Origin of the sequence: Pseudooctadecabacter sp., assembly GCF_965657175.1 — a bacterium.
GTDB lineage: Bacteria > Pseudomonadota > Alphaproteobacteria > Rhodobacterales > Rhodobacteraceae > Octadecabacter.
On sequence record NZ_CBFHNH010000002.1, the window covers coordinates 1 to 110,066 of the forward strand.

At 60.2% G+C, this 110,066-nt stretch carries 115 protein-coding genes, 1 pseudogene and 1 riboswitch (1 of these 117 running past the window's edge); of the genes and pseudogenes, 57 read left to right on the plus strand and 59 right to left on the minus strand.

Annotated features, from left to right (window positions below; all coding sequences use genetic code 11):
- The 4 genes from ACTG36_RS02805 to ACTG36_RS02820 all read right to left on the minus strand — a co-directional run.
- A partial coding sequence (locus ACTG36_RS02805; RefSeq protein WP_439141390.1) for a M3 family oligoendopeptidase occupies positions 1-1,772 on the minus strand: 1,772 nt, incomplete at its 3' end.
- 96 nt (positions 1,773-1,868) lie between these two features.
- Complete coding sequence (locus ACTG36_RS02810) at positions 1,869-2,744, minus strand: amidohydrolase family protein (RefSeq protein WP_375280444.1); 876 nt, start codon at positions 2,742-2,744, stop codon at positions 1,869-1,871.
- On the minus strand, positions 2,737-4,326 hold the full coding sequence (locus ACTG36_RS02815) for an ATP-dependent DNA ligase (RefSeq protein WP_375280445.1): 1,590 nt from the start codon (positions 4,324-4,326) through the stop codon (positions 2,737-2,739). The genes ACTG36_RS02810 and ACTG36_RS02815 overlap by 8 nt, the downstream gene beginning before the upstream one ends.
- Positions 4,323-5,330, minus strand: a complete 1,008-nt coding sequence (locus tag ACTG36_RS02820) for a ligase-associated DNA damage response exonuclease (protein ID WP_375280446.1) — start codon at positions 5,328-5,330, stop codon at positions 4,323-4,325. The genes ACTG36_RS02815 and ACTG36_RS02820 overlap by 4 nt, the downstream gene beginning before the upstream one ends.
- Positions 5,331-5,436: 106 nt before the next feature.
- Between ACTG36_RS02820 and ACTG36_RS02825 the strand changes: the two genes are divergently transcribed.
- Positions 5,437-6,198 carry an HpcH/HpaI aldolase family protein gene (locus tag ACTG36_RS02825; RefSeq protein ID WP_375280447.1) on the plus strand — a complete coding sequence of 254 codons (762 nt, stop codon included), beginning with the start codon at positions 5,437-5,439 and terminating at the stop codon, positions 6,196-6,198.
- Here ACTG36_RS02825 and ACTG36_RS02830 read toward each other — a convergent pair.
- Together ACTG36_RS02830 and ACTG36_RS02835 are read right to left on the minus strand one after the other, a co-directional pair.
- Positions 6,195-7,139, minus strand: coding sequence for an alpha/beta hydrolase (locus tag ACTG36_RS02830; RefSeq protein WP_375280448.1), 945 nt, complete (start codon positions 7,137-7,139; stop codon positions 6,195-6,197). The two genes, ACTG36_RS02825 and ACTG36_RS02830, sit on opposite strands and share 4 nt — an antisense overlap.
- Before the next feature lie 4 nt (positions 7,140-7,143).
- Positions 7,144-7,431 (minus strand): SCP2 sterol-binding domain-containing protein, encoded by a 288-nt coding sequence (locus ACTG36_RS02835; RefSeq protein WP_375280449.1) that lies wholly within the window; start codon positions 7,429-7,431, stop codon positions 7,144-7,146.
- Between the two features lie 60 nt (positions 7,432-7,491).
- Here ACTG36_RS02835 and ACTG36_RS02840 point away from each other — a divergent pair, with 60 nt between their 5' ends.
- From ACTG36_RS02840 to ACTG36_RS02860, 5 genes and pseudogenes are all read left to right on the plus strand, one after another.
- Positions 7,492-8,070 (plus strand): hypothetical protein, encoded by a 579-nt coding sequence (locus ACTG36_RS02840; RefSeq protein ID WP_375280450.1) that lies wholly within the window; start codon positions 7,492-7,494, stop codon positions 8,068-8,070.
- Between the two features lie 20 nt (positions 8,071-8,090).
- A pseudogene (locus ACTG36_RS02845) lies at positions 8,091-10,813 on the plus strand (helicase-related protein).
- A complete protein-coding gene (locus ACTG36_RS02850; RefSeq protein ID WP_375280452.1) occupies positions 10,810-11,175 on the plus strand; it encodes an RNA-binding S4 domain-containing protein in 366 nt (121 codons plus the stop codon). Before ACTG36_RS02845 ends, ACTG36_RS02850 begins: the two are co-directional and overlap by 4 nt.
- Positions 11,176-11,245: 70 nt before the next feature.
- A complete protein-coding gene (gene fdxA / locus ACTG36_RS02855; protein WP_296418475.1) occupies positions 11,246-11,581 on the plus strand; it encodes a ferredoxin FdxA in 336 nt (111 codons plus the stop codon).
- A gap of 152 nt (positions 11,582-11,733) precedes the next feature.
- Complete coding sequence (locus ACTG36_RS02860; protein WP_296418476.1) at positions 11,734-12,246, plus strand: CarD family transcriptional regulator; 513 nt, start codon at positions 11,734-11,736, stop codon at positions 12,244-12,246.
- 150 nt (positions 12,247-12,396) lie between these two features.
- Here the strand turns inward: ACTG36_RS02860 and purD are convergent, their stop codons facing one another.
- Positions 12,397-13,659: a phosphoribosylamine--glycine ligase gene (purD, locus tag ACTG36_RS02865; protein ID WP_375280453.1), complete on the minus strand. Its 1,263-nt coding sequence runs from the start codon at positions 13,657-13,659 to the stop codon at positions 12,397-12,399.
- A 64-nt stretch (positions 13,660-13,723) separates the two neighbouring features.
- Here purD and xseA point away from each other — a divergent pair, with 64 nt between their 5' ends.
- Positions 13,724-15,268, plus strand: coding sequence for an exodeoxyribonuclease VII large subunit (gene xseA, locus ACTG36_RS02870; protein WP_375280454.1), 1,545 nt, complete (start codon positions 13,724-13,726; stop codon positions 15,266-15,268).
- Positions 15,269-15,275: 7 nt separating this feature from the next.
- Here the strand turns inward: xseA and ACTG36_RS02875 are convergent, their stop codons facing one another.
- Entirely contained in the window at positions 15,276-15,668 is a 393-nt protein-coding gene (locus ACTG36_RS02875; RefSeq protein ID WP_439141396.1) for a hypothetical protein, read from the minus strand.
- 46 nt (positions 15,669-15,714) lie between these two features.
- Entirely contained in the window at positions 15,715-16,749 is a 1,035-nt protein-coding gene (locus ACTG36_RS02880) for an alkane 1-monooxygenase (RefSeq protein ID WP_375280456.1), read from the minus strand.
- 142 nt (positions 16,750-16,891) lie between these two features.
- Here ACTG36_RS02880 and ftsY point away from each other — a divergent pair, with 142 nt between their 5' ends.
- Genes ftsY through ACTG36_RS02900 form a run of 4 tightly spaced genes read left to right on the plus strand, consistent with a single transcriptional unit; the run spans position 16,892 to position 20,898 of the window.
- The gene (gene ftsY, locus ACTG36_RS02885) at positions 16,892-18,460 is read left to right on the plus strand and encodes a signal recognition particle-docking protein FtsY (protein ID WP_439141398.1); all 1,569 of its coding nucleotides are present in this window, start codon (positions 16,892-16,894) and stop codon (positions 18,458-18,460) included.
- A complete protein-coding gene (locus ACTG36_RS02890; protein WP_375280458.1) occupies positions 18,457-19,377 on the plus strand; it encodes a hypothetical protein in 921 nt (306 codons plus the stop codon). Before ftsY ends, ACTG36_RS02890 begins: the two co-directional genes overlap by 4 nt.
- Complete coding sequence (locus ACTG36_RS02895; RefSeq protein WP_375280459.1) at positions 19,374-20,276, plus strand: EamA family transporter; 903 nt, start codon at positions 19,374-19,376, stop codon at positions 20,274-20,276. Before ACTG36_RS02890 ends, ACTG36_RS02895 begins: the two co-directional genes overlap by 4 nt.
- Before the next feature lie 10 nt (positions 20,277-20,286).
- Positions 20,287-20,898, plus strand: a complete 612-nt coding sequence (locus tag ACTG36_RS02900) for an inner membrane-spanning protein YciB (protein WP_375280460.1) — start codon at positions 20,287-20,289, stop codon at positions 20,896-20,898.
- Here ACTG36_RS02900 and ACTG36_RS02905 read toward each other — a convergent pair.
- Together ACTG36_RS02905 and ACTG36_RS02910 are read right to left on the minus strand one after the other, a co-directional pair.
- A complete protein-coding gene (locus ACTG36_RS02905; protein ID WP_375280461.1) occupies positions 20,895-21,179 on the minus strand; it encodes a PilZ domain-containing protein in 285 nt (94 codons plus the stop codon). The two genes, ACTG36_RS02900 and ACTG36_RS02905, sit on opposite strands and share 4 nt — an antisense overlap.
- A 53-nt stretch (positions 21,180-21,232) precedes the next feature.
- Positions 21,233-21,943, minus strand: a complete 711-nt coding sequence (locus ACTG36_RS02910; RefSeq protein ID WP_439141401.1) for a glutathione S-transferase N-terminal domain-containing protein — start codon at positions 21,941-21,943, stop codon at positions 21,233-21,235.
- 84 nt (positions 21,944-22,027) lie between these two features.
- Positions 22,028-22,105: riboswitch (SAM riboswitch) on the plus strand.
- 45 nt (positions 22,106-22,150) lie between these two features.
- On the opposite strand from ACTG36_RS02910, the gene ACTG36_RS02915 reads away from it, so the two are divergent.
- The 3 genes from ACTG36_RS02915 (at position 22,151) to ACTG36_RS02925 (ending at position 25,250) form a co-directional block, all read left to right on the plus strand.
- Positions 22,151-23,329: an aminotransferase class V-fold PLP-dependent enzyme gene (locus ACTG36_RS02915; protein WP_375280463.1), complete on the plus strand. Its 1,179-nt coding sequence runs from the start codon at positions 22,151-22,153 to the stop codon at positions 23,327-23,329.
- Between the two features lie 172 nt (positions 23,330-23,501).
- Positions 23,502-24,605, plus strand: a complete 1,104-nt coding sequence (gene folE2 / locus ACTG36_RS02920) for a GTP cyclohydrolase FolE2 (protein ID WP_375280464.1) — start codon at positions 23,502-23,504, stop codon at positions 24,603-24,605.
- A 57-nt stretch (positions 24,606-24,662) separates the two neighbouring features.
- Positions 24,663-25,250, plus strand: coding sequence for a DUF4274 domain-containing protein (locus ACTG36_RS02925; protein WP_375280465.1), 588 nt, complete (start codon positions 24,663-24,665; stop codon positions 25,248-25,250).
- Positions 25,251-25,282: 32 nt separating this feature from the next.
- Here the strand turns inward: ACTG36_RS02925 and rpiB are convergent, their stop codons facing one another.
- Complete coding sequence (gene rpiB, locus ACTG36_RS02930) at positions 25,283-25,714, minus strand: ribose 5-phosphate isomerase B (protein WP_375280466.1); 432 nt, start codon at positions 25,712-25,714, stop codon at positions 25,283-25,285.
- A gap of 121 nt (positions 25,715-25,835) precedes the next feature.
- On the opposite strand from rpiB, the gene ACTG36_RS02935 reads away from it, so the two are divergent.
- Both ACTG36_RS02935 and ACTG36_RS02940 read left to right on the plus strand, forming a co-directional pair.
- A complete protein-coding gene (locus tag ACTG36_RS02935) occupies positions 25,836-27,287 on the plus strand; it encodes a TrkH family potassium uptake protein (RefSeq protein ID WP_375280467.1) in 1,452 nt (483 codons plus the stop codon).
- Between the two features lie 2 nt (positions 27,288-27,289).
- Positions 27,290-28,912 (plus strand): thiamine pyrophosphate-binding protein, encoded by a 1,623-nt coding sequence (locus ACTG36_RS02940; protein ID WP_375280468.1) that lies wholly within the window; start codon positions 27,290-27,292, stop codon positions 28,910-28,912.
- 9 nt (positions 28,913-28,921) lie between these two features.
- On the opposite strand, the gene ACTG36_RS02945 is transcribed toward ACTG36_RS02940, so the two are convergent.
- The 3 genes from ACTG36_RS02945 to ACTG36_RS02955 all read right to left on the minus strand — a co-directional run bounded on the left by ACTG36_RS02945 (position 28,922) and on the right by ACTG36_RS02955 (position 30,664).
- Positions 28,922-29,482, minus strand: coding sequence for a S1 family peptidase (locus tag ACTG36_RS02945; protein WP_375280469.1), 561 nt, complete (start codon positions 29,480-29,482; stop codon positions 28,922-28,924).
- 18 nt (positions 29,483-29,500) lie between these two features.
- Complete coding sequence (locus ACTG36_RS02950) at positions 29,501-30,340, minus strand: peptidoglycan-binding domain-containing protein (RefSeq protein WP_439141406.1); 840 nt, start codon at positions 30,338-30,340, stop codon at positions 29,501-29,503.
- 105 nt (positions 30,341-30,445) lie between these two features.
- Positions 30,446-30,664 (minus strand): hypothetical protein, encoded by a 219-nt coding sequence (locus ACTG36_RS02955; RefSeq protein WP_375281080.1) that lies wholly within the window; start codon positions 30,662-30,664, stop codon positions 30,446-30,448.
- A 208-nt stretch (positions 30,665-30,872) separates the two neighbouring features.
- Here ACTG36_RS02955 and ACTG36_RS02960 point away from each other — a divergent pair, with 208 nt between their 5' ends.
- The 8 genes from ACTG36_RS02960 (at position 30,873) to glmM (ending at position 41,198) form a co-directional block, all read left to right on the plus strand.
- Entirely contained in the window at positions 30,873-31,790 is a 918-nt protein-coding gene (locus ACTG36_RS02960) for a glycine--tRNA ligase subunit alpha (RefSeq protein WP_375281079.1), read from the plus strand.
- Positions 31,787-32,338: a DUF6446 family protein gene (locus tag ACTG36_RS02965; RefSeq protein WP_375281078.1), complete on the plus strand. Its 552-nt coding sequence runs from the start codon at positions 31,787-31,789 to the stop codon at positions 32,336-32,338. The genes ACTG36_RS02960 and ACTG36_RS02965 overlap by 4 nt, the downstream gene beginning before the upstream one ends.
- Before the next feature lie 2 nt (positions 32,339-32,340).
- Positions 32,341-34,374, plus strand: a complete 2,034-nt coding sequence (gene glyS / locus ACTG36_RS02970; RefSeq protein WP_375281077.1) for a glycine--tRNA ligase subunit beta — start codon at positions 32,341-32,343, stop codon at positions 34,372-34,374.
- A gap of 69 nt (positions 34,375-34,443) precedes the next feature.
- Positions 34,444-36,993 (plus strand): putative PEP-binding protein, encoded by a 2,550-nt coding sequence (locus ACTG36_RS02975; protein WP_439141409.1) that lies wholly within the window; start codon positions 34,444-34,446, stop codon positions 36,991-36,993.
- 187 nt (positions 36,994-37,180) lie between these two features.
- Positions 37,181-37,840, plus strand: a complete 660-nt coding sequence (locus ACTG36_RS02980; protein WP_375281075.1) for a cell wall hydrolase — start codon at positions 37,181-37,183, stop codon at positions 37,838-37,840.
- Positions 37,841-37,937: 97 nt separating this feature from the next.
- On the plus strand, positions 37,938-38,846 hold the full coding sequence (locus ACTG36_RS02985) for a dihydroneopterin aldolase (RefSeq protein ID WP_375281074.1): 909 nt from the start codon (positions 37,938-37,940) through the stop codon (positions 38,844-38,846).
- The gene (gene folP / locus ACTG36_RS02990) at positions 38,843-39,838 is read left to right on the plus strand and encodes a dihydropteroate synthase (protein WP_375281073.1); all 996 of its coding nucleotides are present in this window, start codon (positions 38,843-38,845) and stop codon (positions 39,836-39,838) included. The genes ACTG36_RS02985 and folP overlap by 4 nt, the downstream gene beginning before the upstream one ends.
- Positions 39,839-39,848: 10 nt before the next feature.
- Positions 39,849-41,198, plus strand: coding sequence for a phosphoglucosamine mutase (gene glmM, locus ACTG36_RS02995; protein ID WP_375281072.1), 1,350 nt, complete (start codon positions 39,849-39,851; stop codon positions 41,196-41,198).
- Here the strand turns inward: glmM and ACTG36_RS03000 are convergent.
- A complete protein-coding gene (locus ACTG36_RS03000) occupies positions 41,195-42,091 on the minus strand; it encodes a DMT family transporter (protein ID WP_375281071.1) in 897 nt (298 codons plus the stop codon). The two genes, glmM and ACTG36_RS03000, sit on opposite strands and share 4 nt — an antisense overlap.
- Before the next feature lie 80 nt (positions 42,092-42,171).
- Here ACTG36_RS03000 and ACTG36_RS03005 point away from each other — a divergent pair, with 80 nt between their 5' ends.
- On the plus strand, positions 42,172-42,345 hold the full coding sequence (locus ACTG36_RS03005) for a hypothetical protein (protein ID WP_375281070.1): 174 nt from the start codon (positions 42,172-42,174) through the stop codon (positions 42,343-42,345).
- A 142-nt stretch (positions 42,346-42,487) separates the two neighbouring features.
- Here the strand turns inward: ACTG36_RS03005 and ilvC are convergent, their stop codons facing one another.
- Entirely contained in the window at positions 42,488-43,510 is a 1,023-nt protein-coding gene (gene ilvC / locus ACTG36_RS03010) for a ketol-acid reductoisomerase (protein ID WP_439141413.1), read from the minus strand.
- A gap of 134 nt (positions 43,511-43,644) precedes the next feature.
- On the opposite strand from ilvC, the gene ACTG36_RS03015 reads away from it, so the two are divergent.
- The 5 genes from ACTG36_RS03015 to ACTG36_RS03035 all read left to right on the plus strand — a co-directional run bounded on the left by ACTG36_RS03015 (position 43,645) and on the right by ACTG36_RS03035 (position 48,052).
- Entirely contained in the window at positions 43,645-44,100 is a 456-nt protein-coding gene (locus ACTG36_RS03015; RefSeq protein ID WP_375281068.1) for an Lrp/AsnC family transcriptional regulator, read from the plus strand.
- Positions 44,097-44,549: an Lrp/AsnC family transcriptional regulator gene (locus ACTG36_RS03020; RefSeq protein ID WP_375281067.1), complete on the plus strand. Its 453-nt coding sequence runs from the start codon at positions 44,097-44,099 to the stop codon at positions 44,547-44,549. Before ACTG36_RS03015 ends, ACTG36_RS03020 begins: the two co-directional genes overlap by 4 nt.
- A 68-nt stretch (positions 44,550-44,617) precedes the next feature.
- The gene (locus ACTG36_RS03025; RefSeq protein WP_375281066.1) at positions 44,618-45,343 is read left to right on the plus strand and encodes a GGDEF domain-containing protein; all 726 of its coding nucleotides are present in this window, start codon (positions 44,618-44,620) and stop codon (positions 45,341-45,343) included.
- Between the two features lie 119 nt (positions 45,344-45,462).
- Positions 45,463-46,596 (plus strand): aminotransferase class V-fold PLP-dependent enzyme, encoded by a 1,134-nt coding sequence (locus ACTG36_RS03030; protein WP_375281065.1) that lies wholly within the window; start codon positions 45,463-45,465, stop codon positions 46,594-46,596.
- 97 nt (positions 46,597-46,693) lie between these two features.
- Positions 46,694-48,052, plus strand: coding sequence for an MATE family efflux transporter (locus tag ACTG36_RS03035; RefSeq protein WP_375281064.1), 1,359 nt, complete (start codon positions 46,694-46,696; stop codon positions 48,050-48,052).
- Between the two features lie 180 nt (positions 48,053-48,232).
- Here ACTG36_RS03035 and ACTG36_RS03040 read toward each other — a convergent pair whose 3' ends face one another.
- Together ACTG36_RS03040 and ACTG36_RS03045 are read right to left on the minus strand one after the other, a co-directional pair.
- Positions 48,233-48,643, minus strand: coding sequence for a hypothetical protein (locus tag ACTG36_RS03040; protein WP_375281063.1), 411 nt, complete (start codon positions 48,641-48,643; stop codon positions 48,233-48,235).
- A gap of 60 nt (positions 48,644-48,703) precedes the next feature.
- On the minus strand, positions 48,704-49,906 hold the full coding sequence (locus tag ACTG36_RS03045; protein ID WP_375281062.1) for a pyridoxal phosphate-dependent aminotransferase: 1,203 nt from the start codon (positions 49,904-49,906) through the stop codon (positions 48,704-48,706).
- Between the two features lie 84 nt (positions 49,907-49,990).
- Between ACTG36_RS03045 and ACTG36_RS03050 the strand changes: the two genes are divergently transcribed.
- The 3 genes from ACTG36_RS03050 (at position 49,991) to ACTG36_RS03060 (ending at position 51,270) form a co-directional block, all read left to right on the plus strand.
- The gene (locus ACTG36_RS03050; RefSeq protein ID WP_375281061.1) at positions 49,991-50,389 is read left to right on the plus strand and encodes a helix-turn-helix domain-containing protein; all 399 of its coding nucleotides are present in this window, start codon (positions 49,991-49,993) and stop codon (positions 50,387-50,389) included.
- Positions 50,386-50,655: a succinate dehydrogenase assembly factor 2 gene (locus ACTG36_RS03055; RefSeq protein WP_375281060.1), complete on the plus strand. Its 270-nt coding sequence runs from the start codon at positions 50,386-50,388 to the stop codon at positions 50,653-50,655. The genes ACTG36_RS03050 and ACTG36_RS03055 overlap by 4 nt, the downstream gene beginning before the upstream one ends.
- Positions 50,656-50,754: 99 nt before the next feature.
- Complete coding sequence (locus ACTG36_RS03060) at positions 50,755-51,270, plus strand: MarR family winged helix-turn-helix transcriptional regulator (RefSeq protein WP_375281059.1); 516 nt, start codon at positions 50,755-50,757, stop codon at positions 51,268-51,270.
- Here ACTG36_RS03060 and ACTG36_RS03065 read toward each other — a convergent pair.
- The 5 genes from ACTG36_RS03065 to ACTG36_RS03085 form a co-directional block, all read right to left on the minus strand.
- Complete coding sequence (locus ACTG36_RS03065; protein ID WP_375281058.1) at positions 51,264-51,992, minus strand: DUF1194 domain-containing protein; 729 nt, start codon at positions 51,990-51,992, stop codon at positions 51,264-51,266. The two genes, ACTG36_RS03060 and ACTG36_RS03065, sit on opposite strands and share 7 nt — an antisense overlap.
- Entirely contained in the window at positions 51,989-52,711 is a 723-nt protein-coding gene (locus tag ACTG36_RS03070; RefSeq protein WP_439141418.1) for a DUF1194 domain-containing protein, read from the minus strand. Before ACTG36_RS03070 ends, ACTG36_RS03065 begins: the two co-directional genes overlap by 4 nt.
- Positions 52,712-52,715: 4 nt before the next feature.
- A complete protein-coding gene (locus ACTG36_RS03075; RefSeq protein WP_439141420.1) occupies positions 52,716-53,150 on the minus strand; it encodes a VOC family protein in 435 nt (144 codons plus the stop codon).
- A gap of 101 nt (positions 53,151-53,251) precedes the next feature.
- A complete protein-coding gene (locus ACTG36_RS03080; protein WP_439141422.1) occupies positions 53,252-54,613 on the minus strand; it encodes a hypothetical protein in 1,362 nt (453 codons plus the stop codon).
- A 4-nt stretch (positions 54,614-54,617) separates the two neighbouring features.
- The gene (locus ACTG36_RS03085; protein ID WP_375281054.1) at positions 54,618-55,793 is read right to left on the minus strand and encodes a hypothetical protein; all 1,176 of its coding nucleotides are present in this window, start codon (positions 55,791-55,793) and stop codon (positions 54,618-54,620) included.
- Positions 55,794-55,987: 194 nt separating this feature from the next.
- Between ACTG36_RS03085 and thyX the strand changes: the two genes are divergently transcribed.
- Both thyX and ACTG36_RS03095 read left to right on the plus strand, forming a co-directional pair.
- Entirely contained in the window at positions 55,988-56,896 is a 909-nt protein-coding gene (thyX, locus tag ACTG36_RS03090) for an FAD-dependent thymidylate synthase (RefSeq protein ID WP_439141424.1), read from the plus strand.
- The gene (locus tag ACTG36_RS03095; RefSeq protein WP_375281052.1) at positions 56,893-57,753 is read left to right on the plus strand and encodes a hypothetical protein; all 861 of its coding nucleotides are present in this window, start codon (positions 56,893-56,895) and stop codon (positions 57,751-57,753) included. The genes thyX and ACTG36_RS03095 overlap by 4 nt, the downstream gene beginning before the upstream one ends.
- A gap of 239 nt (positions 57,754-57,992) precedes the next feature.
- Here ACTG36_RS03095 and ACTG36_RS03100 read toward each other — a convergent pair whose 3' ends face one another.
- A complete protein-coding gene (locus ACTG36_RS03100; protein WP_085863253.1) occupies positions 57,993-58,199 on the minus strand; it encodes a cold-shock protein in 207 nt (68 codons plus the stop codon).
- A 166-nt stretch (positions 58,200-58,365) separates the two neighbouring features.
- Between ACTG36_RS03100 and ACTG36_RS03105 the strand changes: the two genes are divergently transcribed.
- Positions 58,366-58,689, plus strand: a complete 324-nt coding sequence (locus ACTG36_RS03105; protein WP_375281050.1) for an arsenate reductase family protein — start codon at positions 58,366-58,368, stop codon at positions 58,687-58,689.
- Positions 58,689-59,051 carry a hypothetical protein gene (locus ACTG36_RS03110; protein ID WP_375281049.1) on the plus strand — a complete coding sequence of 121 codons (363 nt, stop codon included), beginning with the start codon at positions 58,689-58,691 and terminating at the stop codon, positions 59,049-59,051. Before ACTG36_RS03105 ends, ACTG36_RS03110 begins: the two co-directional genes overlap by 1 nt.
- Here the strand turns inward: ACTG36_RS03110 and ACTG36_RS03115 are convergent.
- From ACTG36_RS03115 to ACTG36_RS03145, 7 genes are all read right to left on the minus strand, one after another.
- The gene (locus ACTG36_RS03115) at positions 59,048-59,587 is read right to left on the minus strand and encodes a DoxX family protein (RefSeq protein WP_375281048.1); all 540 of its coding nucleotides are present in this window, start codon (positions 59,585-59,587) and stop codon (positions 59,048-59,050) included. The genes ACTG36_RS03110 and ACTG36_RS03115 overlap by 4 nt on opposite strands.
- Positions 59,588-59,599: 12 nt before the next feature.
- On the minus strand, positions 59,600-60,334 hold the full coding sequence (locus ACTG36_RS03120) for an HvfC/BufC N-terminal domain-containing protein (RefSeq protein WP_375281047.1): 735 nt from the start codon (positions 60,332-60,334) through the stop codon (positions 59,600-59,602).
- The gene (gene bufB / locus ACTG36_RS03125) at positions 60,331-61,179 is read right to left on the minus strand and encodes an MNIO family bufferin maturase (protein ID WP_375281046.1); all 849 of its coding nucleotides are present in this window, start codon (positions 61,177-61,179) and stop codon (positions 60,331-60,333) included. The genes ACTG36_RS03120 and bufB overlap by 4 nt, the downstream gene beginning before the upstream one ends.
- Positions 61,180-61,270: 91 nt before the next feature.
- The gene (locus ACTG36_RS03130; protein WP_375281045.1) at positions 61,271-61,573 is read right to left on the minus strand and encodes a BufA1 family periplasmic bufferin-type metallophore; all 303 of its coding nucleotides are present in this window, start codon (positions 61,571-61,573) and stop codon (positions 61,271-61,273) included.
- A gap of 220 nt (positions 61,574-61,793) precedes the next feature.
- A complete protein-coding gene (thrS, locus tag ACTG36_RS03135) occupies positions 61,794-63,740 on the minus strand; it encodes a threonine--tRNA ligase (RefSeq protein WP_375281044.1) in 1,947 nt (648 codons plus the stop codon).
- 223 nt (positions 63,741-63,963) lie between these two features.
- A complete protein-coding gene (locus ACTG36_RS03140; RefSeq protein WP_375281043.1) occupies positions 63,964-64,317 on the minus strand; it encodes an MAPEG family protein in 354 nt (117 codons plus the stop codon).
- Positions 64,318-64,399: 82 nt separating this feature from the next.
- A complete protein-coding gene (locus tag ACTG36_RS03145; protein WP_375281042.1) occupies positions 64,400-65,143 on the minus strand; it encodes an ArsR/SmtB family transcription factor in 744 nt (247 codons plus the stop codon).
- Positions 65,144-65,248: 105 nt separating this feature from the next.
- Here ACTG36_RS03145 and ACTG36_RS03150 point away from each other — a divergent pair, with 105 nt between their 5' ends.
- The 4 genes from ACTG36_RS03150 to ACTG36_RS03165 all read left to right on the plus strand — a co-directional run bounded on the left by ACTG36_RS03150 (position 65,249) and on the right by ACTG36_RS03165 (position 69,093).
- Positions 65,249-65,986 carry an alpha/beta fold hydrolase gene (locus ACTG36_RS03150; RefSeq protein ID WP_375281041.1) on the plus strand — a complete coding sequence of 246 codons (738 nt, stop codon included), beginning with the start codon at positions 65,249-65,251 and terminating at the stop codon, positions 65,984-65,986.
- A 121-nt stretch (positions 65,987-66,107) separates the two neighbouring features.
- Positions 66,108-67,451, plus strand: coding sequence for an MFS transporter (locus tag ACTG36_RS03155; protein WP_439141430.1), 1,344 nt, complete (start codon positions 66,108-66,110; stop codon positions 67,449-67,451).
- Positions 67,441-68,301, plus strand: coding sequence for an alpha/beta hydrolase (locus ACTG36_RS03160; protein WP_439141432.1), 861 nt, complete (start codon positions 67,441-67,443; stop codon positions 68,299-68,301). Before ACTG36_RS03155 ends, ACTG36_RS03160 begins: the two co-directional genes overlap by 11 nt.
- Before the next feature lie 81 nt (positions 68,302-68,382).
- Entirely contained in the window at positions 68,383-69,093 is a 711-nt protein-coding gene (locus tag ACTG36_RS03165; protein WP_439141434.1) for an alpha/beta fold hydrolase, read from the plus strand.
- Positions 69,094-69,142: 49 nt separating this feature from the next.
- Here the strand turns inward: ACTG36_RS03165 and phaZ are convergent, their stop codons facing one another.
- A complete protein-coding gene (phaZ, locus tag ACTG36_RS03170) occupies positions 69,143-70,399 on the minus strand; it encodes a polyhydroxyalkanoate depolymerase (protein WP_375281038.1) in 1,257 nt (418 codons plus the stop codon).
- A 155-nt stretch (positions 70,400-70,554) separates the two neighbouring features.
- On the opposite strand from phaZ, the gene phaC reads away from it, so the two are divergent.
- The 4 genes from phaC to ACTG36_RS03190 all read left to right on the plus strand — a co-directional run bounded on the left by phaC (position 70,555) and on the right by ACTG36_RS03190 (position 75,030).
- Positions 70,555-72,360 carry a class I poly(R)-hydroxyalkanoic acid synthase gene (gene phaC / locus ACTG36_RS03175; RefSeq protein ID WP_375281037.1) on the plus strand — a complete coding sequence of 602 codons (1,806 nt, stop codon included), beginning with the start codon at positions 70,555-70,557 and terminating at the stop codon, positions 72,358-72,360.
- Between the two features lie 212 nt (positions 72,361-72,572).
- Positions 72,573-73,022 carry a phasin family protein gene (locus tag ACTG36_RS03180; protein WP_375281036.1) on the plus strand — a complete coding sequence of 150 codons (450 nt, stop codon included), beginning with the start codon at positions 72,573-72,575 and terminating at the stop codon, positions 73,020-73,022.
- A gap of 157 nt (positions 73,023-73,179) precedes the next feature.
- Complete coding sequence (phaR, locus tag ACTG36_RS03185; protein WP_375281035.1) at positions 73,180-73,719, plus strand: polyhydroxyalkanoate synthesis repressor PhaR; 540 nt, start codon at positions 73,180-73,182, stop codon at positions 73,717-73,719.
- Between the two features lie 348 nt (positions 73,720-74,067).
- Positions 74,068-75,030, plus strand: coding sequence for a LysR family transcriptional regulator (locus ACTG36_RS03190; protein ID WP_375281034.1), 963 nt, complete (start codon positions 74,068-74,070; stop codon positions 75,028-75,030).
- Here the strand turns inward: ACTG36_RS03190 and ACTG36_RS03195 are convergent.
- The 20 genes from ACTG36_RS03195 to ACTG36_RS03290 all read right to left on the minus strand — a co-directional run bounded on the left by ACTG36_RS03195 (position 75,027) and on the right by ACTG36_RS03290 (position 93,647).
- Complete coding sequence (locus tag ACTG36_RS03195) at positions 75,027-76,205, minus strand: DegT/DnrJ/EryC1/StrS family aminotransferase (RefSeq protein ID WP_375281033.1); 1,179 nt, start codon at positions 76,203-76,205, stop codon at positions 75,027-75,029. The two genes, ACTG36_RS03190 and ACTG36_RS03195, sit on opposite strands and share 4 nt — an antisense overlap.
- A gap of 139 nt (positions 76,206-76,344) precedes the next feature.
- Positions 76,345-77,652 (minus strand): NAD(P)/FAD-dependent oxidoreductase, encoded by a 1,308-nt coding sequence (locus ACTG36_RS03200; protein WP_375281032.1) that lies wholly within the window; start codon positions 77,650-77,652, stop codon positions 76,345-76,347.
- The gene (locus tag ACTG36_RS03205; RefSeq protein WP_375281031.1) at positions 77,649-78,773 is read right to left on the minus strand and encodes a hypothetical protein; all 1,125 of its coding nucleotides are present in this window, start codon (positions 78,771-78,773) and stop codon (positions 77,649-77,651) included. The genes ACTG36_RS03200 and ACTG36_RS03205 overlap by 4 nt, the downstream gene beginning before the upstream one ends.
- Entirely contained in the window at positions 78,770-80,113 is a 1,344-nt protein-coding gene (locus tag ACTG36_RS03210; RefSeq protein ID WP_439141510.1) for a glutamine synthetase family protein, read from the minus strand. Before ACTG36_RS03210 ends, ACTG36_RS03205 begins: the two co-directional genes overlap by 4 nt.
- A gap of 5 nt (positions 80,114-80,118) precedes the next feature.
- Positions 80,119-80,796 carry a type 1 glutamine amidotransferase gene (locus ACTG36_RS03215; RefSeq protein WP_375281030.1) on the minus strand — a complete coding sequence of 226 codons (678 nt, stop codon included), beginning with the start codon at positions 80,794-80,796 and terminating at the stop codon, positions 80,119-80,121.
- A gap of 211 nt (positions 80,797-81,007) precedes the next feature.
- On the minus strand, positions 81,008-82,336 hold the full coding sequence (locus ACTG36_RS03220; protein WP_375281029.1) for a glutamine synthetase family protein: 1,329 nt from the start codon (positions 82,334-82,336) through the stop codon (positions 81,008-81,010).
- A gap of 5 nt (positions 82,337-82,341) precedes the next feature.
- Positions 82,342-83,154 carry an ABC transporter permease gene (locus ACTG36_RS03225; protein ID WP_375281028.1) on the minus strand — a complete coding sequence of 271 codons (813 nt, stop codon included), beginning with the start codon at positions 83,152-83,154 and terminating at the stop codon, positions 82,342-82,344.
- Between the two features lie 68 nt (positions 83,155-83,222).
- A complete protein-coding gene (locus tag ACTG36_RS03230; RefSeq protein ID WP_375281082.1) occupies positions 83,223-84,107 on the minus strand; it encodes an ABC transporter permease in 885 nt (294 codons plus the stop codon).
- Positions 84,108-84,206: 99 nt separating this feature from the next.
- Positions 84,207-84,932, minus strand: a complete 726-nt coding sequence (locus ACTG36_RS03235) for a transporter substrate-binding domain-containing protein (RefSeq protein ID WP_375281027.1) — start codon at positions 84,930-84,932, stop codon at positions 84,207-84,209.
- Between the two features lie 18 nt (positions 84,933-84,950).
- Entirely contained in the window at positions 84,951-85,691 is a 741-nt protein-coding gene (locus ACTG36_RS03240; protein ID WP_375281026.1) for a substrate-binding periplasmic protein, read from the minus strand.
- The gene (locus ACTG36_RS03245; protein ID WP_439141440.1) at positions 85,688-86,458 is read right to left on the minus strand and encodes an ABC transporter ATP-binding protein; all 771 of its coding nucleotides are present in this window, start codon (positions 86,456-86,458) and stop codon (positions 85,688-85,690) included. Before ACTG36_RS03245 ends, ACTG36_RS03240 begins: the two co-directional genes overlap by 4 nt.
- Before the next feature lie 35 nt (positions 86,459-86,493).
- Positions 86,494-87,252, minus strand: a complete 759-nt coding sequence (locus ACTG36_RS03250; protein WP_375281024.1) for a phosphate/phosphite/phosphonate ABC transporter substrate-binding protein — start codon at positions 87,250-87,252, stop codon at positions 86,494-86,496.
- A gap of 2 nt (positions 87,253-87,254) precedes the next feature.
- A complete protein-coding gene (locus tag ACTG36_RS03255; RefSeq protein ID WP_375281023.1) occupies positions 87,255-87,695 on the minus strand; it encodes a TerB family tellurite resistance protein in 441 nt (146 codons plus the stop codon).
- A gap of 38 nt (positions 87,696-87,733) precedes the next feature.
- Positions 87,734-88,162, minus strand: coding sequence for a TerB family tellurite resistance protein (locus ACTG36_RS03260; protein WP_375281022.1), 429 nt, complete (start codon positions 88,160-88,162; stop codon positions 87,734-87,736).
- Positions 88,163-88,199: 37 nt separating this feature from the next.
- Complete coding sequence (gene rlmJ, locus ACTG36_RS03265) at positions 88,200-88,967, minus strand: 23S rRNA (adenine(2030)-N(6))-methyltransferase RlmJ (RefSeq protein ID WP_375281021.1); 768 nt, start codon at positions 88,965-88,967, stop codon at positions 88,200-88,202.
- Between the two features lie 209 nt (positions 88,968-89,176).
- Positions 89,177-90,013 (minus strand): hypothetical protein, encoded by an 837-nt coding sequence (locus ACTG36_RS03270; RefSeq protein WP_439141443.1) that lies wholly within the window; start codon positions 90,011-90,013, stop codon positions 89,177-89,179.
- A 65-nt stretch (positions 90,014-90,078) separates the two neighbouring features.
- The gene (locus ACTG36_RS03275; RefSeq protein ID WP_375281713.1) at positions 90,079-91,722 is read right to left on the minus strand and encodes a CTP synthase; all 1,644 of its coding nucleotides are present in this window, start codon (positions 91,720-91,722) and stop codon (positions 90,079-90,081) included.
- 205 nt (positions 91,723-91,927) lie between these two features.
- Positions 91,928-92,296, minus strand: a complete 369-nt coding sequence (gene secG / locus ACTG36_RS03280; RefSeq protein ID WP_375281714.1) for a preprotein translocase subunit SecG — start codon at positions 92,294-92,296, stop codon at positions 91,928-91,930.
- 113 nt (positions 92,297-92,409) lie between these two features.
- Positions 92,410-93,165, minus strand: coding sequence for a hypothetical protein (locus tag ACTG36_RS03285; RefSeq protein WP_375281715.1), 756 nt, complete (start codon positions 93,163-93,165; stop codon positions 92,410-92,412).
- An 83-nt stretch (positions 93,166-93,248) separates the two neighbouring features.
- Positions 93,249-93,647 (minus strand): DUF6524 family protein, encoded by a 399-nt coding sequence (locus tag ACTG36_RS03290; protein WP_375281716.1) that lies wholly within the window; start codon positions 93,645-93,647, stop codon positions 93,249-93,251.
- 142 nt (positions 93,648-93,789) lie between these two features.
- On the opposite strand from ACTG36_RS03290, the gene ACTG36_RS03295 reads away from it, so the two are divergent.
- Positions 93,790-95,085, plus strand: a complete 1,296-nt coding sequence (locus tag ACTG36_RS03295) for an adenylosuccinate synthase (protein ID WP_375281717.1) — start codon at positions 93,790-93,792, stop codon at positions 95,083-95,085.
- A 15-nt stretch (positions 95,086-95,100) separates the two neighbouring features.
- A complete protein-coding gene (locus ACTG36_RS03300; protein ID WP_375281718.1) occupies positions 95,101-95,325 on the plus strand; it encodes a DUF2842 domain-containing protein in 225 nt (74 codons plus the stop codon).
- 211 nt (positions 95,326-95,536) lie between these two features.
- Here ACTG36_RS03300 and ACTG36_RS03305 read toward each other — a convergent pair whose 3' ends face one another.
- Positions 95,537-97,780 (minus strand): hypothetical protein, encoded by a 2,244-nt coding sequence (locus ACTG36_RS03305; protein WP_439141447.1) that lies wholly within the window; start codon positions 97,778-97,780, stop codon positions 95,537-95,539.
- Positions 97,781-97,919: 139 nt separating this feature from the next.
- Between ACTG36_RS03305 and ACTG36_RS03310 the strand changes: the two genes are divergently transcribed.
- Complete coding sequence (locus tag ACTG36_RS03310; RefSeq protein WP_439141448.1) at positions 97,920-98,588, plus strand: thiamine diphosphokinase; 669 nt, start codon at positions 97,920-97,922, stop codon at positions 98,586-98,588.
- Here ACTG36_RS03310 and ACTG36_RS03315 read toward each other — a convergent pair.
- Both ACTG36_RS03315 and ACTG36_RS03320 read right to left on the minus strand, forming a co-directional pair.
- Positions 98,524-99,438: a DMT family transporter gene (locus ACTG36_RS03315; protein WP_439141450.1), complete on the minus strand. Its 915-nt coding sequence runs from the start codon at positions 99,436-99,438 to the stop codon at positions 98,524-98,526. The genes ACTG36_RS03310 and ACTG36_RS03315 overlap by 65 nt on opposite strands.
- Before the next feature lie 43 nt (positions 99,439-99,481).
- On the minus strand, positions 99,482-100,411 hold the full coding sequence (locus tag ACTG36_RS03320) for a DMT family transporter (RefSeq protein WP_439141452.1): 930 nt from the start codon (positions 100,409-100,411) through the stop codon (positions 99,482-99,484).
- A gap of 155 nt (positions 100,412-100,566) precedes the next feature.
- Between ACTG36_RS03320 and ACTG36_RS03325 the strand changes: the two genes are divergently transcribed.
- On the plus strand, positions 100,567-101,541 hold the full coding sequence (locus tag ACTG36_RS03325) for an alcohol dehydrogenase catalytic domain-containing protein (protein ID WP_375281723.1): 975 nt from the start codon (positions 100,567-100,569) through the stop codon (positions 101,539-101,541).
- A 3-nt stretch (positions 101,542-101,544) separates the two neighbouring features.
- Here ACTG36_RS03325 and ACTG36_RS03330 read toward each other — a convergent pair whose 3' ends face one another.
- A complete protein-coding gene (locus tag ACTG36_RS03330; RefSeq protein WP_375281724.1) occupies positions 101,545-102,918 on the minus strand; it encodes an L-serine ammonia-lyase in 1,374 nt (457 codons plus the stop codon).
- A 221-nt stretch (positions 102,919-103,139) separates the two neighbouring features.
- Here ACTG36_RS03330 and rpiA point away from each other — a divergent pair, with 221 nt between their 5' ends.
- From rpiA to ACTG36_RS03365, 7 genes are all read left to right on the plus strand, one after another.
- A complete protein-coding gene (gene rpiA, locus ACTG36_RS03335; RefSeq protein ID WP_375281725.1) occupies positions 103,140-103,928 on the plus strand; it encodes a ribose-5-phosphate isomerase RpiA in 789 nt (262 codons plus the stop codon).
- Positions 103,929-104,036: 108 nt separating this feature from the next.
- Positions 104,037-105,512, plus strand: coding sequence for an FAD-dependent oxidoreductase (locus ACTG36_RS03340; protein ID WP_375281726.1), 1,476 nt, complete (start codon positions 104,037-104,039; stop codon positions 105,510-105,512).
- Between the two features lie 72 nt (positions 105,513-105,584).
- Positions 105,585-106,796 carry an FtsH protease activity modulator HflK gene (gene hflK / locus ACTG36_RS03345; RefSeq protein WP_375281727.1) on the plus strand — a complete coding sequence of 404 codons (1,212 nt, stop codon included), beginning with the start codon at positions 105,585-105,587 and terminating at the stop codon, positions 106,794-106,796.
- Complete coding sequence (gene hflC / locus ACTG36_RS03350) at positions 106,796-107,686, plus strand: protease modulator HflC (RefSeq protein ID WP_375281728.1); 891 nt, start codon at positions 106,796-106,798, stop codon at positions 107,684-107,686. The genes hflK and hflC overlap by 1 nt, the downstream gene beginning before the upstream one ends.
- A complete protein-coding gene (locus ACTG36_RS03355) occupies positions 107,686-107,889 on the plus strand; it encodes a DUF2065 family protein (RefSeq protein WP_375281729.1) in 204 nt (67 codons plus the stop codon). The genes hflC and ACTG36_RS03355 overlap by 1 nt, the downstream gene beginning before the upstream one ends.
- 58 nt (positions 107,890-107,947) lie before the next feature.
- The gene (locus ACTG36_RS03360) at positions 107,948-108,121 is read left to right on the plus strand and encodes a hypothetical protein (protein WP_375281730.1); all 174 of its coding nucleotides are present in this window, start codon (positions 107,948-107,950) and stop codon (positions 108,119-108,121) included.
- A gap of 3 nt (positions 108,122-108,124) precedes the next feature.
- Positions 108,125-108,580, plus strand: coding sequence for a hypothetical protein (locus ACTG36_RS03365; protein WP_375281731.1), 456 nt, complete (start codon positions 108,125-108,127; stop codon positions 108,578-108,580).
- 40 nt (positions 108,581-108,620) lie between these two features.
- Here the strand turns inward: ACTG36_RS03365 and ACTG36_RS03370 are convergent, their stop codons facing one another.
- Positions 108,621-109,103 carry a hypothetical protein gene (locus ACTG36_RS03370; RefSeq protein WP_375281732.1) on the minus strand — a complete coding sequence of 161 codons (483 nt, stop codon included), beginning with the start codon at positions 109,101-109,103 and terminating at the stop codon, positions 108,621-108,623.
- 12 nt (positions 109,104-109,115) lie between these two features.
- Positions 109,116-109,289 carry a hypothetical protein gene (locus tag ACTG36_RS03375; RefSeq protein WP_375281733.1) on the minus strand — a complete coding sequence of 58 codons (174 nt, stop codon included), beginning with the start codon at positions 109,287-109,289 and terminating at the stop codon, positions 109,116-109,118.
- A gap of 377 nt (positions 109,290-109,666) precedes the next feature.
- On the opposite strand from ACTG36_RS03375, the gene ACTG36_RS03380 reads away from it, so the two are divergent.
- Positions 109,667-110,066 carry the beginning of a Do family serine endopeptidase gene (locus ACTG36_RS03380; RefSeq protein WP_375281742.1) on the plus strand. 1,016 nt of this gene lie beyond the right edge of the window, so the window shows 400 of its 1,416 coding nt (coding positions 1-400); its start codon is at positions 109,667-109,669; the stop codon falls past the right edge of the window.

The window sequence follows — 110,066 nt, forward strand, 5'->3', positions numbered from 1 at the left end:
ATGCCAAGGCCTTTGGCCCAGAACGCCGGATCAGACGCATCAAGGCCGAAGGGGGCCAGCAGTTCGCTGTGGTGCTTGGACCCGCCCGCCTTGAGCATGTCGAAATACTTGTCTTTGAACGCCTCGCCCTGTTCTTCGTAGACCGCATAAAGCGCGTTTACGAGGCCATCGCCAAAGGCATAGGCGTAAACGTAGAAGGGCGAATGGATGAAGTGCGGGATATAGGCCCAGAAGGTTTCATAGCCGTCCATAAAATTGAATACGGGGCCGAGGCTTTCGCCCTGCACCGACATCCATAGCCCGTTGATATCGTCAGGCGTCAATTCACCACCCGCACGGGCGGCATGGAGTTTGCACTCGAAGTCATAAAACGCGATCTGGCGCACGACCGTGTTGATCATGTCTTCGACTTTGCCGGCCAGCAAAACTTTGCGTTCCTGCGCGTCTTTGGCTTGATCCAGTAGTTTGCGAAAGGTGAGCATTTCACCAAATACGGATGCGGTTTCCGCCAAGGTCAGCGGGGTCGAGCTGAGGAGTTCGCCTTGTTCGGCGGCCAGAACCTGATGGACGCCGTGGCCCAATTCGTGGGCCAAGGTCATGACATCACGGGGTTTTCCCAAATAGTTCAGCATCACGTAAGGATGGACGCTGGTCACAGTCGGGTGGGCAAAGGCACCGGGGGCCTTACCGTCTTTAACGCCTGCATCAATCCATCCGTCTGTGAAAAACGGCTTGGCGAGGTCGGCCATACGCGGATCGAAAGCGGCATAGGCGTCCATGACTGTGGCCTGCGCCTCGTCCCATTGGACGGTGCGATCTGCCTCCATCGGCAAGGGCGCGTTGCGATCCCAGACTTCCATCGTCTCAAGGCCCATCCATTTGGCCTTAAGGGCGTAATAGCGGTGGCTGAGGCGGGGGTAGGCGTCAACGACAGCATTGCGCAGGGCCTCGACCACCTCGGGTTCGACGTGGTTGCTCAGGTGGCGGCCGGTTTGTGGGGTGGGTAGTCCGCGCCAGCGGTCTTCGATTTCTTTTTCTTTTGCCAACGTGTTGTGAACGCGGGCAAAAAGGCCGATGTTTTCACCCAAAACGCGGGCCATTTCACGCGCGCCGGCTTCACGTTTGGCGCGGTCCTTGTGGGACATCAAATCGGCCACGCCTTCGAGGTTCAGGTCTTCGCCGTCGACCGTAAATGTGAGGTTCGCGACCGTTTCATCAAAGAGTTTGTTCCACGCCGATGCGCCAACAACGGATTGATCGTGCAAGAACTTTTCCAGCTCATCGGACAGCTGATAGGGTTTCATCGCGCGCATGCGATCAAAGATCGGCTTATAGCGCGCAAGCTCCGCATTTGCGGCCAAGAGGGCCTCTATGTGGGCATCATCCAGGCGGTTGAACTCCAACTCGTAGAAGACCAGCGGCGTGGTGTAGGTGGTGATTTTGTCCTGGGCATCGGACATGAATTTTGTGCGTTCGGGGTCTGTCGTGTGCTGATAATACCGCAGGCCCGCGTAGGACATGATGCGGCCCGCGATGATGTCGATCTGTTCGTAGCGTTTGACGGCGTTGAGCAGGCCGTCGGCGTCTAGATCTGCCAGTTTGCCCTCGTAGTCTTCTGCAAAGCTGCGGCAGGCGCTTTCCAGCCAGTCCTGATCGCGTTTGAGTTCCTTGGCGTCGGGCGCGGGGTAGAGGTCCGTCAGGTCCCATTCGGGCAAATCGCCGAAGGCGGTGCCGTGGGTGGAATTGGCGTCAAAGGTCGGTTGCTTGGTCATCGGGGGCCTCTTGCTCAGGTGTTTGGTCTTACTTAGGGGCGGAGGGGCTGGATTGAAAGCGGCCCTCCGGGGGGAGTTTTTCGGGCCAGATGAAGATCAGGCAAAAAACAGGCGGTTGGGCGTGTCGCAGAGGATTTTCTGACGTGTGTCGGGGGCTGTGACGACATCATGGAAAGCGTCCAAAAGGGCGGCGGCATCAGGCATTTGGGCGCCATTTAACATCAGGTGCGGCCAGTCGGAGCCCCATAGACAATGATCGGGATTGGCATGGGCGAGGGCCTCTACGAAGGGTGCAGCGCGGTCGTAAGGTGGAGGGCATAGTCGGTAGAGCGCGCTGAGTTTGATATAGGCATGACCATCGCCCACCAAGCGCAACAGGGTCTGAAAGCCGGGATCATTGATGGTGAGGCCCAGATCGGGCCAGCCGATATGGTCGATCACAAGGGGGACGGGCAGGGCGCGGATGTCGTGGGCAAGATCATCCATGTGCAGGTGGCTGTGCAGCAACATCTGGATGTGTAGGTTGCGGTCATTGAGGCGGGGGGCCATGGCTTTCGCGCCCTCCCACGACAGAACGCCGCCGTGTACGTAGTTGAGGCGCACGGCCTTCAGGTTTTGGTCCGCAAACCGGTCAAGGTCGGCATCGGTGGCGTTATCAGGCAAAAGCCCGACCCCACGGAAATTTGCGCCCATCCGTTTAACAGCCTCGACCGTAATGGAATTGTCCGTCCCATAGAGGATGGAATGGACGATCAGGCCCTTATCAAAGCCCAAGGCAGCCAGATGGGCGCGGTACAGATCCAGCCAGCCATTAAAATCGGGACCGGGGGCAGGGTCCTCGACCCGGCCGTCCCAGAGGGGGAAATCATCTTTGCCACCCACAAGGTGGACGTGGGCATCACAGGCACCGGCAGGCGGGGCAATCTGCGGTGCGCGGGGGGCGGGTGGCATGGTTGCGGTGGGTTTAGCCATAAAGTTCTAACATCTCTTTAAGATCATCGAGGGTGTTAATTTCATCCACGGGTTTGTCGTGACGCCAGCGGAGCATACGTGGAAACCGGAGCGCAATCCCCGATTTGTGTCGCGGTGACGCCTGAATGCCCTCAAACGCGATTTCAAACACATGTTCGGCGGGCACCTGACGTACGGGGCCGAACCGCTGTTGGGTGTTCTTTTTGACCCATGCGGTGATCTTGCGGAATTCAACGTCCGTGAGGCCGGAATAGGCTTTGGTGAAGGGCACCAGATCGTTGCCGTTTTTAACCGCAAAGGTGAAATCCGTGAAAAGATTCGCCCTCCGGCCAGACCCGGCCTGCGCGTAGATCATTACGGCGTCCACGGTCAGCGGGTCGATCTTCCATTTCCACCAATCGCCCTTTTTACGGCCCGCCAGATAGGGGCTGTCACGGCGTTTCAGCATGAGGCCTTCGGCGTTCAGGTCGCGTGATTTTGCGCGTTCTTGTGCAAGGTCTTCCCACGTGTCGCCTGTCACTTCGGGTGATAATCGTATGGGGAGGGTGTCGGGAAGTTTATTTATCATATCTTCCAACGGCTTGCGTCTCTCACTTAATGCTTTTGCACGGATGTCTTGACCATCTTGTTCAAGAAGGTCGTAGGCCATCAGGATGACCGGGCTTTCAGCGATCACCTTTTTAGGAACGGTCTTACGACCAATCCTTTTCTGCAAGGCATTGAAAGACAATGGCATCTCGTCTTGAAAGGCAAGGATTTCACCGTCCAGAACCGTCCCGTCGGGGAGGTAGTCGGTTAGTTGGGCCAGTTCAGGAAAGCGGTCGGTCATCAAGTCTTCGCCCCGCGACCACAGGTGATGTTCGCCTTGGCGCACGATAAGTTGGCCGCGAATGCCATCCCATTTTCTGTCTACAAACCAATCACTTGTGGGGCCAAGTTGATCCAGATCTTCGAGCCCATAGGCCAGATAGAAGGGATATGGACGGCTGAGGTCGGCCGTTGGGTCCTCGGCCTCGATCAAATCCGCCCATGTTGTCGTGTCCGGCGTCCAGTTCCCCATGAGTTTATGGGTCAAGACGGCCTCATCCTGTTGCGTGGCACGGGCCAAAGCGCGAGTCATGAGTTTCTGACTGACCCCGATGCGAAAGCCGCCCGTCAGCAGTTTGGTAAACAGGAACCGTTCGATTTGCGGAAGGATTGACCAGGCATGAAGAATACCCTCTTTTCGGCCGTCTTCGTCAAGGGCGGAAAGACGTTTAAGTTCGTTGATCCAATCGCTTAAAGGGCGATCCTCATCTCCTGTGGCCGGGGGCAAAAACAGGCTGATCGTCTCCGCCAGATCGCCCACAATCGGGTAGCATTCTTCAAACAACCACAGCGGCAATCCGGCCCGTTCTGCAGCCCATTCACGCAAAGCGGTGGTTGTGATCACGCGCTTGGGGCGGCGACCTGAAAACAGTGCAATCGTCCACAGTTTGTCCGCGTCGCTGGCCACGCGAAAATAATCGGCCATCGCGGCGACTTTGACTGTGGTCTTGGTCGTCTGATCGACGCGGGCAAACAGCGCGGCGAAATCCTTCATTCCGCATCCCCCTGATCGAGGCTTTCACCGTCGAATTCGGTTTCCACAATTTTCGCGTCATATCCCTGTTCGCTTAACCATTTGGAAAAGACTGAGGTGTAGCCATGGGTCACGAAAATACGTTCGGCGCCGGTTTGGGAAATGGCGTCATTGAGCCCCGGCCAATCGGCGTGGTCGGACACTATGAAACCGCGGTCTGCCGCACGGCGCCGACGCACGCCACGCAGGGCCATCCAGCCGGAGGCGAAGGCGGTTGAGGCGGGCTTGAAGCGGCGCGCCCAAGTGGAATTAAGGGCGGAGGGTGTGGCCAGAACCAGCGCGCCGGCGTTGGCTTTCACGTCCAGATCGGGCGTCACAAGGGTCGTCTGCGGCAGGGCAATCCCTTGGCCGCGAAGGACCTGATTGGTGTTTTCGATGGCACCGTGGGTCAGGATAGGACCGATCGAGGGATCGACCGTCCGCAACAGCCGCTGCGCCTTTCCCAATGCGTAGCACCCAAGAAGGGAGAACGTGCCAGCGGCCGCGTTGGCGGCCCACCAATCGTTGATCTGCTGGGCCAAAACCTCTTGCGGTGTCCAGTTGAACACGGGCAGGCCAAAGGTGCTTTCGGTGATGAAGGCGTGGCATTTGACGGGTTCAAAGGGTTCGGAGAGACCATCGTCGACGGTTTTATAATCGCCGGAACTGACCCAAACCTCACCCTTATGTTCCAGCCTGATCTGGGCGGATCCGGGCACGTGACCCGCAGGGTGAAAGGAGATCGTGACACCGTTGCGCGTCTGGGTTTCCCCATAGGCGACGGTGTCGATGGAAATGTCGCCCAACCGGTGGCGCATCACCGGTGCTGCGCTGTTGGTCGCCAGATAATGCCCCATGCCGGGACGGGAATGATCGGCATGTCCGTGGGTGATCAGGGCGCGATCCACTGGCCGCCACGGATCGATATAGAAATCCCCGATGGCGCAGTAGATTCCATTGGGCGTGAAGGTCAAAAGATCGGTCATGCGCTACAGGTAGCGCGGGGCGGATGGGTTGAAAGTGCGTTTTTGACAGTCGGGCGGTTGTTCTGACTGCCGCAATGTGCTGGCTTGGCCGAAAGAGGAGGACACCATGCGCACAGCGACATTGAGACAGCGGATTTTGAACCGTGAAACCCTGGCCAGCACATTTGTAAAAACGGCTGAGGTGACGGTGGTTGAGGTTTTGGCGACCTCGGGCCTCGATTTTATTGTGCTGGACGGCGAACATTGCGGATTTGACCGCGGGCGGCTGGATGCCTGCCTTGCAGTGGCGCGTGCGCTGGATTTTCCGGCTATGGTCCGGATATCCAGCGGGTCTGAGGAAAACGTTTTGATGGCGCTGGATGCGGGGGCGGTTGGCGTTGTGGTCCCCCATGTAGATTCGGTTCAAAAGGCGCAGGCCCTGGCCAAGGCCGCGCATTTCGGGCGGGGTGGCCGTGGCTTTGCAGGATCGACCCGATGGGCCGGTTTTGCGACGCGGCCTATGGGGGATGTCCTTGATCAGGATGACCAAACCATCGTTATGGCGCAAATCGAGGAACCCGAAGGGGTCGAGGCCTGTGAGGGCATTGCCGCCGTCGATGGAATCGATGCGCTTTTTGCGGGGCCCGCTGATTTGACGGTGGGCTACGGGCATCGCGACCAGAACAACCCCGATTTGCCCAAAGCACTGGACCGCGTCGGAAAGGCCTGCATCGCCAACGGCAAAGGCTATATTTCGTGGGTGCCGGATGCCGCCAAAGCCGCCGAATGGGCGGCCTTCGGGATGACTGGGTATGTCGTTGCGTCAGAACACACGTGGATGCGGCAGGGGGCCATGGCGGCTGCCAATGGCATTCACGCGATAGGCTAAGCCAGCTCAGCTGCGGCGGTGTTGAACAGCGCCGTGGCCTCGTCAAAGACTTGATCGCGCAAGGCAGCTTTTTCCATCAAAACCTCATGCCGGCCCTGATCCAGCAGGACCAGCCGGCCATTTGGCCAGCGCGACATGCGTTCGTGAATGCGCGCTGGGTCCACGATCGTCTCTTCCGATCCCAAGAATGTCACGCAGGGCACATCGGGGGAGGGTTTGAGCGACAGCAACCGCATCTCACGCAGGGCCTCATTCAGCCAATGCAGGGACGGACCGCCAAGGGCGAGATCGGGATGCGCCTTGAGCTGCGCCTGCAACATATCGAAAGACGCCGCATCAGAGGTCAGTGTGTTGTCCTCTGCCGTGGCGCGCAACACATAGGTTTCGGCCTGTTGACCCGGCGCAAAAACACCGGAAAAGCCCAGCGGTTTGCTAACGGTGCTGAGGCCCCAAGCAATGGGGCGCAACGCGGGCGACATTTTGATTCCCCACATGGGCGCGGAAAAGGCGGCCGTTTTCACGGGCAATCCGTCATAGAGAGCGCGCAACCCGATGCAGCCGCCCATGGAATGGCCCAACAAATGGTAAGGTTCAGGCAGCCCCAGTTTTTTGACATGGGCCAGCACCGCTTTGACGTCCAGTTGGTAGTCGCCAAACACGTTCACATGGCCGACCGCACGGTTGTCCAACAACCTGTCGGCGATGCCTTGCCCGCGCCAGTCGATGGCCACGCAGGCGTAGCCGCGTTCGGTCAAATCCGTCGCGGTGCGGCCGTATTTTTCGATGTATTCGGTGCGGCCCGGAAAGATCAGGACCGTCCCTTTTGCCTGTCGCGCGGTCCAGTGACCGACGCGGATACGGACCCCATCCACGGTGATGAGCCAATGACAGGCCCCAGCGGCATTGCCTGCAATATCAGCGTGGTAGGGGGCCTGATCCATCGGTTTAGCCCAACACACCAGCGAGCTTCATCGCCAGTCCCATGTCGCCGTCCACGGTCAGTTTGCCGGTCATGAAGGCCGCTGTGGGGTTTTCTTCGCCGTCCAAAATCGCCTTGAAGGTCTCAGCAGAGGCCGACAGCGTTACATCTGCGTCGTCGTCGCCCGCACGTGCGCCGTTTTCGTCGATAATGATTGCGCCTTCGCCTTCGATGTCGAATTTCGCGGTGCCGTCAAAGCCGCCGTCCATTTTGGCGTTCAGGGCGGTGACGGCTTCGTTGAGTGTATCGCTCATGGGTGGTGTCCTTTGGAATGGTGCCGCAATCGCGGCGAGGCCTCTGGTATCGGGCGCGGGATGCGCTACATTCCTACTATGGGCATGAAAGCGAACATCATCAATTCTATCGCTACGGCACTTTGTGTCACGGTCGGGTTTTCCGGACCTTTGGGCGCGCAGACCGAACGTTTGGACCAGCTGTTTGAACAACTGTTGGAGGCCGAACCCCAGCAGGTTGCGCGGATCGAGGGCCAGATTATCACCGAATTTGGTAATTCCGGCTCTGCCTCCATGGATTTGTTGCGCAGACGCGGTGAGGATGCGCTGGAGGCTGCGGAGTTCGCCGTGGCGGTCGAACATTTCACTGCCCTGATCGATCATGCGCCGAATTTCGCCGAAGGCTATCATGGCCGGGCGACGGCCTATTACAATCTGGGTTTGATTGGCCCCGCGATCGACGATTTGCGCCAGACGCTGGTGCTGCAGCCACGCCATTTGGGGGCGATGACGGGGGTCGCGGTGATTCTTGAAGAACTCGAGCGGCCGGAAGATGCGCTTGAGATTTGGCAGCAACTGGCCGCGTTCTCCCCCGCAGATGAAGAAATTGCTGCGGTGATTGAACGGCTTACCACCCAGCTGGCAGGCGAGACGCTTTAGGATTTTCAAGGATTGATGCGATGCCCCTTGGTCGGGTGACTGCCGTTTTGGGCCCGACGAACACGGGCAAAACCCACTATGCGATTGAGCGGATGTTGGGGCACCGCACAGGCGTGATTGGCCTGCCGCTGCGGCTGCTTGCGCGTGAGGTGTATGACCGCGTGGTGGCTGTGCGCGGACCGGGGGTCGTGGCTTTGGTCACCGGCGAAGAACGGATCGTTCCGCCCCGCGCCGCCTATTGGGTCTGCACGGTTGAGGCCATGCCCGAAGGCATGGGCGCGGATTTTGTGGCGATTGATGAAATCCAGCTCTGCGCCGATCCGGACCGCGGGCACGTCTTTACCGACCGTCTTTTGCGGATGCGCGGCACCCATGAGACCTTGTTCATGGGCGCGGAAACCATGTGGGGCGCGATTGCGTCCAAGGTGCCCGAGGCCGAATTTATCAAACGGGAGAGGTTCAGCACCCTCACGTATTCAGGTTCCAAAAAGATAAGTCGGATGCCTGCACGGTCCGCAATTGTCGGGTTTTCTGTTGAAAATGTCTATGCCATCGCAGAGCTGTTGCGCCGCCAAAAGGGCGGTGCTGCGGTTGTCATGGGCGCACTTAGCCCGCGCACGCGCAATGCGCAGGTTGAGATGTATCAAAATGGCGATGTGGACTATCTGGTGGCCACGGATGCCATCGGGATGGGGCTGAACCTTGATATTGATCACGTGGCCTTTTCGTCGATCACCAAATTCGATGGGCGCCGGATGCGCCCTTTGATGCCCAATGAATTGGCGCAGATCGCAGGCCGCGCGGGGCGGCATATGAACAAGGGCACTTTCGGCGTGACGGGGGAGGCGCCCACGTTGGATGAAGACGTGGTTGAGGCGATCACCTCAAACGTCTTTGCACCGGTGAAGAAATTGCAATGGCGCAACGCGCGGCTTCAGTTCGGATCGGTCAAACGGCTGATTTCGACGTTGGAAGAACGCACCGATGATCCATGGCTGACCCGCGTGCGGGAAAGCGATGATTTACAGGCCCTTAAGGCGGTGTCGAACGATGCCGAAGTCACGGCGCGCGCCACGGACGGGCCCTCTGTCCGGCTCTTGTGGGACGTCTGCCGCATCCCCGATTTCCGCGATATCAGCCACGCCGAACACGCCCAGCTGTTGACCGACATTTACAACTTTCTGCACGAAAAGGGCCGCGTCCCGGATGAGTGGATGGCGGCCCGTGTGAACCGCATTGATCGCACGGACGGGGACATCGATGCGCTGTCCAAACGCCTCGCCTTTATCCGCACATGGACCTATGTCGCGCAGCGCAAGGGCTGGGTCGAAGACGAAAGCCATTGGCGCGGGGCCACGCGCGCTGTAGAAGACCGGCTATCGGATGCCTTGCATGAAAGGCTGACGCAAAGATTTGTGGACCGGCGGACGAGCGTGCTCCTTCGGCGGCTCAACCAAAAGGAGGGCCTTGTGGCCGACGTAAACGACAAAGGTGAAGTGACTGTCGAAGGGCAGTTTGTTGGGAAAATCGAAGGATTCCGGTTCCGTCAGGATGCCTCGGCCAATGCCGAGGAAGCCAAGACGCTGCGCACGGCAAGTCTTCAGGCGCTCGCGCCGCAATTCGTGCTGCGCGCGGACAGGTTCTATAACGCCCCCGACACGGAAATTGATTTCACCGAACAAGGTGGCCTGATGTGGGGCTCTGATGCGGTGGGCAAGCTGGTCAAGGGCGATGATCCCCTCAAGCCCCGCGCGCAAGCGTTCGTCGATGATGAGGCCGGAACCGAGGTTGCGGAAAAGGTCCAACGCCGGTTGCAGCACTTTATCGACCGCAAGGTGGCCACGGCGTTTGAGCCGATGATGAAACTGCGCGGCGACGAAGACTTGTCCGGTCTGGCAAAGGGCTTTGCCTTCCGTCTGGTCGAAGGGTTCGGCGTGATCCCACGCGGTCAAGTCGCGGATGAGGTCAAGGCGCTGGATCAGGACGCCCGTGGTGCGCTGCGCAAACACGGCGTGCGCTTTGGTCAGTTTACGATCTTTATGCCGCTGCTTTTGAAACCCGCACCAACCCGTTTGCGTCTGGTTTTGTGGAGCATCGACAAAGGCTTGCAGGACTTCCCAGAAGCCCCACCCCCCGGTTTGGTCACAGTGCCCACTGTCAAAGGGCTGGAACCTGGCACCTACGCCATGTCCGGCTACCGCGCCTCAGGCGACCGTGCGATCCGCATCGATATGTTGGAACGCCTTGCCGATATGTTGCGCGATCAAGACACGCGCGGCGGGTTTGAGGCCACGGCGGATATGCTGTCGATCACGGGCATGACGCTGGATCAGTTCGCAAACCTCATGGAGGGTCTGGGCTACAAAGCCGACAAGGGTGAACGCGAAAAGGTCAAGGCCGAGCCTGCGCCCGCCCCGACAGAAGAGGGCCCGACAGAAGACAGCGCAGCCGAACCCGCGCCGCAACCCATCCCCGAAGGTGAGGCACCCGCCGCGCCTGAGATGGAAGTGTTCTACACCTTCGCATGGGCGCCCAAGCCGCGCGGCAACCGGCCCCAAGGCGGCAAACCTGGCGGCAAGCAAGGGGACCGTCCCCAGCGCAAAGGACCGCCCAAAGGCAAAAAGGGTGGCAAACCGCAGCGCGACAAGGCGCAATCCTTCTCTGCCCGTCCGCCCAAAAGGAAAAGGCCATCGATCCGGACAATCCGTTCGCGGCTGCTTTGGCGGGGCTCAAAAAGGATTGAGCGAGACGATCCGATTGGACAAATGGCTTTGGCACGCGCGGTTTTTCAAATCGCGCGGGCTGGCCGCCGGTCTGGTGAAATCCGGACGCTGCCGCGTGGATGGCACGCCGGTCAGCAAACCCAGCCGCACCATTGCGCCCGGTGTCGTGCTGACATTTCCGAAAGAAAACGAAGTCCGCATCGTGAAGGTGTTGGGCTTGGGCGAACGCCGCGGACCGGCCCCTGAGGCCCAAGCCCTATACGAAGATTTGACCCCCGCGCGGGAGCCCGAAAATCGCGATATAGAACAACGGGTTGGCGGACGTCCGACGAAAAAGGACCGACGTGAGATGGATCAGCTCAAGGGCGATTGGCCCAGCTGATGCCGCAAGGGGTCTTGAAGCCATGTCAGGGGCGCGTTACAGACCCTGCGACACCTAGCTGGACGGACCCATGACCTACATCGTCAACGACAATTGCATCGCCTGTAAATACACCGACTGCGTCGAAGTGTGCCCCGTGGATTGTTTCTACGAGGGTGAGAACATGTTGGTCATCCACCCCGATGAATGTATTGACTGCGGCGTGTGCGAACCCGAATGCCCCGCCGACGCGATCCGCCCCGACACCGAGCCGGACATGGAAAAGTGGGTCGAATTCAACCGCAAATACTCCGAGATGTGGCCGGTCATCATCACCAAGAAAGACCCGCTTCCCAATGCCGACGAGATGGACGGCAAAGAGGGCAAGATGGACCTGTTTTCTGAGGCGGCCGGCGAGGGTGGCTAAGCGCCGCTGGGAATCACCCTGTTTTTGTGGTATACTGTCGCTAATGCCGCGTAATTGCTGATCCATTTTTGACGTAAAGACCTGACGGGACCTTTTGGTGCCGCCGGTCTTTTTGTCGTATGGGGAGGCTGCTTTGAGGAAAGGAAATACTCATGGCGAAAAAGAAAAGTGAATTCAGCCCCAATGATTTCGTCGTCTATCCGGCGCATGGGGTGGGCAAGATTTTGTCGATCGAAACCTCCGAAGTGGCGGGGTTCGAGTTGGAGATGTTCGTTATCGCCTTTGAAAAGGACAAGATGACGTTGAAGGTCCCGACCAACAAGGCCGAGGAAGTTGGCATGCGGTCCCTGTCCGCGCCCGATGTGGTGGCCGATGCCATGAAAACGCTGAAGGGCAAGGCCAAGGTTAAAAAAGCCATGTGGTCGCGCCGGGCTCAGGAATATGAGCAGAAGATCAACTCCGGTGATCTGATCGCCATCGCCGAGGTCGTGCGCGACCTGCACCGCGCTGATGATCAGCGTGAGCAGAGCTATTCTGAACGGCAGCTGTACGAGGCCGCGTTGGAGCGTCTGACCCGTGAGATTGCCGCAGTGGGCAATGGCAACGAGAGCGACGCCGCCGACGAGATCAGCGAAACACTGGCCAGCCGCGCGCCGGCTGCTTGATTTGTAAAGACATTGAAAAAGCCGCGCCTTACAGGCGCGGCTTTTGCTGTTTTTATGGGTAAATTTCGCGGGTGTGAGCCCATCGCGGCAGGCGGGATCATCCGGTTGAAAGATGCGCCTCCGGCGGAGGTATTTTTGAACCAGAGAAAATCAGAGCGCGCGATGGCCGATATCACGGCGGTAGAACCCTTGCGGCCAATCGATCTGGCCGGTCATGGCATAGGCTTTGGCGTGGGCCTCTTTGAGGGTATCGCCGCGCGCTGTGACATTAAGTACGCGGCCCCCTGTGGCGGTGATCGCCCCGTCTTTTTTAGTGGTGCCTGCGTGAAATGTCATTTCCGATGATGTTTCGGGAAGGTCTTGCAGGCCGTTGATCACACTGCCTTTTTCGTAAGATCCCGGATAGCCGTCAGCCGCTATGACGATGGTCATGGCATGGTCATCGGCCCAATTTGGTTTGACGTCGCTCAGGCGGCTTTCGGCGCAGGCGTGCAGCAGATCGAGGATTTGACCGCCCAAGCGCATCATCAGGACCTGGCATTCGGGATCGCCGAAGCGAACGTTGTATTCAACGAGACGGGGCTGGCCGTCTTTGATCATCAGACCGGCATAAAGCACGCCTTGAAATGGCGTGCCGCGCTTCGCCATTTCGGCAATAGTCGGTTTGACGATTTCGTCCAAGGCTTTCTGAGCGACGGTGTCGGTCAACACAGGCGCGGGGGAATAAGCGCCCATGCCACCTGTGTTTGGCCCTTCGTCACCGTCAAAGGCCCGTTTGTGGTCTTGGGCTGTGCCCACGGGCAGCACGGTTTCGCCGTCGCACAAGATGAAATAGGAGGCTTCTTCGCCGTCCATGAATTCTTCGATAACGACTTCCGCACCCGCTGCGCCGAACTGGCCACCCAGCATATCGTCGATTGCGGCGTGGGCTGTGGCCACATCCATCGCGACAACGACGCCTTTGCCTGCAGCCAGACCGTCGGCCTTGATGACGATCGGGGCGCCTTGGGCGGTGACATAGCTTTTGGCCGTGTCGGTTTGGGTGAAATGGGCATATTTTGCGGTTGGCGCGTTGCACGCGTCGCAGATTGATTTTGTGAAAGATTTTGAGCTTTCAAGCTGCGCCGCAGCCTCAGAACATCCGAAAACGACAAGTCCATTGGCGCGCAGAACGTCTGACACGCCGGCTGCGAGAGGGGCCTCAGGCCCGATGATGACGAAGTCGATCGCATTGTCGGCACAAAAGGACGCCACGCTGTCGCCGTCTTCGATGTCGAGTGCTGCACATTCTGCGATCTGGGCTATTCCGGCATTTCCGGGGGCCACGATCAGCCGGTCACATTTGGGGTTCTGTTTGACGGCCCATGCCAGGCTGTGTTCGCGTCCGCCGCCGCCCAAAATAAGGATGTTCATGTGCAATTCCCTTCCGCTTGGTCGCGTTCTATTGTGGTGGCATGAGCAGCACAAGAGGGCCGCGATGGACCTGATCGACGAACCCGAATCCGCAGGAAACACGCCAGAATTCACGGTGAGCGAACTTTCAGGCGCGGTGAAACGCGCCATTGAGGGCGAATTTGGCCATGTGCGCGTCAAAGCGGAGGTGGGCCGCGTTGTGCGCGCACGGTCTGGGCATTTGTATTTCGACCTGAAGGACGACCGCAATGTGTTGGCCTGCACCACATGGAAGGGGCAGGTCGCAGACCTGTCGGTGATCCCTGAGGAGGGGATGGAGGTCGTGGTGCATGGGCGCATGACGACCTTTGGCAGCCAATCCAAATACCAGTTGAACGCGACAGAAGTCGCGGTGGCCGGTGTGGGTGCTTTGATGGCGATGCTGGATAAGCGCAAAAAGGCGCTTGAGGCGGAGGGCTTGTTCGCCGCCGACCGCAAGCAGCCGCTGCCCTTTTTGCCTGAGGTGATCGGGGTCGTGACGTCGCCCACGGGGGCTGTCATCCGTGATATTTTGCACCGGTTGCGCGACAGGTTTCCGCGTAAGGTTCTTGTCTGGCCGGTGGCGGTGCAGGGCAAGGCCTGCGCCCCGCAGGTGGCGGCGGCCATTGACGGGTTCAACGCTATGACGCCGGGGGGTGCTTTGCCGCGACCGGATTTGATTATCGTAGCGCGGGGCGGCGGCTCGATCGAGGATTTATGGGGTTTCAACGAAGAGGTGGTCGCCCGTGCGGCGGCGGCATCGCAAATTCCGCTGATTTCCGCCGTGGGGCACGAAACGGACACCACTTTGATCGATTATGTGTCCGACAGACGTGCGCCCACGCCCAGTGCTGCGGCTGAAATGGCTGTTCCTGTGCGGTTGGATTTACTGGCGGCCGTCGACCAGATGGGCGCGCGCGCAAGTCGTGCGGTCACCGACGGCGTCGCGCGGAAAAAGCAACGGGTGTCCGATTTGACCCGTGCTTTGCCAAAGCCGGAGCAGTTGGTGGAAGACGCCCAGCAACGGTATGACTATTGGTCGGAACGGTTGGACGGGGCATTGATCCAGCGCGTTCAGGCAGGCCGTCTGCGGTTGGGGGAGGCATCTGGCCTGTTGCGACCGTCGATCCTTGGCACCCGTTTGGCGCAGGGGCGCGAAAGGCTGGGGGGATGGCAGGCGCGCCTCGCGCCCGCTTTGTCACGTGCTGCGGGGCAAGCGGGGCGCGATTTGCAACAACAGGCCCGACGCCTGCGGATCGGGGCAATTCAGGATTTCCAAGCCCGTGGCCGCAAGGATCTGGACGCGCTGCTGGGCCGTCTTTCCACGGCGGCCAAAACCCAGACCGACAGGCAACGTGCGCAGCTGATGGCCCTTGACCGGATGCGCGAAACCCTAGGTTACCGCGCCACGTTGCAACGGGGCTATGCGGTGGTGCGCGGCGATGGGGAGGTGGTGACGAGTGCGAAAGCCGCCAAGGCCGCCGAGGCGATTGAAATCGAGTTTGCGGATGGCGTGATGAAGCCCGCCGGGGCGCTGCCAAAGCCCAAAAAGGCAAAGCCAGCCCCGCCGGATCAGGGCAGTTTGTTCTAGGGCCCGATCAGGCGCCGACGCCGCCGCAGACCAATGGCTCTGCCTCGATCGCTTGGTACAGGACCGTCGTACCGGGGACGTTCATGAACTCAGCGCGGATGCTGCCGGCCTCTTCGAAGACTTGCCAACACTGCTCCTCCTCATTGTTTTCATAGACAAAACAGATCTGTGGGCCGGCATCTGTGGGTTTTTCGTACCATGCGCCGGATTGGCAATCGCCGTTCACAAAGGACCAGATCACCCGTCTGCCAGGGGCGTAATATTCCACGCCGTAAGGGTCACCACCCACTGAAAATGTAAGGGTTTTGCCGGTCACCAGTGCTTCGAACGCGTCGCCAGACAGGGGCGTTTCGGCATGGACAGGGGCTGCGAGGGCCAAAAAGAACACTGCATATTTCATCGCTCTAGCGTGCCACAGCCGTCCCAGAGATGCCAGCGCGCGGGCGTCAGTCAGCGGCTTGCCACTCATCCGCGAGGGGGTTCATGACCCGTTTCCACATCCGTGGATAAAGCGCCACGCAGGCCATGACCGGCAAGGACCGCGGCAACATCGGGGCGTCTTCGCCCAAACGCAAGGCGGGGAAAGGACGTTGGGGATGGGCGTGGTGGTCCGAATGTCGCGGGGCGTTCAACATCAAGGCAGAGGACATCAGATGCGGCGCATTCCACGAATGCCGGATGCCCACAGGTTCGGGCCGCCCCGCCGCATCGATCCGTCGTGACAGACCGTAGTGTTGCACATAGTCCGACAGCATCAATTGCGTTTGCGCAAATCCGGCCAGACATAGCGCTCCGATCAAGCCCTTGGCCCCCCCGATTAGTGCGGCGATCACCAAAACTGCGACAGCACCGCCCACATAGGCCACATAGGGATGACGGTAGGCGGGGCGGTTAAGGCGTTCAAATCGTTTATTTTCTGCGCGCAGACCTTCCCGAAACCCACCGATCCAAGCGCGTTTGAAGAAGCGGTAAAAGCTTTCTCCACGTCGCGCGGTGCTGGGGTCAGCAGGGGTGCCCACGTGGACATGGTGGACCAGCGGATGGGCTGAGGCGTGGTGCCCGAACAGGACCGAGGTATAAACCCAGCGACCTGCGCGGCGCAGCACCCGACCGGGCCGGTGGATCAGCTCATGTGCGTTGGAATTGCTCACTTGCCCCATGAACAGCCCCGCGCCGGTGAACACCGCCAGCTTTTCCCACGTTTCAAGCCCCGTGGCCCCGCCAAGGGCCGCGATCACCAGCACCCACAGGCCCAGATGGGCCAAGGCCAAGGTCAGCGACAGCCCGTCTGCGGCGGGGAATTCATCCCCTTCAGACGTGGGCAGCGTGATGGTGATCAATTCATCCAGACTGGCGGTAAGCGCCGTCATCCAGATCAGCCCCGCCACGGCCCATGCACCGCCAAACACCGCACCGGCGGCGATCAACGCAGGCGCGGTCAAGGTAACGACGGCAAATAGGGGCAAGGGTGAACGAAACATAAGGCCTTATACGCGAAATTTGGGGCCTGAATAGCGTGGCAGGACGTCTCAACTCAGGCGGCAATGGGGAAATTTCATGGTTGCGGGTTTCTTCCCGTACCACGGGCCATTAGGTGTTACCAAAGACTGAACGGAGCCCCTCATGGCGTTTTTCAAAAAGCTCAAAGATCGTTTGTTCAAGTCCTCTTCGAAAATTGAAGAAGGGCTGGATGCCATCGTGGAAGACGGCGGCGTAGAAGAAGACGCCGCGCAAGAGGACGCCGCACAGGCCGAGGCGGAACGCGCAGAGACTGAGCGCCTTGAGGCAGAGCGCGCCGAGGCCGTGCGGCTGGAAGCCGAACGCCGCGCCGCTGAGGAGGCAGAGGCCGCAGCCCAAGCGGCGGCAAAAGCCGAAGCAGACCGCGCGGCCCAAGCCGCCGCCGAGGCCGAAGCTGCGCTGGCCGAAGAAAAGCTTGCCGCTGATCTGGCCCGCATCGCTGCCGAAAAAGAGGCTGCCGAGGCCGAAGCGCAAGCGCGTGCCGACGCACGGCAGAGGCAGGATGAGGCCAACGCCCAAGCCGAAGCAGACCGCGCCGCCGCAGAGAAAGCCCTGCGCGAAGAAACGGCCCGCAAAGCAGAAATCGAAGCCCGCTTCGCCAAAGAGAAAGCCGATGCTGAGGCCGCCGAACGGGAGGCCCAACGCCGTGCAGCCCAAGTGGCCGCAGAGCGCGCTGCCCAAGAACGCGCCGAAGCCGCCCGCGCCGCAGAGGAGGCCCGCAAAGCCGAAGCTGACAGGCAAGCCGCAGCTGACCGTCAGGCGGAGGAAGAGCGCGCCGCCGCTGCCAAACCCGGCCTCTTGGGCCGACTTTTGGGGCGCGGTGAGAAGAAAACAATCGTCCGGCGTGAGCTTGACGACGATATGCTTGAACAGCTCGAAGAATTGCTGATCAGCGCAGACATGGGCGTCGACACCGCATTGCGCGTGACGGCCAACATGGCCGAGGGACGGTTCGGAAAGCGGCTTTCTACGGATGAAATCAAAGGCTTGCTGGCGGATGAAGTCACACGGATCATGGAACCCGTGGCCCGCCCGATGCCGCTTTACCCCAGCAAACCGCAGGTTGTGTTGGTGGTGGGTGTCAACGGGTCGGGCAAAACCACGACCATCGGCAAACTGGCCAGCCAGTTTCAGGCCGCAGGCAAAAAGGTGGTGATCGCTGCGGGCGACACCTTCCGTGCCGCGGCGGTGGAACAATTGCAAGTCTGGGGCGACCGTGCAGGCGTTCCGGTTTTGACCGCGCCCGAAGGGTCTGACCCTGCATCGCTGGCGTTTGACGCCATGGAACAGGCCGCGCGGGACGGCGCGGATCTGTTGATGATCGACACCGCCGGACGGCTGCAAAACCGCGCCGATTTGATGGAAGAACTCAGCAAAATTGTCCGCGTGATCCGCAAGAAGGACCCCGATGCGCCGCACAACACCTTGCTGGTTCTGGATGCGACCACAGGCCAAAACGCCCTGTCACAGGTAAAAACCTTTCAGGAATTGGCCGACGTCACGGGGCTGGTCATGACCAAACTGGACGGCACGGCCAAGGGCGGTGTGCTGGTGGCTTTGGCGGATAAATTTGGTCTGCCGATCCATGCCATCGGGGTGGGTGAACAGATCGATGATCTGGCGCCGTTCGATCCCGAGGACTTCGCCGCAGCCCTGATGGGCACCGACAGATGAGGGCGCTGGCCGCAGTCTTGATGATGGCGGCCTCGCCCGTCGCGGCCTTTGATACGATGACACGGACCATGTGTCAGGACAGTTGGGCGGTCTTTGCGGATTATCTTGGCCTGATTGAGGCCGATATGGTCGGGCAAACCCAATCGATCACGGCAACGCCGCAGGGGTGGTGCCGGATCAAGGGGCAGTCTGCGGGGTTTGAGGACGCGCAATTTGCGACGTTTGACTGGCGCAGCGATGACAATGCCCGCTGGACAGAACAGGAAATCCCGCCCCTTGGCCTGCAAATCCGCATCACCGGCCTTGATCTGAGCGATGTAGCGGGCAGCACGCCCGACACCCGCCGCGATTTGACCTTTGACGCGACCTTGCGGCAAGAACCTGCGGCCGGACAGATTATCCTCGAACGGGCGGTTCTGGCAAATGACATGGGCGATGAATTGGCGGTCTCGGGCGTGATCGAACGGGTGTTTTTGTCGTCCACTTCGATGATGCAGGTGTCGATCGGGTCGGCGGCTTTCAAGGCGGGCCTTGTGACGATGACGTTGGAGGGCCGTCAGGACAATCCCTTCGGTTTCGCCATCGATGCGGAACTGCGCGGACACCCGCAGGCCCGCCAGCAAGCCGCCTTTGATCTGATTTCCCGTCTGCCAGAGGGCGTCATCGACGACGCAACCCGCGCGGAATTGATGGCCTATGCGGGCGATTTGCCGTCCCCGGCGGGTACGTTGGAAATCTCTGCCGCGTCGGAACGCGGCTTGGGGTTGATGCAACTGGGGGCGTCCGTGGCGCTGTCGTTTGCGGCCATCATGGAGGACGCGTCGGTCGAAGATGCGGAACGTCACCAGTTGGAAATTCTGTTGGACGGGGTCACGATCAGCGCCGATTGGACCCCCGCCGCACCGGTTGCCGATTGACCGAATGGCTGGTCAGCATTGCTGGCACGCCGGATGGCGCGCGGCTGGCCACGGCACTGGCATTGATGTCGGCGCTGGCCCATGCGGCGTTCGGGGCGTTGCAGAAGGGTCGGCATGATCCGTGGCTGATGCGCGGGTCAATTGACGTCTGGCTGGTCGTGATTTCCGGCCCCGTCGCTTTGTTTGTCGTGCCATGGCCCACGACATCTACGGTTTTGATCCTGCTGGGCGCGATGGTGGTGCATTTTGCCTATAAAGTGACCGTGGCGCTGGCCTATGAACGGGCGGCCTATACGGTCGTCTATCCGGTGATCCGCGGGACGGGTCCCTTGGTCACCGTGGTGGGGGCGAGCGTGATTTTCGCAGAGCATTTTACGCCCCTGCAATGGGCCGGTGTGGCCACGTTGTCGGGGGCGATGTTGCTGCTGGCGCTGCGCAATATGGCCGCCGAAAAGGTCGACCTGCGGGGCCTCAAGATCGGGCTGATCTGGGCCTTTGCGGGTGGTATGCTGGTGGCGCTTTACACGGTTTGGGACGCTTATGGCATCCGGCAAAGCCCTGATCCTTTTACCTTTTTGGCGTGGTTCTTCTTTTTGACGGCGCTGGATTTCCCGATATTGGCGGCCTTGCGCATCCGCCGCACGGGCGTGCCGGGCGGGGTGGGGTCCTTGGCGCGGCGCGGGCTGGCGGGGGCGCTGATCGCTTGGGTCAGTTTTGGCGGTGTGATGATGGCCACTCGGCTGGACAAGGTTGGCGAAGCGGCGGTGCTGCGCGAAACATCCACCGTCTTTGCCGCCCTCATCGGGTGGTTCATTTTGGGCGAAACCGTGGGCCCCCGACGCTTGATCCTGATGGCGGGCATCGCTTTTGGGGCTGTCATGGTCGAGATTGGCGGGTAAGAGGGTCCCTATGAGCGAACGCAGCATCAATCCCGTCCTGAAGCAAGTCCTAGAACTGGGGCCGACCATCGCCTTTTTCCTGCTGTATATGCGGATCAGGGACGATGTGTTCACCTTCGGGGGCACCGAATACACCGGTTTCATCGTGGCCACGGTCGTCTTTGTTCCGATTCTGCTGGTCTGTATGGGCATTCTCTGGGCGCTGACCGGCAAGTTGAGCCGCATTCAGGTGTTCACCGCCTTCATGGTGATCTTCTTTGGCGCGCTGACCGCGTGGTTCAACGATGAAAGGTTCTTCAAAATGAAGACCAGCATCGTCAACGGTCTGTTTGCGGTGATCCTCGGCATCGGGCTTTTGCGCGGCAAAAGCTTGCTGCAATGGATCATGGGGGACATGATCCCGATGCAAGATGAGGGCTGGATGATCCTGACCAAACGGCTGGCCATCGCCTTTGCTGTGCTGGCCATTGCCAATGAAATTATCTGGCGGACGATGTCCACGGATGCCTGGGTGAAAATCGAAACTTTCGCCTTCCCCGCCGCATTATTTGTATTCCTATGGGCGCAGATCGTCGCGTTGCAGCGGTTTGTCATCGATCCGGACGAGGATGCTGACGCCTAGGACGCGTAGCTTTGCGATGCGCGGATGAACTGCAAACCGCTGTCGGACAGCTGATCTTCAAACCTGATCCCCGCCATCTTGCCGGTCGTCCATGTGACCGTTGCGCGGGTCTGGCCGAAAGAATAGTCGATGGTGAACTGCTGCCCTTTTTCGACGTTTTCGATGCCCACCAGACAGGCGCCACCCACAGAGATATTGCAAATCGTGCTTGGAAAGATTTCAGGCCCTTTGCGCAACATGACGTCAAAATTGGCGGGAAAACGCGGGGCACGACCGGACATTGGACACTCCTGTACAGGTGTGCCCAATAAACCCCTGAAACCTTAATCAATCGTTAGTCGCGCTTGGAAAAAAGCTGATCTTGCGCAGATTTATCCTTGCGAAAGTCGCCACGTTTTTCTGCATGTACCGCGCGGCCCGCGATGACGCCGGGACGGCCGCCCACAAGGTCCAGCCAGCGGGCCAAATGCGGCTTGTCGTCCAGCGTTTGCTGCTGGCCTTCCCACAAAGACGCCCATCCCCAGATCGACATATCGGCAATAGAATAGAAATTCCCCGCCACGTATTCATTTTGTGCCAACTGCCGGTCCAGCACCCCATAAAGACGTGCAACCTCAGACCGGTAGCGGTCTTTGGCGTAGGGCAGGTCGTTGGGCGGGTCCATTGCCGGCGCGTATTTGAGGAAATGGTGCGCTTGCCCCGCCATGGGGCCAAGCCCGCCCATTTGCCACATCAGCCATTGATCCACGGCAATGCGGACCCGTTCCGTGGGGCCGCCAAACTGGCCGGTCTTGCGGGCCAGATATTGCAGGATTGCGCCGGATTCGAAAATCGAGATCGGCGCGTCATCGGGTCCCTCAGGGTCAACAATCGCTGGCATCCGGTTGTTGGGGGCGATTGCCAGAAATTCCGGCTTGAACTGATCGCCTGCACCGATGTTCACCAGATGGACGTTGTAGGGCAGGCCCATTTCCTCAAGCGCGATGGTGGCTTTCCAGCCGTTGGGCGTGGGCCAGAAATACAGATCAATGGGATCTTGGGACATGGGGGCAGGCTCCTGTTTTGGGGATCATGACAGGGGTGTGAGGCCGCGCCAAGGGGTGTTGACGGGTGCTGCAGTGCCGCGTATTCAGCACCCAGTGGCGATTTGTTACCGGATTGCGGGCCACTTTAAATATGCTGCTAAAAGGGACGGGCGCAGCCCCGATACCTTTGCCGGTGTCGGGGTTTTTGCTTGAAGGGGCATATACACATGGACACTTGGAAGAAACGGACAAAGGCCGTGCACGCGGGCACGCGGCGCAGCCAATATGGTGAGGTGAGCGAGGCGATCTACGTCACCCAAGGGTTCGTCTACCCCACAGCCGAAGCCGCCGAAGCACGGTTTGAGGCGCTGGGCGAGGATGAATTTATCTACGCCCGTTACGGCAACCCCACCGTGCGCATGTTCGAAGACCGTATGGCGATGCTGATGGGCTATGAGGATGCGTTTGCCTGCACGTCAGGCATGGCAGCGGTGTCCGGCGCGTTGACCGCGCTGTTGAAGGCGGGCGATCATGTCGTCAGTTCCCGCGCGCTGTTCGGGTCGTGTTTGTATGTGCTTGAGGACATTCTGGCGCGCTTCGGGGTTGAGGTGACATTGGTCGATGGCACGGACAACGCCGCATGGGATGCGGCGATCCGGCCTGACACGCGGCTTGTGTTCCTCGAAAGCATTTCCAACCCCACCTTAGAGGTCGTGGACCTGCGCCATGTCGTCAAAGCGGCCCATGCGGCGGGGGCCTTGGTGCTGGTCGATGACGCCATGGCCACGCCAATCTATTCCTATGCGGCTGACTGCGGCGCGGATATCGCGATCGTGTCCACCACCAAACACGTGGACGGGCAGGGGCGCATGTTGGGCGGTGTGATCACCGGCAGCCGCGACCTGATCCGTGGCCCGATTGAGGCCTACATGAAGCACACAGGCGGGGCGATGAACCCGTTTACGGCCTGGACGCACCTGAAATCGCTTGAGACATTGGATTTGCGGGTCAACCAGCAGGCGGCCACCGCAACGGCCATTGCCGAAGCACTGGACGGGCACCCAAAACTCGCCCACGTGCGCTATCCGACCCACGCCGCCCACCCGCAGGCGGAGCTTGCCCGCGCGCAGGGTGAAACCGGCGGCACCGTGCTGGCGCTTGAGGTGCGGGGCGGCAAAGAGGCCTGTTTCAAATTCCTCAATGCGTTGGAATTGTTCACTATTTCCAACAACTTTGCCGATGCGAAATCCATCGTGACCCATCCGGCGACAACGACCCATCAACGTTTGCCGCAAGATCAAAAGGATATCTTGGGGATCTCAGGCGGGATGGTGCGGTTGTCCGCAGGGCTTGAGGATGCGGGCGATCTGATCGACGATCTCAAAGCGGCACTAGACCAGATTTAGCGTCAAAAGCCAGATCTGACGCCCAAAGAAGGGGGCTGGTTTTTGCGCCCGATCACGGTCATTTTAGTAATCCAAGGATGTCATGAGGCCGTAACACCCTATGTGTAGTGATAAGACTGACAGCGCAGGCCCTGTTGTGGCCGTGGCGCGCGGCGCGACCGAGGGAGCCCACATGAACATCCATTCCAAAGACCTAGACCGTGAGTTGAGCCGCGAAGAGGCGGAGGCCGCTTTGGCGATGTTGCGTCAGTGGGCCGCCACCAAGACCGATGAAGAGGTCGCGCAGCTTGACCCGCTGGTGTCCCGTCTGATCCCCGGCAAAGAGGTGTCGAACTACCCCGCGCTGGCCCGCGCCTACCCCGAAGAGTTTGAGGTGGATGACGTTTACAAAGCCACAATGCCTGATTTGCAGAACGGACCCAGCAGCCTGATCCGTGGCGCCAAACGGGCGATCCAGCATGTGGGCATTTCCAATTTCCGACTGCCCATCGGCTTTCACACCCGCGACAACGGCGATCTGACGCTTGAGACCAGCGTCACCGGCACTGTGTCGCTTGATGCTGAAAAGAAGGGTATCAACATGTCCCGCATCATGCGGACGTTCTACAAACACGCGGAAGAGGTGTTCTCGTTCGAGGTGATTTCCCGGGCGTTGGATGCCTATAAAACCGATCTGGAAAGTTTTGATGCGCGCATCATGATGCGCACGTCCTTTCCGATGAAAGTGGACAGCCTGCGGTCCGGCCTTGCGGGGTATCAGTATTACGACATCGCGCTTGAACTGATCGAAACAGACGGCGTGCGCAAAAAGATCGTGCATTTGGATTACGTTTATTCGTCAACTTGCCCCTGTTCGCTGGAACTGAGCGAACATGCCCGTCAGTACCGCGGCCAACTGGCCACGCCCCATTCCCAGCGGTCCGTGGCACGGGTGTCGGTTGAATTGGATCCGGCGGCAGATGTGCTGTGGTTCGAAGACCTGATCGACATGTGCCGCGCGGCGGTGCCCACGGAAACGCAGGTCATGGTGAAACGCGAGGATGAACAGGCGTTTGCGGAACTCAACGCTGCGAACCCGATCTTTGTTGAGGATGCAGCGCGTCTGTTTGCCGAACAACTGCAGGCCGACCCGCGGGTTGCCGATTACCGCGTGATCGCGTCACATCAAGAAAGCCTGCATTCCCATGATGCGGTGTCGGTGCTGACGGAAGGGGCGACCTTTGACGCGGAATCCCTTGATCCACGTCTGTTCCAGTCACTGTTCCACGTCGGTTGATATGCGACCTCATTGCGGGTCGCCAAATGGCGGGTCTGAAAGCCGTGAAGGATGGACATGGCGACTGGGATTTTTGCGGGATTGTTTGGCAAAAGGCCGACGCAGATGACATCGGGCGAGGCGCAGATGTTGTATTCTGGCGATCCAGACATCGTGGTCGCTGCAGGGGCGGATGTCGTGCCATGGCTGGCACAGCAGGGGCCTGACGTTTGGCACGCCGTCGCCACCACATGGAATTACGGCTACGGCGTTGAAGGCTTGCGTTGGATTTTGTCGCAAGATCAATGTGACAAGGGCACGAGCACCCATGTTTTCCTCGTTGAAGGCATGGGACATTGGCTGTGGGATGTCCGCCAAAAGCAGGAAACGTTTGAAAATAAGTCACATCTGTGCCGCATCGTGCTGGACAACTGGTCGACCTACCGATCGGGGGATTTACGTCCGACCATCACGGCCCACGCAAACCAGCTGGATACGGCACGCAAGCTGGCCGACGCCCCGCCTTTTGATACGACCCCGCTGGCCGAAATACTCCGGTATGAGGGGAGCCGGGACGCGGTTTCCGCCTATGACAGCATGGATGGCCAGATCGTGCAGTCTTTCGACGGCTGGCTTGCGCACAAGAACATCGAACTCACGTCATAGTGGTCGGCCAATTGAGGCGCCGTGCCGCGTGATCAGCCCTCGATCATGTCGACGCGGGTCGCATGGCGGCCACCCTCAAATTTGGCCCCTAAAAACGCATCCACAATCGACAAGGCCAGACCTTCGCCCACCACACGTGCGCCCAGTGACAGCATGTTCGCGTCATTGTGCTGGCGGATCATGGCGGCGGAAAATGTGTCCGAACAGACCCCGCAGCGGATGCCTTTGACCTTGTTGGCGGCCATCATGATGCCTTGGCCGGTGCCACACAGGATGATGCCCAGATCAGCGCGGCCCGACGCCACGGCCTCAGCCGCGGCTTGGCCGTGTTTGGGGTAATGTGTGCTTTCGGGGGTCTGGGGGCCGATGTCCTCAACCTCAAACCCTTGGGCTTTGATGTGGTCGGCCACAGCGCGGCGCAGGTCGATGGCGGCGTGATCGGAGGACAGGACAACTTTGGTCATGGCAGGCTTTCGCATCTGGTTGGATTCGCGCTTAGGTCTAGCGGATTTAGCACGCTTTTACAGCCGTCATTCAGGTGTCGTTCGGCTTGACACCGCGCGGCCCTCACGCCAACCCTGCTGCATGATTGACGCCCGCCCTGTTGGATATGTGATCGGCCTTTTGGTCGCGGCCCTTGGGGTGACAATGTTCGCGCCCTTGCTGGCCGATCTTGTGGCGGGCAATGATCATTGGCCGGTGTTTCTGGAAAGTGCGATTCTGACCATTCTGGTGGGCGGGCTTGTGGCCTTGGCCTGCCAAAACGGAGTGTCCGAGGGGCTGAGCATCCGGCAGACGTTCTTGTTGACCACGCTGGTCTGGCTAACGCTGCCGCTGTTCGGATCACTGCCGTTCATCTTGGGCGGGTCCAGTCTGTCGTTCACCGATGCTTTTTTTGAGGCTATGTCCGGGCTGACCACCACTGGGTCCACTGTGATTGTGGGGATCGAGGCGCTGCCGGAGGGGCTGAAACTCTGGCGGTCGATCATGCAGTGGCTGGGCGGCATCGGTATCATCGTTGTGGCCATGGTGTTTTTGCCCGAACTGCGCGTGGGCGGCATGCAAATCTTCCGGTCCGAAGCCTTTGACACCATGGGCAAAATCCTGCCCCGTGCGGCTGAGATTTCCAGCAGGATTTCCGTGATCTACGTGGCGATCACCCTGGCCTGCGCGCTGTCCTACACGGCTACGGGCATGTCGCCATTCGATGCAATCACCCATGCCATGACGACTGTGGCTACGGGCGGATTTGCCAATTACGACACGTCGTTTGCGGCCTTCGGGCCCGGCCCGCAATATGTGGCGAGCGTGTTCATGATCCTCGCCGCGTTGCCGTTTGTGCGCTATGTGCAGCTGATTTCGGGCGGGGGGGCATCGCCGCTGATCCTAGACAGTCAAATCCGCACGTTCTTTGCGGTCATCACTATCTTGATCGTCGTGATGACGCTTTGGGTTTGGCAATTCTTTGATGGGTTCAGCGAACGCGGCTTTCGGGAGGCGTTGTTCAACGTCACCTCGATCATGACAGGCACGGGCTATGCTTCGGCGAATTATATGCTGTGGGGGCCGTTTGCCGTCACACTGTTCTTCTTTATCGGCCTGATCGGCGGCTGCGCGGGGTCCACCGCCTGTTCGGTCAAAGTGTTCCGCTATCAGCTGCTGTTCGCGTCGATCAAGGCGCAGATCCGCCGCATCCACAGCCCCCACGGTGTCTTTACGCCGCGCTATCAGGGGCGGCGCGTAGGCGACGACGTCCTGAACTCGGTCATGGCGTTTTTCGTGGCCTTTATGGTGTCCATCGGCGTGGTGGGCGTGGCTTTGGCGCTGACGGGTCTGGATTTCATCACGGCCATTTCGGGCGCCGCCACGGCGCTGGCCAATGTGGGGCCTGGTTTGGGCAATGAAATCGGACCTGCGGGCAATTTCGCAGGGTTGAGCGATACGGCCAAATGGATTTTGGCCATCGCCATGTTGGTCGGACGGCTTGAGATTATGGCCGTCTTCACCATCCTAAGTTGGAATTTCTGGAGAGGTTGAATATGGGGCAGCAACGGCCTTTGGGCGCGCAGATTTCACATATGTTGAAAGCGCGCGGCGTAGACGTGATTTTCGGAATTCCCGGCGTTCACAATCAAGAACTCTACCGTGGGATGGAAGAGGCGGGGATCACCCATGTGCTGGCGCGCCACGAACAGGGGGCGGGGTTTATGGCCGATGGCTATGCCCGTGCCACGGGGCGGCCTGGCGTGTGTTACGTGATCACGGGGCCAGGGGTTCTGAATGCGCTGACACCCTTGGGGCAGGCTTATTCCGACAGTGTGCCTGTGCTGATGGTGGCGTCCTGTCTGGATGAAACGGCGGCCACACGCGGCCAGCTGCACCAGATGCGCGACCAAGAGGGGGCGGCGGCCTCTGTGACGGATTGGTCCGACACCGCGCAGACGCCACAAGCGGCCTACACGCTCATTGATCGGGCTTTGCATGAAATGGCGACCAACCGCCCCAGACCCAAGGCCCTGCACGTGCCCATCGCCCAGCTTGAGGCTGAGGCCGCCCCCGATTGGCCTGCAAAACCGTTTCTGGCGCCGCGCCCCGTTGAACCCGAACCGGACTGGATCACCTATACCGCCCAAGAGGTCGCTGAGGCCAAACGTCCGCTTTTCATTTTTGGCGGGGGCGCGCGCGACGCCGCTTTGGCACCCGTGGGGCAGGGCCAGCCCACGCCGGTGCAGGCCCTTCTGGCGCGCAGCGGTGCGGCGGCCTTCACCACCTTTGCCGGTCGCGGGATTGTTCCGGCGGACTATCCCTTGATGCTCGGGTCCTATCTGTCCCGACCCGAGGCCGAAGGTGTCATCGGGTCCGCCGATCTGGTCATCGCCATCGGCACCGAACTGGCGGAGGTCGATCTGTGGCGCGATCAGCTGGGCCATTCGGGCCGCCTGATCCGCGTTGATATCGACGCCGAACCTTTGGCCAGCAATCTGCCCGGCCAAACCCCCATCCGCAGCGATGCAACCCGCTTCGTGCAGGCGTTGACCGATGCCTTGGGCGACGGCGCGCCGCAGACCGATTGGACGCAGGCCGAAGCCGCAGACTTTCGCGCGCGGATGCGCAGCGCGGTCGCCGCCGAACGCCCCGGCCTGTTGGGTGTGATTGATGCTGTGCAAGACGCCATGCCCAAAGACGCGATGATCTATTCGGACATGTGCCAGCTGGCATATGCCGCCAAAGAGGTCTGGAACATGGACCGCCCCGGCCACTGGCACCATCCGTATGGGTTTGGGACGCTCGGCTATGCCTTGCCCGCAGGGATCGGCGGGGCCGTGGCGCGGCCTGACATGCCGACCTGTGTGATCATCGGGGATTACGGGCTGCAATACACCTTGCCCGAATTGGGCACGGCTGTGGAACTTGGCCTGCCTTTGCCGATCATCCTGTGGGACAACGGCAAACTGGGCGAGATCGAGGACAGCATGATCCGCGCCCAAATCGCGCCCAATGCCGTGATCCAGCAAAACCCGGATTTTCTGATGCTGGCGCGGGCCTATGGTGCTGACGCGCTTGAACCCGCGACCTTGGCGGACATCGCACCCGCCCTGGATGCCGCGTTCAAGGCATCCCGCCCAACAGTCATCCGTCTGACGCCGGATTTGTTCAGCTAACGCGGCGGATCAGTCGTCCCAGCAGCTGACCAGTACGGTCATATCAGCGGCCATCAAGGTCAGCGCCTCGGGCGTCATATACGCGACCGAGTTGGTCGTGTGCAGATCAACCCCGGCCCCTTGGACAGAGGCCACGATCTCACCCGCATCAAGGGAGAAAGACACCTCAGGCGGCAAGGTCTGGCCGTTGTTGGCGACCTTGGGCAGCAACATGCCCAGCACCGCACCGCTGTTGTCATAGACCGGCCCACCCGCATCGCCAGGCTGTGCGACGAGGGCAAGGCGCTTGACCTCTTCTTCACCATTAAGGCCACGGATATCGGCCAGCGTGCCAAAGGTCAGGGCAGGGGTGGTCAGCACGTTGCCATAAGGAAAACCCGCCACGGCGACCTCGGCCTGCAGGCGTGGCACACCAGTTTGAAATTCTGCCACCACGGACGGGGCCAGCGGCACATCAGGGCGCAGGACGGCCAGACCCGGCGCATCATCGCGGTGAATGACGGTCGCGTCATCTTCCAGACCCAGCGTGATAACCTCACACTGATCAATCGCCTCAACGCTGGTCAGCACGGCGCCGCTTGCGTTGATCTAGAAACCGGACCGGTCGCGGATCGGTTTGCGGACCTCAAGACCGGCAATCAGGTCAATGGCCTGATCTTCGTCAGGGCGCGCAATGGCGGGGTCAAGCACGCCGTCGGTTGTCGTAAAGCTTGCCTGCATTTCGGCCAGCACACGGCGGCGGCGGTCATCATCGCCCGCAGGCCAGACCAGAATGAAGCCCTTGATCTCACCACTCTCAAGTTGGGCGGAGACATATGGGTGTACATCATCGCCGATGCCCTCAATCTCAAAGCTGGAATTGCGACGTTCGCGGGGGCCGTCGGTGGGCACAATCACCAGCGTCTGCAAAATCTCATCCAGCCCAAAGAGCCGCGTCTGATCCCTCGGTTGGGAGATCAGCAAAACCTGCGCCTGAACATCACCAGATGCATCAAGCCGCGCAAAAGGGGGGTCATACGTGGCAAATTCCACAACGCCTGTGGGGATTTGCATGGCGATGCCCATGGCATCGTCGCGCACCAATTGCAGGCCCATACCGTCCAAAATGGCATTATACGCCGCCAGCAGTTCCGCCCGTTGTGAGGTTGTCAGAACGCCCGTGACTTCATGATTGTTGGCCTTCTGCCATGCGGACATGGACCGACGCGTGCCGCGCCCATAGAGCCCGTCGATGGCCCCGTCATAGACACCGGCCCATTGCAACGCGACCTGCAAGGCGCGCTTTTGGTCGCGGTCAAGGGTGGCTTCGCTGGCCTGCGCTTCGCGCAAGGTTTCATCGGGTGTTTGAATGGGGTCGGGTTCGGCCACAACAACGGGGTCGGTTTGGGGTGTGTCCTCGGTCGGGGTCGGGGCAGGTGTCTGCGTCACGCCCCCCACGGGCCAGAATTGCGTGCGAAACCGGTTGCCGTCCACGATATAGCTGTCTGATGGGATCAGGCGGGCCGACCGCAGGCGGCGCAGTTCCGCGTCGGCCTATTGCGGGGCATAGGGCCCTAGCGCGATCCTGTACCAGCCCCCGGGCAGGGCAAAGCCTGTGACATCCTCAACACCTGCGGCGGCATAGCCACGGGCGGCAGATTGCGCCCCGGTCAACGTGCGCTGGGCCTCAATCTGGACCCAAAGGTATTGTTGCGCCATCGCAGGCAGAACGGAAAACAGGCTGAAAAGCAGCGCGAAGATAAAGCGAACCATGGTGTCGAATGTGTCCCAAAATGCATTGACGACGCCGGGTCTGACCCGACATGCGCGACAATCTATCAAGACCACAGCGAATGGTACGTCGAAAAGACTGTATTCCCAACGTTTTGACCGCTTTTCGTGGACTTTGCGGCACGTTGTGCGCATTGACCCTCACTTCGCGCGCGCCTATGCAAGCGCCAAGCACCGCAAGAGGCATGACATGACCGACACACCGCGCAGTTTTCAGGAGATTATCCTAAGGCTTCAGGCCTATTGGGCCGACAAGGGATGCGCCATTATGCAGCCCTATGATTTGGAAGTCGGCGCAGGCACATTCCACCCCGCCACCACGCTGCGGTCGCTGGGGTCTTTGCCATGGGCTGCGGCCTATGTGCAGCCGTCGCGCCGCCCTACGGACGGGCGGTATGGGGCCAACCCCAACCGGTTGCAGCATTACTACCAGTATCAGGTGCTGATCAAACCCAGCCCGCCTGATCTGCAGGACCTGTATCTTGGCTCCCTTCAGGCCATCGGCATCGACATGGAGATGCACGACATTCGCTTTGTCGAAGACGATTGGGAAAGCCCCACATTGGGCGCTTGGGGCCTCGGATGGGAGGTCTGGTGCGACGGCATGGAAGTGTCGCAATTTACGTATTTTCAACAGGTTGGCGGGCATGACTGCCATCCCGTATCGGGTGAATTGACCTATGGTCTGGAACGTCTGGCGATGTATGTGCTGGGCGTCGATCACGTGATGGACATGCCCTACAACGACCCCGATGCGCCCATCGCGCTGACCTACGGCGATGTGTTCTTGCAGAACGAACAGGAATATTCGCGCTGGAACTTTGATGTGGCCGACACGGATATCTTGCTGAAACACTTCGAGGATGCGGAACGCGAATGTGCTGCGATCCTTGCCAATGAACAGGTTGACCCGAAAACCGGCCTGAAAATCGTCATGGCGCAACCGGCCTATGATCAATGCATCAAGGCGTCGCATCTGTTCAACCTTCTGGATGCGCGCGGCGTGATCTCGGTCACGGAACGGCAGGCCTACATCGGGCGCGTGCGCGCGCTGGCAAGACTCTGTGCGGATGCCTTTGTGCAAACCGCCGCCGGGGGTGCAGCATGAACGCGACCCGTCTGGCCATCATCGCCATCCTCGGGTCCGGCCTTCTGGCCGGGGTCGGGATGTTCTATCTGCAAAGCTATGCAGGCTGGGCCGAGCTTGATGCGGCGCAGGTTGGAGAAATACAACTTCAATCGGTCGAAACCGGTAATCTGGAGCCGATCTTGGCAGAAAATGTCAAAGGCCTCGACACTGTGCGGGAAGGCGTCCGCCTGTCCGGCGCGATCTCGTTCCGGGCCTGTTTCACCACGCCGCAAAGCCTTGCCATGCTGACCGAAACCTATGTCATCGCAGACAACGCCGAACCGCTGACGACCGTCGGCTGGTTTGACTGCTACGATGCCCGCGAAGTGGGCCGCGCGCTGGAAACCGGTGAGGCCGTGGCCTTTCGCGGGGCCGAAAACATCTCATACGGGGTGGACCGCATGGCCGCCGTTTTCCCCGACGGACGCGGCTTTATGTGGCATCAACTCAACGACTGTGGTGAGGCGCTCTTTGCTGGCGACACCCCCCCTGAAACCTGCCCTGACGCACCAGAGGCGGAGGAATAATCATGCCCGATCTTCTAATGGAACTCTTCTCGGAAGAAATCCCGGCCCGTATGCAGGCTAAGGCCGCCGCGGATTTGCAGCGCCTTGTCACCGATGGTCTGGTTGAGGCCGGGCTGACCTATGCCAGCGCCGGTGCCTTTTCGAGCCCGCGCCGTTTGGCCCTATCGGTTGAGGATTTGACATCTGAAAGCCCCAACACCCGCGAAGAACGCAAAGGCCCGAAAGTGGGCGCGCCGGACGGGGCCATCGACGGATTTTGCCGTGGCGCAGGTGTGACCCGCGACCAGTTGGAGGTCCGCGACACTGGCAAGGGGGAGGTCTATTTCGCCGTTATCGAAAAGACAGGCCGCCCAGCCGCAGACATCATCGCAGAAGTGCTCGAAAAAACGATCCGCACGTTCCCGTGGCCCAAATCCATGCGCTGGGGGGCAGGGTCTCTCAAATGGGTCCGTCCGCTACATTCTATTGTGTGCATCCTGACCGATGAGGCAGGGGCGACGGTCGTTCCCATGGACGTGGACGGCATCCCTGCGGGCGACGTCACCAAAGGCCACCGTTTCCTCGGCCCAGACGCATTTTCTGTCACCTCTTTCGAAGACTACGAGGCGAAGCTAAAGCGCGCGTCGGTGATCCTGCGCGCCGATGAGCGCGCCGATCTGATCTGGTCCGAGGCGTCCAATCAGGCCTTCGCGGCGGGTTTGGAACTGGTCGAAGACAAGGGGCTGTTGGCCGAGGTCGCGGGGCTGGTCGAATGGCCTGTGGTCCTTATGGGAACCATCGCGGATGACTTTTTGTCCCTGCCGCCCGAGGTTCTGACCGCGTCGATGAAAGAACACCAAAAGTTCTTTTCTGTACGGGCCAAAACGGGCCAAGTCGTGCGCTTTGTGACCGTCGCCAACCGCACCACGGCGGACAACGGTGCGACCATTCTGGCTGGCAACCAAAAGGTGCTTTTCGCCCGTCTGTCCGACGCGAAATTCTTCTGGGAAAACGATCTGCGCGTGGCCAAAACCGGCGGACAGGCGTGGCTGGATGCGCTGGGCAATGTGACCTTCCACAACAAACTGGGCACGGTGGCCGAACTGGTCGACCGCATGGCCAATCTGTCCCGCGACATCGCCCCGCTGGTGGGTGCCGATCCGGTTGAGGCCGAGGCCGCCGCTCGGTTCGCCAAGGCGGACCTTAGTTCTGAAATGGTTTACGAATTCCCCGATCTTCAAGGGCTTATGGGCCGGTATTACGCCCAAGAGGCCGGGTTGACTGACGCGGTGGCCGCCGCCGCACAGGACCACTATTCGCCGTTGGGCCCGTCTGATGATGTGCCGACCGCGCCGGTGTCCGTCGCCGTGGCGCTGGCCGAAAAGATCGACAAATTGACCGGCTTCTGGGCCATCGACGAAAAGCCCACGGGGTCCAAAGACCCCTTCGCCCTGCGCCGCGCGGCGTTGGGGGTTATTCGGCTGGTGTTGGAGAATGGTCTGACGCTGAAACTGGGCACGTTGATCAAGGACGCCGACCTGTTGTCCTTCTTCCACGATCGCCTCAAGGTCTATTTGAAAGACCAAGGCATCAGCCACGATGTGATCGACGCATCGCTCGCCATGCCGGGGTCCGACGATCTGTTGCTGTTGGTCAACCGCGCCCGTGCGCTGGCCGCCTTCCTGAAAACCGATGACGGCGAGAACCTGATCCAGGGCTTCAAACGCGCCAACAACATCCTCAGCCAGGCTGAGGACAAGGATGGCGTCGAATACAGCTTTGGCGCAGACATCAAATTTGCCGAAACGGACGAGGAAAAGGCCCTCTTTGCGGCCCTTGATGCTGCGGATGCAAGGATCGCACCGGCCATGCAGGCCGAGGATTTTGGCGCAGCCATGTCCGCCATGGCCGACCTACGCGCGCCCATTGATGCCTTCTTTGAAGCCGTCCAGATCAACGCCGACAGTGAAGTTTTGCGCCGCAATCGCCTTAATCTGTTGCACCGCATCCGCACGATCTGTCTGAGTGTCGCGGACCTTCGAAAACTCGAAGGGTAACGTCAATTAGATGTTACACTTGTTCTGACGCCGCACCTGTCTATGGTGCGGTACAGGAGGAGTGCTGCGGTGCAGAAAGTGATCACCTTGAAGGATTTGTGCCACGTCACAAAGACCGCGCCCATGGCCGCGAACATTCATGGTGGCCGCGCGAAATGTCTGCAGCGGCTGATCCGGCTGGATATGCCCGTGCCCACAACGGTGGCGCTGTCGTTTGACGCGGTGCGCGCTATTGCCGGTGGCCAACCGGTTGATACCCCGCAAATCCTGCGCCATTTCGATGCGGCCCCGCTGCTGTCCGTGCGGCCCTCCAGCATGGACCCCGACTGGGGTGGGCCGGGGGCGATGCTCAACATCGGGATGAATGACGCCAAACACAGCGAACTGTCCGAAACCATCGGTGAGGCTGCGGCGACGCGCATCTACATGCGCTATATTCAGTCCTTCGCGATTGAGGTCGCAAGGCTGGACCCCGAGGAATTCTATCTGCCCGATCAGCCATCCGCCGACGGGTTGCGTGCCATGCTCAACACCTATGAGGCCGAGATGGATGCCGCCTTCCCTCAAGACGTGGGCGAACAATTGGGGGAGGTCCTGCGGTCCATGGCGCGGTCGTGGGAGGGCACCACAGCGCGGCTTTTGCGGCAGGCCAAGGGTGCGCCTGCGGATGCGGGGCTGGGCCTTGTGGTGCAAGACATGGCGTTGGCCGTGGGCGCGGGCGTGTCTGGGTCCGGCGTGATCCAGTTTGTCGATGGCACCACCGGCACCGAACAGATCAACGGACGCTTTGCGCCACAGGCCTTGCATTCCGACGCCCTGCGCGACGCCGAAGGTGCGTTGTTCCTGACCCGTGATCCCCGTGGCAAATCCCTTGAGGAAGAAGCGCCCGAGGCGTTCGAACAGCTGATCGCCTTTGGTGCCCTTGGCCGTCTGCGCCTGCGCGAAGAGATGGAGATCAAGTTCATCCTGACCGATGGGCAGCTGACCATCCTTGATGCTGTCCGCGTGCAACGGTCCAGCCGGGCCGCTGTCCGCATTGCCGTCGATCTGGCCGAAAGCGGCGTGATCCCTCGCGAAGAGGCCGTGATGCGGGTCCAACCTGCGGCGCTGTCCGAATTGTTGCACCGCCAGATTGACCGAAGCGCTGTGCGCGACGTCATCGTGCGCGGCATTCCCGCCAGCCCCGGTGCGGCCTCGGGCCAGTTGGTGTTCACCGCCAATGAGGCGCAGGCCAGTGCGGCACGGGGTGAGGCCTGCGTGTTGGTGCGCCGTGAAACCACACCCGAAGACATCCGCGGCATGCATGCAGCGGCGGCTGTTGTGACCTTGCGCGGCGGCATCACCAGCCACGCCGCCGTCATCGGGCGCGGCATTGGTCTGCCCTGCATCGTGGGGGCCGCCGATTTGGATATCGATGAACGCAAGCGGATCATCACAGCCCCAGACGGGCGCACGTTTACGGCCGGTGACATGGTCACCGTGGATGGCAGCACGGGCCAGATGCTGGCGGGCGAGCCTGCCATGCTGGAGGCCGCCCTTGATGACGCCTTCCAGACGCTGCTGTCTTGGGCCGATGACGTGCGCGACATCGGCATTCGCGCCAACGCCGACACCCCCGCCGACGCCCAGACCGCGCGCAATTTCAACGCCCAAGGCATCGGGTTGTGCCGCACGGAACATATGTTCTTTGACGGCGACCGCGTCGATCTGATGCGTGAGATGATCTTTACCGAAAATCCCGAAGGGCGTGCTGCGGTTCTTGAACGGCTGATGCCCCTGCAACGGTCTGATTTCCGTGAACTTTTCCGGATCATGCAGGGGCAGCCTGTGTGCATTCGCCTGTTTGACATGCCGCTGCACGAATTCTTGCCTGCGGGCAAATCGGGCCTGCGTGAACTGGCCGAACTTCTCAATGTGCCCATGGCCGAGGTCACAGCACGGGTTGAGGATTTGACCGAATACAACCCCATGCTGGGCATGCGCGGCGTGCGCCTTGGCCTTACCGTGCCTGAAATCTACGACATGCAGGCCCGCGCGATTTTTCAGGCCACGGTAGCGGTGTCTGAGGAGGGCGATCCGGTCGTGCCTGAGATCATGATCCCCCTTGTCAGCGCCATGCGAGAGGTCGAATTGGTCGAAAGCCGCATTTCAACTGTGGCCGCCGCCGTGCGCACGGAAACCGGCGTAGATTTCGACTATAAACTGGGTGTCATGGTTGAAACGCCCCGCGCGGCCCTGCGCGCACAGGACATTGCCGAACATGCGGCGTTCCTGTCGTTCGGCACCAACGACCTGACCCAGATGACCTACGGTCTGTCGCGCGATGATGCGGGGCGGTTCATGTCCGACTACGTGAAACTGCATGTCTATGAAGAAGACCCGTTCCACACCCTCGATCTGGATGGTGTGGGGGAGCTGTTGAAACTGGGCGCAGAGAGGGGCCGGAAAGGCCGTTCGGACGTCACCCTGTCGATCTGCGGCGAACACGGCGGCGACACCGCGGCCATCGCGTTTTGCCGCGCGCAGGGCTTTGACTATGTGTCTTGTTCGCCATTCCGCGTGCCTGTTGCGCGGCTTTCCGCTGCCCAATTGGCCGTTAAAGACCGCATCGGGCGATAATCCGCGCAAGGACCAATCTGAATTATTGTGACGATTCAAAAGGCTAGGGCGGCTTATGTTGTTTGTGACATGGTGGCACCGGTGCGCGGGTCTGCCGCGCCCGTGGTGGGTGGACGGATACGCGCCAACCTTCTAAAGACCCTGTCGATTGCGCGGATCACCCCCGCGTGCCGAATGGGAAGATGGAATGTTTAAGTTTGCTGGTCGTCGTGCGCTAGGCGCACTTGTTGGGTTTGCATGCTCTTTGGTCGTCACAACCGCACAGGCGGATAACGTACTGGCCGCCCGTTTGGGCGCGCTTCTGGGGCAAGAACGCGCGGCTATCCAAGAAGTTCCCGATGCGCGCGTGGCCGCCTTGACGGCTGTCCCGCCGGCCTCTGCCCGCAACATCCCCACAGCACCCGACATCATCACTTATGACAATGCGTTCTTGGCCAGCCAGCCAACGGCCTCGGGTGGGGAACAATGGCGGTGTCTGGCCGAAGCGCTGTATTTCGAGGCCCGTGGCGAAAGCGCGCGGGGCCTGTTTGCCGTGGGCGAAGTCATCATGAACCGCGTCGACAGTGCACGGTTCCCCAGCACGCTGTGCGGTGTGATCAACCAGGGCACAGGCCGCCAGTACGCCTGCCAGTTTACCTACACCTGCGATGGCAACCCCGAGCGTATCGACGAACAGGACGCATGGATCCGAGTGGGCAAGGTCGCGCGGCTGCTGATGGATGGCGCCCCGCGTGAATTGACCGATGGCGCGCTGTATTATCACACCCGTGCCGTGAACCCCAGCTGGGCGCGCGTTTTTCCCCGCACGACCACCATTGGCGCGCATCACTTCTATCGGCAGGGCTGATCTGCGTCGCATCTGACGGCTGGGGCGGCGTTGCCTCGCCCCTTGCGGGCTGCGGAATGGCTTAGTATCCGGCGCATAAGATGCGTGAGGATACCCCATGAGCAGTGACACCAGACTGGCTTTCGCCCACCCCTCCGAGAGGGCAGAGGCCACAGCCCCCGACGGAAGCGGCGGCCTGCGCGACCGCATTTCCCTGCGCGACTACATCACCGAGGTCGAAATCGGCGCGTTCCAACAAGAACGCGGCCACCTGCAACGCATCAAATTCAATGTTGTGGTTGAGGTTGAACCGCTGACCGGCCCCATCGACGACGATGTGGACCGTATCCTGTCCTACGACCGCGTGACCGAGGCGATTGACGCGGAACTTGGCGCGGAACGTCTCAACCTGCTTGAAACGCTCGCCGCACGTGTGGCGGAACGCATTTTGCTGGAACCGCAGGCCCTGCGGGTCTTTGTGCGGATCGAAAAGATCGACCGGGGGCCGTATTCGCTGGGCGTGGAAATCGTGCGCGAACAGGGTGGCAACCCTGAGGCTGCGGTTGAAACGGTTGAGGACCCCCATCCACGGGTCGTGTATCTGTCCAATGAGGTTCTGGCCTCGGACCGGATCAAAACACTGGTCGATGATATGTCCGCAGACGACGCCCCCGTGATCTTTTGTGTGGGTGCCGCCGATGCCGCCGCCCCCCAGACCCAAGTGGCCATGGCCCAGCGGCGCATTGATCTTTTGGCCATTGAACAAAATGCATGGGTGCTGGCGGGGCGTGACAAGCGCTGCGTTGTTGTGGGCACCTCGACCGAGCTGGATTGGGCTATGAAGAACGGCCAGATTTGCGTCTGGGCGCCGTCCAAGATTGTGTTGGATGCCGTGGACGGCCCCAGCGCCGATCCGCGTGATGCGCTGGCGCTTGTGGCATGGTTTGCGGACCATATGCAGGCTGCTGAACTGGTTGTGGTCGGGGCCGACGCCCCTGCCTGCACTGTTCCGGTCCGCGTTCTGTGACCTACTGGCGCGCCATCCCGCAGACCGACGCGCACCGTCCCGCGGCTGCGTTGACGCTGGCGGGCGGCTGGTGCTGGTTTGACACCGTTGAAAGGATCGAACGGGGCGGCGGCAGGACCCTCGTGCCCGCGCACGAGACCCCAGCCGCCGTGCTGGACCGCATGACCGCCCCCCGTGCGGATGTGGCCGGCCTGTCGCTGAACGCCCCGCGCCTGATGGGGATCCTCAACGTGACGCCAGACAGTTTTTCGGACGGTGGGCTATTCAATGCGCCTGATGCCGCGCAGGCGCAGGCGCGGGCCATGGTGGCGGACGGGGCGGATATCCTTGATATCGGGGGCGAAAGCACGCGGCCCGGTGCCGCGTTCGTCGATGTCGCAGAGGAAACCGCGCGCACAGCCCCCGTGATCAAGGCGCTGCGGGCTGAGGTCACAACGCCCATTTCCATCGACACCCGCAAGGCCGCTGTGGCGCAAGCAGCCTTGGATGCAGGCGCCGATCTGGTCAATGACGTGGCGGCTTTTACATTTGATCCGGCGATGGCCGAGGTCACGGCGCAGGCCGGTGCGCCGTGTTGCCTGATGCACGCCCAAGGGGACCCCGCGACCATGCAGGACGCGCCGCGCTACGATGACGTAACCCTCGACGTCTATGATTTTCTGGAAAGCCGCATTCAGGTGGCGGAGGCGGCGGGCATCCGCCGACACCAGATCATCGTCGATCCCGGCATCGGGTTTGGCAAGACGCTGGATCACAACCTGACGCTTCTTAAAAACCTGTCCATCTTTCATAGCCTTGGCTGTGGGGTGCTACTGGGGGCCTCGCGCAAGCGGTTCATCGGCACCATCGGCAACGCACCCGAGGCGCGCGACCGGATGCCCGGATCGGTTGCGGTGGCCCTGCACGGTGTCCGGCAGGGTATGCAAATGCTGCGTGTCCATGATACCAAGGCCACCAAGCAGGCAATCAACCTGCACATGGCAGTGAATTAGGGCAGACCACATGGCACGTAAATTTTTCGGAACCGACGGTGTGCGCGGCACGGCGAACCAATACCCGATGACCGCCGATATGGCGCTGAAAATCGGGGCCGCCGCAGGGCGCTATTTCCGCAATGACGGCAGCAATGGCCACCGTGTGGTCATCGGCAAGGACACACGCCTGTCGGGTTATATGTTCGAAAGCGCGCTGACCGCCGGTCTGACAAGCACGGGCATGAATGTGCTGCTGCTGGGGCCGATCCCCACCCCCGGTGTGGGGATGCTGACGACGTCGATGCGCGCCGATCTGGGCATTATGATTTCCGCCAGCCACAACCCTGCCAAAGACAACGGCATCAAGTTTTTTGGCCCCGACGGGTTCAAACTGTCAGATGAGGCCGAGGCCGAGATTGAGGCCCTGTTGGAGGGCGACATTCAGCCTGCACAGGCCGTCAACATTGGCCGCGCCAAACGGATCGACGACGGCCGATTCCGCTATGCGGAACGTCTGAAAGGCACGATGGGGGGCAAATCTCTCAGCGGGCTGAAGGTCGTGATTGATTGCGCCAATGGCGCGGCACACCGCGTCGCACCTGAGGTGCTGTGGGAGTTGGGCGCCACCGTCATTCCCGTGGGCAACACCCCCAACGGGTTGAACATCAACGACGGATGCGGGTCCACCAGCCCGCAGGCGGCGGCGGAAACCATCGTGACCCACGGTGCGGATGTTGGCATTTGTCTGGACGGCGACGCCGACCGCGTGATGATTTTGGACGAAAACGGGCAGGTGGCCGACGGTGACCAGATCATGGGGCTGTTTGCGGACCGCTGGGCAGTCACGGACCGGCTGCAAAAAGGCACTTTGGTGGCCACGGTGATGTCAAACCTTGGGCTTGAACGGTTCTTGTCAGACAAGGGCCTGACCTTGCTGCGCACGGGCGTGGGCGACCGTTACGTGGTTGAGGCCATGCGCGCCGGTGGCTTCAATCTGGGCGGCGAACAATCGGGCCACATCGTCATGACCGACTACGCCACCACCGGTGACGGGCTGTTGGCGGGATTGCAATTTTTGTCGGCCATGCTGGACACGGGCAAACGGGCCTCCGAGCTGTGTCGCGTTTTTGAAACCGTGCCGCAGATGCTTAAGAACGTGCGTTATGCCGCCGGAGCGGACCCGTTGGCTGCCGCCTCTGTCAAAGCGGCAATTGCAGCGGCTGAGGCGGATTTGACCGGCAAGGGGCGGCTTTTGATCCGCAAATCGGGCACCGAGCCGCTGATCCGTGTTATGGCGGAATGCGAAGACGAAGGGTTGCTGTCCCAAGTGGTTGACGGGATCGTGGCCGAGGTTGAGGCCGCAGCCATCCCCGCCTAGCGGCGCAAAACCGACCTCAAATTCGCCCATTGGCTGACAGCGAGGCCCGTCAGGATCAGGGCGAGGGCCACAAAAAAGCGGATCGGCAAAGCCTCGGACAGGATCCACGCGCCGAAGATCATCGACCAGACGGGGACTTGGTAGTTCACCAGCGTCATAAAGACGGACCCTGCGGTGCGGATCGTCTGGACCCGCAGCAGGGCGGCAAAGGCTGTGGGGACAAGGCCGAGGAAGATAATCGCATAGCCGGACCGGTCCGGCACCCATGCGGGCAGACCTTCAAATACCAACATCGCGGGGATCAGACAGACCGACCCCACCACCAAGGTGAGGGCCGCCATGGCGATGCTATCGACGGGCGGACAGGCGCGGGTCATCACACTGGAGACCGCGTAGGACAAAGATGCCGCCACGCAGGCCAGCTGCGCCAAGGCCATGGTATCACTGCCGAAATCAAAGGCGCGGGGGCCAATCAACACGGCAGCGCCCGTAAACCCGATGATCACACCCAGCGATTTGCGGGTGGTCATTTTCTCATCCGTGAACAGATGCGCGAGGGGGAAGACGAACAGCGGCAAGGCCGCCATGGAAATGCCCGCAAAGGCCGACGGCACGTATTGCTGCCCCCATGACAGCAGCGCGAAGGGCAGCGCGGTGTTGAGCACGCCGATGACCGCCAGAAACCGCCAGACACGCGGATCGCGGGGCAGGGGCCGGTTCATCACACGCACCAAAATAAGCAGGGACACCGCGCCCAAAGTCGTGCGTGCGCCGGCCACGGTGAGGGGGCCATACCCCTCCAACGCGATGGCCACGACCATGAATGTGCCGCCCCAAATCAGGCCAAGCACAAGGATCGACAGCCAGTTGCCAAGGGTCGGCTGATCCGTCACGGGGGGAACCTCACTGAGGGGGATTGCGTTGATTGATCAGAACCTAAATGGAAACAGCCCCCCTTCAAGGAGGAAATGTTATGAATGAACTACCCCTCATCTGGCTCTTGCCAATCGCCACGTTTGTCTTGGTGATTGTCTTCGCCCTCTGGAGCCGCAAACGCACCCAAGACATCCGTCACACCCGTACGTCTGAGAAGTCGTCGTTGGCCTCTGACGGTCCCGGTCCAAATCCGTTTGGGCCAGATAAATAAAGGGTTAACCACCCTTCCGCGCAGTTGCGTCACCCGCGCAGGTCTTGCATCTGACCTGCGGAAAGTAACCTACCATGTCACGAAAAAGGGCGCCCCACCGCAGACCGGTCGGGCGCCCTCTTTGTCTGATTAATCCGTCAGATCAGTTCTTGGAGTTGTCGACCATCTTGCCGTCTGCGATCCAAGGCATCATGTCGCGCAGCTTGCCGCCGACGACTTCGATCTGGTGTTCGTCGTTGGCACGACGGGACGCTTTGATGGTGGGCTGGCCCACAGCGTTCTCAAGCATGAAGTCGCGCACGAACTTGCCGGACTGGATGTCGTTCAGGACTTCTTTCATCGCCTTTTTCGTCTTCTCGTAAGGCAGGATGCGCGGGCCGGACACGTACTGGCCGTATTCAGCGGTGTTGGAGATGGAGTAATCCATGTTCGCGATGCCGCCTTCATAGATGAGGTCCACGATCAGCTTTGTTTCGTGCAGGCATTCGAAATAGGCCATCTCAGGCTCGTAACCGGCTTCGACCAGCGTCTCAAAACCCATGCGGATCAGTTCAACGATACCGCCACACAGAACGGCCTGTTCGCCGAACAGGTCGGTTTCGCATTCCTGACGGAAGTTGGTTTCGATGATGCCAGAACGACCACCACCGATGGCGGAGCAATAGGACAGGCCGATTTCCTGCGCCTTGCCGGAGGCGTCGGTGTCCACAGCGATCAGGCAGGGCACGCCGCCGCCTTTGGTGTATTCGCCGCGCACCGTGTGGCCGGGGCCCTTGGGTGCCATCATGATGACGTCGACGCCTTCTTTGGGTTCAATCAGGCCGAAGTGCACGTTCAGACCGTGGGCGAATGCAATCGCAGCACCTGGCTTGATGTTGTCGTGAACGTATTTTTTGTATGTCTCTGCCTGCAGTTCGTCGGGCATGGTGAACATGATGACGTCACACCATGCGGCGGCTTCGGCGATGCCCATAACCTTAAGGCCTTCGCCTTCGGCTTTGGCCGCGGAAGGCGAGCCTTCGCGCAAAGCGACGACGAGGTTTTTCGCGCCAGAGTCGCGCAGGTTCAAAGCGTGGGCGTGGCCTTGGGAGCCGTAGCCCAGAATGGCGACTTTTTTGTCCTTGATCAGGTTCACATCGCAGTCACGGTCATAATAAACGCGCATGGGTTAAATCCTTTGTTGCGGTTGCATTGCGGAGCTTATGCCGCAGCGTCGCCCCTGTGGCGAGGGGGATTTCTATGAGTATTTCAGGCAAAACGAAGTTGTTATGCGTTTGATTTATCTTTAGTGATATTTCCATGCTTGATGATCTCGATCGCCGGTTGCTGCGCAGTCTTCAGGCCGACCCGTCCTTGGCGGTGGCGGACTTGGGCGCGCGGGCGGGTGTCAGCGCACTGAAAGCCGCGCGGCGTTTGGGCCGTCTGCAAGAAAAAGGCATCCTGAAGGGCCAGCACGCCATCATCAACTGGGCGGCGCTGGGCTATGCTGTGGGTGTGTCATTGCGCATCACCTTGGACAAGACCCAAAGCCGCGCGTTTGATGACTTCATCGACGCCGCACGGGGCATTGCCGAGGTCACGGAAATCCAGACGTTTCTGGGCCGTGTCGATGTCCGGTTGAGCGTGATTGCCCGCGATATGGGGCATTACCAGCAGATCTACCGCGACCAGATCCTCGCCCTGCCGCATGTGGCCGACATCGAGGCGCTGATGACCGTGGCGACCCTGCACAACAACGAAAGCTTGCCGTTGTGACCTTGGATGACACGGACCGCGCCATTTTGGCCGCCTTGCAACGGGATGCCACGCAGACCGCTGCCGCATTGGCGGGACGGATCGGACTGAGCCAGCCTGCCACGTGGCGGCGCATCAAACGGCTGCGGGAGGCGGGCATTCTGGGCGGGCGGCGTGTGGCGCTGGATCGTGAGGCGCTGGGATTTGGGGTCACGGTCTTTTTGGGCGTCAAACTGGCCACCAAGGGGCGCGTCAGTCTAGAGGATTTCGAACGGGCGGTGACGGCTATTCCCGAAGTGCAATTGGTCGAACATGTGCTGGGCCTATATGATTACCGTTTGCGCGTGGTGGCCCGTGATCTGGCCGATTTTGAACGGGTTTTGCGCCGCCGAGTCATGACACTGCCCGGTGTGGGCGACGTGGAGGCCAATGTTTTATTGAGCGAGGAACGCCGTCCCGGCCCGATTTAGCGCTGTTAACAAAATATGCGGATTTGACAGCTAATGGGTGGGGTGGACGTACCAAGGACCCTCGACATATGCGAATTTCAACCCGCAAAGGTATCTGGATATTCTCACTTTGCGTTTCGCTTTGCGCAATCGGGCTTGCCGTGGCGTTGAACGTGGTTGTTTTCCCGCAGTCGATTTTGCCCGTCACGATGCGGGGCACCGTGGCGATTACCGCCTTTGTCGCCATGCCGATTTGTCTTTTTGTCGGTAGCAAAATGTATGAAAATCAACAGCTCAGCGATGAATTGCAACGTCTGGTCAACCGCGACCGGCTGACCGATGCGGCCACACGGGATTTCTTTTTCGCACAGATGAGCCGTGATCAAAGGGCGTACGGCGTGTCTTTGATGGTCGATATCGATCACTTCAAAGCCGTAAACGACACCTATGGTCACCTGATCGGGGATGAGGTCATCCGCCACGTCTCCGACATCCTGCGCCGCAATGTGCGGTCCAGCGATATCGTCGCGCGGTTCGGGGGGGAGGAGTTTGTTGTCTTTCTCGACGGCCACGACCGCGATGTGGGATTCCTGACCGCTGAACGCATGCGTGAAGACATCGCCAAGAACGGCGGCACGTTCGGCGGGCACCCTGTCAAGGTGACGGTGTCGATCGGCGGGTCGCTTAAAGAAGCTTACGACACCGTCGACGCCTCTATTCAGGACGCCGATGCAGCGCTGTACCGCGCGAAAGAGCAGGGGCGCAACCAGACGGTCTTTGCCACGCCAAAAGTCCTGCTGCGGGATGCGGGGTAGACCAAGGGGCGATGGGTGCCCCTAGGAAGGCAGGGCGTACGACGGTATGCAAAGATAGACTTTGATCCTGAGGCGGCCCGTGGCTAAAAGCGACGCCAACCTTAACGTTGGAGAAGATCATGTCGCTAGATACCTACCGTGCCCCTGTTGATCCCGATGGATTGATGGAATTCTCCGTTGTGTTCACGGACCGGTCTCTCAACCATATGTCAAAGGCATTTCAGGGCGTGATGACGGACCTGCACGCCATGTTGTGCGACGTCTACAAGGCCAAAGGCGTGGCCATCGTGCCTGGCGGGGGAACCTACGCGATGGAGGCTGTGGCCCGTCAGTTCGGCGCAGGCGCCCACGCCATGGTGGTGCGCAACGGGTGGTTTTCCTACCGGTGGAGCCAGATTTTCGACGCCGGTGATTTCACCGCAAAGACGACAGTTCACAAAGCGCGCCAAACCGGCAACGACAGCCGCGCGCCCTTTGCGCCTGCCCCGATCGAGGAGGTGGTCGACGCGATCCGCACGACCAAGCCCGACGTGGTTTTCGCGCCTCACGTGGAAACAAGCGCGGGGATCATCCTGCCGGATGATTACGTGACGGCCCTTGCCACAGCGGCCCATGAGGTCGGGGCGTTGATGGTTCTGGATTGCATCGCGTCGGGATGTGCTTGGGTTGATATGGAGGCCACGGGCGTCGATGTGTTGATTTCCGCGCCGCAAAAGGGCTGGTCATCCTCGCCCTCCGCAGGCCTGGTGATGATGTCAGAGCGCGCATTGGACAGGTTGGACAGCACCACTTCAGACAGTTTCGCGGTGGATTTGAAGAAATGGCGCCAGATCATGGAGGCCTATCTGGGCGGCGGTCATGCCTATCATGCGACCATGCCCACCGACGCCCTGCGCGATTTCCGCGACACCATGAAAGAAAGCGCGGCCTTCGGATTTGACGCGTTGCGCGATGCGCAATGGGCGCTTGGCCGCGGTGTGCGGGCGTATATGGCCGCCAAGGGCATGGTGTCGGTCGCGGCAGAGGGCTTTGGCGCACCGGGTGTTGTGGTGTGCTATACCGACGATCCGACGATCCAGAACGGGTCAAAATTTGGCGCAGAGGGCATGCAAATCGCAGCAGGGGTGCCATTGGCCGTCGATGAGCCCGCCGATTTCCGCACGTTCCGAATTGGCCTTTTCGGGATCGACAAACTCTATGACGTCGACGCGACCTTGGCCAAGTTCACCGCCGTGGCCGACCGGGTCCTCTAGCGCGGCACGGCCTAAAATTCCGGAATTTTAGGGGCCCGTTTTGACAGGGGCATGCCACATGGCTGGACCCGCACGGCCAATCCGCCTAGCTAGGGGTATGCAACGCGCACCCCTCTCATTCCGGATGCATTTGACCCGTGTGGTCAGATTGGGCGGTCCCCTTGTGGGGGCCAATTTGGCGGGGTTTGCCATCCATATGACCGACACGCTGATGTTGGGCTGGTATTCGGTCACGTCGTTGGCCGCGTCGACCATCGCGGGCAGTCTGTGGTTTGTGTTTTTCATGATCGGCGCTGGGTTTGCGCGCGCTGTCACCCCGATCGTTGCCGAAGCGGTTGAGCAGGGCGATGATCTGACCGCGCGGCGCGTGGTGCGCATGTCCATCTGGCTGTGTACGATTTTCTCTGTGCTGGTGCTGGCACCTTATTTGTGGGGGGAGGAGGTCCTTCTGGCCATCGGCCAAGAGGCGGATGTGGCCGCTGAGGGGGGGATTTACCTTGGCATCATCGCCTTCGGGTTCTTGCCGGCGCTGATGGGGCAGATCATGCGGTCCTATCTGGGCGCGTTGGAGCTGACGACCGTTCAAATGTGGGTGACGATTGCAGCCCTTTTGGCCAATGCGGTGTTCAACTACGCGTTGATATTTGGCAATTTTGGTCTTCCTGAGCTGGGCATCGCGGGGGCGGCCTATGCGTCGATCCTGACCCAAATCCTCCAAATGGTGGCACTGATGGTCTATGCCCATCGCAACCGCCCCGACATTCAGCTGTTCGCGCGCATTTGGCGGCCTGACCCAGAGGCCCTGAAACGTGTCTTCATGCTGGGCCTGCCCATCGGGATCACGTCCTTTGCGGAGGGCGGGTTGTTCACCGGATCGACCATCATGATGGGCTGGCTTGGAGAAGTGCCCTTGGCAGCCCATGGCATTGCGCTGCAACTGACGGCCTTGATGTTTATGGTGCATCTGGCGCTGAGCGAGGCTGCCACAATCCGCGCGGCGGGCCATTACGGGCGCCGCGATGAAGGCGAATTGCGGCGTGGTGCCGCGGCGGCGGTGTCCATGTCGTTGGGGTTTGGCGTTTTGGTGGTGATCATCTTTCTGGCGATCCCAAGCCCGCTGGTGGCGGCCTTCATGGACCCTGATGAACCCCAGCGGGAGGCGGTTTTGGCTTTGGGCATCGTCTTGCTGATGCTGTCTGCGTTGTTTCAGTTCGTCGACGCCTTGCAGGCGATGGTTTTGGGCCTGTTGCGCGGGGTGCAGGACACGCGGGTGCCGATGTGGTTGGCTTGCCTCAGCTATTGGGTGATTGGCATCCCCATCAGCTATGTCATGGCCTTTCGCTTGGGCTGGGGGCCCGAGGGGCTGTGGCTTGGCCTGACTGTGGGTCTGGGGGCTGCGGCTGTGTTGCTCAGCCTGCGGTTCTGGGGCCGGTCCGTCCATATTTCCGCAACCTGATTGAGCGCCTGCGGCGCGCTGTTTTTTATGGTGTTGGGTCGGAGGGGGCGTTGTTGTTTTGGACGGGTGAGCGGGGCGTTGGGTTCTGCAAAAAGTGAGGGCTCTGCCCTCGGCGCATACGCGCCTCACCCGGGATATTTTTGAGACAAAGACATCGAGGCGGACCTCGGGGCGGCGTGCCTATTCGGCGCCGTCTTTCAACAGGCGATCCGCCTTTTTGCGCACCAAAATGGACCGCAGGTCATGCATGGCCAAGAGCAACGCGTCGGTGACGTCTTCGAGCTGGTCATCTGTCGCTTTGGATTGGACCCATTGGGTGGTGATATTGAGGTAATCCACCGCACGGTGGATGTCATCGATATCTCGCTGGGCCAAAAGCGCCGTGCGGTTGGCCATCCACTGTTCAATCTGGGCGATGTCTTCGTCCGACAGGGTCCGGTCGCCGTGGGGTTTGACCTCACCATTCTTGATGTTGATGACGGCAATCTGATCCATTTCGATGCGGCGCTGGCGGTTTTCCGTATCCACGCGGAACACGGCGGCGCCGTTTTCACGCACACGGAAATAATAGTCGGGAAGCTCGGCGCCCATCGAAATGTCCTGTCTGGTTTTGCGGCAAGCCTAACAGCCTGTTGCGGACCGGGCCAGAGGTTACGTGAGCCCTGCGCAGAATGTCTGGATGCGGGTGCAGGCGTCTTTCAGGTCGGCGTCCGAGGTTGCATAGCTGATGCGGAAGTTCGGGCTGAGGCCGAAGGCCGCGCCAAAGACGACAGCGATGCCGGTTTCTTCGAGGAGCGCCGTGGCGAAGGCCTCATCATCGGTGATTTTGGTGCCCTTGGCGCTGGTTTTGCCGATGCACTCTGCGATGGATGGATAAACGTAGAATGCCCCGTCCGGTGTAGGGCAGCGCACGCCCGATGCCTCGCTCAGCATCCCCACGACCAGATCGCGGCGACGTTGGAACAGGGCTTTGTTGTCGGACAGGTAGTCTTGGGGGCCGTTCAAAGCCTCAACCGCGGCCCATTGGCTGATGGAACTGGGGTTGGATGTGGATTGCGATTGCACCTTGCGCATAGCGCCGATCAGAGGCGCGGGGCCACCTGCGTAGCCGATGCGCCATCCGGTCATGGAATAGGCTTTGGACACGCCGTTGACCGTTAATGTGCGGTCATAAAGACGCGGTTCCACCTGTGCGGGGGAGCAGAATTCGAAGTCACCAAAGACCAGATGTTCGTACATATCATCGGACATGATCCAGACGTGGGGATGCCGCATGAGGACATCGGTCAGCGCTTTCAATTCATCCCATGTGTAGCCCGCGCCCGTAGGGTTGGAGGGAGAATTGAAGATCAGCCATTTGGTCTTGTCGGTGATCGCGGCCTCAAGCTGATCGGCGGTGAGTTTGAAGCCCGTTTGGATAGAAGCCTCGGCAATCACGGGCGTGCCGCCGGCCAGCAGCACCATATCGGGGTAGCTGACCCAGTAGGGGGCAGGGATGACGACCTCGTCGCCCTCGTTCAGGGTGGCCATCAGCGCGTTATACAAGATCTGTTTGCCACCGGTGCCAACGCTGATCTGGGACGGCGTATAGGTCAGCCCATTGTCGCGCTGGAATTTGTCGCAGATGGCTTGTTTCAGTTCGGGAATGCCATCAGGGGCGGTGTATTTGGTTTTGCCCGCAGCAATGGCGGCGACGGCGGCGTCTTTGATGTTTTGCGGGGTGTCGAAGTCAGGCTCACCTGCACTGAGGCTGATGATGTCGCGCCCGGCGGCCTTAAGCTCGGCGGCCTTGGTGCTCATGGCGATGGTCGGGGACGGCTTCACGCGGTCGAGTGTCGCGGACAGAAAGGACATGGGGCACCTCGGTGGTAAGCTGGCGATGAACCTGTCATATGGGGCGCAGATGCCTGTGGCAACCGATGTTGAAGGATAGAAATCATGGCGGATGACGGATTTGATGACCAAGATTGGTTCAGCGAAGACACGGCCACATTTGGCGACCGTTTGGCGGCGGCGCGCGGTGCCGCAGGACTGACCCAAAAGGCGCTGGCCCAACGGTTGGGCGTCAAGGCGGGCACTTTGCGCAACTGGGAAGACGACCTGAGTGAGCCGCGCGCCAACCGGCTGAGCATGCTGGGCGGTATTTTGGGCGTCTCCCTTGGTTGGTTGTTGACCGGTGAGGGCGAAGGGCTGGATGCGCCCGAGGACGACGCCGCGCAACCACCGGATGTGAGCGCGCTTTTGGCGGATTTGCGGGCCGTGCGCGTGCAGATGCAACAGACGAGCGAACGTCTGGCATTGTTGGAAAAACGACTGAAGGCATTGGGAAACACGTGACTGAAACGATCGACACCAAACGAAAACGGCTGCATATGCGGTCCATCCGGCGCGGGATCAAGGAAATGGACCTGATCCTGACCGCCTTTGCCACGGCTGAACTGGGCACGATGGATCAGGCTGATTTGGATGTGTATGACGCGCTGCTGTCAGAGAATGATCATGATTTATATCAATGGGTTAGCGGGATATCGGCCGAACCGGCCCACTACCGTGCGATCATGGAACGTATCCGTGCTGGCGCCGTCGGCGTAACGAAGCCTTAACCCTAACATCAAGTTTTCACTCCAAATTTTCGCATGATTTAACGGAATGTTTGCGCTTTGCGTGGCACTCGGGATTTGTAAATTGTGACGGAGATCGAGATGAGCCTACATTCGCTGCCCGACGTACATGGTCTGCCCAAAACGGGTGCCCAATCTGGATTCATGTCCGTGTATCTGGACGCCTTAACACTGGTCGAACGGCTGCACCGTCTGCTGCTTGACGTCATCAAAGATGAATTTGAAAGGGTGGGGGTGCTTGAGATCAACGCCGTGCAGGCGTTGCTTTTGTTCAACATCGGCGACAACGAAGTGACGGCGGGGGAGTTGAAGTCGCGCGGCTATTATCAGGGCAGCAACGTCAGCTACAACCTCAAGAAACTGGTTGAGATGGGGTATATGCACCACCAACGGTGTGAAATCGACCGGCGGTCGGTGCGTGTACGTTTGACGGAAAAGGGCCGTGCTGTGCGCGATGTGGTGTCGGACCTGTTTATTGGTCACGCCAATGGCCTGCAGGACAAGGGCGTCATTGATATGAACGGTCTTGATGAAATCGCCACTGCCCTGCGCCGGGTGGAACGCTATTGGACCGATCAGATCCGCTACATTTATTGAAGGGTGATGTCGCCCAGCACGATCGTGGCCAGTTCGCGCAAAAGTTTGCGGCGCATGGCCTCGGCGTAGGCGTCAAAGCTCAGCGCGGTTTCGACGAAGGCATCGGGGCCGCGCAGGACGTTGGTTTTGTAGTAGGCCGTCAGCTCGCCGATCTGCAGGTTGCGGTTGGTGGCGGTGACCGACCCATCGACCCCTATGACGAGGGCGTTGACGGTCACGCCTGGCGGCATGTTGGTCACATCCTGCGGCAGTTGCCCGGTGTTGCCTTTCCCATCGCCTGAAATGTCCAAGGTCCGCACCCAGCAGCTGTCTTGCTGGGCCAAAAGCGCAAAGCCCGTGCGCAATGCAGACCCGATGCCGGTGCTGGGCCCCATGTCGGCCCGTTGGGTCGTATTCAGGCGGGTTTGAACAAAGGCGATATCGGCGGGGGTGTTGATGTCTGTCCACGGCAGAACAAGGCGTTCATCGCCGGGTTCAGACCATTCGTAGACGGCCAGACGCACCGGCAGGCCGGGTTGCGCCAGCAAGGCGGCCGTCACGTCGGGATCACCCAAGGCGGTGGCGAGCCCGTCAAGTTGCAGCCGGTATTCACGCGAATCCACGGACCCCGACACATCAAGGCCAAGCGCCAACGCCTGACGACACAGGGGCTGTGCCGCAGCATGCAAGGCCACCAACGCCGCCACCACAGCCAAAGCGCGCGATATGACCGGCGCTTTCATCCGCCGCTTGCGGGGGGCTGGACCGGCACACCGCCGATCATGACCACGCCCAATTCGCGGATCAGTTTGACCTCCATCGCGCGGGCGAAATCATCGAACCCGTCCGCGATTTCAACAAAGGCGGTGGGGCCGTGGATGACATTGCGGGTGTAGTATTCAACCAGCCCCATGCGGCCTTCGCGCAAAATGGCATCTTCTGGCACTTCAACCACCAGCCCGTTCACGGTCACATCAGACAGGCCAAAGGCCGCAATGGCATCGCGGGCCTCAAACCCGTCGTTGTTCACCCCGTCGCCGGATATATCGATCGTCTGGGTGTCACAGACCGGCCCTTGGTCCAACAGCGCCACCGCGTGGCCGATGGCATAGCCAATCGCGGTGGGAAATTCGTAATAAAAACGGGGCTTTGTGGCGATATTTGCCGCCACCTGGTCCAAGGTGGCGGGGCTGTCGATCAGCACCCAATCTTGCATCATCCGTTGATGATGGCGGCCGGACCATTCGAACACAGTCAGCGCCACGGGCTGATCCGAGGCAAAAAACGCATCACGCACAGGCTGCGCCATAAGCGCTGTGGCCAAACCCTGCCGTTGCAACGCGTCTTCGTCCGCATCTACTGAATTGGACACGTCCATACCCAGCACCAGTGCCAAACGGCAGGCATCGGCGGTCTGTCCCCAGACCGCCAAGCCAAGCGCCAATAGGGCGGGGCGGACCATCAACCTACCAATGGCCGGTGTTTTCCATGCTGGCCCAAGGGTCTTGTTCGGGCAGAGCATCGCCCTTCTGCAGCAGCTCGATCGAGATGTTGTCAGGGCTGCGCACGAAGGCCATATGCCCGTCACGGGGGGGGCGGTTGATGGTCACGCCATTGTCCATAAGGTGCTGACAAAGATCATAAATATTGTCGCAAGTATAGGCGAGGTGCCCGAAATGACGGCTGTCAGACGGCAGCCCGTCATCACCATCCCAGTTGTAGGTCAGTTCAATATCATGGTGGCCATCGGCCTGTTCTGGCGGGCACATGAACACCAGCGTGAACCGGCCACCTTCGTTGTCCGTGCGGCGGCGTTCAACCATGCCGAGGAGTTTGTAAAAGGCGATGGATGCGTCGAGGTCTTTGACCCGAACCATAGTGTGCAGATATTCGAGGGGCATGTCGTCTCCGGTCTTGGTCGTTTGAGGAAAAGGGTAGGGCGACCGGCGGCCTGCGCCAGTGCCTAAAAGCTAGATCGCAAATCAAATCCGATTTGCACACCTTAGGTGTCAAACCGAGGCACCGATGAATCCGTCCGCCGCCCCGTGACATTGATCACCGGTTCAAAGCCGTAAAGGTCCACGTTCTGAAGCCCCAGATCGACCCGCAGGGTCGTGATTTTGTCGTCCCGTCCGGCAGGGTCAAAGACGGATGTTTCATAGACGCGGTATTGCTCGGTCCAGCTGGATTTCAGATCGAGGCCCCCACCGATATCGCCAAAATCATAGCTGACCCCAAGAGTGGCGGCCTGATAGGCAAGGTCCGTTCCGTCCGACGTGGCGACCGCCAGTTGACCGGTCAGGCCAAGGGATTGGTCGTTGTCAAACTCATGGGTCCACAGTGCGCGCACGGAATAGGTTGTCACGTCATCCGATCCGAAACGGTCGGTGTAGCGCAGGCTGGTCAGCACCGACAGGCGCGTGTCGTCCCCGAAAAACTGCTGCGCGCCGAAGGTCAGGTTCAGGTCTTGGCGCAGGGCCTCTCCGCCCGCCCAGTCGTGGCTGTAGGTCAGGCTGGCCGAAAAGGGCTGACCGGTGGACAGGGGTGTCCATTGGTGCAGGACGCCGATGGACAATTGCGCAAAGGACAGGCTGGCGCCGGTGACCTCGGGGGCGCTGTCTTGGGCCTCTTGCGACATGATGTAGGTGCGTCCAAAACCGCCGAATTCGATCGATGTGCGATACCCTTCGGCCTCTGCGATGCGGTAGCGTAAGTTGGCCTGCGCCGACAATTCGACGCCGGACAAGGGGCGTTGGTCGGCGGGCACGATCCATTCGATCTCGCCCAAGATGCCACCCAGATAAGCGAAGGTAATCGCCTCGTTCGAGTTGCCGGAATTGACGTTGTTGGAGGGTGCCACACCGAACCCCAGTTCGACAGCCAAGGGGTTGGCCTGCCGCACGCGGCGAAATGCGCCGATGGCCAAACGTTCGCGTCTGTCATCCGGGGCGATCTGGATGGCGCGCCGGATCCACAGTTGCGACCGGGTGTAAGCCTCATCTGCGGCCAAAAGATCGGCCATGGTGAAGGCGGCAGAAAACTTCTGCGCGTCGCTTTGGGCCGTCTGCCAAGCCAAACGGCCTGCATCGCGGGCCTCGGATGCGCGGCCCAAATCCATCAGGGCCTGCGCATGAAGAAGATGCACCGGCGACGCGGTCGGGTCGGCCTCAATCAAGACTGTGATAACCTCAAGCGCGGCCCCCGCCTGGCCTGCACGCAACAATTGCCGCGCAAAGTCGGGACCGTCCTCAACAGAAATACGCACAGGGCTGGTGTTGTCCGCCACTTGGGCGGCAGCAGGGATTGCACCCAATCCGGCACACAAGCCCACGGCCAGTGCGATACAAGACAACCGGCCCGTCATCGATTTATTCCGGGACAATGTCGCCTACAAAGACACCGATTTCGCGTGCGTCATAGTCCGTCGCAATGTCGAATTCCAATTCTTGATCGCTGACAATTTCCGCACCCGCAGGAACACCCGTGGCAGGCAAGAAATCGACCACGTTCTGGCGGTTGTTGATCTGGTCCTGCAGGATCTGGATTTCCACGTCGTCAAGCCCGCTGGAGACCCCTTCGGTGATCAGTTCGTTCACGACTTGCTCACCGGTGTCGGGATCAAGAATAGGCAGGCCTGTCAAAACATCAAAAACGGGGATTTCGGTGACGATCCGGTACCGCACCACCTGATAGCGGACCGTCTGGACATCCGCCGTGCCGGTGATGATCGAATAGCCGCCGATCTCCTCGCCGTTGGGGCCGCCAATCAGGCCTTCGTGGGTGCCGCTTGACCGGACGTTGCCGTCCCTCAGGAATGTGGTGGCCTGTCCGTCGGTCCAAGTGCCGTCTTCGGTGTCAAAGCTGACTTCGGCCAGCACGATGTTGGGAAGGTCACCCAAACCCGCAGCCCCCGCAGCGCCACCGCGTTCGCGGTTGAAAACGGTGCCGACGATATCGCCCTGCAATTCGCCGCTGGGGTCGAAATCCAATTCATCCAAAAGCAATTCTACGTCGCCATAGACGATCTCGATCCCCGACCGTTCGGAGAACGTTCGCGTGGCCGCATAGGTGCCACGATAAATATATTCGCCCGTCGTGCCGGGCAATTCAAAATCGCTGCGGGTGACATTGGCGCCCGAATTGCCGAACCCGATCCAGTCACGGCCCGCAGCTGCACTTGCTTCGAAATAATCGGTGCGGATAAAGACCGCAAAGTGCTGGATTTGGCCCGTCGTCGGCGTTTGGCGGCTGGCGTAAACGCGCGTCCCGTTGGGCAGGGTTTCGAAGAAATCATAACGCCCATCGGGGCCGTCGAAAGGCAGGTTGTTGATGACCAGCTCATTGTTGGCTTCATCATATTCGACTGCGTTCATCGTCAGGTTTGCCGCCGGATCGAAGGCAAACTTGCTGTCCACATCCGTATTGGGATCGCCGGGCGCGAGTTCTTCTGTATCGCCGTTAAATTCGACGGTCTGGAATGGGTTGGCCCCATCACAGGCCGCAAGAGCTGTGGTTGCGGCCAATACGGCGAAAAGTCTGCTCATGACGATTTGTCCCATTTGATCTGCGCGTTGCCGCGTCGTTGACCCATAGTCGCCATTTGCAAGGGTCAAGTCAACGCGCCGTGCGGCTTTATCCACACCTGATATGGCGGTTTTACGCCAGAGACGCCGTAGATATAGTGGGCCGCAAGCAACACCGCAGAATCATCCCGCACACGCACCATAAGGACAGACCCATGCCCATCACCCCAGACCAACAGGCCGAGATTGACGCCCTGCGCGCCCAGACCCGCCCCACCGTGCGCGCTGTGTCCGAAGGGATGGAGGCGCATCTGTACAAAGCGCGTGAGGTTCTCGACCACGGGTTCGTGCGGGTCATCGACTATATGGGCGACGACGCGGCGATCTGTCAGGCCGCGCGGGTGTCTTATGGCAAGGGCACCAAATCGGTGCAAAACGACGAAGGGTTGATCCGCTACCTGATGCGCCACTGGCATTCGACCCCGTTTGAGATGTGCGAAATCAAGCTGCATGTGAAACTGCCCGTCTTCGTGGCGCGCCAGTGGATCCGGCACCGCACGGCGAACGTGAACGAATATTCCGCCCGCTATTCGATCCTTGACCGTGAATTCTACATCCCCCGCGCAGAGGATCTGGCCGCGCAATCGGTGGTCAACAATCAGGGCCGCGGTGAGGCCCTGACGGGGGAGGAGGCCGAACGTGTGCTGCGGTATCTGAAAGACGACGCAGGCCGCGCCTATGACCATTATGAAGAGATGATCAGCGATGAGGGCCAACAGGGTCTGGCCCGTGAACTCGCCCGCATGAACCTGCCCGCCAACATCTACACCCAGTGGTACTGGAAGGTCGATCTGCACAACCTGTTCCACTTCCTGCGCCTGCGCGCGGACAAACACGCGCAATATGAGATCAGGGTCTACGCCGATGCGATTTGTGAAATGGTGAAGGACTGGGTGCCTGCGGCCTATGGCGCGTTCGAAGACTACCGCATGGGCGGGGCCACGTTGTCCGGTAAGGCACTGGACTGCCTGCGCAAAATGCTCGCCGGTGAAGAGGTCACGCAGGAGACGTCAGGGATGAGTAAAGGGGAATGGCGGGAGTTTATGGGGGTGGTTGAGGGGTGAAATTTGAACTGATTTATGAGGGTCGCTCCGCAGAGCTCAACGAGCTCGATTTTTACGATGCTGCTCAGGCGATGGTCGGTTTTCAACGATCGATTGCCTTAACAACGCATCTGGTCATAAACGGTTCGATCATTACACAGGCGCCAGCACTCAAAGGTGCCAGAGTGATTGCGCGTGCACCGGAAGCAGGCAGCTACAGGATCCCCGCTTACATTTTGGCGCTTTCTACTGGAGCCTATGCCCTTGGAACCGCGGAAACAGATACGCCTCTTGGGCATTTGGTTTATTCCGCCTACGATTACGCTGTTCAACGTACTCTGGGCTTCAATGTCGACTTTGAAAAGTCATTGGGCCAACAGTATGAAGATTTGAACGAGAGTGGCGATAATAGTTTTCCTACCCTTACTGAACCACAGTTGGAGTCGCTCAGCGAAAAGCTAGAACCTGCTCTGATTGAAATGCACCGACCAATAATTAAGTCCAGAACAGCAGACGTCGGCTTAATTAAGGCGTTCGGTACTCAAGAACCATTTGAAACGCCGCTTAACCGCGAGACTTATGATCGTCTGCTGCGGCAGGATAGAGACGCGGACATCTCAGACTTTTCAGCAAAAATCTCAAGTTACAATATCAACACCTTTAAGGGTCGCGCGTATCTTGACCAAGATAAACGTCCTATCCCATTTCAACTTGAAGATACGGCGCAAACCGCGAGTGCGGTTGCGAGGATCACTACCAGCTTGAGGGCCAACGCGAAGAATAGATTTTCAGAAGAGTCTGAAGTCATTCTATCCGGGTTTGCTAATCGAAGTCCCACAGGACGACTTAAGTCAATTTCTGTAGTCGATGTAGAGTGACCAGTACTTACCGTTGGTTTCCATAGGAAGAAGTGGGATAGGCTCTTTTAAGCATTAATCGAGGACAAAAGTGACTCATGGGAATGTCGCCAAACCTTTCCCCTGATCGTGCGCGTCGCGGGACGCCATATTCCCCCCATGACCACACAAACACAAACCACAGCGCACAACCCCCTGTACCCGCTGACACCTCAGCAGGTTCGGGCGTTGTTGGCGAAGATGATGGAGCGGAAAGCGGGTTAGACCGCTTTCAGGTTTCCTGCCATTTTGCGGCCGTCACGGCCCTCGATCAGGTCGAACTCGACCGGTTGATCGTCGGCCAGGCCGGTCATGCCCGACTGCTCCACCGCTGAAATATGTACGAAAATATCCGACCCGCCGTCCTCTGGCGCGATGAAGCCGTAGCCTTTGGTCGTGTTGAACCACTTAACGGTGCCTTTGGGCATGATCCGTCTCCTTCACTTGATCTTTGGCGCGGTCAGGGTCACATGACACGTACCGCGCGGTACTGACGTTAAGGTTAGGGCTGTGGCGTAAAAGGCAAATGACAAATCCGCGCAGGGGGCGTGAACGCAAGGCCCCACCCGTGCGGTGCTTAAATCGGAGGCAATCATGCGGTTCTTTGGTCTAAAAACATGCGATACCTGCCGCAAGGCATTGAAAGCACTGGACGGACAGGCGGTTGAAGTCATCGACGTGCGCGCCGATGGCGTCAGCGACGCGGACCGCGCGGCCATGGTGGCAGCCTTCGGTGAGACGGTGATCAACAAACGATCCACCACGTGGCGCGGCCTGTCCGAGGTTGAGCAATCTCTGGATCTGGATACGCTTCTCAAGAAACATCCGACCTTGCTGAAACGCCCTGTGATTGACCGCGATGGTGTCTGGCTGCAAGGGTGGACCGACGACACGAAACGTGAACTGGGGGTCAACTGATGCGCAATGCGGCAGGGGTTTTGGGGCTAATCGGCGGGCTGATCGGTATTTTTGTGGGGCTGTTCGGGTTTGCAGTGGTGGAGTTTTCCGCACAGGTGCCTGAGGCGCAGGCCCGTCTGTTCGACAATCCCGGTTTCGTGCAATTCGCGTCCTTCATCGCACCGCTGCTCTGCATTGCCGGCGGGGCCATGGCGAAATCCCGCGCCTTGTGGGGCGGGATCGCGATGATTTTGGGGGCAGGGGCGTTTTATGCGGCCTTCGGGTTCAACGTGGCCACGATGTTCCCCATCGGATTTGCGGGCTTGGGCGGTCTATTGGCGATCGCGGCGGGCAAACCCGATGAGGACAAAGCGCACTTCTAAGAGCTGCGGCTGCGGTTCAGGATGCGGTCCACAGACAGCGGCCCGGCCCCTTTGAGCACCAACGTCACCAGCAGCAACACCCAGAACGCGCGTTGATCAAGGATCGCACCGTTTGACAGGTTGTCGAACCAAGCGCCCAACGTCTCCGCATATTCAATCCCGCCGTGGCCGTACAGGTCTGTCAGCGATTGCACCACGACGAAGCCGATCATCGCGAGGGACGCCAGCCGCGTGAAAAGCCCGATCACGATCAGCAGGGGCAGGATGTATTCCGCCAAAGTGCCGCCCACCACGACCGCCCAGTGAAAGATCGACATCTGGCTGGTGTCATAGCCCACGGCCTCCATCGCTTTAGGGAAAATCTGCGCGTAGCCGCCCACACCGGGGGTGAAGGGCGTACCGTCCCATTTGGTCCCAGCGGAATTCCAGAAGTAAAACAACAAGGTGGCAGCAAAGACGAAGCGAGCCAGTGTGGGCAGGATCACACCGGCGGAGGCGTTCAGGGCGTGGGCGGTGCGGTCATAAAGGGCAATCATGGGGGTCTTCTTTCAAGTCTTGAGGGAGGTAATGGCGTTGCGGGCCAGCAAAAGCCCGAGGAGAGGGCCAAGGTCGAAGCCAGCCCCACCGTGGCGCAGGGCATGGCCCAGCGGCTCGGACGACATGAGGGCCTGTGCTACGGCGGCTTGCTGAGGTGTCAGGGCATCAACCGTGGGGTCGAATTCGGGGCGGGTGATCAGGGCTGCTTGCGCGCCTTGGGCAATGTCACCGCCGTGGGTGTTGGACCACCAGATGTCCCGCAGCGGATAGGTCGATGGGATGATCCAGACCGAAGGCGCAAAGGTGAACGTCACATGGGGCAGCGTATCGGGCGGCAGTTGGCCCAATGCGTCTGGGGCCACCGGCGTGGCATCTGCGGCGTGGTAGTTGTGACGCAGGGCCAATTCCAGCCGCGCCACATCAGGTAGATAGGGCACGGATTGGGCCGGACCGAAACCTGCCAAAAAGTCCGGCATATCTTCGCCGTAAAACATCATCAGCGGGGATTTTGGCGGATGCGCGCGCAGGTAAACCCCTGCCATGGCGCGGAAAAAATCGGTGCCGACCAGTTTGTGGACGACCGGAAAGGCGGCCTCAAGCGCGTCGGTCAGGCTGACGGCGACATTGTTGCGGTAAACGTCGAACCGCTTTGTCGCCTGCGCGCCGCCCGGATTGCGCAGGCCTTCGGGGGGGGGCTGTTGCGGGTCCAACAGGGCCGCGCGAAATTCGGATTGGGTGGTGATCATGCCGTGACCTGCAGGGCCACATCGGCGCGTTTGGTTTCCTCCACCAGAACCGACCATTCGGGAACATCGGTGTCCCATTCGATCAACAGCGGTTTCGGCCCGGATTTGGCCAGCGTGTAATCCAGCAGCGCCCAGACAGGGTCCACGACCTCGGCCCCGTGGCTGTCGATCAGCAAGGGCGCGCCGGTCTCATCCTCGTCCTCATCATGACCGCCGAGGTGAATTTCACCGACGTGATCAAGGGGGTAGTCATCAATGTAGCCTTGCGGCGAATAGCCAAGGTTCGTGGCGCTGACAAAGACGTTGTTCACGTCCAAAAGCAGGCCACAGCCTGTGCGGGCGGCGATTTCGGCCAGAAAGTCCGTCTCGGACATGTCGGATTCGGCAAAGGCGAGGTAGCTGGAGGGATTTTCCAGCAGCATTTGACGCCCGAGCGTCGCCTGTACCTGATCAATATGATCGGCGACCCGTTTTACCGTGGCCGCCGTATAGGGCAGGGGCAGCAGGTCATTGAGGAACGCACTGTCATGGGTCGACCACGCCAGATGTTCGGAAAAGCTGGCCGGTTGCAGCCAGTCGCACAGGGTTTTCAGACGGGCCAAATGGTCGGCATCCAGCGGGCCTTCGCCCCCGATGCTGAGGCCCACGCCATGGACCGAAAAGGCAAATTTTTCAGACAGGGCACGCAGTTGCGCCAAGGGGCGGCCGCCCATTCCCATGTAGTTTTCAGCGTGGATTTCCAGCCAGCCCACAGGCCCTGCATCGTCCATGATATCGCTGAAATGCTGGGCCTTGTATCCGACGCCCGGACGGTTTGGCAGGGTGGGTCGCGTGGCGTCAAACATGCTGAAGGCTCCTTATGGACTGACGCCCACCCTAATGCGGATGGGCGTCTTTGTTATGAAACACGAGGTTTATGAAACATTGGGACTGCGTTTATGCAGGGATGTCGCGATCAAGCTCTTCCAGCGAACCCATACGCTCAACACCGTCGGCGGCGTCGGTGATCGATGTGGTCTCACAAGTGCCTGCTGGAACGAACGTCCAGGCGTTGCCCTGATAGTCTACTGTGGATGTGCCGGCGCATGTCGTGCCGGGGCCTGCGGCGCAGTCGTTTTCACCGGCCAGCGATACGCCATAGCACTTTTCGTTGGACTGGGCGTGGGCCGAAGTGGACAGGCCTGCGATGGCTGTGGCGACAGACGCGGCAAGGGCGAGGGTTGTGGTTGTCTTGGACATGGTAGGTTTCCCATTTGGTTTGTTGCAGTGAAGCGCCTTGAGTGGCGACTGACCTACAGTAGGCTGACCATTCCTTAACAAGCTATTCACGGGGCCGTGCATCACACGTCCGTCAGATTTCGTCATCTGCAGCGCGGACCAAAGGCCCAAAAAACAAAGGCCCGGCCTGCGGCGGGTTAGCGCGCAGGCCGAGCCTGTAACATTACGATCACGCAGTTTGTTACAAAAGATCGGGCGGTGTGGCGGATTTTGCCAGCTCGTCCACGATCTCGGTCAGGGACGTTACAGAGGTCTGCTTTTCGCCAAGCCGCCGGACGGAGACTGTGCGTTCCTCAACCTCACGCCCGCCACAGGCGAGAATGATCGGCACCTTGCCCAGTGAATGTTCACGGACCTTGTAGTTGATCTTTTCGTTGCGGATATCCGCCTCGGCACGCACGCCTGCAGCCTTTAGCGCGGCCACGACCTCATGCACGTAGTCATCCGCGTCCGAGATGATCGAGGCCACGACGACCTGACGTGGGGCCAGCCAGAACGGCAGTTTGCCTGCGTGTTCTTCGATCAAGATGCCGATAAACCGCTCAAAACTGCCCAATGTCGCGCGGTGCAACATGACGGGGCGGTGCTTTTCACCGTCCGCGCCGATATAGGTCGCATCCAGCCGTTCGGGCAGCACGAAATCCACTTGGTGCGTGCCACACTGCCAGTCGCGGCCAATGGCGTCGGTCAGCACGAATTCCAGCTTGGGACCATAGAACGCGCCTTCGCCGGGGTTCAGCTCTGGTTCAATGCCAGCAGCACGGGTGGCTTGCAACAACGCGGCCTCGGCCTTGTCCCAGACTTCATCTGATCCGGCGCGGGTTTCGGGCCGGTCGGAGAATTTGACGCTGAAGTTTTCAAATCCGAGGTCTTTGTAGACCTCAGACAGGAATTTGATGAATTCTGCGGTCTCGGCCTCGATCTGTTCTTCGGTGCAGAAGATGTGCCCGTCGTCTTGGGTAAATCCGCGCACGCGCATGATGCCGTGCAGCGCGCCTGAGGGTTCATAGCGGTTGCACGACCCGAATTCCGCCATGCGCAAGGGCAGGTCACGGTAGGATTTGAGACCTTGGTTATAGACCTGCACGTGACAGGGGCAGTTCATGGGCTTTAGGGCGTTCACAGCCTTTTCGCGGGCGTGTTCCTCGTCCACTTCGACGATGAACATATTTTCTTGGTACTTCTCCCAATGGCCCGACGCCTCCCACAACTTACGGTCCACGACCTGCGGGGTGTTGACCTCAACGTAGCCGCCTGCGCGTTGCTTGCGACGCATATAGTCTTGCAGCTGAGTGTAGATCAGCCAGCCGTTGGGATGCCAAAAGACCTGTCCGGGGGCCTCTTCTTGCATGTGATAGAGGTCCATTTCACGGCCCAGCTTGCGGTGGTCGCGTTTGGCGGCTTCCTCAAGCATGTTCATATGGGCGCGCAGCTGTTCCTTGTTCTGGAAGGCCACACCATAGATGCGCTGCAACATGGCACGGTCGCTGTCGCCACGCCAATAGGCGCCCGCGATGGACATAAGTTTCCATGAATCGCCCGGCACCTGGCCTGTGTTTTGCAAATGGGGGCCACGGCACAGGTCCTGCCAGTCGCCATGCCAATACATGCGCAGGTCTTCGTTGCCAGGGATGCTTTCGATCAGTTCGACCTTATAGGGCTCACCACGGTCCTTATAATACTGGATCGCCTTTTCACGTTCCCAGACTTCGGTGCGCACGGCGTCGCGCTTGTTGATGATCTCTTTCATCTTCTTTTCGATGACGGCGAGGTCTTCGGGCGTGAACGGGTCCTTGCGGTCGAAATCATAGTACCAGCCGTTGTCGATCACGGGGCCGATGGTGACCTGTGTGTCCGGCCAGATTTCCTGCACCGCACGCGCCATGATGTGGGCGAGGTCGTGGCGGATCAGCTCAAGCGCCGGGCCCTCGTCCTTCATGGTGTTGATGGCGATGCTGGCATCGGCGTTGATCGGCCACTGCAGATCATAGTGTTCGCCATTCACGGTCGCGCTGATCGCCTTTTTGGCGAGGCTCGTCGCGATGGATGCTGCGACTTCTGCGGCTGTTACGCCCGCTTCATAGTCACGTGCGTTGCCGTCGGGAAATGTAAGGGAGATTTGGGCCATGTGCTCGGCTCCTCGTCAGTTTGACGCCTACGAAGCGTCCGGTTGCGGGTTATATCTAAAGCGCGTTGTCGCTGACCGAGTGGGGGCCGTCAACCCATCGCGGTGGCTGCGACAGGGCGGATTTGCATATTTTGGAACCAAAGAAGCGACGTGCTGCGCCCCCGTTTCTCTGGTTCTAAAATACCTCCGCCGGAGGCGCCCCACCCCTCATCAGGCGCGATCATCAGGCGGCAGCAAAGACGGCATAGGCCGTGATCAGGATGCAGACCCAGCCTGCGGTAAAGATTAACGGACGCAGGGGCATCGACGTGGTGCCGGTGATATAGCCCACCGCGTGGGCTATCCGCAGCCAGAAGAACGCAATCGCAGTCCAATAGGTGAGAGCAGTAAACCCGTCCATCCGGCCAACGATCAGCACCAAAACCGCAAAGGGGAGGGCCTGTTCCAGCAGGTTCATATGGGCGCGGTGGGCGCGCCCGATCCACGCGGGCATCAGATGCATGTTGTGAATGCGGGTGAACCCGTGGGGCGCATCATCCGGCAGATCGCCGTCTTTCAGGTTTGAAACACCGATCACCTGCGGGATCCATAGGCAGGCTGCAAAAATCATGAGGCAGGTGAGAATGCCGAGTTCTGTGGGAAATCCCTGAAGCTGCTCCTTACATCGCCGCCTTGAGAGGCGCGCCGGTTTCGAGGAAAGACTTGAGAGAGGCCGCCAAACGCGCCCAACCTTCGGCAAAGCCCTCTTGTCCGGGGGCCATGTCGTAGTGTTCAATCGTCAGCTTGCAGGTGTCGTCTTGGGCTTCAATCAAATAGACCATGTGGCTGGGCGGGGCGTCGGGGCCCATGAACAAAGGGTCAAAGGTCATGGCGATCTTTGATTTGGGGTCCAGCGCAGTCGTGACCTGACGCAGCATTGCCTCACCATTCGGAAAAATGAATGTTGTCGTTTCACCCACCGCCACATTGCCCTGCACGGTGTTGCAGGCAAAATGATAGCGCGCCATGTCATCGGCCTGGGTCAGTGCATCCCATAGGGCGTCTTGGGTGCAGCGGATAAAGGTTTGCATCATGAAATCGGGTTTTGACATTTTGGAATCCTTTTCGAGCTTTGCTTTCAGATCACTTAGCGCCTTGGCCTGAGGTTGGAGGAAAGGGGCCACCCAACGGTCCATCAGGTCCTGCAGGGGTCCTGCGTTCAGGTAGTGATGTTTGAACCGCCCCGACTTGCGCGAAATCACAAGGCCCGCGTCTTCAAGCAGCCGCAGGTGCTTCATCACGCCAAAGCGCGTCATCTCAAGGGTTGCCTCAAGTTCGGACAGGGTTTGGCCATCGGTGCGGCGCAGTGCATCCAGAAGCGCACGGCGGGTCGGGTCGGAGAGGGCTTTGAAGATCAGTTCCATGGGATCATTATAGGTGAGTATTTAGTCACGTGATAATAAGGTAACGTATTTTACCTCATCCCATCGCCGCGATATGCTGCGCGAAACATCAGGCGGGAGTTTGAAATGGCTGAAAGAATAGTGACCGACCAAGGGCGGGATATCGCCTATCACATGACACCCGGCACCGGCCCAACGGTGGTTTTTCTGGGTGGGCTCAAGTCGGATATGGAAGGCACGAAGGCCATTTTCCTTGAAAACTGGGCCAAGGCGCGGGGGCAGGCGTTCGTGCGATTCGACTATTCCGGCCACGGGATCAGCGGCGGTGAGTTCACCGACGGCGCCATCGGCGATTGGTTCGAAGACGCCTGTGCGGTGCTGGGCCGGATCGACGGACCGGTTGTCTTGGTGGGATCCTCCATGGGGGGGTGGATATCGCTTTTGGTGGCGCGCGCGATGCCGGACCGTGTGGCGGGGTTTGTGGGCATCGCGGCCGCACCGGATTTCACCGAAGACGGGTTCTGGGCCGGCTTTGATGACGTGATGCGCGCCAAACTAATGCGCGAAGGCCGTGTCGCTTTGCCATCGGACTACGGTGAGCCCTACATCATCACCAAGCGGCTGATCGAAGAGGGCCGCGACCGGCTGGTTTTGCGTGATCCGCTGAAACTGGCCTGCCCTGTGCGTCTGGTGATGGGCACGGCGGACACCTCTGTGCCGGTGGACTGGGGCACAAGACTGCTGGATCACTTGATCTGCGACGATGCGCGGCTGACCTTGGTGAAGGGCGCGGATCATTCCTTTTCGGCACCGGAGTGTTTGCCCGTGATCGAACGCGCCTTGGATGAGGTGCTGGCGGGCTAAAATTCATCGAATTTAAGCGCCGGACCAAAATTCGATGAATTTTGGTGTGACCCTACGTTTTGCTTTGGGCCTCAGCGCAGTTCTGTCTAGGGTTTGCCACAAGCTTTGGGAGGAGCAGTCAATGGCATTATCGATGGGACAAAAGGCCGGTTGGGGCCTTGCGGATATGGGCGTGGTCGTCTTCGTGGTGGTCAAACAGTTGTTGGTTTTTGCCTACCTGACCTCGGTTCTTGGAGTGCCGGTTGAGGTCGCGGGTTTGGCCACCACGGGCGTTTTGATCTTCGACATGATCACCGATCCCTTGGTGGGCTATTTCAGTGATCGCACCCACACCCGTTGGGGCCGCCGTGCGCCGTGGATGGTCAGCGGTGCCGTCGTGATGGTTGCGGGCATGGTCGGGCTGTTTTCCACGCCCGAGGGGCTGGTGGGGGTTGCGGCCCTGCCGTGGGTCTTGGGCTTTTTCATGTTGGCAACCTTGGGCTTTACCATGGTCGCCATTCCCTACGGTGCCATGGCTGGTGAGGTCACACAGGACCCCCGCGAAAGGTCCGCCATGACGGCATGGCGCATGGGATTTGCCAGTGTCGGCATTCTTGTCGGCGGCGCATTGATCCCCGGCATTGCTGCTGGTTCTGGCTACGGCACGGCGGCCTTGACGGTTAGCCCCCTCATTATCGGTGCGATTTGGCTGTCGGTCTTTGCCACCCGCCGTGCGCCGCGCATTGACACGCCGTCCTCTGTCAGTCCGGTGCGGATGCTGACACTGGTCTTTTCCAATAAGGCCTTTGTGATGCTGGCCGTTCTTTATGGCATCATGACCTTGGCCATTGCGCTGATCACAGCCGGTTTGCCTTTTGCCGCGATTTATCTGGTCAATGATACGGGCTACACGCCCTTGTCCGGGGCGGCAGCGGCGTTGACGGTTCTCAGCCTGATGTTTGCGGCCTTCACGGTCGGGTCAATCCTGAGCCAGGCGGGATGGGTCTATGCCTCGGCCAGATTAGGGAAGGTGGGCGCGCTGTTCGTGGGGCTGATGCTGTATGTTGCGCTGCTGTACGGGCTGTATGCCGTGTTGCCGTCGGTGAATGTGACCATCGTGGCGGGGATGTTCGTGTTGGCGGGGATGACCAACGGGTCCTACCAACAAATCCCTTGGGCGATTTACCCCGACCTGATGGATGTCACCCGCGCCCAAACGGGGGAGGCCATCGAGGGCGCGTTTTCCGCCATCTGGCTTTTCGGACAAAAGGCGGCCAACGCCTTGGCGCCTTTGGTCCTTGGCCTGATCCTCAGCACCTATGGCTGGGTTGAGACGACCCAAGGCCGCACCGAGCAAACGGCACAAGCACTGGACGCGCTCCATTGGGCGGTGACGCTGGTGCCTGCGGGCATTTTGGCGGTCTCCGCGATCCTGTTGCTGGCGCTCTATCAGCCCTTGGCGCGGAGGGTTCTTGATGCTGCCTGATCTGGGGCGTCTGGACGCGTGGTTGGAGGCGTGCGAGGCCAAGGCAGGCGGTGTGCGTCCGCGCTGCGGCAAACAGGTGGTCTGGGCGGGGCAGGCGGGTGTGAAAACGCCCCTCGCGATCGTCTATGTCCACGGCTTTTCCGCCACCGCAGCTGAGGTCCGGCCCCTACCGGACAGGGTGGCGCAGGCGCTTGGTGCGAACCTCTATTTTGCACGGCTGGCGGGCCACGGGCAGGACGGCGCCGCCATGGGCCGCGCACGGCTGCCCGATTGGGAAGCCGATGTGGCCGAAGCCTTGGCCATTGGCCGCATGCTGGGGGATGAGGTCATCGTCATAGGCTGTTCTACGGGCTGCACGCTGCTGACGCAGGCGGCTGCTCGGCCAGAGGACCTGAAGGGGATCGTCCATATCTCCCCCAATTTCGGGCTGCGTCATGTGATGGCGCAGATGCTTCTCCAACTCCCCGGCGTGCGCCGATGGGGGCATCTGGTGGCCGGTCGCACCCGCAGTTTTGACCCGATATCGGACGAACATGCGGCCCTTTGGACGGTGAAATATGACACGCAGGCTGTCTACACCATGGCAGATGCTGTGCGCGCCGCACTCGCAGCCCCGATTGAGGCCATCCGCACCCCCGCCTATTTTGCCTTCTGCGAGGACGATCAGGTGGTGCATCCGGCCAAAATACGGGCCGTGATGGCGCGTTGGGGCGGGCCGGTGACGACAGATGTGCTGCGCCGGGGGCCGGATGATGACGCCATGGGGCAGGTGATGGCCGGTGATGTGTTCAGCCCGGGCCAAACCGCACCCTTGGCAGACCGGATCATTGCTTGGGCGAAAGACCTCTAGAGGGTCCGAAAAGGGGTTGCGTCTGGGGTGTGGGCATGAACAATCGGCCCCACAGGCAACCCCGTGATCCGGAAGGCGAAGATGGCAGAACCCTTGGTTTTATTGCCCGGCATGATGTGCGATGCGCGCGTTTGGGCCACCCAACTGACGGTCTTGAGCTATGAACGCCCCGTGACGGTCGCGCCCGTGTGCACCGGCGACCGGATTGAGGAGATCGCATCCGGCCTGTTGTCTTCCTTGCCGACCAAGTTTGCGCTTTGTGGGCACGGGATGGGCGGGATCGTCGCGTTGGAGCTGATCCGCCGTGCGCCCGAACGGGTGATCCGTCTGGCTTTGATCGGCACCAACGCCCTCATGGACACCCCGCAAGAGGCCGCCGACCGCGAACCGCGCATGATTGGGGCCAAGGCGGGCCGTTTTGAACAGATGCTCGAGGCTGAATTGCTGCCGCGCTACGTGGGGCGGGGGCCGAGCCAACAGGCGGCGATGACTGAGCTGCAGGATATGGCGTTTTCGCTCGGGGCCGATATCTACGCGCGTCAGGAACCGGCGATGCAGCGCCGACGGGACCAGCAAGGAACGTTGCGCCGGATCACCCAGCCCACGTTGGTTTTGGCCGGGTCCGATGATCAGGTGGTGCCGCTGAAACGGCAGGAATTCATGGCAGAGCTGATCCCTTACGCCAAATTGGGCGTTCTGGATGGGGTGGGCCACATGGCCATGCTGGAAGACCCCGAAGGCGTGACCGAAGCGCTGTACGAATGGATGCGTCAGCCGCTGGTTTTGCGGTAAGGCGGCCAAAATTCGGGAATTTTGGCGCGGGTCCTAAAATTCCCGAATTTTAGGATTTGCCCTTCTTTTTGGGCGCGCTTGCATTTGCGTCGATGAAATCCAGCACCAAGGGGCGGATGTTGTTGCGCCAGCTTTTGCCTGCAAAGATGCCGTAGTGACCGGCCCCAGGTTCCAGATGTGCGGCCTTTTTGCTGTCGTCCAGCCCTGTCAACAAATCCAACGCTGCCAGACATTGTCCAGGCGCGGAGATATCATCCTTCTCGCCCTCTACGATCTTGACGGCCACGTTTGTGATCTTGCCAAAATCGACAGCTCGCCCATCCACTACAAATTCGTTCTTCGCAATTTCGCGGTTTTTGAAAATACGCTCCACGGTCGACAGATAGAACTCCGCCGTCATGTCCATGACGGCCAGATATTCATCATAGAAGATGTTGTGCTTGTCGTGATCCGATGCCTCACCCTTTGCCACGGCCATGATCTGGTTCTGGAAGGCCTTGGCGTGGGTTTCGCCGTTCATTGAGATGAAGGACGCCAGCTGTAACAGGCCCGGATAGACCAAGCGGCCCACGCCGTCGTATTTGAAGCCAACCCGCTGGATCATGGTTTCTTCCAGCTGACCCATGGTGACCGAATGGCCGAAATCCGTGACTTCGGTGGGGGCGGCGTTTGGATCAACCGGCCCGCCAATCAACGTCAGCGATCGCGGCTGCGCTTCGGGGTCTTCGTCGGCCAGATAGGCCGTGGCGGCCAGGGTCAGCGGCACAGGCTGGCACACAGCGATGACGTGGGTGTCTGGCCCCAAAATGCGCATGAAATCAGCTAGATAAAGGGTGTAATCCTCAACATCGAACTTGCCGGCGCTGACAGGAATGTCGCGGGCGTTGTGCCAGTCCGTGATATAGACTTCGCAATCGGGCAGCAGAGAGATCACAGTCTTGCGCAGCAACGTTGCGTAGTGGCCGGACATGGGCGCCACCAGCAGCACCTTGCGTTTGCGGGTATGGCGGCCCGCAATGCGGAAATGGATCAGATCGCCAAAGGGTTTTTCCACCATCTTGCGGGTCGACACGATGTGATCACGCCCGTCTTCGGCGGTGAAGTTGTCGATGTTCCAGTCGGGCTTGGCCACCATGCGCGCAAAGCTGCGTTCGGTCACTTCACCCCAGGCGCGCATCATTTCCATGGCCGGATTGGGCCAGAGCGCGAAAACAGGGTAGGACGACATGGCCCGCGCGGACGCGCCCAGCCATTCGTTGGTGTTGCGCATGGTTTCCATCAGATCGTAGGTGGCCATATAACGCATGAGAAGCCTCACTTTCGTTGGCGGTATGGGCGGGCCGCATATCGGCCTGACGCTCCGCACATTGGTCGCAGGGACCATTGTGGGTTATACTGTTAGACAACCGCGCAATGCTGCGCTTGCACAATACACCTGAATCTCCGAAGGGCAACTGCGATATGACTAAAGATGGATCGAACGCGCCTGGTGACGACGCCACCAAAGCGGCCCTTCCGGCCCTTGAACACAACATGGAACGCATTCAGGAATTGACCCAACGGTTGATGACAGTGATGTCGTCCAAACGGTCCGTGCCGCAGGATTTGCAGGGCCCCAGCCCCGATCTTTATGCCAAAGCGGGGGCCGCCTATTGGCAAGATGTGATGCAGCATCCCTCCAAATTGATCGAACAGCAGGTCGGCTATTGGGGCGCGACGTTGCAGCATTTCGTCGATGCCCAGCAGGCCTTGGCGCAGGGCAAATTGCAGGCGCCCGAGGATCCGACCCCGACGGACAAACGGTTCACCAACCCGCTGTGGCAGACCCATCCCTATTTCAACTTCCTCAAACAGCAGTACATGCTGAACGCGCAGGCGGTCGAAAAAACACTGGGCGACATCGACGGGCTTGAGCCTGCGGACAAACGCCGGTTGGAATATTTCAGCAGCCAGATCATCGACATGCTGTCGCCCAGCAACTTTTTGGCGACCAACCCCGACGCCTTGACCAAAGCGGTCGAAACCGAAGGGGAGAGCCTTGTGCGCGGTCTTGAAAACATGATCGCCGATCTGGAGGCCAACGACGGCGAACTGGTCGTGTCACTGGCGGACAAGTCGGCCTTCAAGGTGGGCGAAAACCTTGCCACCACACCGGGGGAGGTCGTTTTTCGCAACCATCTGTTTGAATTGATCCAATACGCGCCCACGACCGAAAAGGTCCACGCGACGCCGCTCATCATTTTCCCACCCTGGATCAACAAATTCTACATTCTTGATCTTAAAGAGCAGAATTCGCTGATCAAATGGATCGTCGATCAGGGCTACACCCTGTTCGTGGTCAGTTGGGTCAACGCCGATGCCACCTACCGCGATGTAGGCATGTCCGATTACGTGGAGGACGGATATATCACCGCCCTTGAGGCCGTGCGTGACATTTGCGGCGTCAAAAAGGTGAACGCCGTGGGCTATTGCATCGCGGGCACGACGTTGTCGCTGACGTTGTCGGTTCTTAAGCAGCGGGGCCTCGACTACGTCAATTCCGCCACCTTCTTTACCACTCTCACCGATTTTTCGGACCGTGGTGAGGTCGGCGTTTTCCTTGAGGAGGATTTCGTCGACGGGATTGAAGCGGAAGTCATGCGCGACGGCTACCTCGACAGTTTTTATATGTCGCGGACCTTCAGCTACCTGCGCTCCCGTGATCTGATCTATCAGCCCGCCATCCGCAATTACATGATGGGGGAGGCACCGCCTGCGTTTGATCTGCTTTATTGGAACGGCGACGGCACCAATCTGCCTGGCAAAATGGCGGTCGAATACCTGCGGGGGCTGTGTCAGGACGACTCGTTCGCGGGCGGCCACGGGTTTGAGGTCGCGGGCTGTCTGGCGCAAATTGGCGACGTTGACGTGCCGCTCTGCGCCATCGCCTGTGAGACCGATCACATCGCCGCGTGGAAATCCTCCTACCGTGGTGTTCAGAAGATGGGATCGAAGGACAAGACGTTCATCCTGTCCGGATCGGGCCATATTGCGGGCATCGTCAACCCGCCGTCAAAAAACAAATACGGTCACTGGACCAACGACGATTTGTCGCTGACGCCCGAAGACTGGCAGGCGACGGCCACACAACATGACGGGTCGTGGTGGCCCATGTGGGACAGCTGGCTGTCCAAGAAATCCGGTAAAAAGGTCGCGGCCCGCACACCGGGGTCGGAGAAATTCAAACCCATCGCACCAGCGCCCGGACGGTATGTACTACCCGCATAGGTGGTGCGACATTTTCGCAATGCGCACCTTTTGAGGCCCGAAAATAAGGGGTTTGGATCGATTCCACCCTTCTTTTCAATCGGTTGACCTAGGTGCGGGCTTTTTATGCTGCAGTGCGGAAAAAAACTTGAAATGCCGCGCTGCAGCATTTAGATAGGTTGCAGTTGCAGAAACACCGGGATGATCCGGTAGAATTTTTAAGGAGCTATCCAATGGCTGCTAAGACACAAGACTTCACCGCCGTTATGAAAGACATGATGGGCGCATTCCCCGTGGACACAAAAGCAATGGAAGACGCGTACAAAACGCAGGCGACATTGACCGAAAAGCTGTCCTCCGTGACCATCGACGCCGCTCAGAAATCCACTGAGCTGTCCGCGAAATGGGCACAAGACACATTGTCCAAAATGACAGACCTGTCCAAAGCCAAATCCGAGCCTGCTGACTACGCCAAGTCGATGACAGACTTCGCATCCGCATCCGCCGAAGCTGCAGCCGAGCACATGGCCGCCTTCGCTGAGATCGCCAAGAAAGTTCAGACAGAAACACTCGAACTGATGATGGCCGCTGGCAAAGACATGTCCGAGGACATGTCCGCTGCTGCGAAAAAAGCGACCAACGACATGACAGCCGCTGCCAAGAAAGCTGCGACTGCGAAGTAAACAGACGCCGGGCGCTTTCCTCCTCCCTAATTGGCGCCGACGTTTAATAGGCCCCGCTGCTCCTCCCGGCAGCGGGGCCTTGTTTTTTGTGGCTTTCTTTTCGCTGCGGCGCGGCCTAGGCTTCTCTGCACTGCAACACCGCTTGGGAGGGCGCCCGTTGGCCAAGACATCACAACCCCTGCTTATCAAACGCTACGCGAGCCGTAGGCTCTATAATACCGAAACCAGCGACTATGTGACGTTGGAAGATATTGCGACGTTTATCCGCGAGGGGCGGGAAGTTCAGATTGTTGATCTGAAATCCGGGGATGACCTGACGCGGCAGTATCTTTTGCAGATCATCGCAGAACACGAAAGCCGTGGCGAAAGCGTGCTTCCGGTGGATGTTTTGACCGATCTGGTGCGGTCTTACACGTCACAGTCTATGTCCGTGGTGCCGCAGTTTCTGGCACAATCCTTTGAGATGCTGCAAAACGGCCAGTCCAAGATGATGGAAAATATGGGCGGGATGAACCCGCTGGCCCAAATGCCAGGATTTGAGGCTATGCGCGCCCAACAAGAGGCCTTCATGAAGGCCATGACCGGCGGGATGATGCCCAAGACCGACGAGTCCAAATCAACCGGTGGTGAGGATCTGGCCGACATCAAAGCGGAACTGGCGTCTTTGCAGGAAAAACTGTCGAAGTTGGGCAAATAACAAAATTAGCTAATTTTGTTAGGACGCAAAGGCATGGCCTGACTATTGGTCAGACGAGCACTTCGACCCGATCCGGGTCACAGACAATAACCACATGGTGTTTGGTCCGGATCATTTGAAACCCACGGCGCCGCACCTCGCGCATTAAGACGGACATGCCGACCTCCCGTTCAACGTCAAATATCTGACGTTTGATGACTCCACCGGTCTGCGCGGCGCGGCATTGAAATATTTGCGACAGCCAATCCTGTCGCATGTGAGGCGGGCGGTATGCGAATCTTTCGTACATCATCCCTTATGCTTGCTGCGCGGTGGTTAATTGCGCATTAACGGTGCAGAGGTCGCCCTATGTCACACTCCGCCGGACGCATCACCCTTTGGAATATTGAGGTCTTTGTGGCCACAGCGCAGGAGGCGTCGATTTCTGGCGCGGCCAAGCGGCTGTCGACATCGGCCGCGACGGTGTCCCAGCAGCTCACGTCTTTGGAAGGGGCCATCGGCACCGCATTGTTGAACCGCTCTGCCCGGCCTGTCACCCCGACACCGGCGGGTGAGATGTTCTTGCGTCGGGCCAATGCCATCCTCAACGAGGCCGAACAGGCGCGATCCGAAATCGCCCTCGCCGATCTCAGCCGCTTGATGCGTTTGCGTTTGGGGATGATTGAGGATTTTGACGCGGATGTGACGCCCCGCTTTCTGAGCGGGATGGGCGAAGACCTCAAGACCTGCCAATTCCTGTTGGAAACCGGCGCGTCGCACCGGTTGCATGATCTGCTGGAGGCCCGCAGCCTCGACGTGATCGTGGCCAGTGACATCGGGGCCGCCGCCGATTGGATGGAGGTCCATCCTTTGATGGAGGAGCCTTTCGTCGCCGCAGTCCCCAAAGGGGCGTTAACCGGTGGTGATATCGCGCGACAACTGCGGCGGATGCCCTTCGTACACTACACCACACGGCACCACATGGGGCGGGTCATCGCGGATCATCTGGCGCGCCAGAACGTCAACCTGACGGGGCGTTTCGAAATGGACAGCTATCATGCGATCATGGCGATGGTTGCTGCCGGGGCGGGGTGGTCGATCCTGACGCCTTTGGGCTGGCTGCACACCCAACGGTTCCGCCAACAGGTCGATCTGGTGGAATTGCCGCTTGAGCCGTTCTCACGCCGGATATCACTGACTGCACGTCGTGGTGTCTTGGGGGAGATGCCGAGCCAGATGGCCGCCCAGCTGCGCACGGTCCTGACCGACCGTGTCGTTGGTCCCGCCGTGGACCAAACGCCATGGCTGCGTGATGTGATGAAGCTGCTTTAAGCCGCGTGCTGCGCTGTGGCTTCGGACGCTGCCGTGAGGATGATGTCCGCGATGATGTCACAGTCTTTTAGTGACAATCGGGCGGGCAGGCGCACATCGCAGGCGCGCATCAGCATGGCACGGGTCTGTGGCAGATCAGGCGCATCCCCTAGGAACTGCCAGTTCCAGAAAGCGCGCGCATTGTCCGTGCTTTGCCCGAAAATCTGCGCCTTCAGGCCTTTGGCGGCGCAGGCACTGGCAAAGGCGCGGGTTTGGGTGTCGGTCATACCCACCAGATTGAACTGGATCGAATCCGGCGCGCGCGCCTCGGCGGGCAGGGCTGGTGGGACAATGAGGTTGGGGGATGCGTTCAGGCGGGCGGCCACATGATCGTGGTTGCGGCGCCCATCTCGCACGCGGCGGTCCAATTCGGGCAATTGCGGGCGGATGATGGCCCCAGACAGGTTTGACAGCCGCAAATTATAGAGAGGGAGTTTGTTTTGATGCCTTGCCATCACATCAGCGGGCACGGCGTGTTTCATCCATGTGTGTTCATAGGCACCCGACATGATGATGGCGCGGGCCACAAGATCGGCATCATCGGTGACCAATATGCCGCCTTCGCCGGCGTTGATCATCTTGTAGCTTTGAAAGCTGAAACACCCGATCTTGCCGATGGTCCCGATTTTACGGTCGTTCCATGTGGTGCCAACTGAATGGGCCGCGTCTTCGATCACAGGGACGCCGGCCGCGTCACACAGCGCCATGATCGCATCCATATCCGACGTATGGCCGCGCATATGGCTGATGATAACAGCTTCGGCGCTTGGGAGTTTGGCTGCGAAATCTTTGAGATCGAGGCGGTAATTCGCCCCGCATTCAACCAAGATCGGGACACAATCTGCATGCACAACAGCGCTGGGCACTGCGGCAAAGGTGAATGCGGGGATTAAAACGCGGGCGTTAACAGGGAGAGCCAGCGCTTTAAGGGACAAAAACAAAGCAGCCGAACAGGACGACACGGCGAGGGCGTATGTGCTGCCCATCAGCGCCGCAAAATCGCGTTCCAACAAGGCCACCGGAGCGTTTTCGGGGGCCGTGTAGCGAAAGAGGTCACCGGTCGCCAAAAGACGTGTGACCTCAGCCAAGGCGGCGTCGGGTATGGGTTCAGAAGCTGTGACGTCAGGACATGTCATTTCAGAATACCTAAAGTTTGATTTCATGTAATCTAACATCAGGTTTGTGACAAGCCAGTGACTGTCGCGCAGGCTGCGGGGGGGGAATTTGAGTTTTTTTGGCCAGATGAAAAGGGACCGCTGCGGGTTTTCTGGAGGCCTAAAGGCCCAGACGATCCCGCAGGGAATACCACGTCATTGCGGCGGCCAGCAAAGGCGCGCGAAGCATGGTGCCACCTGGAAAGGCGGGGGTTGGCAGGCTTGCGAAGACATCGAACCGGTCGGCCTGACCGCGCACGGCCTCGGCCATCAGCTTGCCCGCAAAGCCCGAATGGGCGACCCCGTGGCCGGAAAAGCCACCCGCGCTGAGGATATTGGGCGCTGTCCGTGTGATCAGAGGCAAACGTGTGGGCGTGATGCCCAAGGTGCCGCCCCAAGTGTAGTCTATGCGGACGCCTTTGAGCTGCGGAAACATGGTTTCCATGCGTTTGCGCAATTCCGGTTCGATGTTTCGGGGGAAGGCCACGGTGTAGTTTTCGCGGCCCCCGAACAGCAGCCGTTTGTCATCAGACAGGCGGAAATAATTGACGACGAATTTCTCATCCGCGACGGCGATGTCACGGGTCAGGACCTCTGCCGCGCGGTCGCCCAAGGGTTCTGTGGCGGCGATAAAGGAATTGAGCGGCATGGTCCGCGCGGCCACATGCCGGTTGAGGTTGGGCAGATAGCCATTGCCCGCGAGGATCACAAAATCCGCTGTCACGCGCCCGTGGCCGGTGGCGACCACGGCGGGGTCTTTCTGATCAATGTGGTGCACTTCGGAGCGTTCAAAAATGCGTACGCCGGCCCGTTCGGCAGCTGCCGCCAGCCCCAGCACGTAGCGCAACGGATGAATGTGACCGGCCCCCATATCCAACAGCCCACCGGCATATTGGGGCGATTTGACGATGGCCAGAAAAGCATCGCGGGTCAGCGGTTCGGCGTCTTGGTAGCCGTAGGTGCGGCGCAGGTATTCGACCTCATCGCGCAGGTGGCGCGCCTCAACCGCGTCATAAGCTCCATGGGCGATGCCGGGTTTGAAATGCGCGTCAGGCGCATGTTGGGCAAGGCGCGATTTCAGCAGCGTTTTCGCCTCTTCCGTCAGATCCCACAGCGCACGGGCGGGGCCAGACCCCAGCCGTGCGGACAGCCAGCGTTGATCTTTGTTGAACCCGCTGCCCACTTGCCCGCCATTGCGCCCCGACGCGCCCCAGCCTGCGCGGTGGGCGTCCAGCACGATGACATCCATGCCCGCCTCGGCCAGGTCCAACGCAGCCATGAGCCCTGAGTATCCCGCGCCCACAACACAAACATCAGCGCGGTGTTGGCCACGCAGCGCGGCGCGTTCGGGTGGGATGGCGGCTGTCGCCGCGTAGTAGCTGGGCGGGAAGGTGGCCGGTCGGTCGTTGCGATAAAGCGCGTTGGTCATGGCGCTTCGCGCAGGTCGTAGTAAGACAGCGGATAGGTTTCGGGCTGACGGTGGATGACGGTGGCCGCCGCATATGTGTCGCCGCGTGCTTCGATGTCGAAGCAGTCGGGGCAGGGCACGCCCAGCGACGCGATGAAAGCTTTGGCGTCACTTGCGTAATCCACCCGCAACAGGGTCTGTTCGGTCAAGGCCTCAAGCGTTTGATCCGGCAAATCAGACGCGCCGGAAATCGCAACATAGGGCGTGTAGAACCGCACGGCTGGAAAGAGGATCGGTTGACCGCCCGCCGTGGCAGGGCGCCCGTTGTCCGCATCCACCACCACGGGCGGACCAAGATCGCGGATGGTGACGGCGTCGACAGATATTCCCTCCGGCAGGGTGTCTTGAAGCAGGGCCGACAGAAGCGCCGTGTGGGTGTTCACATCAAGCGGTTGATCCGCAGGGCGCACGATCGTGGGCAACGCCATAGAGGCTTTGGGCGTGCTTTGCGCCACGGGATGGGTTTCATCACGGTTTGGCCGCAGGCCCAGCAGCGCGAAATCCGGATCGGCGGCAATGGCGGTCAGCGCATCAAGGTAGGACGTGTAGTCATCATAGCTGTCGTCAATTCGGATCAGCGGGTCCGCCACAGCATCCAGCCCCGCCAGATCGACGTGACCATCCTCGGCGAAATCACCGCAGGTCGTGCTGGCGCAGGTGACGTGCAAAACGAGGCTGTCATTGCGGTAAAGCGACGCGATCATCTGTTCGGGTGGGACGCCCATAACAGCCAGCACGATCGCGCCAAACACCTGCCCCGTCGTGCTTTCGGATGTGACGGAGGCGTCGGCTTGGGCTGCTTGCAGGGCAGCGGTGTCGGTGACGATTAAATCCTCACCTTGGGGGCCTGCGCCGTGCAGGATCAGGGCCAGTTCACCGGTCGTGAGGTCCTGATCTTGCAGGAAATAGAGGCGTGCGGCCTGTGATGCTGACTGGGCTTGCGGCGCAGGCGGCGCCGTTGCCTCCGCGACGTCAGCGGGTGTCTCAGAAGGATCACCACCGGAGCCGCGCATGAGTGCAAAGCCCAGATAGGCCAACACGCCTGCAGCCAGCAGCACACCGAGGGAGGCCAGCCGGATCATACGTTGAGAAGGAGGTGTTCACGCTCCCACGGGCTGATGACCTGCAGAAATTCTTCGTATTCCGCCTTTTTCACGATGGAATAGACGCGTGCGAAATCCGGTCCGAGGACATCGTGCATATCCGTGTTTGCATCGAATAAATCCAAGGCGGCCCACAGGCCCTGCGGCAGGGCACCTTCGCCTTCGTAAGCGTCTCCTTCGAAACGGTCTTCGGGGGTGATGGCCTGTTTGATGCCGAGGTATCCGCACGCAAGCGAGGCCGCGATGCACAGATACGGGTTGCAATCCATGCCTGCCAGACGGTTTTCAACGCGGCGCGCGTTGGCGCTGGACAGGGGCACGCGGATGCCGGTGGTGCGGTTGTCGCGCGCCCAAGCCAGATTGATCGGTGCGGCGTGGTCTTTGACATAACGCCGATAGCTGTTCACGTAGGGCGCCATGACGGCCACGACCGAGGGCAGGTGGGTTTGCAGCCCTCCGATGAAGTGGAAAAAGGCGTCCGTTTCCTCCCCATCGCGGCCCGCGAAGATGTTGTTGCCCTCGCTGTCCAAGATGGAATGGTGGATGTGCATGGCGCTGCCTGGTTCATCTTCAATGGGTTTGGCCATAAAGGTGGCAAAGCAATTGTGCTTGAGAGCGGCCTCTTTCAGCAGACGTTTGAAGAAAAAGACCTGATCGGCCAGTTCCACAGGGTCGCCGTGGTTGAGGTTGATTTCAAGCTGGCCCGCGCCGCCTTCTTGGGTGATCCCGTCGATTTCAAAGCCTTGAATTTCGGCGTATTCGTAGATGTCGTCAATGACGGGGCCATAGTCATCGACAGCCGTCATGGAATAGGCCTGACGGGCGGCGGCGGGACGCCCCGACCGTCCGATCATGGGTTCGATCGGCTTGGCGGGATCGGTGTTGGGCGCCACGAGGAAGAATTCCATCTCGGGGGCGACAACAGGCGTCCAGCCTTCTTTCTTATATAGATCCACCACCCGTTTGAGGACGTTGCGGGGGCTGAATTGCACCGGTTCGTCATTGGTCCCGTAAGCGTCGTGGATCACCTGCAACGTGCCGTCCTCAGTCCAGGGGGCGGCGGTGGCGGTGGCATAATCTGGTTTGAGGATCATGTCGGGTTCGGTAAAGCCTGCCTCGCCCGCGGCTTCCCCCCAGCCCCCTGTAAGGGTCTGAAAAAAGATGGATTCGGGCAGGTGGAACTGGGTTTGCTTGCCCCATTTGGCGGCTGGAACGGCCTTGCCACGGGCGATGCCGGGCAGGTCTGAAATCATACACTCGACCTCATCCAGACGGTTCTTTTCAAGATAATCGCGGGCCGCTTGGGGGATTTTGTCCATCCAGTTCACAGGTGACGCTCCTTGAAAAAGGTGCCGATCTGGGCGGCCAGTCGCGCGTTGTGATTGTCTTTGCCCAAGTTGGTCTTGGCCTGCGCAATCAGGTCCGGCGGGACGGAACCGGCGCGGGCCTGAATAAGGCCGTCGATCATCTGATCCCCGAATTCAGGGTGTGCCTGTAGCGTAAAAATGCGGTTGTCATAGACCAGCGCCGCGTTTTCACAATGGGCGTTCGAGGCGAGGGGCGTGGCGTCTTTGGGCAGGGCTGTCACCTGATCCTGATGCCATGCGTTCAAGGCGACCTCTTTGCCCTGCCAGTCATAGGTCTGACGCCCCACGGCCCAGCCACCGTCGAATTTTTCGACCCTGCCGCCCAAGGCCTGCGCGATAATCTGGTGGCCAAAACAGATGCCCACAAGCGGAACACCGGCTGCATAGACGTCGCGGATCAGGGTTTCGAGGGGGGGGATCCACGGATGGTCTTCGTAAGCGCCGTGTTTTGATCCGGTGATCAGCCAGCCGTCACAATCGGTCGGCCCATCGGGGAAATCCCCGTCAACAACCGCGTAGGTGTCGAAGGTGAAATCCTGCCCGTCCAGCAGACGGATGAAGAAGTCGTTGACGTCGCCAAGTTCGTCCCGGACCTCGTCAGGGGCGTGGCCGGTTTGCAGAATGCCGATTTTCATGAAGCACCAGTCTTGTGGGTTTGGGATAGGTTAGACGCTGTGAGGGCCGCCCGCAAGCGGGGGGATGCGGGGCAGACCGACCCTCCGGGGGGAGTTTTTCGGGCCAGATGAAGGGGGAGGTCGCGTTTCGGCCCGAGGGCGGGGCGGGTAACGGTGAGGGTGGCGTTAAGGTTAATGCCGGTTGCAGCGGATCATCTTTGCCGCGCGGTGGTCACACCGTATCGAGGTAGAGGTCGATCTTTTCCTCATCCGACAGGGTCGCGTATTCACTCGCCTCTTGGCGTTTGGTCGCGGTGAGGTTGCGGATCAATTCCGTGGGGAAAATGCGCGCGATGGTGGGGTCCGCCTCAAAACGGTCAATGGCGGCGTTCCAGTCGCCGGGCAGTTGCGGCAGGCCCTGATCGTAGGCGTTGCCGGTGATGGGGGCGGGCGGCATGGTGCCGTCTTCGATGCCTGTGAGGGCCGCGCCCAGCACGGCGGCCAACATCAGGTAGGGGTTCACGTCGCCCCCCGCCACGCGGTGTTCAATGCGCCGACCCTTATGGTGGCCGCCCGGCACGCGAATGGCTGCGGTGCGGTTTTCATAGGCCCAGCAGATCGATGTGGGCGCGTGCGCGTTGGGCACCAGACGGTCGTAGCTGTTGCCGTGGGGCGCCAAGATCAGTGCGGAGGCGGGCAGCGCTGTCATGCAGCCTGAAATGGCGTGGTGCAGGGCGGCTGTGCCCTCTGGACCGCCGTTGTCGAAGATGTTGGTGCCGTTTTCGTCGAGTACGGAAAAGTGCACATGCATCCCGTTGCCGGAATATTCCGCATAGGGTTTGGCCATGAAGGACGCCGCGAACCCGTGTTGGCGTGCCAGTCCCCGCACCAGCAGTTTGAACAGCCACGCGTCATCGGCGGCTTTCATCGCGGGCCCGTGGGAGAGGTTGATTTCGAACTGGCCCAGACCGGCCTCAGAGATGGCGGTTTCGGCGGGGATATCCATCGCCTCGGCCCCGTCGTACAGCTTGGTGAAGAACTGATCGAAGGCATCCAGCGCCCGCAGGCTGAGGATTTCGGCACCGGGCCTGCGTTTGCCAGACCGTGGGGAGGGGACGACCTGTAGGTCTTTGCCGCTGTCATCCACAAGATAAAATTCCAATTCGGTCCCGACGATGGGGGTCAACCCGCGCGCGGCATAGCGTTTGAGGACCGCGTTCAGCGCATGGCGGGGATCGCCGTCAAAGGGGCGGCCGTCTTCGCGGAACATCCACATGGGCAGCAGGGCGGAGGGGCTGTCGAGCCATGGCATCGGCATGAAGCTACGGTCGGTGGGCATGGCCACGCCGTCGGGGTCGCCTGCTTCAAACACCAGCGGGGAGTTGTCGATGTCTTCGCCCCAGATGTCGAGATTCAGCACAGACAACGGAAAACGCGTGCCATCTTCTTCGATTTTTTGCGCAAACCGCGACGGGATCCGTTTGCCGCGCGCCACGCCATTGAGGTCCGAGGCCGCGACGCGGATGGTTTTGATATGGGGATTGTCGTGTAGCCAAAACATGGGATTTACCGGATGATTTGCGGCAGAAAGCGCGCGCGGGGGCGTTTCGCATCCTGCGGAAGGTGGCTGTTGAGGCGGCGACCGATGCGGCCCATCAGGACGATGATCACGAGCGTCAACACAATGAAATAGAACGCCAGAATGGGGTAGGGGACGAAGGGGTTGAACGTCTTGTCCGCAAAGAAATTCGCGTAATACAGCGCATCGCCCCGTTGTTGCCACGCGGGAAAGCCAGTGAAGAAGACCAGTGTGGTGGAATGGAACAGAAAGATCGCCTCATTGGTATAGGCCGGCCATGCCAGACGCAGCATCGTAGGCCAGATCACGCGGCGAAAGCGGGACCAGCCGGACAGGCCATAGGCATCGGCGGCTTCGGTGTCGCCTTTGGGGATGGATTGCAGCGCGCCGTAGAAAATCTCACCTGTGTAGGCGGAGGTGTTGAGGAAAAGAACAATAAGCGCCCCCAGCCACGCAGCAGTGAACGGGTCGAAGAAGGCGTATTGGCCTTTGAGCGATAGGAAGAAAAAGTAGGCAAAGAAGAACTGGATAAACAGTGGCGAGCCGCGGAACAAGAAGATGAACCATTCGCTGAGTTTGCGGATGATGCGGGTGTTGGAGGCCTTTCCCAAGGCCACGGCGGTGGCCAGAAAGAAGCCTGCCAGCAGGGCCACAGTGCCGAAATAGATGTTCCAGATCATGCCAGAACCAATCAGCGTGAATTGCTGACAGAGCGTATAGTCACTGCGCGGCAACAGACGTTCCCCGAACCCGATGGAGCGGAAGGCGTATTGCGAAATGGTCTGGAGGCACTCTTCCATGTCTCAGGTCCCTTGTGTGTGAGGGGGGACCAAAATTCCGGAATTTTGGTGTGCCGTTGCGTGTGGGGTCATGTCGCGGCCCGCCTTTGGGCTTCGCCGCCCGATGTGGCCTGCCCCTTGGTCAGACGTAGCATGAGCCGGTCGAGGACGATTTCAGAGACGCGGGTGAAGGCCAGATAGAAGACCAGTAGCGCCAAGAAGTAATACATCCGCCAGTCGCCGTGGGGGTAGTCGGTGAAGCGCGGGGTCTTTGTGGCCCCCAATTCGCGGGCCCAATAGACGACGTCTTCGACGCCGAGCAAAAACAGCAGAGGCGTGGCTTTGATCAGCACCATCCACAGGTTGCCCAAACCGGGCAGGGCGTAGACCCACATTTGCGGAACCACAATGCGCCAGAAAGTCTGGCGGCGGGTCATGCCGTAAGCCTCTGCCGTTTCCAACTGGGCCTTGGGGACCGCGCGCATGGCGCCATAAAGGACGTTGGCGGCGAAGGCGCCAAAAACGATGGCAAAGGTGAAGACCGCCAGCGAAAAGCCATAGATTTCGTGCACCCATTGCGGTGCGTTGCCTTGAGGCAGTTTCGCGTCTTGGCAGACGATAAAATCATTGCCCTGACGGATGGCATCCGGCCAGTCGGGGCATAGCGCGTAGTGGCGCAGCACTTCGAGGCCTTGGTCCAGTGCGATGACGAAAAACAAAAAGAAGGCGATGTCCGGCACGCCGCGCACGATTGCGATGTAGCCTTTGCCGATCCACGACAGCGGCGCGATTTTGGAGCGTGCGGCCATGGCGCCGCCAAAGCCGAAGGTCAACGACAGGGGTGCTGTGATCGCCAACAGTGTGAGCACGGTGACGAACGACCAATAGAACCCCATGTGCTTGCCCGTGGTCAGGTAGCAAGACAGCCATGAAAGCCCCTCAAGGGTAGTCGGATCGGTGCAATAGCTGAAAATGGCGGTGCCCAGTCGTCAGGTTGGAAGTGAGTTTTTTGGCCAGATGAAAGAGGACCGCGCGCGCGACTCAAAAGGACCGGCGCGCGCGGCAATCAAGGTTTATTCGAAGGTGGAGGCCACTTCCCACTTTTCGATCAGCGTGTTGAGAGAGCCGTCTTCCTTCATGGATGTGATGGCCGCATCAAAGGCTGCTTTCAGCTCAGCGTCGCTTTCGCGGACGCCCATGCCGACGCCGCCGCCGATGGATTCTTCGCGTTCCAGCATGACCAGATCGTCTTGGCCGTCCATGGCACCGACGAGGAAGGATTTGTCGGCCAGAACTGCGTCGGCCTCACCGTTGCGGACAGCGGCGATGGTTTCTTCGGGTGTGGCGAATTCAACAACGGTCCAGCCTTGGTCGGCAATGAAAGACGCCTGAATGGTGCCGGTCTGGGCTGCGATGACAGCGCCTTCGACGTCGAGGGCGGCGTCCAGTGCCAGATAGGAGGACGGATCAGCAGGCGTGTATTCTTGCGTGAAATCAATGATTTCGTCGCGCTCTGCCGTGATGGACATGCCCGCGATGATGGTGTCGTAGTTACCGGATACGAGGTTGGGGATGATGCTGTCCCATTCGTTTGTGACCCATTCGCAGGTCAGCTCGGCGCGGGCGCAAAGCTCATCGCCCAGTTCACGCTCAAAGCCGTCGACTTCGCCGGCATCGTTGAGGAAGTTCCATGGCGCGTAGGCGCCTTCGGTGCCCATGCGGACAACGGAATGGCCGTCGGCCATGGCCATTCCAGCGGTGAGGGCCAGTGCGGCGGAGGTGAGGATCAGGTTTTTCATGAGTGGTCTCCTGGTTGGTTATGTGAGTGCATTTATGTCGTTGCAGCGGGCGATCACATCGCCCTGATCTGATCCCAACCACTGCACATGCAGTCGGGACAGTGTTCCGTCGGCGGAAACCTCCGCCAGAAGCGCGTCGAGGTCGGCGCGCAATTGTGGGGCCGTCTCCGAGATGGCCAAGGCCGATCCGCCGGAGAATGTGGGGTAGGTGCCGATGATCGTGATGCTGTCGCCGGCCAAAAGGCGCGCGTTGTGCGATCCGAACACCACGTCGATCTCACCCTGTGTGAGCGCCGCGAGGGCGGCCTCTTCGGTGGGATAGGCTTTGGTGCTGCGGCCCGCCTGTGCCATAGCACTTTGGTACAGGGATTGGTCCAGCACGCCGATGCGGGCAGTATTGAGGTCGATATCATCGCTGAGCGCCATCAGATCGCCCGTGTCATCGCCAGAGGACACATAGGGACAGGTGAAATCCACAATATCGTCGCGTGCTGCCGAATACCCGAAGCCGCCCGTCACCACATCCACGTCGCCCCGCGCCAAGGCCTGAAAGATGTCGCCCATGGGCAGATCGACCCACGTGCAGCTGTATCCGCCACGGTCGCAAAGTTCATCCACCAGCGCCTTGTCGAGGCCCGTGGCCTCCGCCGTGCTGGGGTTGAAGATATAGGGGGGGTAGTGCCCACCGGTGGCGATGGTCAAATCCTGCCCTGTGGCAGGCGGGGCCAAAAGAGCCAATATGATCGCAAAGCGCATCATGCAGGGGCCGTGACCGACAAACAGCCGCGCAAACGGTCCGATTTGGGCGCACCAAACAGCTGGGCGGGTGGGCCTTGTTCTTCGATCAGGCCTTGGTGCAGGAACACCACATGGTGCGAGATATCGTGGGCCATTTTCATGTCATGGGTCACCACCAACATGGTGCGCCCTTCGGCGGCCAAGTCTTTGATCACGCGGACGACTTCCTGTTCCAGCTCAGGGTCCAGCGCGGATGTCGGTTCATCGAACAACAGCGCCTTGGGTTCCATACACAGGGCCCGTGCGATCGCCGCGCGCTGTTGTTGGCCCCCCGACAGCATCGCGGGATAGGCATCGCATTTGTCCCCGATCCCCACCTTGTCGAGGTAACGGCGCGCCGATGCCTCAACCTCTGCTCGGTCGCGTTTCAGGACCGTCACCGGGGCCTCCATCACGTTTTGCAGGATGGTCATATGCGCCCACAGATTGAACTGTTGAAACACCATGCTGAGGTTGGTGCGGATGCGGATCATCTGGGCGCGGTCGCCCGGATGGCGGGACGGGCCCGCGCCTTTCCAGCTGACCGGTTCGCCACAAAACAGAATGTCGCCCTGCTGGCTGTCTTCAAGCAGGTTCGCACAGCGCAGCAGCGTCGATTTTCCCGACCCGGAGGACCCGATCAGGCTGATCACATGGCCTTGGGGCGCGGTGATATCGACGCCTTTGAGGACCTCAAGATCGCCGTAGGCTTTGTGAAGGTTGCGGATTTCGATGACAGGATCGGTCATTGCGCCTCAGCATAGATGGACCAGCAGACTAGGACCTAAATTGCAGCCGAATGCAATGGGGTCATAGGGGCAATCGGCAAGGGAATGTCATAGGCGCGGTCGGGCAAAGTGACGAACCCATAGAGGTGCAGCGCGTCTTTGTGTGCGGCGTCCAAGCTATCAATCGCCTCGGCCAAGGCAGCGCGGATGGGGGCGGGGTCTTGGCCTTTTGCAGTCACAAAGGTCTGTGCCGGTGACAGGCCCGTGCGCTCGATGACGGTCAAGTCCTGCGCCTGCGGTTCCCATTTCAGTTGCTGCGCCCATGTGACCGCATCAATGGCCGCCAGATCGGCGCGCCCCTCGGCCACGGCGCGCAGGCTGTCCAGATGTGATCCTGTTTGCAACGTCGATTTGAATTGCAGCCCTTGGGCCGCGATCCGCGTCACGGGCGCCCCCCAGCCCGATTGGGACAGCGCCTCGTTGTAGGCGAATGTGCCCAAAACAGCCGGTGCCAGCCCCCGCGCCGCGTCATCTTTGCGCACCACAAAGACCGAATGGTAGTAACCGGCAGGTGTGTCGTCCAACCGGTGGTCCCCGCATCCCAACAAGGTCACTTGATCGCGAAACCGGGCGCGGTAGGGCAGGTTGCAAATCTGGCCCAGCACCAGATCGGGGTGCGCCCAGGTGTCAATAAAAGGCGTTGTGCGGTCCAACCGGTCAGGCCCATAGCCCAGCTTGTCGCGCACGGCGGCCCACAGGGCATCATTTGCGGCCTGTGCTTCAGGCCGGTCATACATGGGCAGACTTGCGATCATGACTAGCCGTCGGACGAGACGCGCAACCGCGCTTTGTGGCTGTCTTGATCGGACACGCCCAACATGGGCGCAACCATCCGCAACAGGGCGTCTTCGGCCTTGTCACGTTTGCCATCGGCCATGACGACCGTCCACAGGGCCTCGATCACGCCCATCCGGTCGTCATAGAGCACCGCATCCTTGATGGCGCGGGTGAAGCGCACGGTATCGGGGGCCTCGGCCTCCGCCGCCTCACACTCAGCCCGCAGCGCTTGCGCGTCGGTGTCGGACAGCCCGTAGCGCGACATCAAAACCGCGTCGATCTGGGCCTTTTCGTCGGGGTCATAGGTGCCATCCGTGCGCGCAATTCGCACAAGAAGCGCACCAAGGGCCACGCGAGCATCGGTATCAGACAAAGGGGCGGGGTCGGGCGCGGTCAGGCGCTTGAACAAATCAGCAAACATGGGGTGGATATAGGCGGGGCTGCGGCAAAGGCCAACCCTTAGCCGCGCAATGCGGCTGCGGCCTCCGGTGCCATGCCGAAGGTTTCGGTGGCGATCGCCACAACCTGCTGTTCACGTTCATGGCGTTGGCCGTCCGCATCCGCGACCTGCCAAAGGGCGCGCACGAACAAATCCCGTTCTTCGGGCGAAATCGCCGTGCTCAAAACGCCGGCCAGTTGTTGGGTGTCGGGCATCGCCCCTTCAAGACGTTCACATTCCGCCCGCATCTTGGCGGCCTCCACCGCATTCAGCGCATAAAGATCGGCCAGCAGGTGGTCGATTTCCTCAATCTCCTGAAACAGATAGGCCCCATCGGCCTTGGCCACACGTACCAGCAACGCACCCAGCGCATGGCGCGCGTCGGCCTCTGGCATGGGGGTGATTTCGGTGGCGGCGGCCCGCAGACGGGCAATGATACGGTCAAACATGGGAGGAGTGTAGGCAGACCCCGCGCGGGGGCAAGCCTCAAAGCGACTTAAATCGCGTCGCCAATGTGCCCAACATCTCATCCAGCCCCCACGGCGGGTTCACCACAAACAGGCCGGACCCCACCATCCGGTGCCCTTCCCGCGCAGGGGGAAAGCCAACCTCATGGCGCAGCGCGTCAGGAAAAGCACGGCTCAGCGTTCTGACCATCGGCCTATGGCGGTCGTCGGTCAACAAAGGATACCACAGGATCATCACACCCACCGGCCAGCTTTTGGCAAGTTTTATCAGGTGCTTGGGCACCTCCAGATACTCGTCCTTCACCTCATAGGACGGATCCACAACCAACAGTCCGCGGCGCGGGATGGGCGGGCAGACGGAATAGGCCATGTCAAACCCGTCTTGATGGTGGATGTAGGCGGCGGGCACGTTGTCCAACAAGGCATCATGCTCTTGCGGGTGCAGTTCCGCGATGTGCAGCACATCATCGCCCCGCAGAAGATGGGACGCGATCCACGGGCTGCCAGGATAGGCGCGGTCCCCATGGTCGGCCCGACAGGCGGCCAAAACATCCTCGTAGGCCGTGCCCTCAAACCAAGCCGCGACCGCCTCAATCCCCGCTGCGGCCTCTGCGGTTTTCACCGCCTCAGGCGCGGACAAATCATAAAGCCCACGTCCGCCATGGGTTTCCACATAGGTCAGCGGTTTGTCCTTGCGGGTCATATAGGACAGCACCCATGACAAAGCTGCGTGCTTGTGCACATCCGCCAGATTTCCCGCGTGGTAAAGATGTTGATAGGACAGCATAGGGCAGGGCCTTTATTCTTCTGATCCGAAAACTCCGGGGGGCCCGGAACGGGCGGGGGCAGCGCCCCCTCGAACCGATGCCAAAAAACACGGGCCCCACGGAAACGCAGGACTTCACCGCAGTCCCCCAATGCGCCGCGCAGCGGCGCGGATCGGATGAGCACCGCTCATTCGACCTCATACGCGCAACCGCGCCGCGCGAAAACCCGCTATCTGGCGAAGGGCGATGGATCAGACCGGCGGACCAAATCTCGCCCGCCCAATCCATAGTGCGTCATGTGCTGGGGCAGGTAGCCAAAGTTGTTCCCCATGTTCCCCATCACCCCGTCCAGATCGAAATCATTCGCCCAGCGGGCCGCCTTGGCCGCACGGTTGAACGTCCAAGAGTAGGTCAAAAAGGGGCGCCGGGCGGTGCCAGCGGCCTTCAGGTCCCGCGCCATACGGCTGTAACGTCGTGCGGATTTGCGCTGCAGGCGGGCGGAAATTCCGGCGGAATACATGAACCGTTCGACGTTATTGCGGTCTTGCCACGCGGTCGCCCGCTGCGGCGTGGCGCGTAGTTTGGCGCTGTAGGACACCGCGTCGTAATTGATGCCCTCATGATCGGTGAGGCGGTCATCGCCCGCAATCGCGCCCCGCATCACGTCTTCCTGATCCGACGTCATGCCATACAGCGCCACCAATCCGCCCTGACCAGCACCGGTTTCAGGCGCGTTCACAGGCGTCAGCACCAGATCGCGGACCATCTGGCGGACGGCATTGATGCGCGGTGCCGTCATTTCGCGGTTCCGGTGGGATTTGTATTTCAGATCAAATACCAACAGGCTGACGTGTTGACCCTCAGGGCGCATCAGACGCCGCGCGATGTCGCGCAAATGCGCCTCCAGTGGCCGGGACACGTGATCGACCACGTCGGTTCCGTGCCAAGCCCAATAGCCCGACCGCGTGCGGGTCACATCAATCTCAAGCGCATTGGCCCCATAGCGCAGGGCTGTCGTCAGCGGCCCTGCGGCGTTCACCCGATGTGCAAAGATGTAAAATCCCATGTCCTGAAATCCCTAAACAAAAGGTCATCAGGCCAGCGCACGTCCGATCGGGCAAGTCAGGAAATTCAGACCAGTCGTGAGGTTTCTACAGCCGCGCGCACGAAATCCGCGAACAGCGGGTGGGGCGCAAAAGGTTTGGATTTCAGTTCCGGATGGAACTGCACGCCAATGAACCACGGATGGTCGGACCATTCGACGATCTCTGGCAGGCGCCCGTCTGGCGACATGCCCGAGAACGTCAGCCCCGCTTTTTCCAGCTTTTCGCGGTACTTCACGTCCACCTCATAGCGGTGGCGGTGACGTTCTTCGATGGCCGTGGTCCCGTAGACCTCGGCCACTTTGGACCCTTTGGTCAGGGTCGCGTCATAGGCGCCTAGACGCATTGTGCCGCCCTTGTCGTCGTCGGCCTTGCGCTGCACCTTGGCGTTGCCCTGCACCCATTCCTTCAGGTGATAGACCACTGGTTCAAACCGTTTTTTGCCGGCCTCATGGTCGAATTCTTCGGACCCTGCCTCTGTCATGCCAGCCACATTGCGCGCGGCCTCGATCACGGCCATCTGCATGCCCAAACAAATACCGAGGTATGGGATCTTGCGGGTCCGTGCGAATTCAGCCGCTTTGATTTTGCCTTCGGTGCCGCGTTCGCCAAAGCCGCCCGGAACCAGGATGGCGTGGTAGCCCTCAAGATGGGGGGCAGCGTCTTCGCGGTCAAACACCTCTGCATCGACCCAAGACACGTTGACTTTAACACGGTTGGCCATGCCGCCGTGGGTCAGGGCCTCCTTGATGGATTTATAGGCGTCCTCAAGCTGGGTGTATTTGCCGACGATCGCCACATTCACCTCACCATCGGTGGTGTGGATGCGGTCGTAGACGTCATGCCAGACGGACAGATCGGGTTTGGGCGCAGGGGTGATGCCAAAAGCATCCAGCACCGCCTGATCAAGGCCCTGTTCATGATAGGCCAGCGGGGCCTCATAGATGGATTTAAGGTCATAGGCCGCAACAACGGCCTCTTTGCGCACATTACAGAACAACGCGATCTTTTCGCGTTCTTTCTCGGGGATCGGCTGCTCAGACCGGCAAACCAGAATATCGGGCGCGATGCCGATGGATTGCAATTCCTTGACCGAGTGTTGGGTGGGCTTCGTTTTCAGCTCGCCCGAGGCTGCCAGATAGGGCAGCAGCGTCAGATGCATGAAAATGCACTGGCCGCGGGGTTTGTCATGGCTGAACTGGCGGATGGCTTCAAAGAAGGGCAGGCCCTCGATGTCGCCGACCGTGCCGCCGATTTCGCAGAGCATGAAATCGACCTCATCGTCACCGATGTCGATGAAGTCTTTGATTTCATTGGTCACATGGGGGACCACCTGAATGGTCTTCCCCAGATAATCGCCGCGCCGTTCCTTTTCCAACACGTTGGAATAGACGCGACCGGACGACACGGAATCGGTCATGCGCGCGGGTACACCGGTGAACCGCTCATAGTGGCCAAGGTCCAGATCGGTTTCGGCCCCGTCATCGGTCACAAAGACCTCGCCATGTTCAAAGGGCGACATCGTGCCCGGATCGACGTTCAGGTAGGGGTCAAGTTTGCGCAACCGCACCGAAAATCCGCGCGCCTGCAAAAGCGACCCGAGTGCCGCCGACGCAAGGCCCTTGCCCAGCGAAGAGACCACACCGCCGGTGATAAAAACAAAACGCGCCATGGGTTGGATGCCCCCCGTGAGATCGGCAAATCTGCCGTCGAAATTTCATTGAAATGCCGCCCGAGCCTTGCGCCGGATTGCATGTATCACGGGATTTAAGTCTATCCGGATTCGCAGCCCCGTGGCAACCAACCCGTGCGGATATCGCGGTCAAAAACCGCAATATCGTGATGTTGTGGGCATTAAGCCCACTACAGGTCGTGGTTTAGTCGGCGTCAGGAACCAGCGGCGTGTCGCTGGGTGTGCCCACGGACGGGGGCAACAGACTGTCGCCTGCGCTGGGCGCTTCGGTGCCTTCGGTTGTGGGCGCCAGCAAGGCATCGCCATCCACCACAGAGGCGTCGCTGGCTTGACGGGCCGACAAGATCGTCAGCGCCACGGAGGTACAGATGAACGCAATCGCCAAGGCCCAAGTCACTTTGCCCAAGGCCGTCGCGGCCGCACGGCCTGTCATGGCACCACCACCACCGCCGCCACCAATGCCTAGGCCACCACCCTCGGAGCGCTGCAAAAGCACCACACCAATCAACGCCAGCGCGAGGAGAAGGTGAACAACGAGGACGAGATTTTCCATAGATATAGCCTTTGGCGATGGGACAGGCGGTATCTAGAAGCGAAAGAGTGCAGTCGCAACCCTTTTCCCGCGTCAAATATCCGTGGTCGTTGTGATCGGCCAGCGCGGTGGGGCTAAAACCGGCGGCGGGGCATCCTGAATCTCGACTCCATCCCTGAAGTCGCGGACGAAGTGCCGCGGGGCAGACGGGAATTTGGCCAGACCGCAATGACCACGACGCCCAGCATTGCAAGTTTTCCCAACAGATCGACCCCGTAGCTGTCGGGCAGCGCAAAGTTCAAGATGCTGTAGATGACGCCGAGGGGGATCAGAAACATCGCAGCGCGCTTGAGGGTTTGGACCTTGTGGTGGTGGCGCACCTGTCGCGCTTTGGCGCCCGTCCTGCGCCCCCACAGGGCGTCCTGTTTCAGGGCCTCAGTGCGACTGACACGCCGGTGTGGAATGGCCAACACCATTGTCACCCAACTGGCACACAGACTGAAAAGAAGCGGCACCATCATGATCACCACGCCTTCCTGCATCGAAAGCATGAAACCAAGGCCCGCCGCCACGACCATCAAGATGGCCCATTGCAGACCTTTACGCAGTGTTGCGACCTCGGCTTCGGCGGGGGTCAGGCCATTGGGTGTGTCGTGCGGCGGAAGACAGGCCATATGCCAGTCCCGCAGCTTATGGCTGATCACGCCAAGGCCGCCCCCGAGAAAAGCCAGATAGAACGGCAGCAGAATGATGAGGTAAACCCACATCGCCCCGCCCGCGATGGCGGCCGCGATCATCCCCGCGTAGCACAGCATATGTGCCAGTAGCAGGCTTGCGGCCCAGCTAAAGTCGGGCGTTTTTATCGTGTGATCCGGTTCATATTGGTCCATTGGGCGCGGCCTTATCCTTCGATAAGACGGACATACCACGTCAATGTGGCAGCAGTGTGGACACCGCGCGTCGCTGGAACCGGTTATTCGTCCACATCGTCCATATCCGCCTGACCGGACAGGCGGCGGCGCACGTGGGACCAACTCAGCCCGACGCCCAGCACGAAAGACAGCGCGACCAGCGCGACCCATGTGTTGGCGGTGGGGTTGTCAAAGCTCATCCAGCCCAGATCGAAGGCCACCCAAAGGCCCGCGCCGACGACGCCCAAGACCAGCGCCATTCCCACGACCCCAATGGACCGCAGCGTTGCACGAACGTAAATGATATAGCCGATGATCAGCAGCAGCCCACACAGCACCGCGATGGACAGGCTTTCTGTTCCGTTCTGCTGCACCCAGCGCACATAGCTGTATTGGGTCGGGTTGAACGTCGCCGCCAATAGAATGAAGGCAAACAGCCACCGCAAAACAAAACCGCTCATGTCGCACCTCGAATTGGTCTTTTGGTGCAAAATGCCGATCGGGCGGCGTTCTGTCCAGCCGACCCCTCAAAATGTCTGCTTTCCCCCGTGCGCCCCATGCCCTAAGAGGGGCGCGGATTTCTGCAAAGAAGGGGCCTTTCAAATGGCAAATGTGGTGGTTGTCGGCGCTCAGTGGGGCGACGAAGGCAAAGGCAAGATCGTGGACTGGCTCTCTGAGCGTGCGGATGTGATCGCGCGGTTCCAAGGCGGACACAACGCGGGCCACACGCTGGTCATTGATGGCAAGGTCTACAAGTTGCACGCGCTGCCGTCGGGCGTGGTGCGCGGTGGCAAACTGTCGGTGATCGGCAACGGTGTTGTTCTGGACCCGTGGCATTTGTTGAATGAAATCAAAACGATTGAGGCCCAAGGGGTTGAGATCACGCCAGAAAATCTGATGATCGCAGAAAACACACCGCTGATCCTGCCCTTCCACGGGGAGTTGGACCGCGCGCGGGAAGAAGCGTCTAGCAAGGGAACCAAGATCGGCACCACCGGTCGCGGGATTGGTCCGTGCTATGAAGACAAAGTGGGCCGCCGGGTGATCCGAGTGGCCGATCTGGCCGACGCTGAAACCCTTGAAGCACGGGTGGACCGTGCATTGCAGCACCACGACCCCATGCGCAAAGGTCTGGGCATCGACCCCATCGACCGCGATGCGCTGATCGCCGAGCTGCGTGACATTGCACCCAAAATTCTGCCCTTTGCGGCCCCGGTCTGGAAAGTGCTGGCCGAGAAACGCAAATCTGGCAAACGGATCCTGTTTGAAGGCGCGCAGGGGGCATTGCTGGATATTGACTTTGGCACATACCCTTTCGTGACCTCGTCCAACGTGATCGCAGGGCAGGCGGCGACCGGTGTGGGCCTTGGCCCGACGGCGATTGATTATGTGCTGGGCATCGTGAAGGCCTATACGACCCGTGTGGGCGAAGGCCCGTTTCCGACCGAACTGGAAGACGCAGACGGCCAACGTCTGGGTGAGCGCGGCCATGAATTTGGCACCACCACGGGCCGCAAACGGCGCTGTGGGTGGTTTGATGCAGCTTTGCTGCGCCAGACCTGTGCCACGTCCGGTATCACCGGCATCTGTCTGACAAAGCTGGACGTTCTGGACGGGTTCGAGACGTTGAAAATCTGTGTCGGCTACGATCTGGACGGCGAACGTCTGGATTATCTGCCCACTGCCGCCGACCAACAGGCGCGGTGCACCCCGATCTACGAAGAGATGCCCGGTTGGGCGGAAAGCACCGAAGGGGCGCGGTCCTGGGCGGATTTGCCGGCTGCGGCCATTAAATACGTGCGCCGCGTGGAAGAGTTGATCGATTGTCCCGTGGCCCTAGTGTCTACGTCACCGGAGCGCGAGGACACGATCCTCGTGACCGACCCTTTCGCGGACTAAAAGGCAGGCACGGACATGACACATAAAGCGCGCAAACGTTGGGCTTTGGTGATCCTTTTGGTGGGATTGCCTCTTTATGTGGTTGTGTCGGTGTCGGTGCTGAACTGGCTTTATCCGGACCCGTTGGAGCGCCCGCCGCTTTGGGCGGAACTGGGTATTTACATCGGGTTGGGCATCCTTTGGGCGCTGCCGTTCAAGTTTATTTTCAAAGGCATCGGCCAACCGGACCCTGACGCCTGATCTGCGACACCTAATCAGGCGGAGCCGCTGCGCGGCGCTGTTTTTGTTTGGGGGGACGTAGATGCTGGTGGTGCGTTTTAACCGAGGTGCTGAGGCCTGATTGAGCGGTTTTGGTTTTAGGTATTTTTGAACCAGAGAAAACAAGGCCGGACATGCAAACGGCGCGCGGGTGTAATCCGCGCGCCGTTTTGATTTTCAAAGGGGGGGGGCTTTAGCTGGCCTGACGTTCCGGGTTGAACCGGCTGTCGTCTGCCACCTGGAACCGACCGTTGCGAATTTTGGTGAATTTCCCTTCTCGGAGCAATTCGGCAAAGCTGCGCAGACCGTCTTCACGGTTGAAGTCGGTCGCCGCGACAGACCGCACACGACGCAGGATTTGCGGGCGGGAAAATTCGCCTGCACCTTCTACAAAAGACGTGTAGGCGGCGGCCGCTTCAAGCAATTCAGGCAGCTCGCGCGCGCCCATGTTGTCTGCAAATTCCGCAAAAGAATCGGATGTCGCGGGTGTTGCCGCCGCAGGGCGGGTTGCGACGCGGCGTGGGGTCACGGGGCCGTCTTTGGCTTCTGTTGTGGGCAGGTCGACGCGCTGGGCTGCGACCAGTTTCAACGGTGCGGGACGGGGCCGTTCCGTGCGTGTGGCATTGCGCACAACGGGACGTGGACGGGGCGCGCCCTCGGGGCGAACAGCCTCCGAGAGGTCGTTGCGGAAGGCATTTTCCACATCTTGGCCGTCGTCATCAGGTTCACCCACTTGACGGGCGGCTTCTTTGGCGGCGACGGCGGCCTTCAGTTGGGCGATGGCCTCCCGGCGGCGGTTGCCTTCGGGTTCCTGCATATGGGCGTCAGCCTCGGACATGAGGCGATCAAGAGCGCCGTCATCGACAGTTTCGTCGTCAGCGAGGAAGGCTGGGGCCTCTGATGTGGCGACGTCAGTTGGCGCGTCGTCTGCCGCGACGTCGGCGGTGGCCTCTTCCACGGGTGCATCAGCGGTTACATCCTCGGCAGTCACCGCAGGTGCCTCGTCTTGTGGAGCCACGTCTTGCGTGATCTGTTCAAGGTCTGCCGCCAAATCATCGCCAAGGTCGGCTTCGGCAAAGTCGCTGTCTTCGAGGTATTCATCCAGCTCATCCGCGCCATCCAGAAGGCCCAGATTGGGGCCTGTCGGGACATCCGTCGCGGGTGCTGTGTCTGGTGTTGCGTCGGGCGTTTCATCGCCGGATTTTTCGGCCATGGCCTTTTCGAAATCAGCGCGTTTCATGCGGACCACGCGGGCGCGCGGCTCGCTCAGGGCTTGAACGGATGTTTCAGGCTCGGTCGGGGTGGGGACATCGGCGGCAGCAGCGGCCTGACGGGCCAAAACCCGTGAGATCATGTCAGGCGTTTGTGTGCTGCCTTCGTCGTCGGCCCCGTCGTCTGCGGGCGTGTCATCCTCGGCCGCGTCAGCCTCGTTTGCGTCGTCCAAGGTGGTTTGGGCCGCGGGTGCGACGTCTTCCAGCGCGTCCTGTTCACCCTCTGTCACATCCGCGATGTTCAGGGCTGCGGCGGCCGGCAGGAAATCCTCGGTCAGATCGTTGGACGGGTCCGTGTCGGCGGGGCCGACAACAGCGCGAATGCGCTGCAGTTTGGCGGCAACACTGTCAGCATCGGGATGCGCGGGGGCGTCCATCGATTTGGCAGAGGGCACGTCGGCCACTTTGGCGTCTTTGTCGGTGACTTCGGGCGTTTGGGGCGCGTCGTCGGGCACGGGGGCGTCGTCGTCGGCTTGGGCGTCAGCTTCGCCCTCAGCATCCTGCATCTGGTCTGCGGTCGCGGTTTCTGCCTGTTTTGCGGCCTCTTCTTCGCGTGCTTTGGCCTCGGCTGCTTCAGCTTCTTTGCGCGCGGCTTTGCGTGCGGCCTTACGGGCCGCGTGCTCTGCCTTGATTTTTTCTTTTTCGGCTTCGGCTTTTTCTGCGGCCTCGGCTTCGGCTTTTGCTGCGGCCTCGGCTTCGGCTTTTGCTGCGGCCTCGGCTTCGGCTTTTGCTGCGGCCTCGGCTTTCTCAGCGGCGTGGGCGTCGGCAGCGGCCTTTTCTGCTGCGGCTTTTTCGGCGGCTTCTGCTGCGGCTGCTTTGGCAGCTTCGGCTTCGGCCTGAGCTGCGCGTTTCGCTGCGTCGTCAGACGCTGTATCTGCTTCGGCTTGCGGTGCTGCGGCTTCATCCGTCAACATGGCGGGGCGCAGCACGATGCCGTCGTCTTCCATACGTGCATCCACACGGCGCGAGATTTCTTTCTCAGCAATCCGGGCAAGCATTTCTGCATCGGGGGTGGGGGGCTCTGCCCCGAAATACCTGTCATCGGCGGCCAAGCCGCGGAAGTATTCGGCAATCGCCTTCATCGTGTTGAAGGAATCGTCGAACCCCTCCAACGTGCACGAAAATGTGCCGTATGAGACGGTGAGAATCTTACTCGTTCCAACCATGATTAGCTCGCTTTCTACTCAAACCTTTGACAGCCTGTTTACCATCAATTGGTTCGCAATCCGGAACAGAACCGCGTTATCTTGGGTATTATTTCGTGACCAAATTGGGGCACGTTTCCAAAATCAAAGGTAATCAAACGTGAACAGCCCCATTGTTTCAAGTCCCAAGCCAATCACACTGATCGGTGGTGCGCAGGTTGCCCATAGTCTCCTTACGGAAGCGTTAAAATATGGCGCAGATGTGGTTTGTGCCGACGGGGGCGCGGATACGGCCCTGCGCGCGGGCCTTAATCCGGTGGCGGTGATCGGGGATATGGATTCGGTGTCGGGGGCCGCCAAGGACGCTTACAGGGACGTTCTGCATGAGATCGCGGAGCAAGACAGCACGGATTTCGACAAGGCGCTGCGCAACATCGATGCGCCATTGATCGTGGGCGTGGGGTTTTTGGGCCAGCGGCTGGATCACGCCATGGCGGCGTTGCATGTTTTACAAAAATACGACCGGCCTGTCGTTTTGCTGGGGGAGGATGATCTGGCCTTTGTGGTGCCAGGTCAGATCACGATGACGGTGCCTGTGGGCCTGCGCATATCCTTGATGCCATTGGCAGCACCTGTGGTCACAACCCAAGGCCTGCGCTGGGAGGTCACGGAAGCCACCATGTCCATGCGCGATTTCATCGGGTCGTCCAACGAGGCGGCAGCGCAGGTGGTGACGATCAAAGCCACCCCCGGTCTGGCGGTGATCATGCCGCCGGAGGCGCTGCGGGCGGTGGTGGCTGCTTTGACAGGCGTTGTTCCCACACAATGATATAAAGGCCGGCTGCGATGGTGATGCAAATGCCAAGGGCGGCCAGCCCATTGGGCAAATCGCGAAACACCAGATAGCCAATGGCGGTCCCGATCGGGATTTCGAGGTATTGCATCGGCGCCAAAGTGGCTGACGGGGCGAACCGCAGGCTCCATGTCATGAGCAGATGGGCCAGAGTGCCCAATGTCCCCAACCACGCCAAAAGCGCCCAGTCCGTGCCGGCCACGGGACCAGTGGCGAGGATCGGGACCCATGGGAACAGGACCAGTGCCAGCCCCACCAGCGGGGCCGCCATCAGGCCGGACAGGGCCTGCAGGCCGATGGGATCGACCTCTTTGGCGATCTGGCGCGTGACCAGCATGAACAGCGCAAAGACCACGGCGACGCCCATGGGCAGTAAAGCGGGTGCACCGACGCTGGCGAAATTGGGCTGGACCACCAGCAGAGTGCCCACAAAGCCCACCGCGCAGGCGATCAGACGGTGGTGGCCTACGGCCTCATCCAGAAAGACACGGCCTAGCAGCAACATGATAAACGGCATGACAAAGGCGATGGCGATGGCATCGGCCAGCGGCAGATGTTGCAGGGCCGAAAACATCAAGCCGATCCCGCAGATGTGCAGCACTGTCCGCAGGGCCGTCAGCCGGATCAGGCGGGACCCGCGCGGCATGGGGTAGCCCGCCATGATGACCAACGGCAGCAGCAACAGCGCCTGCACCGCAAACCGCACGAACACCAAGAAGCCCACGGACATGTCATCGCCCAGCAGTTTCGCCGTCGCATCCCCCAAGGGCGCCAGCACACAAAAGCCCAGCATCAGCAGGACGCCAAGAAACGGACGGTCAGTCATGAGGTCACGCTAGGGGGTGCACCAATGGCCGTAAACCCACCCCTCACACGGGGCCGGGCGGGGGTGTTATGGCGCGCGCTGTGATGCGTTCACGGTGCACCACATAAAGGCCGGACGCCATGATGATGACGATCCCCCACAGCGCCAGCCCGTTGGGGATGTCATCAAAGATCAGATAGCCAAGGACAGCGGCTGTTATGATCTCAAGATAATGCAAGGGGGCGAGGGTCGCGGCGGGGGCCACTGTCAGTGCATAGGTCATCATCATATGGGCGACGGTCGCAAAGAAACCGACCCCGAATAATAGCGCCCAATAATGCCCCTCCGGCCAGATCGGGTCCAACGTGGGCCAGCCGCGCCCGTCGGCCAGCAGCATCAGGGGCAACAGCATCACTGTGGCGGCGACCCCGGTCTGGAACTGCATTTCAACCGCATGAAGCCGCCCGCGCAGGCTGCGGGTGACCCAAACATAGGCCGCAAAGCTGACAGCGGTGCCCAAAGGCAGCAGCGCCACATAGCCAAAGGCCACAACGCTGGGCTGGATCACCAGAAGGCACCCTGCAAAGCCGATGGTGGCCGCGATCAGGCGGCGGGGGCCGACCAGTTCACCGAACATGATCTTACCGAACAGCAGGATAATAAAAGGTTCGACAAAGACAATCGCCAGCGCATCGGCCAAGGGCATGAACCGTAGGGCGGCGATGATCAGATAGGTCGACAGGATCAAAAACACCGCACGCGCCGCCATTAGCCCCCACAAAGCCCGCGGCAATGTTAGGCGCAGGCCCATCAACAGACACACCGGCAACATCAATGCTGTCTGCACCGCAAAACGTGCCGTTGTGATCTGGCCCACGGGCACCACGTCTGCGGCCAGCTTGGCGCAGACATCCAACAGGGGGGCTGTGAGGCAAAAGCCCACGATCAGGGCCATGCCCAGCGGGACGCGGTCGGTCTGTGGTGCGGTTGTCATGACACCTTGTCGCAGCCGGCATCACCCGCCGCCATTCCAAAACCGACCTTTCAAGTGACACGATGGTGAGGGATTGTGTCAGCGATTGCCCTTCGTTTGCCTCAGACCTGTGCTAGTATTCGGGTAATCCGCCACCATAAGGCCCCTGATTGTCCATGAAAGCCATCATCTTAGACGCCGTGCAGACCCTGCGCCTTGCCGATGTGCCCAAGCCCGACCCCCGTGAGGGTGAGGCCATCGTGAGGGTCGAGGCCACAGGCATTTGCGGTGCAGACAGGCTGGCCTATTGGGGCAAAGACGACCGCCGTCCCGCGCCGCTGGTGCTGGGCCACGAGGCCGCGGGCGTTGTCACAGGGGGGCGCTTTGCTGGCTGCCGCGTTGTGGTGAACCCTTTGATTTATTGCGGAGAGTGTGAATTCTGCCAATCGGGTCAGACGAACCTGTGTCTGTACCGCGAAAATATCTCCATCCCGCCGCGTCAGGGGGCCTTTGCAGAGTACGTGCAGGTGCCCGAACGCAACCTGATCATGGTCCCGCAGGATGTCTCGATCCAGCAGGCGAGCCTGATTGAACCGCTGGCCTGCGGGTGGCACGCCGCCCGTTTGTGCCGACGCGCCTTTCCACGGGGGCGCACGGCTTTAGTGATTGGCGGCGGGGCCATCGGGCTGGCGGCGTCCCTCAGCCTGAAGGCACAAGGGGTGCTGGACACGGTTTTGGCAGTGTCGAACCCCACGCGGCGCGCCTATCTGCGGGACGTCTGCGGTCAGGACATGGCACCACAGGACCTTGGGGGCGCGCAGTACGACATTATCATTGATGCCGTGGGCAGTGTGGCGTCGCGTCAGATGGCCTCGGCCCATGTGCGGCCTGGCGGGACCATCGGCCATATCGGGCTGGATGACATCACCGGCGGCTTTGATATGCGCCGTTTGACCCTGCATGAGGTCACGATCATCGGCACCTATACCTACAGTGCGATGGATTTCGAACAGACGGCAGATGCGGCCTTTGACGGACGGCTGGGGCGGCTCGATTGGTTTGAGGTCCGGCCTTTGAAAGACGCGCCGCAAGCCTTTATTGATCTTGAGGCCGGACAGGTGGCCCCGCCGCGCATTATCCTGACGCCCTAGCTGTCAGCAGTTCGGCACATTGACGGCAAGGCCGCCGAGTGCCGTTTCCTTATACTTTTCAGACATATCTGCGCCGGTTTGGCGCATCGTCTCAATCGCGGCATCCAGTGGCACCAGATGGGTGCCATCACCGCGCATGGCCAAGGACGCGGCCGACACCGCCTTGATCGCGCCCAGCCCGTTGCGTTCAATACAAGGCACCTGCACCAGCCCGCGCACCGGATCGCAGGTCATGCCCAGATGGTGTTCCAGCGCGATTTCGGCGGCATTTTCGATCTGCGCAGGGCTGCCGCCTAACACAGCGCAAAGCCCCGCCGATGCCATGGCGGCGGCGGACCCGACTTCGGCCTGACAGCCCGCTTCGGCCCCGCTGATCGAGGCGTTGAACTTGACCAACCCGCCAATCGCCGCCGCCGTGAGTAAAAATTCGGGAATTTTTGCGTGGCTCGCACCGGGCACGTGGTCCATGTAGTAGCGGATCGTGGCGGGCACGACGCCAGCGGCACCATTGGTGGGCGCGGTGACGACCTGACCGCCAGCGGCGTTTTCTTCGTTCACGGCCATGGCGTAGGTGGACATCCAGTCGTTGATGGTGTGCGGCGCGTTCAGGTTCACGCCTGCTTCGGCCTGCAACGCATCGTAGATGCCCTTGGCGCGGCGTTTGACCTGCAGGCCACCGGGCAGGATGCCATCGGTGGTCAACCCGCGATCAATGCAATCGTTCATCACCTGCCAGAGCCGATCAAGACCCGCATCCAGATCTGCGCCGGGCATGCGGGTCAGTTCATTGTGCCGTTTCATTTGCGCGATGCTCAGACCATTTTGGGCGGCCATCTCCAGCATTTCGGCGGCGGATTTGAACGGGTAGGGCACAGGCGCGCCTTCGTCCTTGTCGGCGCCTGCGGCCAGTTCATCGGCGGTCAGAACAAAGCCCCCGCCGATAGAATAATAGGTGACCTGCGTGACCACATCGCCTTGGGCGTCGGTGCCCATCAGGATCATGCCATTGGCATGACCGGGTAGGGCGGGGCCGTAGTCAAACGTCAGGTGGTCTTTGGGCTGAAAGGTGAGGGGGCCCAGCCCCTCGGGATGGACCGTGCCCTCTGCGGTGATGCGCGACATCTCCGCCTCGGCCTTGGCCACGTCGTAATCGTCAGCGCGAAACCCCGCGAGGCCAAGGATCGTGGCGCGGTCGGTGGCGTGGCCCACGCCGGTGAAGGCCAAGGACCCGTGCAGCGACGCCCGCAAGCCTTTGACGGCGAAAGGCTGCGCGCGCAGATGATCCAGAAACCGGGCTGCGGCGACCATCGGCCCGATGGTGTGGGACGATGACGGGCCAATGCCCACTTTGAACATTTCGAAGACCGACAGAAACATGGCCCAGTCCTTTGTATTTCCTGCGCCCATCTTGCCGTGTGCCGCACCCCCGCAACCCTGCCAAAACGACGTCTTGAGGGGGATTTGCGCAAGCGATCCCAGGCTGTGCCTTGTGGCGTCACACGAAAAGTTAACCCATTGGCCTTAACAGCACGCGAAGGAGTAGCCCCCGCGCGGCGCTTTGCCTATACTTGCTAAAAATACCCTATGAGGAATGACCCATGGCATCCGATCTGTCCCCCATCGACAAGGCGAAATTCGTGGCCGCCAAGCAAGCCAGCCAATATGTCGAAGACGGCATGAAGGTCGGCCTTGGCACTGGATCGACCGCCGCGTGGCTGGTGAAATGTCTGGGTGAGAGGGTGCAGGAAGAGGGGCTGAAGATCACCGGCATCCCCACCTCCAGCCGTACGGCCGCACTGGCGCGTGAGGTCGGACTTGACGTGATGTCCTTGGATGAGGCGCGCTGGCTGGATGTCACCATCGACGGCGCGGATGAATATGACGGCAATTTGAACCTTATCAAAGGCGGCGGCGGATCGTTGTTGCAAGAAAAGATCGTGGCGACCGCCAGTGACCAGATGATCGTGATTGCCGATGCGTCGAAATCCGTGGAAACGCTGGGCAGCTTCCCTCTGCCGATTGAGGTCGTCCCCTTTGGCTGGCAAACCACCAAGGTTCTGGTCGAGGAAACCTTGATCGGCATGGATGTGCTGGGCCGCAAGGTGACATTGCGCATGAATGGTGAGGCGCCGTTCTACACCGATGAAGGAAACCACATCCTTGATCTGCACCTCAACCGGATCGGCAATGCGCGGCAGCTGTCTCTGGTCATGAACCAAATTCCGGGCGTTGTGGAAAACGGCCTCTTTATCGACATTTGCGATATCGTGGTGATCGGCCACGGCGACGGACGGGTTGAAATGCGCGATATCAATCAAGGGTGTATTGCCGAAACACGGATCGAATTTGTCGAGACAGAGAACCTGTTTGCCGATCTGGGTGACTGATCCAAGTTAACACAAAGGTGAGGCGGGCCGTGCCTTGGCTGGTCTTCACTTTCGGGCTGTGCTTTACCACGTCTCATCCCATTCGCCCCCTGATGAAAGGCCCCCAAGATGTCCGATTTTGACTATGATCTGTTTGTGATTGGGGGCGGCTCTGGCGGGGTGCGCGCAGCCCGTGTGGCGGCGGCAACGGGCGCCAAAGTGGCGCTGGCGGAAGAATACCGCATGGGCGGCACCTGTGTGATCCGTGGCTGCGTGCCCAAAAAGCTGATGGTCTTCGCCTCAGAATACCGCGAAGTGTTCAGCGATGCGCGCAGCTATGGCTGGGATGTGGAGGACGGCGATTTCAACTGGCCAAAGTTCAGCGACCGTCTGAATTCGGAACTTGACCGGTTGGAACAGGTTTACCGGACACTGCTGGGCAATTCCGATGTTGAGATTTTCGACACCCGCGCAAAGTTGGCCGATGCCCACACCGTCGAACTGGCGGACGGCACCAAAAAGACCGCGAAACATATCCTTGTGGCCACGGGCGGCTACCCCGCACGGCCCAATCTGCCCAACGCCGAACTTGGGATCACATCCAACGATATTTTCAAGATGAAACAACTGCCCAAGTCGATCCTGATCATCGGCGGCGGCTACATTGCCTGTGAATTTGCCTGTATCTTGAACGGCTTGGGCGTGGATGTGACGCTGTATTATCGCGGTGCGCAAATCCTGCGGGGCTTTGACGAAGAGGCCCGTGGCCTGATTGCGGACATGATGCGCGAAAAGGGCATCGATATCCACGTGGGCACCAACATCGTGGAAATGGCCGCTGCCGAAGACCGCCCCGAACACGGCGGGCGCGGAGCGGGCAGCGACGCCGCCATGGGTGCCCCGGCCGAAGACGCCAAAGGCATCGGGGAAACGCGCGTTAGCGACACAGCCAAGGCCGCGAAAGGCCCGATCTGGGTGAAATCCACCAATGGCAAAGAACTTGTTTTCGACCACGTGATGTTTGCCACGGGTCGCGACCCGTCGACCCACGGGCTCGGCCTTGAAGAAGCGGGGGTTGAGATTGGCCGCCGTGGCGAAATCGTCGTGGATGACTACAGCCAGACCAAGGTGCCCAGCATATATGCCATCGGCGATGTGACCAAACGGGTGGAACTGACGCCCGTGGCCATCCGCGAAGGCATGGCATTTGTCGAAACCGTGTTCAAAGGCAACCCCACAAAGGTTGATCATGAATTGATCCCCTCGGCCATTTTCACCCAGCCTGAGATGGGCACCGTCGGGTTGAGCGAGGAAGACGCCCGCGATCAAGAACCGGTTGAAGTCTACTGCACCTCATTCCGGCCCATGCAAACGGCCTTCGCCGGACGCTCCGACCGCGTGTTGATGAAACTGATCGTCAGCCAGAAAACCCGCGTGGTTTTGGGCTGTCACATTGTCAGCCCCCATGCCGGTGAAATGATCCAACTGGCCGGTGTGGCGATCAAGATGGGGGCCACCAAGGAACAGTTCGATGCGACCTGTGCGGTGCATCCGACCATTTCAGAAGAACTCGTTACGATGCGCGATCCAGTGAGAACCGCTTGAATTCATCGCGCTAAAACCCACTTATAGGACACGGCCCACGGACGGGCCCAGCAACAAGGGAAATCAGGCTTAATGGCTGGAAATAATGGCGGCCCCTGGGGGGGCGGAGGCAACGACGGCGGTGACGACGAAGACCGGTTTCGCCCAAATGGCGGACGGGACGACGGACGGCGCGGCCAAGGTGAACCTCAGATCCCGGAATTCGATGAAATTGTGAATAAAACCAAGGACCAACTGCGCGTTCTGATCGGTGGCGGCGATGGCCGACGTGGCATGAACGGTGGTGGTGGTGGTGGTGGTGGCGGCGGTGGCCCCCAGATCACCCGCGGGATGGTCGGTCTTGGCGCGCTGGCCGCTGTGGCGCTGTGGGCGTTTTCCAGCTTTTACACGGTGCGCCCCGAACAGCAGTCCGTGGAATTGTTCTTGGGCGAATTTTCGTCCATCGGCCAACCGGGGCTGAATTTCGCACCGTGGCCCTTTGTCACGGCTGAGATCGTGAACGTGACGCAGGAACAAACAATTGACGTGGGCGTGGGCCGTGGGGCCGCCGCTGATGCGGGTTTGATGCTGACCGGCGACGAAAACATCGTCGACATCGACTTTCAGGTGGTTTGGAACATTACCGAGCCTGAACGTTTCTTGTTCAACCTTGCCGATCCGGCCCCGACCATTGCGGCCGTGGCGGAATCTTCCATGCGTGAAATCATCGCCCAGTCCGAATTGGCCCCGATCCTGAACCGTGATCGTGGTGCGATTGCCGATGGTGTGATGGATCAGCTGCAAACGACGTTGGACAGCTATGATGCGGGTGTAAACATCATCCGTGTGAACCTTCAGGCGGTGGAACCGCCGTCGGCCACAATCACCGTCGAAGACATTGACGGCAATGCGCGTCAGACCTCGCCCCTCGCAGCCTTCCGCGACGTGCAGGACGCCGAACAGGAACGGGACCGTCTTCAAAACCTCGCGGATGCTTACGCCAACCGCGTGACGGCCCAAGCCCGTGGTGACGCGGCCCGTGTCCTTGAAAACGCCGAAGGCTACCGCGCCCGCGTGGTGAACGAAGCCCAGGGTGAGGCAAGCCGGTTCCTGGCCGTTCTGGAAGAATACCAGAAGGCCCCGGAAGTGACGCGCCAACGTCTGTATCTTGAAACGGTTGAGGCCGTCTTTGGGTCCACTGACATCATTTTGTTGGATGTCAACGAACAGGGTGGGAGCGGCGTCGTGCCGTATCTGCCGCTGAACGAAGTCCGCCGTCCAACGACAACCGGGGGGTCGAACTGATGAACCGCTCTGCATTTGCTCTGCCTGTGATCGTCATCGCAATCGCCGCCGCCATGTCGTCCATCTTTATCGTGGATGAACGTGAAAAGGCGCTGGTGCTGCAGTTTGGTCAGATCGTTCAGGTTAAGGAAGATCCCGGCATCGGGTTCAAAATCCCCCTGATCCAAGAGGTCGTGCGCTATGACGACCGTATTCTGGCGCTGGACGTGGACCCGCTTGAGGTGACACCGCTGGATGATCGTCGTTTGATCGTGGATGCCTTTGCACGCTACCGGATTTCCAATGTGGAACGGTTCCGTCAGGCCGTGGGTACCGGTGGCGAAGATGCCGCCGCCCGCCGCTTGGACAGCATTTTGCGCGCCGAAACGCGTGAGGTTCTGGGTTCTGTGTCGTCCAATGACATCCTGTCCACCGACCGTGCAGCACTGATGCTGCGCATCCGCAACGCGGCCATTGCTGAGGCCAGCGCGCTGGGCCTGACCATCATCGACGTGCGCTTGAAACGCACTGACTTGCCGGCAGAAAACCTCAACGCGACCTTTGCGCGGATGATTGCGGAACGTGAACGTGAGGCCGAGGACGAACGCGCCCGTGGTCGTGAAGCCGCCCAGCGGATCGAAGCACAGGCCGACCGGACCGTGGTCGAACTGGTGTCTGACGCCAACCGCGAAGCCCGCGTCATTCAGGGTGAGGCGGATGCGGAACGCAACGCCATCTTTGCCAGTGCCTACGGCCAAGACGCTGAATTCTTTGAATTCTACCGCTCGCTTGAGGCCTATGGCAAAGCCATCGGCACGGGCAACGCCCGTCTGGTGCTGAGCCCCGAACACGAGTTCTTCGATTATCTGAGGAACGAGAACGGCACAGCCGCCCCGGTGACGGGTCAGTAATGAGCATCGCGATATTGGCCCTTGGGCTGGTGTTGATTGTGGAGGGGCTGGTGTACGCACTGGCCCCTTCGCTTATCGAGGACCTTTTGGCCGCCCTGCGCCAAATGCCGATAGAAGCGCGCCGTCTGGTGGGCTTGGCCGCCCTGACGGCGGGTGCGGCGCTGGTCTGGCTGGCTTCGGCCTTAGGCGCGCTGGGGACCTAGGGGCTGGACGCACGCCTCTTCGTGCTGAGATACGCCCTCAAAGCTGGTGAGGACGGCCATGAAAATGAGGCGCGGACGGTTGATTTGTGCGGCTGTGATGTCTTGGGCTGCAAGCATGGCACTGGCCGAAGACATCGCGATTTCGGACCTTCTGACCGGTCTGGATGAAGATGCGGCTGCGGTTTCGTCGTTGAACACGACCTACGAGACGGCGTCGCATGAGGAACTTTAGGTATTGTTCCGACGGGTCGGGGATTTGGGGACGGACCGTCCCGATATCGTCGACATCGCGATTGTTCAGGGCCTGCCTTCGGGCGGCGATGAGTTGCGTCACCAAGCTTTGTGGCTTGTTTTAAAACGGATGCGGGTCTTCACCTGCCGTGTGGATTTCGATCAATCGGCTTCAAACGAAGGGCGTATACGGGGAAACATTGGGGGCATTTTGTCTGTTCCCATGTTTGAGGCTGACGATGCGCGGCGGTCTATCTCATTAGACGAAGGCAATGGCGACAGTGGACGACCAAATCTTTCGCTTGTGGGGGACAACGTCAATGTCCGTGCATTTGGCAACAACTGGTCGTGTTCCGGCGTCTTTTCCTTGAGCCCTGACGGACAAACCCTGACAGGGCCTGCGGAGCACCGCGCTTCGTCGGAAAAATTGAACATCGTATGTGCCGTGGATCTGCTGTAACCGGCGGTTGTTGAACGTGCCGCTGACTTTGCCGGTGATGTCATCGGCACTGATTGCATGGCGACCGCATAGGCCACTTTGCTGGCCAAATCCCGCGACAGCATCGCGTCAATCGCCAGTTTGAACCGTGGGTTGCGCTGGGCTGAGGCGCGCAGTGCTCTAAATCCCAGCGGATCAGTTCTGCACCGGCGGCCAGATGGGTCGTAGCGCTGGCGGGCGTGTCCAACAGATGCGCCACTTCACCTACGAACAGCCCTGCGGGCAGCGGAAATTGAATGCCCCGTTTGGACACCATGATCTGGCCTGATATGACATAATACAGATGGGTGTTGGGCTGGCTTTCGGTGGTGATGTCCTGTGCCGCGTCCATGACCAAACGTTCGGCCCGCGACATGACCAAACTGAAATCATCCAGTGTGAGGACATCGAACTGGTCGTAAATATCCGCATGGGCGCGCGGCAGGGAGAACCGGAACCGCCGCGCCGCAAGGGGGGCCATCCCGATCAGATTGGTCCCCATCATCGCCAGCGTCGTTTAGATCGCCCCCCAAAGAGGCGTCGCCGCAGCGGTGGCATAATAGGCCACATAGAACGCCGATCCGATCAGCATCAGCCCACGCAATGCCATCTGATTGATGATCAGATATCCCAGCGTAAAAGCCCCGCCAGCACAAATTATCAAAACGCCGGGCGTAAAAATCGTGTCCATAACATCGTCCTCGCGCGACCGTGTAGAGGGGCCGCTGGGCCAAAGCCTGTCTCAGATGGGGAAGTCTGGACAAGAAAAATACGACGTTTCAGGCAGTTGCAACCTTTGGGCGATCTTTGGGTCCGCTAAGGATCTGATATGTCTTGAATTAATTGACGTGGCACCCCTCACATCCCGATGACCTTAGCGTGTGTGCGGTATGTTAGACGTTGCGCTAACGATCTTACCCCCTACATTCAAAGCAGAGACCGGCCCAGCGACATGGGCCACCCAAGATGTTGGACGATAAAAGGGAGGTTCCTTTGGTGAACACATCCAGACAAAGGGGCGCGGTGGCCGCGACCTACGACGAAACAGTGAAAACGCGAAATTCTTGGATGCTGGCGGGCTTGCTGGCAGTGGGGTTGGCCGTGGCCTCGGCCGTGCCGGTCTTCGCCCAAGAGCGCCCGGCAACCTTTGCCGATCTAGCCGAACAGGTCAGCCCATCGGTGGTGAACATCACGACCTCGACCGTGGTGGCTGGGCGCACGGGGCCGCAGGGCGTGGTGCCCGAAGGATCCCCGTTTGAGGATTTCTTCAACGACTTTGGCGGCGGTGATCAACCGCGCCGGTCCTCGGCCCTTGGGTCGGGCTTCGTCATTTCTGCGGATGGGTTCATCGTCACAAACAATCACGTCATTGAAGGCGCGGATGAGATTGAGATTGAATTCTTCCCCGGTGAGGGCCAACCGGCTGAGTTGCTGCCAGCAGAGCTGATCGGCACAGATCCCAACACCG

What these genes read in the sequence shown, in the direction of transcription:
- ACTG36_RS02810 (WP_375280444.1), bottom strand. Translation starts at nt 2,744, where the DNA reads ATGGCTAAACCCACCGCAACCATGCCACCCGCCCCCCGCGCACCGCAG.
- ACTG36_RS02815 (WP_375280445.1), bottom strand. Translation starts at nt 4,326, where the DNA reads ATGAAGGATTTCGCCGCGCTGTTTGCCCGCGTCGATCAGACGACCAAG.
- ACTG36_RS02820 (WP_375280446.1), bottom strand. Translation starts at nt 5,330, where the DNA reads ATGACCGATCTTTTGACCTTCACGCCCAATGGAATCTACTGCGCCATC.
- ACTG36_RS02825 (WP_375280447.1), top strand. Translation starts at nt 5,437, where the DNA reads ATGCGCACAGCGACATTGAGACAGCGGATTTTGAACCGTGAAACCCTG.
- ACTG36_RS02830 (WP_375280448.1), bottom strand. Translation starts at nt 7,139, where the DNA reads ATGGATCAGGCCCCCTACCACGCTGATATTGCAGGCAATGCCGCTGGG.
- ACTG36_RS02835 (WP_375280449.1), bottom strand. Translation starts at nt 7,431, where the DNA reads ATGAGCGATACACTCAACGAAGCCGTCACCGCCCTGAACGCCAAAATG.
- ACTG36_RS02840 (WP_375280450.1), top strand. Translation starts at nt 7,492, where the DNA reads ATGCGCTACATTCCTACTATGGGCATGAAAGCGAACATCATCAATTCT.
- fdxA (WP_296418475.1), top strand. Translation starts at nt 11,246, where the DNA reads ATGACCTACATCGTCAACGACAATTGCATCGCCTGTAAATACACCGAC.
- ACTG36_RS02860 (WP_296418476.1), top strand. Translation starts at nt 11,734, where the DNA reads ATGGCGAAAAAGAAAAGTGAATTCAGCCCCAATGATTTCGTCGTCTAT.
- purD (WP_375280453.1), bottom strand. Translation starts at nt 13,659, where the DNA reads ATGAACATCCTTATTTTGGGCGGCGGCGGACGCGAACACAGCCTGGCA.
- xseA (WP_375280454.1), top strand. Translation starts at nt 13,724, where the DNA reads ATGGACCTGATCGACGAACCCGAATCCGCAGGAAACACGCCAGAATTC.
- ACTG36_RS02875 (WP_439141396.1), bottom strand. Translation starts at nt 15,668, where the DNA reads ATGAAATATGCAGTGTTCTTTTTGGCCCTCGCAGCCCCTGTCCATGCC.
- ACTG36_RS02880 (WP_375280456.1), bottom strand. Translation starts at nt 16,749, where the DNA reads ATGTTTCGTTCACCCTTGCCCCTATTTGCCGTCGTTACCTTGACCGCG.
- ftsY (WP_439141398.1), top strand. Translation starts at nt 16,892, where the DNA reads ATGGCGTTTTTCAAAAAGCTCAAAGATCGTTTGTTCAAGTCCTCTTCG.
- ACTG36_RS02890 (WP_375280458.1), top strand. Translation starts at nt 18,457, where the DNA reads ATGAGGGCGCTGGCCGCAGTCTTGATGATGGCGGCCTCGCCCGTCGCG.
- ACTG36_RS02900 (WP_375280460.1), top strand. Translation starts at nt 20,287, where the DNA reads ATGAGCGAACGCAGCATCAATCCCGTCCTGAAGCAAGTCCTAGAACTG.
- ACTG36_RS02905 (WP_375280461.1), bottom strand. Translation starts at nt 21,179, where the DNA reads ATGTCCGGTCGTGCCCCGCGTTTTCCCGCCAATTTTGACGTCATGTTG.
- ACTG36_RS02910 (WP_439141401.1), bottom strand. Translation starts at nt 21,943, where the DNA reads ATGTCCCAAGATCCCATTGATCTGTATTTCTGGCCCACGCCCAACGGC.
- ACTG36_RS02915 (WP_375280463.1), top strand. Translation starts at nt 22,151, where the DNA reads ATGGACACTTGGAAGAAACGGACAAAGGCCGTGCACGCGGGCACGCGG.
- folE2 (WP_375280464.1), top strand. Translation starts at nt 23,502, where the DNA reads ATGAACATCCATTCCAAAGACCTAGACCGTGAGTTGAGCCGCGAAGAG.
- ACTG36_RS02925 (WP_375280465.1), top strand. Translation starts at nt 24,663, where the DNA reads ATGGCGACTGGGATTTTTGCGGGATTGTTTGGCAAAAGGCCGACGCAG.
- rpiB (WP_375280466.1), bottom strand. Translation starts at nt 25,714, where the DNA reads ATGACCAAAGTTGTCCTGTCCTCCGATCACGCCGCCATCGACCTGCGC.
- ACTG36_RS02935 (WP_375280467.1), top strand. Translation starts at nt 25,836, where the DNA reads ATGATTGACGCCCGCCCTGTTGGATATGTGATCGGCCTTTTGGTCGCG.
- ACTG36_RS02940 (WP_375280468.1), top strand. Translation starts at nt 27,290, where the DNA reads ATGGGGCAGCAACGGCCTTTGGGCGCGCAGATTTCACATATGTTGAAA.
- ACTG36_RS02955 (WP_375281080.1), bottom strand. Translation starts at nt 30,664, where the DNA reads ATGGTTCGCTTTATCTTCGCGCTGCTTTTCAGCCTGTTTTCCGTTCTG.
- ACTG36_RS02960 (WP_375281079.1), top strand. Translation starts at nt 30,873, where the DNA reads ATGACCGACACACCGCGCAGTTTTCAGGAGATTATCCTAAGGCTTCAG.
- ACTG36_RS02965 (WP_375281078.1), top strand. Translation starts at nt 31,787, where the DNA reads ATGAACGCGACCCGTCTGGCCATCATCGCCATCCTCGGGTCCGGCCTT.
- glyS (WP_375281077.1), top strand. Translation starts at nt 32,341, where the DNA reads ATGCCCGATCTTCTAATGGAACTCTTCTCGGAAGAAATCCCGGCCCGT.
- ACTG36_RS02980 (WP_375281075.1), top strand. Translation starts at nt 37,181, where the DNA reads ATGTTTAAGTTTGCTGGTCGTCGTGCGCTAGGCGCACTTGTTGGGTTT.
- ACTG36_RS02985 (WP_375281074.1), top strand. Translation starts at nt 37,938, where the DNA reads ATGAGCAGTGACACCAGACTGGCTTTCGCCCACCCCTCCGAGAGGGCA.
- glmM (WP_375281072.1), top strand. Translation starts at nt 39,849, where the DNA reads ATGGCACGTAAATTTTTCGGAACCGACGGTGTGCGCGGCACGGCGAAC.
- ACTG36_RS03005 (WP_375281070.1), top strand. Translation starts at nt 42,172, where the DNA reads ATGAATGAACTACCCCTCATCTGGCTCTTGCCAATCGCCACGTTTGTC.
- ilvC (WP_439141413.1), bottom strand. Translation starts at nt 43,510, where the DNA reads ATGCGCGTTTATTATGACCGTGACTGCGATGTGAACCTGATCAAGGAC.
- ACTG36_RS03015 (WP_375281068.1), top strand. Translation starts at nt 43,645, where the DNA reads ATGCTTGATGATCTCGATCGCCGGTTGCTGCGCAGTCTTCAGGCCGAC.
- ACTG36_RS03025 (WP_375281066.1), top strand. Translation starts at nt 44,618, where the DNA reads ATGCGAATTTCAACCCGCAAAGGTATCTGGATATTCTCACTTTGCGTT.
- ACTG36_RS03030 (WP_375281065.1), top strand. Translation starts at nt 45,463, where the DNA reads ATGTCGCTAGATACCTACCGTGCCCCTGTTGATCCCGATGGATTGATG.
- ACTG36_RS03035 (WP_375281064.1), top strand. Translation starts at nt 46,694, where the DNA reads ATGCAACGCGCACCCCTCTCATTCCGGATGCATTTGACCCGTGTGGTC.
- ACTG36_RS03040 (WP_375281063.1), bottom strand. Translation starts at nt 48,643, where the DNA reads ATGGGCGCCGAGCTTCCCGACTATTATTTCCGTGTGCGTGAAAACGGC.
- ACTG36_RS03045 (WP_375281062.1), bottom strand. Translation starts at nt 49,906, where the DNA reads ATGTCCTTTCTGTCCGCGACACTCGACCGCGTGAAGCCGTCCCCGACC.
- ACTG36_RS03050 (WP_375281061.1), top strand. Translation starts at nt 49,991, where the DNA reads ATGGCGGATGACGGATTTGATGACCAAGATTGGTTCAGCGAAGACACG.
- ACTG36_RS03060 (WP_375281059.1), top strand. Translation starts at nt 50,755, where the DNA reads ATGAGCCTACATTCGCTGCCCGACGTACATGGTCTGCCCAAAACGGGT.
- ACTG36_RS03065 (WP_375281058.1), bottom strand. Translation starts at nt 51,992, where the DNA reads ATGAAAGCGCCGGTCATATCGCGCGCTTTGGCTGTGGTGGCGGCGTTG.
- ACTG36_RS03070 (WP_439141418.1), bottom strand. Translation starts at nt 52,711, where the DNA reads ATGGTCCGCCCCGCCCTATTGGCGCTTGGCTTGGCGGTCTGGGGACAG.
- ACTG36_RS03075 (WP_439141420.1), bottom strand. Translation starts at nt 53,150, where the DNA reads ATGCCCCTCGAATATCTGCACACTATGGTTCGGGTCAAAGACCTCGAC.
- ACTG36_RS03080 (WP_439141422.1), bottom strand. Translation starts at nt 54,613, where the DNA reads ATGACGGGCCGGTTGTCTTGTATCGCACTGGCCGTGGGCTTGTGTGCC.
- ACTG36_RS03085 (WP_375281054.1), bottom strand. Translation starts at nt 55,793, where the DNA reads ATGAGCAGACTTTTCGCCGTATTGGCCGCAACCACAGCTCTTGCGGCC.
- thyX (WP_439141424.1), top strand. Translation starts at nt 55,988, where the DNA reads ATGCCCATCACCCCAGACCAACAGGCCGAGATTGACGCCCTGCGCGCC.
- ACTG36_RS03100 (WP_085863253.1), bottom strand. Translation starts at nt 58,199, where the DNA reads ATGCCCAAAGGCACCGTTAAGTGGTTCAACACGACCAAAGGCTACGGC.
- ACTG36_RS03105 (WP_375281050.1), top strand. Translation starts at nt 58,366, where the DNA reads ATGCGGTTCTTTGGTCTAAAAACATGCGATACCTGCCGCAAGGCATTG.
- ACTG36_RS03110 (WP_375281049.1), top strand. Translation starts at nt 58,689, where the DNA reads ATGCGCAATGCGGCAGGGGTTTTGGGGCTAATCGGCGGGCTGATCGGT.
- ACTG36_RS03115 (WP_375281048.1), bottom strand. Translation starts at nt 59,587, where the DNA reads ATGATTGCCCTTTATGACCGCACCGCCCACGCCCTGAACGCCTCCGCC.
- ACTG36_RS03120 (WP_375281047.1), bottom strand. Translation starts at nt 60,334, where the DNA reads ATGATCACCACCCAATCCGAATTTCGCGCGGCCCTGTTGGACCCGCAA.
- bufB (WP_375281046.1), bottom strand. Translation starts at nt 61,179, where the DNA reads ATGTTTGACGCCACGCGACCCACCCTGCCAAACCGTCCGGGCGTCGGA.
- ACTG36_RS03130 (WP_375281045.1), bottom strand. Translation starts at nt 61,573, where the DNA reads ATGTCCAAGACAACCACAACCCTCGCCCTTGCCGCGTCTGTCGCCACA.
- thrS (WP_375281044.1), bottom strand. Translation starts at nt 63,740, where the DNA reads ATGGCCCAAATCTCCCTTACATTTCCCGACGGCAACGCACGTGACTAT.
- ACTG36_RS03145 (WP_375281042.1), bottom strand. Translation starts at nt 65,143, where the DNA reads ATGGAACTGATCTTCAAAGCCCTCTCCGACCCGACCCGCCGTGCGCTT.
- ACTG36_RS03150 (WP_375281041.1), top strand. Translation starts at nt 65,249, where the DNA reads ATGGCTGAAAGAATAGTGACCGACCAAGGGCGGGATATCGCCTATCAC.
- ACTG36_RS03155 (WP_439141430.1), top strand. Translation starts at nt 66,108, where the DNA reads ATGGCATTATCGATGGGACAAAAGGCCGGTTGGGGCCTTGCGGATATG.
- ACTG36_RS03160 (WP_439141432.1), top strand. Translation starts at nt 67,441, where the DNA reads ATGCTGCCTGATCTGGGGCGTCTGGACGCGTGGTTGGAGGCGTGCGAG.
- ACTG36_RS03165 (WP_439141434.1), top strand. Translation starts at nt 68,383, where the DNA reads ATGGCAGAACCCTTGGTTTTATTGCCCGGCATGATGTGCGATGCGCGC.
- phaZ (WP_375281038.1), bottom strand. Translation starts at nt 70,399, where the DNA reads ATGCGTTATATGGCCACCTACGATCTGATGGAAACCATGCGCAACACC.
- phaC (WP_375281037.1), top strand. Translation starts at nt 70,555, where the DNA reads ATGACTAAAGATGGATCGAACGCGCCTGGTGACGACGCCACCAAAGCG.
- ACTG36_RS03180 (WP_375281036.1), top strand. Translation starts at nt 72,573, where the DNA reads ATGGCTGCTAAGACACAAGACTTCACCGCCGTTATGAAAGACATGATG.
- ACTG36_RS03190 (WP_375281034.1), top strand. Translation starts at nt 74,068, where the DNA reads ATGTCACACTCCGCCGGACGCATCACCCTTTGGAATATTGAGGTCTTT.
- ACTG36_RS03195 (WP_375281033.1), bottom strand. Translation starts at nt 76,205, where the DNA reads ATGACATGTCCTGACGTCACAGCTTCTGAACCCATACCCGACGCCGCC.
- ACTG36_RS03200 (WP_375281032.1), bottom strand. Translation starts at nt 77,652, where the DNA reads ATGACCAACGCGCTTTATCGCAACGACCGACCGGCCACCTTCCCGCCC.
- ACTG36_RS03205 (WP_375281031.1), bottom strand. Translation starts at nt 78,773, where the DNA reads ATGATCCGGCTGGCCTCCCTCGGTGTGCTGCTGGCTGCAGGCGTGTTG.
- ACTG36_RS03210 (WP_439141510.1), bottom strand. Translation starts at nt 80,113, where the DNA reads ATGGACAAAATCCCCCAAGCGGCCCGCGATTATCTTGAAAAGAACCGT.
- ACTG36_RS03215 (WP_375281030.1), bottom strand. Translation starts at nt 80,796, where the DNA reads ATGAAAATCGGCATTCTGCAAACCGGCCACGCCCCTGACGAGGTCCGG.
- ACTG36_RS03220 (WP_375281029.1), bottom strand. Translation starts at nt 82,336, where the DNA reads ATGTTTTGGCTACACGACAATCCCCATATCAAAACCATCCGCGTCGCG.
- ACTG36_RS03225 (WP_375281028.1), bottom strand. Translation starts at nt 83,154, where the DNA reads ATGGAAGAGTGCCTCCAGACCATTTCGCAATACGCCTTCCGCTCCATC.
- ACTG36_RS03235 (WP_375281027.1), bottom strand. Translation starts at nt 84,932, where the DNA reads ATGAAAAACCTGATCCTCACCTCCGCCGCACTGGCCCTCACCGCTGGA.
- ACTG36_RS03240 (WP_375281026.1), bottom strand. Translation starts at nt 85,691, where the DNA reads ATGATGCGCTTTGCGATCATATTGGCTCTTTTGGCCCCGCCTGCCACA.
- ACTG36_RS03245 (WP_439141440.1), bottom strand. Translation starts at nt 86,458, where the DNA reads ATGACCGATCCTGTCATCGAAATCCGCAACCTTCACAAAGCCTACGGC.
- ACTG36_RS03250 (WP_375281024.1), bottom strand. Translation starts at nt 87,252, where the DNA reads ATGATCGCAAGTCTGCCCATGTATGACCGGCCTGAAGCACAGGCCGCA.
- ACTG36_RS03255 (WP_375281023.1), bottom strand. Translation starts at nt 87,695, where the DNA reads ATGTTTGCTGATTTGTTCAAGCGCCTGACCGCGCCCGACCCCGCCCCT.
- ACTG36_RS03260 (WP_375281022.1), bottom strand. Translation starts at nt 88,162, where the DNA reads ATGTTTGACCGTATCATTGCCCGTCTGCGGGCCGCCGCCACCGAAATC.
- rlmJ (WP_375281021.1), bottom strand. Translation starts at nt 88,967, where the DNA reads ATGCTGTCCTATCAACATCTTTACCACGCGGGAAATCTGGCGGATGTG.
- ACTG36_RS03270 (WP_439141443.1), bottom strand. Translation starts at nt 90,013, where the DNA reads ATGGGATTTTACATCTTTGCACATCGGGTGAACGCCGCAGGGCCGCTG.
- ACTG36_RS03275 (WP_375281713.1), bottom strand. Translation starts at nt 91,722, where the DNA reads ATGGCGCGTTTTGTTTTTATCACCGGCGGTGTGGTCTCTTCGCTGGGC.
- secG (WP_375281714.1), bottom strand. Translation starts at nt 92,296, where the DNA reads ATGGAAAATCTCGTCCTCGTTGTTCACCTTCTCCTCGCGCTGGCGTTG.
- ACTG36_RS03285 (WP_375281715.1), bottom strand. Translation starts at nt 93,165, where the DNA reads ATGGACCAATATGAACCGGATCACACGATAAAAACGCCCGACTTTAGC.
- ACTG36_RS03290 (WP_375281716.1), bottom strand. Translation starts at nt 93,647, where the DNA reads ATGAGCGGTTTTGTTTTGCGGTGGCTGTTTGCCTTCATTCTATTGGCG.
- ACTG36_RS03295 (WP_375281717.1), top strand. Translation starts at nt 93,790, where the DNA reads ATGGCAAATGTGGTGGTTGTCGGCGCTCAGTGGGGCGACGAAGGCAAA.
- ACTG36_RS03300 (WP_375281718.1), top strand. Translation starts at nt 95,101, where the DNA reads ATGACACATAAAGCGCGCAAACGTTGGGCTTTGGTGATCCTTTTGGTG.
- ACTG36_RS03305 (WP_439141447.1), bottom strand. Translation starts at nt 97,780, where the DNA reads ATGGTTGGAACGAGTAAGATTCTCACCGTCTCATACGGCACATTTTCG.
- ACTG36_RS03315 (WP_439141450.1), bottom strand. Translation starts at nt 99,438, where the DNA reads ATGACTGACCGTCCGTTTCTTGGCGTCCTGCTGATGCTGGGCTTTTGT.
- ACTG36_RS03320 (WP_439141452.1), bottom strand. Translation starts at nt 100,411, where the DNA reads ATGACAACCGCACCACAGACCGACCGCGTCCCGCTGGGCATGGCCCTG.
- ACTG36_RS03325 (WP_375281723.1), top strand. Translation starts at nt 100,567, where the DNA reads ATGAAAGCCATCATCTTAGACGCCGTGCAGACCCTGCGCCTTGCCGAT.
- ACTG36_RS03330 (WP_375281724.1), bottom strand. Translation starts at nt 102,918, where the DNA reads ATGTTTCTGTCGGTCTTCGAAATGTTCAAAGTGGGCATTGGCCCGTCA.
- rpiA (WP_375281725.1), top strand. Translation starts at nt 103,140, where the DNA reads ATGGCATCCGATCTGTCCCCCATCGACAAGGCGAAATTCGTGGCCGCC.
- ACTG36_RS03340 (WP_375281726.1), top strand. Translation starts at nt 104,037, where the DNA reads ATGTCCGATTTTGACTATGATCTGTTTGTGATTGGGGGCGGCTCTGGC.
- hflK (WP_375281727.1), top strand. Translation starts at nt 105,585, where the DNA reads ATGGCTGGAAATAATGGCGGCCCCTGGGGGGGCGGAGGCAACGACGGC.
- hflC (WP_375281728.1), top strand. Translation starts at nt 106,796, where the DNA reads ATGAACCGCTCTGCATTTGCTCTGCCTGTGATCGTCATCGCAATCGCC.
- ACTG36_RS03355 (WP_375281729.1), top strand. Translation starts at nt 107,686, where the DNA reads ATGAGCATCGCGATATTGGCCCTTGGGCTGGTGTTGATTGTGGAGGGG.
- ACTG36_RS03360 (WP_375281730.1), top strand. Translation starts at nt 107,948, where the DNA reads ATGAAAATGAGGCGCGGACGGTTGATTTGTGCGGCTGTGATGTCTTGG.
- ACTG36_RS03370 (WP_375281732.1), bottom strand. Translation starts at nt 109,103, where the DNA reads ATGATGGGGACCAATCTGATCGGGATGGCCCCCCTTGCGGCGCGGCGG.
- ACTG36_RS03375 (WP_375281733.1), bottom strand. Translation starts at nt 109,289, where the DNA reads ATGGACACGATTTTTACGCCCGGCGTTTTGATAATTTGTGCTGGCGGG.